General features: G+C 72.6%; 103 protein-coding genes and 1 pseudogene (2 of these 104 running past the window's edge). 57 read left to right on the forward strand and 47 right to left on the reverse strand.

Going from position 1 to position 113,428, the window contains the following annotated elements; genetic code table 11:
• The 6 genes from ABJI51_RS30640 to ABJI51_RS30665 all read left to right on the forward strand — a co-directional run.
• Positions 1-306: the 3' end of a carbohydrate ABC transporter permease gene (locus ABJI51_RS30640; RefSeq protein WP_348954519.1), read on the forward strand. 672 nt of this gene lie to the left of the window's left edge; 306 of the gene's 978 nt are visible here — the last part of the coding sequence; its start codon lies beyond the left edge, outside the window; the stop codon is at positions 304-306.
• A gap of 25 nt (positions 307-331) precedes the next feature.
• Positions 332-1,171, forward strand: a complete 840-nt coding sequence (locus ABJI51_RS30645) for a carbohydrate ABC transporter permease (RefSeq protein ID WP_348954520.1) — start codon at positions 332-334, stop codon at positions 1,169-1,171.
• Between the two features lie 24 nt (positions 1,172-1,195).
• Entirely contained in the window at positions 1,196-2,506 is a 1,311-nt protein-coding gene (locus tag ABJI51_RS30650) for an ABC transporter substrate-binding protein (RefSeq protein WP_348954521.1), read from the forward strand.
• Between the two features lie 8 nt (positions 2,507-2,514).
• Entirely contained in the window at positions 2,515-6,690 is a 4,176-nt protein-coding gene (locus tag ABJI51_RS30655) for a glycoside hydrolase family 38 N-terminal domain-containing protein (protein WP_348954522.1), read from the forward strand.
• Positions 6,691-6,846: 156 nt separating this feature from the next.
• Positions 6,847-8,697, forward strand: a complete 1,851-nt coding sequence (locus ABJI51_RS30660) for a phosphatase PAP2 family protein (protein WP_348954523.1) — start codon at positions 6,847-6,849, stop codon at positions 8,695-8,697.
• Positions 8,694-10,019 (forward strand): jacalin-like lectin, encoded by a 1,326-nt coding sequence (locus ABJI51_RS30665; RefSeq protein WP_348954524.1) that lies wholly within the window; start codon positions 8,694-8,696, stop codon positions 10,017-10,019. The genes ABJI51_RS30660 and ABJI51_RS30665 overlap by 4 nt, the downstream gene beginning before the upstream one ends.
• 322 nt (positions 10,020-10,341) lie before the next feature.
• Here ABJI51_RS30665 and ABJI51_RS30670 read toward each other — a convergent pair whose 3' ends face one another.
• Complete coding sequence (locus tag ABJI51_RS30670; RefSeq protein ID WP_348954525.1) at positions 10,342-10,704, reverse strand: antibiotic biosynthesis monooxygenase family protein; 363 nt, start codon at positions 10,702-10,704, stop codon at positions 10,342-10,344.
• A gap of 65 nt (positions 10,705-10,769) precedes the next feature.
• Between ABJI51_RS30670 and ABJI51_RS30675 the strand changes: the two genes are divergently transcribed.
• Entirely contained in the window at positions 10,770-11,240 is a 471-nt protein-coding gene (locus tag ABJI51_RS30675; protein WP_348954526.1) for a MarR family winged helix-turn-helix transcriptional regulator, read from the forward strand.
• On the opposite strand, the gene ABJI51_RS30680 is transcribed toward ABJI51_RS30675, so the two are convergent.
• On the reverse strand, positions 11,187-12,560 hold the full coding sequence (locus ABJI51_RS30680) for an amino acid permease (RefSeq protein ID WP_348954527.1): 1,374 nt from the start codon (positions 12,558-12,560) through the stop codon (positions 11,187-11,189). The two genes, ABJI51_RS30675 and ABJI51_RS30680, sit on opposite strands and share 54 nt — an antisense overlap.
• A gap of 108 nt (positions 12,561-12,668) precedes the next feature.
• Here ABJI51_RS30680 and mmuM point away from each other — a divergent pair, with 108 nt between their 5' ends.
• On the forward strand, positions 12,669-13,574 hold the full coding sequence (gene mmuM / locus ABJI51_RS30685; RefSeq protein WP_348954528.1) for a homocysteine S-methyltransferase: 906 nt from the start codon (positions 12,669-12,671) through the stop codon (positions 13,572-13,574).
• Between the two features lie 7 nt (positions 13,575-13,581).
• Here mmuM and ABJI51_RS30690 read toward each other — a convergent pair whose 3' ends face one another.
• The 3 genes from ABJI51_RS30690 to ABJI51_RS30700 form a co-directional block, all read right to left on the reverse strand.
• A complete protein-coding gene (locus tag ABJI51_RS30690; RefSeq protein ID WP_348954529.1) occupies positions 13,582-14,775 on the reverse strand; it encodes an ATP-grasp domain-containing protein in 1,194 nt (397 codons plus the stop codon).
• A gap of 67 nt (positions 14,776-14,842) precedes the next feature.
• Positions 14,843-15,829, reverse strand: a complete 987-nt coding sequence (locus tag ABJI51_RS30695) for a glycosyltransferase family 2 protein (RefSeq protein WP_348954530.1) — start codon at positions 15,827-15,829, stop codon at positions 14,843-14,845.
• On the reverse strand, positions 15,826-16,977 hold the full coding sequence (locus ABJI51_RS30700) for an NAD-dependent epimerase/dehydratase family protein (RefSeq protein ID WP_348954531.1): 1,152 nt from the start codon (positions 16,975-16,977) through the stop codon (positions 15,826-15,828). The genes ABJI51_RS30695 and ABJI51_RS30700 overlap by 4 nt, the downstream gene beginning before the upstream one ends.
• Before the next feature lie 23 nt (positions 16,978-17,000).
• On the opposite strand from ABJI51_RS30700, the gene ABJI51_RS30705 reads away from it, so the two are divergent.
• A complete protein-coding gene (locus tag ABJI51_RS30705) occupies positions 17,001-17,648 on the forward strand; it encodes a hypothetical protein (RefSeq protein ID WP_348954532.1) in 648 nt (215 codons plus the stop codon).
• Positions 17,645-18,937, forward strand: coding sequence for a hypothetical protein (locus tag ABJI51_RS30710; protein ID WP_348954533.1), 1,293 nt, complete (start codon positions 17,645-17,647; stop codon positions 18,935-18,937). Before ABJI51_RS30705 ends, ABJI51_RS30710 begins: the two co-directional genes overlap by 4 nt.
• Here ABJI51_RS30710 and ABJI51_RS30715 read toward each other — a convergent pair.
• From ABJI51_RS30715 to ABJI51_RS30730, 4 genes are read right to left on the reverse strand one after another with little or no spacing between them, the layout of a single operon-like run.
• A complete protein-coding gene (locus ABJI51_RS30715; RefSeq protein WP_348954534.1) occupies positions 18,887-19,864 on the reverse strand; it encodes a GNAT family N-acetyltransferase in 978 nt (325 codons plus the stop codon). The genes ABJI51_RS30710 and ABJI51_RS30715 overlap by 51 nt on opposite strands.
• Positions 19,861-20,892: a GNAT family N-acetyltransferase gene (locus tag ABJI51_RS30720; RefSeq protein WP_348954535.1), complete on the reverse strand. Its 1,032-nt coding sequence runs from the start codon at positions 20,890-20,892 to the stop codon at positions 19,861-19,863. The genes ABJI51_RS30715 and ABJI51_RS30720 overlap by 4 nt, the downstream gene beginning before the upstream one ends.
• Positions 20,889-21,950: a GNAT family N-acetyltransferase gene (locus tag ABJI51_RS30725; RefSeq protein WP_348954536.1), complete on the reverse strand. Its 1,062-nt coding sequence runs from the start codon at positions 21,948-21,950 to the stop codon at positions 20,889-20,891. Before ABJI51_RS30725 ends, ABJI51_RS30720 begins: the two co-directional genes overlap by 4 nt.
• On the reverse strand, positions 21,914-22,657 hold the full coding sequence (locus ABJI51_RS30730; RefSeq protein ID WP_348954537.1) for a hypothetical protein: 744 nt from the start codon (positions 22,655-22,657) through the stop codon (positions 21,914-21,916). The genes ABJI51_RS30725 and ABJI51_RS30730 overlap by 37 nt, the downstream gene beginning before the upstream one ends.
• Positions 22,658-22,781: 124 nt before the next feature.
• On the opposite strand from ABJI51_RS30730, the gene ABJI51_RS30735 reads away from it, so the two are divergent.
• Positions 22,782-24,107, forward strand: coding sequence for a UDP-glucose dehydrogenase family protein (locus ABJI51_RS30735; RefSeq protein ID WP_348954538.1), 1,326 nt, complete (start codon positions 22,782-22,784; stop codon positions 24,105-24,107).
• A 120-nt stretch (positions 24,108-24,227) separates the two neighbouring features.
• Here ABJI51_RS30735 and ABJI51_RS30740 read toward each other — a convergent pair whose 3' ends face one another.
• The 4 genes from ABJI51_RS30740 to ABJI51_RS30755 all read right to left on the reverse strand — a co-directional run bounded on the left by ABJI51_RS30740 (position 24,228) and on the right by ABJI51_RS30755 (position 29,782).
• A complete protein-coding gene (locus ABJI51_RS30740) occupies positions 24,228-24,857 on the reverse strand; it encodes a hypothetical protein (protein WP_348954539.1) in 630 nt (209 codons plus the stop codon).
• Positions 24,857-27,229 (reverse strand): eCIS core domain-containing protein, encoded by a 2,373-nt coding sequence (locus ABJI51_RS30745; RefSeq protein WP_348954540.1) that lies wholly within the window; start codon positions 27,227-27,229, stop codon positions 24,857-24,859. The genes ABJI51_RS30740 and ABJI51_RS30745 overlap by 1 nt, the downstream gene beginning before the upstream one ends.
• Positions 27,229-28,266, reverse strand: a complete 1,038-nt coding sequence (locus ABJI51_RS30750; protein WP_348954541.1) for a hypothetical protein — start codon at positions 28,264-28,266, stop codon at positions 27,229-27,231. The genes ABJI51_RS30745 and ABJI51_RS30750 overlap by 1 nt, the downstream gene beginning before the upstream one ends.
• A 109-nt stretch (positions 28,267-28,375) precedes the next feature.
• The gene (locus tag ABJI51_RS30755; RefSeq protein ID WP_348954542.1) at positions 28,376-29,782 is read right to left on the reverse strand and encodes an alpha/beta hydrolase; all 1,407 of its coding nucleotides are present in this window, start codon (positions 29,780-29,782) and stop codon (positions 28,376-28,378) included.
• Positions 29,783-29,938: 156 nt separating this feature from the next.
• On the opposite strand from ABJI51_RS30755, the gene ABJI51_RS30760 reads away from it, so the two are divergent.
• The 20 genes from ABJI51_RS30760 (at position 29,939) to ABJI51_RS30855 (ending at position 56,470) form a co-directional block, all read left to right on the forward strand.
• Positions 29,939-30,598, forward strand: a complete 660-nt coding sequence (locus ABJI51_RS30760; protein WP_348954543.1) for a Pvc16 family protein — start codon at positions 29,939-29,941, stop codon at positions 30,596-30,598.
• Positions 30,595-32,580, forward strand: a complete 1,986-nt coding sequence (locus ABJI51_RS30765; RefSeq protein ID WP_348954544.1) for an ATP-binding protein — start codon at positions 30,595-30,597, stop codon at positions 32,578-32,580. The genes ABJI51_RS30760 and ABJI51_RS30765 overlap by 4 nt, the downstream gene beginning before the upstream one ends.
• A 103-nt stretch (positions 32,581-32,683) precedes the next feature.
• Complete coding sequence (locus ABJI51_RS30770) at positions 32,684-33,391, forward strand: eCIS core domain-containing protein (protein ID WP_348954545.1); 708 nt, start codon at positions 32,684-32,686, stop codon at positions 33,389-33,391.
• Between the two features lie 12 nt (positions 33,392-33,403).
• The gene (locus tag ABJI51_RS30775; protein WP_348954546.1) at positions 33,404-37,537 is read left to right on the forward strand and encodes a coiled-coil domain-containing protein; all 4,134 of its coding nucleotides are present in this window, start codon (positions 33,404-33,406) and stop codon (positions 37,535-37,537) included.
• On the forward strand, positions 37,534-38,145 hold the full coding sequence (locus ABJI51_RS30780) for a hypothetical protein (protein ID WP_348954547.1): 612 nt from the start codon (positions 37,534-37,536) through the stop codon (positions 38,143-38,145). The genes ABJI51_RS30775 and ABJI51_RS30780 overlap by 4 nt, the downstream gene beginning before the upstream one ends.
• 237 nt (positions 38,146-38,382) lie before the next feature.
• Positions 38,383-39,927: a phage tail sheath family protein gene (locus tag ABJI51_RS30785; RefSeq protein WP_348954548.1), complete on the forward strand. Its 1,545-nt coding sequence runs from the start codon at positions 38,383-38,385 to the stop codon at positions 39,925-39,927.
• 16 nt (positions 39,928-39,943) lie between these two features.
• On the forward strand, positions 39,944-40,387 hold the full coding sequence (locus ABJI51_RS30790) for a phage tail protein (RefSeq protein WP_348954549.1): 444 nt from the start codon (positions 39,944-39,946) through the stop codon (positions 40,385-40,387).
• A 4-nt stretch (positions 40,388-40,391) separates the two neighbouring features.
• Positions 40,392-40,832, forward strand: a complete 441-nt coding sequence (locus tag ABJI51_RS30795; protein ID WP_348954550.1) for a hypothetical protein — start codon at positions 40,392-40,394, stop codon at positions 40,830-40,832.
• Positions 40,829-40,987 carry a DUF6760 family protein gene (locus ABJI51_RS30800; RefSeq protein WP_003098516.1) on the forward strand — a complete coding sequence of 53 codons (159 nt, stop codon included), beginning with the start codon at positions 40,829-40,831 and terminating at the stop codon, positions 40,985-40,987. Before ABJI51_RS30795 ends, ABJI51_RS30800 begins: the two co-directional genes overlap by 4 nt.
• 1,639 nt (positions 40,988-42,626) lie before the next feature.
• Complete coding sequence (locus tag ABJI51_RS30805) at positions 42,627-43,739, forward strand: hypothetical protein (RefSeq protein ID WP_348954551.1); 1,113 nt, start codon at positions 42,627-42,629, stop codon at positions 43,737-43,739.
• A gap of 11 nt (positions 43,740-43,750) precedes the next feature.
• Positions 43,751-44,197 (forward strand): phage tail protein, encoded by a 447-nt coding sequence (locus ABJI51_RS30810; RefSeq protein ID WP_348954552.1) that lies wholly within the window; start codon positions 43,751-43,753, stop codon positions 44,195-44,197.
• Between the two features lie 3 nt (positions 44,198-44,200).
• A complete protein-coding gene (locus ABJI51_RS30815) occupies positions 44,201-44,971 on the forward strand; it encodes a CIS tube protein (protein WP_348954553.1) in 771 nt (256 codons plus the stop codon).
• Positions 44,964-46,787 carry a VgrG-related protein gene (locus ABJI51_RS30820; protein ID WP_348954554.1) on the forward strand — a complete coding sequence of 608 codons (1,824 nt, stop codon included), beginning with the start codon at positions 44,964-44,966 and terminating at the stop codon, positions 46,785-46,787. The genes ABJI51_RS30815 and ABJI51_RS30820 overlap by 8 nt, the downstream gene beginning before the upstream one ends.
• A gap of 13 nt (positions 46,788-46,800) precedes the next feature.
• Positions 46,801-47,082, forward strand: a complete 282-nt coding sequence (locus tag ABJI51_RS30825; RefSeq protein WP_348954555.1) for a PAAR domain-containing protein — start codon at positions 46,801-46,803, stop codon at positions 47,080-47,082.
• A gap of 2 nt (positions 47,083-47,084) precedes the next feature.
• Positions 47,085-47,495 (forward strand): GPW/gp25 family protein, encoded by a 411-nt coding sequence (locus ABJI51_RS30830; protein WP_348954556.1) that lies wholly within the window; start codon positions 47,085-47,087, stop codon positions 47,493-47,495.
• Positions 47,495-49,456 carry a putative baseplate assembly protein gene (locus tag ABJI51_RS30835; RefSeq protein WP_348954664.1) on the forward strand — a complete coding sequence of 654 codons (1,962 nt, stop codon included), beginning with the start codon at positions 47,495-47,497 and terminating at the stop codon, positions 49,454-49,456. The genes ABJI51_RS30830 and ABJI51_RS30835 overlap by 1 nt, the downstream gene beginning before the upstream one ends.
• The gene (locus tag ABJI51_RS30840) at positions 49,453-49,992 is read left to right on the forward strand and encodes a phage tail protein (RefSeq protein WP_348954557.1); all 540 of its coding nucleotides are present in this window, start codon (positions 49,453-49,455) and stop codon (positions 49,990-49,992) included. Before ABJI51_RS30835 ends, ABJI51_RS30840 begins: the two co-directional genes overlap by 4 nt.
• Before the next feature lie 2 nt (positions 49,993-49,994).
• Complete coding sequence (locus tag ABJI51_RS30845; protein WP_348954558.1) at positions 49,995-50,975, forward strand: zinc ribbon domain-containing protein; 981 nt, start codon at positions 49,995-49,997, stop codon at positions 50,973-50,975.
• A 30-nt stretch (positions 50,976-51,005) separates the two neighbouring features.
• Positions 51,006-55,052: a translocation protein TolB gene (locus ABJI51_RS30850; RefSeq protein WP_348954559.1), complete on the forward strand. Its 4,047-nt coding sequence runs from the start codon at positions 51,006-51,008 to the stop codon at positions 55,050-55,052.
• A gap of 92 nt (positions 55,053-55,144) precedes the next feature.
• Positions 55,145-56,470 carry a COG1470 family protein gene (locus ABJI51_RS30855; RefSeq protein ID WP_348954560.1) on the forward strand — a complete coding sequence of 442 codons (1,326 nt, stop codon included), beginning with the start codon at positions 55,145-55,147 and terminating at the stop codon, positions 56,468-56,470.
• A gap of 93 nt (positions 56,471-56,563) precedes the next feature.
• Here ABJI51_RS30855 and ABJI51_RS30860 read toward each other — a convergent pair whose 3' ends face one another.
• The 3 genes from ABJI51_RS30860 to ABJI51_RS30870 all read right to left on the reverse strand — a co-directional run bounded on the left by ABJI51_RS30860 (position 56,564) and on the right by ABJI51_RS30870 (position 58,625).
• Positions 56,564-57,190 carry a response regulator transcription factor gene (locus tag ABJI51_RS30860; protein ID WP_348954561.1) on the reverse strand — a complete coding sequence of 209 codons (627 nt, stop codon included), beginning with the start codon at positions 57,188-57,190 and terminating at the stop codon, positions 56,564-56,566.
• A gap of 99 nt (positions 57,191-57,289) precedes the next feature.
• Positions 57,290-57,943 (reverse strand): response regulator, encoded by a 654-nt coding sequence (locus ABJI51_RS30865; RefSeq protein ID WP_348954562.1) that lies wholly within the window; start codon positions 57,941-57,943, stop codon positions 57,290-57,292.
• A 4-nt stretch (positions 57,944-57,947) separates the two neighbouring features.
• Complete coding sequence (locus ABJI51_RS30870; RefSeq protein WP_348954563.1) at positions 57,948-58,625, reverse strand: sensor histidine kinase; 678 nt, start codon at positions 58,623-58,625, stop codon at positions 57,948-57,950.
• Positions 58,626-59,165: 540 nt separating this feature from the next.
• Between ABJI51_RS30870 and ABJI51_RS30875 the strand changes: the two genes are divergently transcribed.
• Complete coding sequence (locus ABJI51_RS30875; RefSeq protein WP_348954564.1) at positions 59,166-59,294, forward strand: hypothetical protein; 129 nt, start codon at positions 59,166-59,168, stop codon at positions 59,292-59,294.
• 51 nt (positions 59,295-59,345) lie between these two features.
• Here ABJI51_RS30875 and ABJI51_RS30880 read toward each other — a convergent pair whose 3' ends face one another.
• Positions 59,346-60,737, reverse strand: coding sequence for a KamA family radical SAM protein (locus ABJI51_RS30880; protein WP_348954565.1), 1,392 nt, complete (start codon positions 60,735-60,737; stop codon positions 59,346-59,348).
• Positions 60,738-60,868: 131 nt separating this feature from the next.
• Here ABJI51_RS30880 and ABJI51_RS30885 point away from each other — a divergent pair, with 131 nt between their 5' ends.
• The 3 genes from ABJI51_RS30885 to ABJI51_RS30895 all read left to right on the forward strand — a co-directional run bounded on the left by ABJI51_RS30885 (position 60,869) and on the right by ABJI51_RS30895 (position 65,013).
• On the forward strand, positions 60,869-62,464 hold the full coding sequence (locus ABJI51_RS30885) for an amidohydrolase (RefSeq protein ID WP_348954566.1): 1,596 nt from the start codon (positions 60,869-60,871) through the stop codon (positions 62,462-62,464).
• A 141-nt stretch (positions 62,465-62,605) separates the two neighbouring features.
• Complete coding sequence (gene lnt / locus ABJI51_RS30890; RefSeq protein ID WP_348954567.1) at positions 62,606-64,219, forward strand: apolipoprotein N-acyltransferase; 1,614 nt, start codon at positions 62,606-62,608, stop codon at positions 64,217-64,219.
• A gap of 26 nt (positions 64,220-64,245) precedes the next feature.
• Positions 64,246-65,013: a polyprenol monophosphomannose synthase gene (locus ABJI51_RS30895; protein ID WP_348954568.1), complete on the forward strand. Its 768-nt coding sequence runs from the start codon at positions 64,246-64,248 to the stop codon at positions 65,011-65,013.
• Here ABJI51_RS30895 and ABJI51_RS30900 read toward each other — a convergent pair.
• Positions 65,000-65,752: a class I SAM-dependent methyltransferase gene (locus ABJI51_RS30900; RefSeq protein ID WP_348954569.1), complete on the reverse strand. Its 753-nt coding sequence runs from the start codon at positions 65,750-65,752 to the stop codon at positions 65,000-65,002. The two genes, ABJI51_RS30895 and ABJI51_RS30900, sit on opposite strands and share 14 nt — an antisense overlap.
• 35 nt (positions 65,753-65,787) lie before the next feature.
• Here ABJI51_RS30900 and ABJI51_RS30905 point away from each other — a divergent pair, with 35 nt between their 5' ends.
• Positions 65,788-66,582 (forward strand): PIG-L deacetylase family protein, encoded by a 795-nt coding sequence (locus tag ABJI51_RS30905; RefSeq protein WP_348954570.1) that lies wholly within the window; start codon positions 65,788-65,790, stop codon positions 66,580-66,582.
• On the opposite strand, the gene ABJI51_RS30910 is transcribed toward ABJI51_RS30905, so the two are convergent.
• On the reverse strand, positions 66,515-67,264 hold the full coding sequence (locus ABJI51_RS30910) for a DeoR/GlpR family DNA-binding transcription regulator (protein WP_348954571.1): 750 nt from the start codon (positions 67,262-67,264) through the stop codon (positions 66,515-66,517). The two genes, ABJI51_RS30905 and ABJI51_RS30910, sit on opposite strands and share 68 nt — an antisense overlap.
• A gap of 49 nt (positions 67,265-67,313) precedes the next feature.
• On the opposite strand from ABJI51_RS30910, the gene ABJI51_RS30915 reads away from it, so the two are divergent.
• Positions 67,314-67,925: an NUDIX domain-containing protein gene (locus ABJI51_RS30915; protein WP_348954572.1), complete on the forward strand. Its 612-nt coding sequence runs from the start codon at positions 67,314-67,316 to the stop codon at positions 67,923-67,925.
• A gap of 276 nt (positions 67,926-68,201) precedes the next feature.
• Here ABJI51_RS30915 and ABJI51_RS30920 read toward each other — a convergent pair whose 3' ends face one another.
• The 3 genes from ABJI51_RS30920 to ABJI51_RS30930 form a co-directional block, all read right to left on the reverse strand.
• The gene (locus ABJI51_RS30920) at positions 68,202-68,549 is read right to left on the reverse strand and encodes an RNA polymerase-binding protein RbpA (RefSeq protein ID WP_003081521.1); all 348 of its coding nucleotides are present in this window, start codon (positions 68,547-68,549) and stop codon (positions 68,202-68,204) included.
• A gap of 227 nt (positions 68,550-68,776) precedes the next feature.
• Positions 68,777-69,529 carry a thymidine kinase gene (locus tag ABJI51_RS30925; protein WP_348954573.1) on the reverse strand — a complete coding sequence of 251 codons (753 nt, stop codon included), beginning with the start codon at positions 69,527-69,529 and terminating at the stop codon, positions 68,777-68,779.
• A gap of 21 nt (positions 69,530-69,550) precedes the next feature.
• Positions 69,551-70,951, reverse strand: coding sequence for an MFS transporter (locus ABJI51_RS30930; RefSeq protein ID WP_348954574.1), 1,401 nt, complete (start codon positions 70,949-70,951; stop codon positions 69,551-69,553).
• Positions 70,952-71,209: 258 nt separating this feature from the next.
• On the opposite strand from ABJI51_RS30930, the gene ABJI51_RS30935 reads away from it, so the two are divergent.
• A complete protein-coding gene (locus tag ABJI51_RS30935) occupies positions 71,210-71,854 on the forward strand; it encodes a transglycosylase family protein (protein WP_348954665.1) in 645 nt (214 codons plus the stop codon).
• 1 nt (position 71,855) lies between these two features.
• Here the strand turns inward: ABJI51_RS30935 and ABJI51_RS30940 are convergent, their stop codons facing one another.
• Positions 71,856-72,647 carry a glycerophosphodiester phosphodiesterase family protein gene (locus ABJI51_RS30940; protein WP_348954666.1) on the reverse strand — a complete coding sequence of 264 codons (792 nt, stop codon included), beginning with the start codon at positions 72,645-72,647 and terminating at the stop codon, positions 71,856-71,858.
• 66 nt (positions 72,648-72,713) lie between these two features.
• Here ABJI51_RS30940 and ABJI51_RS30945 point away from each other — a divergent pair, with 66 nt between their 5' ends.
• The gene (locus tag ABJI51_RS30945; protein ID WP_348954575.1) at positions 72,714-73,094 is read left to right on the forward strand and encodes a hypothetical protein; all 381 of its coding nucleotides are present in this window, start codon (positions 72,714-72,716) and stop codon (positions 73,092-73,094) included.
• 49 nt (positions 73,095-73,143) lie between these two features.
• Here ABJI51_RS30945 and ABJI51_RS30950 read toward each other — a convergent pair whose 3' ends face one another.
• The 5 genes from ABJI51_RS30950 to ABJI51_RS30970 all read right to left on the reverse strand — a co-directional run bounded on the left by ABJI51_RS30950 (position 73,144) and on the right by ABJI51_RS30970 (position 76,451).
• The gene (locus tag ABJI51_RS30950; RefSeq protein WP_348954667.1) at positions 73,144-74,124 is read right to left on the reverse strand and encodes a tyrosine-type recombinase/integrase; all 981 of its coding nucleotides are present in this window, start codon (positions 74,122-74,124) and stop codon (positions 73,144-73,146) included.
• Between the two features lie 557 nt (positions 74,125-74,681).
• Positions 74,682-75,122: an SRPBCC family protein gene (locus ABJI51_RS30955; RefSeq protein ID WP_348954576.1), complete on the reverse strand. Its 441-nt coding sequence runs from the start codon at positions 75,120-75,122 to the stop codon at positions 74,682-74,684.
• A gap of 3 nt (positions 75,123-75,125) precedes the next feature.
• Positions 75,126-75,458 carry an ArsR/SmtB family transcription factor gene (locus tag ABJI51_RS30960; RefSeq protein WP_348954577.1) on the reverse strand — a complete coding sequence of 111 codons (333 nt, stop codon included), beginning with the start codon at positions 75,456-75,458 and terminating at the stop codon, positions 75,126-75,128.
• Positions 75,455-75,901 (reverse strand): SRPBCC domain-containing protein, encoded by a 447-nt coding sequence (locus tag ABJI51_RS30965; protein WP_348954578.1) that lies wholly within the window; start codon positions 75,899-75,901, stop codon positions 75,455-75,457. Before ABJI51_RS30965 ends, ABJI51_RS30960 begins: the two co-directional genes overlap by 4 nt.
• Before the next feature lie 31 nt (positions 75,902-75,932).
• Positions 75,933-76,451 (reverse strand): GNAT family N-acetyltransferase, encoded by a 519-nt coding sequence (locus ABJI51_RS30970; protein WP_431605675.1) that lies wholly within the window; start codon positions 76,449-76,451, stop codon positions 75,933-75,935.
• Positions 76,452-76,494: 43 nt separating this feature from the next.
• Between ABJI51_RS30970 and ABJI51_RS30975 the strand changes: the two genes are divergently transcribed.
• Together ABJI51_RS30975 and ABJI51_RS30980 are read left to right on the forward strand one after the other, a co-directional pair.
• A complete protein-coding gene (locus ABJI51_RS30975) occupies positions 76,495-77,058 on the forward strand; it encodes a helix-turn-helix domain-containing protein (protein ID WP_348954579.1) in 564 nt (187 codons plus the stop codon).
• Positions 77,059-77,107: 49 nt separating this feature from the next.
• A complete protein-coding gene (locus ABJI51_RS30980) occupies positions 77,108-77,743 on the forward strand; it encodes a DUF1345 domain-containing protein (RefSeq protein WP_348954580.1) in 636 nt (211 codons plus the stop codon).
• Here the strand turns inward: ABJI51_RS30980 and ABJI51_RS30985 are convergent.
• Positions 77,730-78,344, reverse strand: coding sequence for a TetR/AcrR family transcriptional regulator (locus ABJI51_RS30985; protein ID WP_348954581.1), 615 nt, complete (start codon positions 78,342-78,344; stop codon positions 77,730-77,732). The two genes, ABJI51_RS30980 and ABJI51_RS30985, sit on opposite strands and share 14 nt — an antisense overlap.
• A gap of 23 nt (positions 78,345-78,367) precedes the next feature.
• Between ABJI51_RS30985 and ABJI51_RS30990 the strand changes: the two genes are divergently transcribed.
• Genes ABJI51_RS30990 through ABJI51_RS31000 form a run of 3 tightly spaced genes read left to right on the forward strand, consistent with a single transcriptional unit; the run spans position 78,368 to position 81,068 of the window.
• Positions 78,368-78,823, forward strand: a complete 456-nt coding sequence (locus ABJI51_RS30990) for an SRPBCC family protein (RefSeq protein ID WP_348954582.1) — start codon at positions 78,368-78,370, stop codon at positions 78,821-78,823.
• A gap of 33 nt (positions 78,824-78,856) precedes the next feature.
• On the forward strand, positions 78,857-79,462 hold the full coding sequence (locus ABJI51_RS30995) for a TetR/AcrR family transcriptional regulator (protein ID WP_348954583.1): 606 nt from the start codon (positions 78,857-78,859) through the stop codon (positions 79,460-79,462).
• The gene (locus tag ABJI51_RS31000; RefSeq protein WP_348954584.1) at positions 79,446-81,068 is read left to right on the forward strand and encodes an acyl-CoA dehydrogenase family protein; all 1,623 of its coding nucleotides are present in this window, start codon (positions 79,446-79,448) and stop codon (positions 81,066-81,068) included. The genes ABJI51_RS30995 and ABJI51_RS31000 overlap by 17 nt, the downstream gene beginning before the upstream one ends.
• Here ABJI51_RS31000 and ABJI51_RS31005 read toward each other — a convergent pair.
• Entirely contained in the window at positions 81,065-81,559 is a 495-nt protein-coding gene (locus tag ABJI51_RS31005; RefSeq protein WP_348954585.1) for a pyridoxamine 5'-phosphate oxidase family protein, read from the reverse strand. The two genes, ABJI51_RS31000 and ABJI51_RS31005, sit on opposite strands and share 4 nt — an antisense overlap.
• Positions 81,560-81,641: 82 nt before the next feature.
• Positions 81,642-82,175, reverse strand: a complete 534-nt coding sequence (locus tag ABJI51_RS31010; RefSeq protein ID WP_348954586.1) for a TetR/AcrR family transcriptional regulator — start codon at positions 82,173-82,175, stop codon at positions 81,642-81,644.
• A gap of 77 nt (positions 82,176-82,252) precedes the next feature.
• On the opposite strand from ABJI51_RS31010, the gene ABJI51_RS31015 reads away from it, so the two are divergent.
• Positions 82,253-83,464 carry an FAD-dependent monooxygenase gene (locus ABJI51_RS31015; protein WP_348954587.1) on the forward strand — a complete coding sequence of 404 codons (1,212 nt, stop codon included), beginning with the start codon at positions 82,253-82,255 and terminating at the stop codon, positions 83,462-83,464.
• Between the two features lie 201 nt (positions 83,465-83,665).
• Here the strand turns inward: ABJI51_RS31015 and ABJI51_RS31020 are convergent, their stop codons facing one another.
• The 4 genes from ABJI51_RS31020 to ABJI51_RS31035 all read right to left on the reverse strand — a co-directional run bounded on the left by ABJI51_RS31020 (position 83,666) and on the right by ABJI51_RS31035 (position 89,011).
• Positions 83,666-84,754, reverse strand: coding sequence for an SWIM zinc finger family protein (locus ABJI51_RS31020; RefSeq protein WP_348954588.1), 1,089 nt, complete (start codon positions 84,752-84,754; stop codon positions 83,666-83,668).
• Entirely contained in the window at positions 84,751-87,225 is a 2,475-nt protein-coding gene (locus ABJI51_RS31025) for a DEAD/DEAH box helicase (RefSeq protein WP_348954589.1), read from the reverse strand. The genes ABJI51_RS31020 and ABJI51_RS31025 overlap by 4 nt, the downstream gene beginning before the upstream one ends.
• A 71-nt stretch (positions 87,226-87,296) precedes the next feature.
• Positions 87,297-88,079 carry an ABC transporter permease gene (locus ABJI51_RS31030; protein WP_348954590.1) on the reverse strand — a complete coding sequence of 261 codons (783 nt, stop codon included), beginning with the start codon at positions 88,077-88,079 and terminating at the stop codon, positions 87,297-87,299.
• Positions 88,076-89,011 carry an ATP-binding cassette domain-containing protein gene (locus tag ABJI51_RS31035; protein WP_348954591.1) on the reverse strand — a complete coding sequence of 312 codons (936 nt, stop codon included), beginning with the start codon at positions 89,009-89,011 and terminating at the stop codon, positions 88,076-88,078. Before ABJI51_RS31035 ends, ABJI51_RS31030 begins: the two co-directional genes overlap by 4 nt.
• Positions 89,012-89,087: 76 nt before the next feature.
• Here ABJI51_RS31035 and ABJI51_RS31040 point away from each other — a divergent pair, with 76 nt between their 5' ends.
• Complete coding sequence (locus ABJI51_RS31040; RefSeq protein ID WP_348954592.1) at positions 89,088-89,861, forward strand: TetR/AcrR family transcriptional regulator C-terminal domain-containing protein; 774 nt, start codon at positions 89,088-89,090, stop codon at positions 89,859-89,861.
• A 111-nt stretch (positions 89,862-89,972) separates the two neighbouring features.
• On the opposite strand, the gene ABJI51_RS31045 is transcribed toward ABJI51_RS31040, so the two are convergent.
• Positions 89,973-91,145: a cytochrome P450 family protein gene (locus tag ABJI51_RS31045; RefSeq protein ID WP_348954593.1), complete on the reverse strand. Its 1,173-nt coding sequence runs from the start codon at positions 91,143-91,145 to the stop codon at positions 89,973-89,975.
• A gap of 86 nt (positions 91,146-91,231) precedes the next feature.
• On the opposite strand from ABJI51_RS31045, the gene ABJI51_RS31050 reads away from it, so the two are divergent.
• From ABJI51_RS31050 to ABJI51_RS31060, 3 genes are read left to right on the forward strand one after another with little or no spacing between them, the layout of a single operon-like run.
• Positions 91,232-92,302, forward strand: a complete 1,071-nt coding sequence (locus tag ABJI51_RS31050; protein WP_348954594.1) for a TetR/AcrR family transcriptional regulator — start codon at positions 91,232-91,234, stop codon at positions 92,300-92,302.
• A 19-nt stretch (positions 92,303-92,321) separates the two neighbouring features.
• The gene (locus tag ABJI51_RS31055) at positions 92,322-93,542 is read left to right on the forward strand and encodes an RNA polymerase sigma factor (RefSeq protein ID WP_348954595.1); all 1,221 of its coding nucleotides are present in this window, start codon (positions 92,322-92,324) and stop codon (positions 93,540-93,542) included.
• 1 nt (position 93,543) lies between these two features.
• The gene (locus tag ABJI51_RS31060) at positions 93,544-93,879 is read left to right on the forward strand and encodes a YciI family protein (RefSeq protein WP_348954596.1); all 336 of its coding nucleotides are present in this window, start codon (positions 93,544-93,546) and stop codon (positions 93,877-93,879) included.
• Between the two features lie 14 nt (positions 93,880-93,893).
• Here the strand turns inward: ABJI51_RS31060 and ABJI51_RS31065 are convergent, their stop codons facing one another.
• Complete coding sequence (locus ABJI51_RS31065; protein ID WP_348954669.1) at positions 93,894-94,337, reverse strand: anthrone oxygenase family protein; 444 nt, start codon at positions 94,335-94,337, stop codon at positions 93,894-93,896.
• Between the two features lie 103 nt (positions 94,338-94,440).
• Between ABJI51_RS31065 and ABJI51_RS31070 the strand changes: the two genes are divergently transcribed.
• The 4 genes and pseudogenes from ABJI51_RS31070 to ABJI51_RS31085 form a co-directional block, all read left to right on the forward strand.
• A complete protein-coding gene (locus tag ABJI51_RS31070; RefSeq protein ID WP_348954597.1) occupies positions 94,441-95,376 on the forward strand; it encodes an AraC family transcriptional regulator in 936 nt (311 codons plus the stop codon).
• Positions 95,377-95,400: 24 nt separating this feature from the next.
• Positions 95,401-95,940 carry a TetR/AcrR family transcriptional regulator gene (locus tag ABJI51_RS31075; RefSeq protein WP_348954670.1) on the forward strand — a complete coding sequence of 180 codons (540 nt, stop codon included), beginning with the start codon at positions 95,401-95,403 and terminating at the stop codon, positions 95,938-95,940.
• A complete protein-coding gene (locus ABJI51_RS31080; protein WP_348954598.1) occupies positions 95,937-96,575 on the forward strand; it encodes a VC0807 family protein in 639 nt (212 codons plus the stop codon). The genes ABJI51_RS31075 and ABJI51_RS31080 overlap by 4 nt, the downstream gene beginning before the upstream one ends.
• Before the next feature lie 165 nt (positions 96,576-96,740).
• Positions 96,741-97,022 (forward strand): annotated as a pseudogene (locus ABJI51_RS31085) (SDR family NAD(P)-dependent oxidoreductase); the annotation flags it as partial.
• A 263-nt stretch (positions 97,023-97,285) separates the two neighbouring features.
• Here the strand turns inward: ABJI51_RS31085 and ABJI51_RS31090 are convergent.
• The 3 genes from ABJI51_RS31090 to ABJI51_RS31100 are packed head-to-tail and all read right to left on the reverse strand — an operon-like array spanning position 97,286 to position 99,148.
• Positions 97,286-97,717: an SRPBCC domain-containing protein gene (locus ABJI51_RS31090; RefSeq protein WP_348954599.1), complete on the reverse strand. Its 432-nt coding sequence runs from the start codon at positions 97,715-97,717 to the stop codon at positions 97,286-97,288.
• Positions 97,714-98,061, reverse strand: a complete 348-nt coding sequence (locus ABJI51_RS31095) for an ArsR/SmtB family transcription factor (protein WP_348954600.1) — start codon at positions 98,059-98,061, stop codon at positions 97,714-97,716. The genes ABJI51_RS31090 and ABJI51_RS31095 overlap by 4 nt, the downstream gene beginning before the upstream one ends.
• Before the next feature lie 40 nt (positions 98,062-98,101).
• A complete protein-coding gene (locus ABJI51_RS31100; protein ID WP_348954601.1) occupies positions 98,102-99,148 on the reverse strand; it encodes a hypothetical protein in 1,047 nt (348 codons plus the stop codon).
• A gap of 425 nt (positions 99,149-99,573) precedes the next feature.
• On the opposite strand from ABJI51_RS31100, the gene ABJI51_RS31105 reads away from it, so the two are divergent.
• Complete coding sequence (locus tag ABJI51_RS31105) at positions 99,574-100,044, forward strand: hypothetical protein (RefSeq protein WP_348954602.1); 471 nt, start codon at positions 99,574-99,576, stop codon at positions 100,042-100,044.
• Positions 100,045-100,072: 28 nt separating this feature from the next.
• Here the strand turns inward: ABJI51_RS31105 and ABJI51_RS31110 are convergent, their stop codons facing one another.
• Together ABJI51_RS31110 and ABJI51_RS31115 are read right to left on the reverse strand one after the other, a co-directional pair.
• Entirely contained in the window at positions 100,073-101,284 is a 1,212-nt protein-coding gene (locus ABJI51_RS31110) for an RNA polymerase sigma factor (RefSeq protein ID WP_348954603.1), read from the reverse strand.
• Positions 101,281-101,625, reverse strand: coding sequence for a YciI family protein (locus tag ABJI51_RS31115; RefSeq protein ID WP_348954604.1), 345 nt, complete (start codon positions 101,623-101,625; stop codon positions 101,281-101,283). The genes ABJI51_RS31110 and ABJI51_RS31115 overlap by 4 nt, the downstream gene beginning before the upstream one ends.
• Before the next feature lie 100 nt (positions 101,626-101,725).
• Here ABJI51_RS31115 and ABJI51_RS31120 point away from each other — a divergent pair, with 100 nt between their 5' ends.
• Positions 101,726-102,517, forward strand: coding sequence for an alpha/beta fold hydrolase (locus ABJI51_RS31120; protein ID WP_348954605.1), 792 nt, complete (start codon positions 101,726-101,728; stop codon positions 102,515-102,517).
• 11 nt (positions 102,518-102,528) lie between these two features.
• Positions 102,529-103,563, forward strand: a complete 1,035-nt coding sequence (locus tag ABJI51_RS31125) for a site-specific integrase (protein WP_348954606.1) — start codon at positions 102,529-102,531, stop codon at positions 103,561-103,563.
• 147 nt (positions 103,564-103,710) lie between these two features.
• On the opposite strand, the gene ABJI51_RS31130 is transcribed toward ABJI51_RS31125, so the two are convergent.
• A complete protein-coding gene (locus ABJI51_RS31130; RefSeq protein ID WP_348954607.1) occupies positions 103,711-103,875 on the reverse strand; it encodes a hypothetical protein in 165 nt (54 codons plus the stop codon).
• 25 nt (positions 103,876-103,900) lie between these two features.
• On the opposite strand from ABJI51_RS31130, the gene ABJI51_RS31135 reads away from it, so the two are divergent.
• Entirely contained in the window at positions 103,901-104,410 is a 510-nt protein-coding gene (locus ABJI51_RS31135) for a CGNR zinc finger domain-containing protein (protein WP_348954608.1), read from the forward strand.
• An 81-nt stretch (positions 104,411-104,491) separates the two neighbouring features.
• Here the strand turns inward: ABJI51_RS31135 and ABJI51_RS31140 are convergent, their stop codons facing one another.
• The 4 genes in view from ABJI51_RS31140 to ABJI51_RS31155 are tightly spaced (at most 14 nt apart) and all read right to left on the reverse strand, a layout consistent with a single transcriptional unit that may run on beyond the window.
• Positions 104,492-104,689, reverse strand: coding sequence for an MbtH family protein (locus ABJI51_RS31140; protein ID WP_348954609.1), 198 nt, complete (start codon positions 104,687-104,689; stop codon positions 104,492-104,494).
• 14 nt (positions 104,690-104,703) lie between these two features.
• Positions 104,704-105,948, reverse strand: coding sequence for an MFS transporter (locus ABJI51_RS31145; RefSeq protein WP_348954610.1), 1,245 nt, complete (start codon positions 105,946-105,948; stop codon positions 104,704-104,706).
• Complete coding sequence (locus tag ABJI51_RS31150; protein WP_348954611.1) at positions 105,945-106,136, reverse strand: hypothetical protein; 192 nt, start codon at positions 106,134-106,136, stop codon at positions 105,945-105,947. The genes ABJI51_RS31145 and ABJI51_RS31150 overlap by 4 nt, the downstream gene beginning before the upstream one ends.
• A protein-coding gene (locus ABJI51_RS31155) for a non-ribosomal peptide synthetase (RefSeq protein ID WP_348954612.1) crosses the window boundary here: on the reverse strand, positions 106,133-113,428 show its 3' end. Its footprint extends 7,485 nt past the window's final position; only the last 7,296 of its 14,781 coding nucleotides appear in the window; its start codon lies off the right edge, out of view; the stop codon is at positions 106,133-106,135. Before ABJI51_RS31155 ends, ABJI51_RS31150 begins: the two co-directional genes overlap by 4 nt.

Consider the following 113,428-nt stretch of genomic DNA (forward strand, 5'->3'; position numbering starts at 1 on the left):
GCGGGCCGGTTCCGGATGTTCTTCCGGATCACCATGCCGATGCTTTCGCCGGTGATCTTCTTCAACCTGGTCCTGGAGACGATCAACGCGTTCCAGACGTTCACCCCGGCCTACGTCGTCAGCGGCGGGCTCGGCGGGCCGATCGACTCGACCATGCTCTACACGCTTTACCTCTACCGCAAGGGTTTCTCGAGCCTGCAGATGGGCTACGCCTCGGCGATGGCGTGGGTCCTGTTCGTCGTGATCGGCCTGTTCACCGCCCTCTACTTCGCCTCGTCGCGGCGCTGGGTCACCTACGCCGACTGACCACCCCACGGCCGAAAGGACCGAGATGGCCACCAAGACCACGAAGTACCACTGGCGGGCGCACACGGTGCTGATCGCCGCGGTCGTCGTGATGATCTACCCGCTGGTGTGGCTGGTCGGGGCGTCGTTCAAGCCGGAGAACCAGATCTTCAGCACGCTCGACCCGATCCCGTGGCACTTCACCATCGAGAACTACCTCGGCGGCTGGACCGCGACCGGGACGTCGTTCACCGTCTACCTGGCCAACTCCGCGACTATCGCGGTCTGCGTCGTGATCGGCAACGTCGTGTCCTGCTCGCTGGCCGCGTATGCGTTCGCCCGCCTGGACTTCGCCTTCCGCAGGCTGTGGTTCGGGCTGATGCTCGGCACGCTGATGCTGCCGTTCCAGGCCACGATGATCCCGCAGTACACGATCTTCTACAAGCTGAACTGGATCAACACGTTCCTGCCGCTGGTGGTGCCGCAGCTGCTGGCGTTCGACTCGTTCTTCATCTTCCTCATGGTGCAGTTCATCCGCGGCATCCCGCGGCAGCTGGACGAGGCGGCGGCCATCGACGGCGCCGGCCACGCGCGGATCTTCTTCTCGGTGATCTTCCCGCTGCTGCGCCCGGCCCTGCTCACCACCGCCGTGCTGACGTTCATCTGGACGTTCAACGACTTCCTCCGCCAGCTGGTGTACCTGTCGGACAAGTCGCGCTACACCGTCCCCTTGGGACTGAACTCCTTCATCGACCGGGCGAGCGGTTCCAGCTACGGCGGAATGCTCGCGATGTCGGTGGTCACCCTCGTGCCGACCGTCGTGGTGTTCCTGGTCTGCCAGAAACGCCTGGTGGATGGCGTGGCCAACACCGGAATCAAAGGTTGAACCCCGCCAGAAAGTGAGACCGCTATGCCACAGCACCTGTCCAGGAGAGGATTCCTCGGGATCGCCGGTGCCGGCGTCGCCTCGGCCGCGCTCGCCGGCTGCGGGTTCGCGCCGCCGAGCAGCAGCTCCGGTCCCGCGAACAACTCGCTGACCTTCCGCTGGTGGGGCGGCAACGCCCGCAACGACGCCTACCAGAAGGCCGTCAAGATCTTCACCGAGAAGACCGGCATCACCGTCACCACCCAGTACTCCGGGTACGACGGCTACTTCGACAAGCTCAACACCGAGTTCGCCGGCGGCAACCCGCCCGACCTGTTCCAGATGGACACCGCCTACGTCAGCACCTACGCCGGCCGCGGCGTCCTCACCGACCTGGGCACGTACATCCCGGGCACGATCGGCCTGGACACCCTGTACGCGCCGGTGCGCACCGCGGGCGCGGTGAAGGGCAAGACCTACGGCGTCCCCTCCGGCTCCGGCAACGCCCCGGTGCTCTACGACAAGACGGTCCTCGACCAGCTCAAGATCCCCGCCCCGACCAACGACTGGACGTGGCAGCAGTTCGGCGAGATCGCCGGCGAGATCTCCAAGGCGTGGGGCCCGAACAAGTACGGTGCGCTCGACTCGTCGAAGGACGACTCCGGCGCGCTGCAGCCGTGGCTGCGCCAGCGCGGCAAGGACCTCTACACCCCCGACCAGACCCTCGGGTTCGGGCCGGACGACCTGACCGAGTGGTTCACCTTCTGGGACGGGCTGCGCAAGTCCGGCGCGATCTGCCCGCCGACGCTGCTGAGCAACACCGACGCCGCCACCGGCAACCACCCGCTGATCACCGGCCAGATCGCCATGGTCACCGGCTGGGGACTGGCCCAGATGCAGCCGCTGACCCAGCACGAGCTGAAGCTGGTCGTCGTGCCGAGGGCCAACGGCAAGACCGGCCAGGCGCTGTCCGGCGGCGTGCTGCTGTGCATCCCGGTGAAGAGCAAGAACCCGGAAGGCGCGGCGAAGCTGATCAACTTCTTCCTCAACGACGACGACGCGATCAAGACGATGAAGCTGCAGCGCGGGCTGCCGCCGTCGGACAAGGCGAAGAACCTCCTCGCGCCGAGCGCCACCGCACCCGAGAAGGCGGACATGGACTTCGGCGAGTACGTCGCGGCCGAGGTCGCCAAGGACGGCCTGCCCACCGCGCCGACCGCGCCGCCGGGCTACGGCGACGTCAAGACCGCGCTCGACTCGGCGGCCAAGCAGATCGCCTTCGGGAAGACGTCCATCAGCGCCGGGGTGACGCAGTTCTTCAGCGACGCCAAGGCCGCGCTCGCCGCCGCCAAGTAGGGAGCAGCGTGCGCATCACCGCAGTGCGGGGCACCGACCTGTTCACCGGCTCCGCCGCCGCGGCCCGCCAGGTCGTCCGGGTGAGCCTCACCGGCTTCCCGGGGACCCCGGTCCGCGTCCGGGTCGAGGGCAAGCGGGTGCGCACGCCCGAGCCGGTCACCGCCGGCGTCGGCCCGGACGGCGTGACCGTCGAGGTCGGCGTGGTCTTCTCCGCTCCCGAAGGCTCCACCCACCGGGTCACCGTCGTCGCCGAGTCGGGACCGGACCGCGTCACGGCCGAGGCCGACCTCGTCGTCGCGGAAACCGGCTGGACGATGTGGATGGTCTCGCACTTCCACTACGACCCGGTGTGGTGGAACACCCAGGCCGGGTTCACCGACACCTGGCTGGACCTGCCGCTGGCCCAGGAAAAGCGGATGCAGTTCCAGCGGTCGGCGTTCGACCTGGTCCGCGCGCACCTGGAGGCCGCACGCGACGACGAGGACTACCGGTTCGTGCTCGCCGAGGTCGACTACCTCAAGCCGCACTGGGACACCTTCCCCGAGGACCGCCGCGACCTGCTGCGGTTCCTGCGCGACGGCCGGATCGAGCTGGTCGGCGGCAACTACAACGAGGCCAACACGAACCTGACCCACCCCGAGTCGACCATCCGCAACGCCGTCTACGGCATGGGTTTCCAGCGTGACGTCCTCGGCGGCGACCCGCGCTCGGCGTGGATGCTCGACGTCTTCGGCCACGACCCGGCCTACCCCGGCCTGATGGCCGACGCGGGCCTGGACTCCAGCGCGTGGGCGCGCGGGCCGTGGCACCACGTCGGCGCGAAGCGGCACACCGGCGACATCGGCCGGATGCAGTTCCCCTCGGAGTTCGAATGGATCTCCCCGAGCGGGCGCGGGCTGCTGACCGCCTACATGGCCGACCACTACGTCGCCGGCTGGGGCATCGAGCGCCAGGACACCCTGGCCGAGGCGATGGAGGAGGCCTACCGGCAGTTCAGCACCCTGCGCCAGGTCGCCGCCACACGCAACGTGCTGCTGCCGGTCGGGCACGACCACAACATCCCGTCGCGGTTCTGCACCGAAATCCACCGCGCCTGGAACGCCCGGTACGTCTGGCCGCGGTTCGTCGTCGGCCTGCCACGGGACTTCTTCGCCGCCGTCCGCGCGGACGCGACGGCCCGCCGGACGTCGATCAGCGTCCAGACCCGCGACATGAACCCGGTCTACACCGGCAAGGACGTCTCCTACATCGACACCAAGCAGGCCCAGCGCGCCGCCGAGGTCGCGGTGCTCGACGGCGAGCGCGCGGCCACCCTCGCCGTCCTGCTCGGCGCGCGGTACCCGCACGAAGCGCTGGACAAGGCGTGGCGGCAGCTGGTCTACGGCGCCCACCACGACGCGATCACCGGCACCGAGTCCGACCAGGTCTACCTGGACCTGCTCACCGGCTGGCGCGAAGCGGCCGACCTCGGCGGCGAAGTCCTCGACGGCGCCCTCGCCGAACTGGCCCGCCACGCCGACACCACCGGGGACGGCGTGGCCGTCTTCGTGCTCAACACCCTGTCCTGGACCCTGGACGCGGTGACGACGGTGACCGTCACCGGGCTGACCGGCGCCCGCGTGGTCGATCCGGACGGACGGCCGGTACCCGCGGTCACCGACGCGGTGACCCGCCACCCCGACGGCTCGCCCGCCGAGATCACCCTGAGCTTCCTCGCCACCGGCGTCCCGTCACTGGGCTACCGGGTCTACCGCGTCCTCGACGCCGAGGACGTCCCTCCGAAGTGGACACCGCGGCCAGGACCGCCGGTGATCGCGAACGACGTCTTCACCGTCGAAGCCGACCCGGCCCGCGGCGGCGCACTCAACCGCGTCCACGACCGGCGGACCGGCCGGGAACTGCTGCGCGACGGCGGTCTCGCCGCCGGGCTGGTCGTCCAGGAGGAACACGCCGAGCACCCGGTGTGGGGCGAAGGACCGTGGCACCTGCTGCCGAAAGGCCCCGGACACGGGCCAGGCGCGGCGGCGGTGGTCGTGGAGACCAGCCCGCTGGGGGAGCGGCTCGTCGCGGCCACCACCCTGGACGACCTGCGGATCACCCAGCGCACCACGCTGTGGCACGGAGTGTCGCGAGTGGACGTCCGCACCGAGGTCGACGGATCGCTGGGCCGGGACCGGCTGCTGCGGGCCCGGTTCGACTTCGCCGCACCCGGCGCGCTGCCGGTGGCCGAAGTCGGGTTCGGGGCGATCGGCCGGTCGTTCGGCTTTCCCGACGTCGACGCCGCCGAACATCTGTGGACTTTGGACAGTCCCGCGCACGGCTGGGCCGGGCTGTCGGCTACCGCCCGGATCACGCTCACCCACGACGACGGCACCCAGGCCGTGCACGCCATCGGCGTCGCCGAAGTGGTGGAGCCGGTTGCCCCGGGACCCGAGGTGCGGGCGCTGGTGGCGGCACTGGCCGCGAAGGGCGTCACCGCGACGTGCACCCGGCCGCCCGGACCCCGCTACGGTGCCCTCGACGCCGACTCCAACCTGCCCGACGTCCGGATCGTGCTGGGCGGGGACAATCCGTTCGCCGCCGAGGTGTTCGCGGCGGCCGGGCCCGCGTACCGCGCGGCGTTCGAACGGCACGGCCGGGTGTTCGTCCCGGCCACCCGCACCCGCCGCCAAGCCTGGGTGCCCGACGCCGACCTGCGCGGCCCGCGGGACCTGCCGGTGCTGGTCATCGGGGACGTCGAAGCGGTCACCGGCGAGCTGGGCGCGCACGCCACGATCGCCGTGCGCGTCCCGGACGGGCTGGACGGCACCACCGAACCGCTGGACAGCTACTCCGTCGCGGTCGTCAACCACGGCACGCCCGGATTCGTCGCCGACCCGGCCGGTACGCTGCACCTGTCGCTGATGCGGTCCTGCAGCGGCTGGCCCAGCGGCGTCTGGATCGACGGCGAACGGCGGACCGCGCCGGACGGCTCCAGCTTCGCCTGGCAGCACTGGACCCACACCTTCGACTTCGCCATCGTCGCCGGGCCGGGGGACTGGCGCGACGCCGGTTTCCCGCGCCACGCCCAGGAAGCCGTCCATCCACTTCGGACCCGGGTGGTCCCTTCGGACGGCGGGACGCTGCCGTCCACGCTGAGCCTGGTCGCGGTCGAACCGGCGGACGTCCTGCTGACCGCGGCCAAACCCGCGGGCAACCCGCTCGCCTCCGGCGCGCCGCCCGGCACCCCGGACGCGGTCACGCTGCGCGTGTACGAATCGGCCGGGTCCCCGGCCACGGCGTTCGTCACCCTGCACGGCGGAGTGCGCGCGGCCTGGCGCACCGACCTGCTCGAAGAACGCGGCGAACCGGTCAAGGTCGACGACGGGCGCGCCCGCGTCGAGCTGGGAGCCGCGGACGTGGCGACCCTGCGTCTCGAACCCGTCGCGCACAGCCTGCCGAGCGGCCGGGAGATCGTCCGGGCCACCGAACCCGTGCAGCCGGTGCACACCCGGTACTGGCTGCACAACACCGGACCGGCCCCGGCAGGCAACCTGCCGGTCAGCGTCCACGTCACCCCGCCACGGCTGCGGCTGGGCGACGACGGACGGGCCCGGTTCGACGTCACGGTCAGCGGCAGCGGCCGCCGGGCCCGCGGCCGCGTCGAGCTGGACCTGCCCCCGCAGTGGCGGATCGAGCGGGCCCCGGACCTCGGCTACGACCTGGAACCGGGGGAGCACGCCAGGATGACGGTCGACGTCAGTGGCCCGCAGGCACCCGGCCGGTACCTGCTCGCCGCCCGGATCACCGACGAGCACGGCCAGGTCCTGGAGGACACGGCCGAAATCCTTGCCGGGCCGCCGCCGTCGCGCGACGACCTCGTCGACGTCGGCCTGCCCACCGAGCCGATCACGGTGAAACCGGGCGGCAGCGCGGAACTGGTGGTGTCGCTGGCCAACCTCGCCGCGAGCGAGATCCGCGGCGGCGTCGCGGCGATCAGCCCGTTCGGCACCTGGGCGGGCGAGGTGACGATCGGCCCGCGCGCCCGGCCGTTCCGGCTCGCCGCCGGCGAGCACGGCACCGCCGGGGTCACGATCCGCGCCGCGCCCACCGCCCGGCCCGGTGCGCACTGGTGGGTCCTGGTCCGGGTGACCGCGCACGGGCGGGTCTCCTACAGTCCCGCTGTCGAAGTCCGGATCGAGTGAATTCGACGATTTCACGATCTTTCCGCAGAAGAACAGGTTACTGCCCGGCGAATTACTCCGGACGCTGCTTGACCGGGATCGGCCGGGCGCTGATCATTTCCCGCAGCGATTCCCCGCGCGCCTTTCCTTGCCCGCGCGCCTTCCCTGGAGAACGAGTTGACCTTCACGCCACTGGACCGGCGGGCTTTCCTGCGCTGGTCCGCGTTCGTCCCCGCCGTCGCCGCCGCACCCGCGTTGCTCGGCGTGCCCGCCTGGGCGGAGGAGACGGCGTTCGTCGACGCCTACCGCACCAACGTCTCGGCCAACCGCACCCCGGAAACCAACGCCGTGGTCCGGATCCTGACCGGGATGCAGCGGCTCTGGCAGACCGGGTCCACTTGGGACAGTGGGGTCGTGCTCGACGCGGCGGTGCTGCGCGCCAACGTCCGCCACTGCGTCGCCGTCACCCGCGCCCGCACCGACGCCGAAGCCAAGCGCGCCTTCATCTGTGACCGTCAGCACCAGTCCTACGCCGCCATCGGCGGCCTCGGCCCGCTCGCCGACCTCTACCGCAGCGGCGCCAAGGCCGTCACCAGCATCACGACCGCCCCCGACGGCACGCCGCCGTCGAAGATCGACGACGCCGTCCCGGCAGGCGCGCCGGCGGGCTCGGCGCTCGGCGCGGGCGCGCACGACTCCGAACTCGGGCTCGTGGCGCAGCTGGTGGACACGCTGCGCGGCAACTTCGCCTCCGGCAACCCGAGCAAGTATGCCTACCAGTACCCGCGGCCGTGGCGGCTCGACGCCGACAGCAAGGTCGTCCCCACCGGCGAAACCGACGCGCTCGGCTACCCGGTCTACCGGTCCGATGTGGTCGTCGCGCCGCAGCTGCTTCGCCAGCGCAGCACCAGCCCGGTCGACGACGGCGGGTTCCCCAGCGGGCACACCAACGCCTTCCACCTGGCCTGCCTCGCGCTGGCCTACGCGGTCCCCGAGCGGTTCCAGGAGCTGGTGGCGCGGGCCTACGACCTGTCCGACACGCGGATCGTCGCCGGGATGCACTCGCCGACGGACGTGATCGGCGGCCGGATCATGGCCACCGCCCTCGCCGCCGCGACGCTCGCCGACCCGGAGAACGCCACCCTCAAGACGGCCGCCCGCGACCAGGCGCTGAAGTACTTCACCGCCAAGACCGGCACCACGGCCGACACGCTCTTCGCCCGCGCCCACACCGGCCCCGACGACTACGCCGACCGCCGCGCGAACGCGGCGATGGTCGCCCACCACGCCACCTACCGGCTGCCCGCCTGCGGCCGCGACGTCCCGATGACGGTGCCCAAGGGCGCCGAGGTGCTGCTGGAAACCCGGCTGCCGTACCTGGACGCCCAGCAGCGGCGCGAAGTCCTGCGCACGACGGCGTTCCCCGGCGGGAACCCGCTGCTCGACGGGCCGGAACAGTGGGGACGGCTGAACCTCTTCGCCGCCGCGGACAGCTACGGCGCGTTCGCCGCCGACGTGCACGTCACGATGGACGCCGCGCGCGGCGGGTTCTGCGCGAACGACAGCTGGCGCAACGACATCGGCGGCCCCGGCGGGCTCGTGAAGTCCGGCAGCGGGACGCTCACCCTCACCGGGGCCAACAGCTACCGCGGTGGCACCCGCGTCGAGGCGGGCACGCTGGTGGCCGCGAGCCCGTGCGCGCTGGGCAGCGGGAACATCGAACTCGCCGGCGGCACGCTGAGTGTGTCCGGCCTGCGCGCCGGCGGCTTCCACCAGACCGGCGGGACGCTGTCGGTCCGTCCCGGGTTCGGCCCGGCGCTGACCGTCGGCGGCGAGGCCACGCTCGGCGGCGGAGTCCTGCAGCTGAAGCTGGACGGCGCCTGCCCGGCGCACGAGATCCGCGTGCTGTCGGCGCGGCGGCTGCGGGGCCGGTTCGCCGCGATCCAGGCCGACCGCCCGGGGTACCGGGTGGTCCCGCGTTACACGTCCACCGGTTTGTCCGTCCGAGTCCTGCGGGAGTTCTCGTGAAGAAGCGCTTGACCGTGCTGGCGTTCGCCGTCGCGCTGTCCACAGTGGCCAGTCCGGCGGTCGGGCACGCCGCCGACGGCGGCACCTTCTCGGTGCTGAGCTACAACGTCGCCGGGCTGCCCGAGAGCATCTCGAGCGCGCCGACGCCGCGTGAGCCCGCCACGGCGGCGATCGGGCAGCGGATCGGCGGCTACGACGTCGTGCACGTCGAGGAGGACTTCAACTACCACGCGACGCTCTACGCCAACGACCACCACCCGTACCGCACGCCGACCAGCGGCGGCGCGGGCATCGGCAGCGGGCTGAACACGCTGTCGTCGCTGCCGTACGACACCGACGACTTCGAGCGGGCCCGCTGGAACTCCTGCCAGTTCGACTCGGGGGACTGCCTGACCCCGAAGGGCTTCACGTTCATGCGGGTGCGGCTGGCCGAAGGCGTCTACACCGACTTCTACAACCTGCACACCAACGCCGGCACCAACGACGGCGACCAGGCGTCGCGCGCGTCGAACCTGGCGCAGCTGACGGCGTTCATCCGCACGCACTCGGCGGGCAACGCGGTGGTCGTCATGGGCGACACCAACACCCGCTACACGCGCGCGGCCGACACGATCGGGGCGTTCGCGGCCGACAACGGCCTGACCGACGCGTGGGTGAAGCTGGTCCGCGGCGGGACCCCGCCCGCACCGGGCAGCCCGGCGCTGGTGTGCGACCCGGCGGCGGTCACGAACGACTGCGAGGTCGTCGACAAGGTCCTCTACCGCGGCAGCAAGCTGGTCTCCCTGACGGCGACGGCGTACAACAACGAGCACGCGAAGTTCCTCGACGACGCCGGCCGCATGCTGTCCGACCACGACCCGATCACGGTCCGGTTCAGCTGGACGCGCAACCCGGCCCTGCAGCTGTCGGAGCAGTTCGGCGGCCCGCACGGGGACTACTTCACCGACATCGACGCGGTCCCGGCGGGGGCGCGGGCCCGGACGTTCTCGCTGCGCAGCGGCTCGCGGGTCGACCAGGTCGCGGTGACCCTGGAGAACGGCACCACGCTGGCCCACGGCGCCACCGGCGGGACGGCGACGTCGCTGACGCTGGGCAGCGGCGAGTACGTCACGTCGGCGACGCTGTGCCAGGGCAAGTACAACAACACGACGAGGATCTTCTCGGCCCGGTTCGTGACCAACCTCGGCCGCGTGCTGTCCGGCGGGACGACGACGTCCGACTGCGTGACCCGCACGGCACCCGACGGCTGGCAGATCGCCGGGTTCCACGGGCGGAGCGGAGACGAGGTCGACAAGCTGGGCTTCGTGTACACCCAGCGCTAGCGGGTTTGCTGAAGGGCACCGTCCTTGCATCAGACGTAAGGAAGGTGCCCTTCGCTGCGTGAGATGAGACGAAGGTGCCCTTCAGCACGGGCCGCTAGGGTCTGTATCGAAGTGGGAGTGGCCTGGACACACCGAGGCCGAGTGCGGGAATAGGCGCGGTGGGGTGGCCTGCCGCGGCGATCCGCCGGGGTGGGGGCCAGGTGAACCGAAAGGCGCTTTCGGCACATCTGGTGCAGCGAACGGACCTTTCGTCTCACCGGATGCGAGGAAAGTCCCTTTCAGCCCGCTCCCTCGCGACCACCGAACGACTTCGATACAGGCCCTAGCGGGGTTCCGGTGTGTACTCGACGGCCACTTCGTAGACCATCGGCCGGGCGACGACGTCCAGTTCCGGGTCCTCCAGGACCCGCTGGACGGACGCCTGCCACTGCGGGTTGCGCCGTGCCTCGTCGAGGGCCGTACCCGCCTCCCACTCCGCCACGTTGACGAAGGTGATCTCGGCCCGCTCGCTCATCGCCCGGTACATCCGCGCCCGGCGGAAGCCGGGGGCGCCGACCATGAAGCTCGCGTTCTCCTGCCAGCGGCTCAGGAACCGGTCGCCCTGGGACAGGGGGACGGAGAACGCGTTGATCAGGGTCACCGGCGTGTCGACGCCGGCCTGGGTGTGTCCCACTGGGTTCGTCATGCGTCCCACCATAAACGCCCTAACAGTGATTGTCACTAAAAATGACAATCGGCTATGCTGGACGCGTGCAGCTCGATGACCGCAGCGTGTTCCTGCTCTCCCAGCTCGGCCACCACGTCGCCGACCGGTTCGCCGACGAACTCGCCCCGCTCGGGCTCCGCCCGGCACACTTCGGCGTCCTGACCCACCTGCGGGACGGCAGCGGCCTCAGCCAGCAGCAGCTGGCCGACCTGCTGCGCGTCCACCGCAACGTGATGGTCGGCCTGGTCGACGACCTCGAGACGCAGGGCCTGGTCCGGCGTGCCCCGCATCCGGAGGACCGGCGTGCCCACGCCGTCCAGCTCACCGGTAAGGCCCGCACCCTCCTGCGCGAAGCCGCCACGGTCGCCGACCGGCTGGAGGAAACCGTGCTGGCCCCCCTCGACGACGGCGAACGCGCGCAGCTCGCCGCGCTGCTGCACCGCGTCGCCGAGCACGCCGGGCTACCCCCGGGCGTCCACCCGGCCCTGAACCGGCGGCCGTCCCGCCGCGGGTGAGGACGCCGTGCTGGAGGACACACGCGCCGACAGCCAGGCGTGGACCAGCAGGCCGGCGGCGAGGAACAACGTGCCCTGGTAGACCGCCGCGTACCCGGCGCCGGCGATCAGCCACACCGACACCGCGAACGACACCCCCGCCACGGTCACGTCCAGCGCCAGCCGCCCGCCGCGGACCTTCTCCCGGTCCCCGCGGGCCAGCCAGTGCAGCTGGGCCGCCGCCGACAGCAGATACGGCACGGCGGCGGTGAAACTCGTGATCAGCACCAGGACCCGGAACACCTGCCCGGTCCCGCCGAGGTAGTTGAACAGGATCAGCACCGACGCCAGGACCACGCCGATCAGCGCCCCGGCCCACGGCACGTCCCGGCGCACCCGGGTGAACACCCGCGGGAAGAGGCCGTCGACCGCGGCCGCATACGGCATCTGGGCGCTCATCAGGATCCAGCCGTTGAGCGCGCCGACGATCGACACCACCGCCGCCGCGGCCATCACCACCCCGCCTGCTGTGCCGCCGAACATCGCGTTCAGCGCGTCGGAGAACGGCGCCGCGGAGCCGGCCAGCGTGGCGTGCGGGACCAGGCCGAACACCGCGACGGTCCCCAGCACGTACACCACCGCCGAGGCGACCGTGCCCAGCACGCCCGCCCGGATGACGTTGCGGCCCGGGTCCCGCACCTCGCCCGCGCTCACCGCGGCCGACTCCACACCGAGATAGGAGTACAGCAGGATCGCCGCGGCCGCCGACACCGAGGGCACCACGCCCTGGCCGGTCGCGTCGAACGGGCCGAAGTTGCCCGCGTGCACGAAGAACGGCCCGAGGATCGCGACCACGGCCAGCGGCAGGAACTTCAGCACCGTCGAGACGACCTGCGCGGCGGCGACGTACTTCAGCCCCGCGAAGTTCGTCAGCGCGGGCAGCCACAGCGCGGCCAGGGCGAGCACCGCCTGCCAGCCCGCCCCGCCCGGCACGGGGAACAGCACCTGCAGGTACCCGACCGACGCGACCGCCAGCGCCGCGTTGCTGGTCCACGTCATCGTCCAGTACGACCAGACCGACACGAACCCGGCGAAATCGCCGAACGCCTCCCGCGGGTAGACGTAGAGCCCGCCGGTCACCGGCGTCCGGGCGGCGAGCCTGCCGAAGAGCATCGCCAGCGCCACCGCGCCCACGGTGAGCACGACGAGAGCGACGATGCTCACCGTGCCGTACGGCGCGACCGTGGCGGGCAGCAGGAACACCCCGCCGCCGATGATGTTGCCCGTGACCAGGCACACGGCGGTCAGCAGGCCGAACCTGCGGGGCGGGTTTTGCGACATGCTCACTCTTCCAGGTCGTTGTTCGTCCCCTGTGGACGTTCAGCGGCCCGTGCATCCTACGAGCCGGGACAGTCGGCTCCCACGGACTGGGAGTGCTACGTTCGCGGCGTGCCGTCCCTCGAAGCCGCCCTGTCCCACGGCCCGGTCGTCCTCGACGGCGGGCTGTCCAACCAGCTGGAGGCCGCCGGGCACGACCTGTCCGACGCGCTGTGGACCGCGCGGCTGCTGCGTGACGACCCCTCGGCCATCGTCGACGCGCACCTCTCCTACTACGCGGCCGGCGCGAGCATCGTGCTCACTGCCAGCTACCAGGCGAGCTATCCCGGTTTCGCCCGGCACGGCATCACCGCGGCCGAGACGACGGAGTTGTTGCAGCGCAGCGTATCCCTGGCCCGTCAGGCGCAGGAGCGGTATGCCGGACCGGAACGTCCACTGTGGATCGCGGCCTCGGTCGGCCCGTACGGCGCGTCCCTGGCCGACGGCTCGGAGTACCGCGGGCGCTACGGCCTGAGCGCGGCCGAGCTGCGTGACTTCCACGCGCCGCGGCTGGCGGCGCTGGCCGAGGCCGGGCCGGACCTGTTCGCCGTCGAAACCATCCCGGACGTCGACGAAGCCGAAGTCCTCGTCGCGCTGGCCGCGGAGCTGGACGTCCCGGTGTGGCTGTCCTACACCGTGGACGGCCTGTCGACCCGGGCGGGCCAGCCGCTCGCGGACGCGTTCGCCGTCGCGGCCGGCGTCCCGCAGGTGATCGCCGCGGGGGTCAACTGCAGCGCGCCGGGCGACGTGGCGGCCGCCGTCGCCGTCGCCGCGGAGGTCACCGGGAAGCCGGTGGTCGCGTACCCGAACAGCGGCGAGGTGTGGGACGCGGCCGCCCGCCGCTGGACCGGTCAGGCGCGCCTGTCCGCCGACGACGTGCGGAGCTGGCTCGCCGCGGGCGTCAAGCTGCTCGGCGGCTGCTGCCGCGTCGGCCCCGCCGAGATCGCCGAGCTGGCCCGGGCCTGCTCCGCAGCGTGACGCTCGTTCACGGTTCGACCGTCAGCCGCAGCGCGCGCGTTGCCTCGTCGAGCAGCGGGCCGAGCTGCGGGTGCTCGTCGGCCGAAACGACCAGCCAGCCCAGCTTCCGGCCGGCTTCGGTGAACGGCAGCACGGCGCCGCCGGGCGCGGTGACCACCTCGATCCACTCCACCCCCGGTAGTGCGCGGACCTCGGCGGCCGCCGGCGCGGCACTCAGCGTGCCCGGCACGTCCAGCGGGGACGTGAGCACGAGCAGCTGGGCCGGGCGGCGGAACCGCGGCCGCAGCCGGACCGGCTCGCCGACGGCCAGGTCCACGCACGCGGCGACGACGTCGACGCCGGTCGCGGCCCGCGCCAGCTGCGGGAACCCGTTGCCCGACAGGCGGGCGCCGACCTCGAGGAAGTACGGGGTGCCGTCGGCGGTGACGATGACGTCGAAGCCGGCCGGGCCGTCCGCGAGGTCGAACGCGGCACACAGCCGCTGCGCGTCGGCGAGCAGCCGCGCCTCGACGTCCGGCGCGAGGCGGGCGGGCGCGATGTGGCCGCCGATGAGGAACCTGCGGCCGGGCAGGATCTGCTTTTCGGTGATCACCGACAGGGCGATCTCCCCGCAGCACAGGAACACGTTGACGGTGTAGTCGACGCCGTCGACGAACTCCTCGGCAATCACCTGCCCCGACGGCGAATGGCCGCGCGCGTACTCGAGCGCGGGCATCAGCTCGCCCGGCCGGTCGACCCGCTGGACGCCGCGGCACCCCGAAGCGTCGGCGGGCTTGACCACGACGGGAAGCCGGAGCCCGGCCGAGGCCAGCTCGGCGAGGTCGCCAGACTGCCGCCAGCGGTAGGCCGGAACGCCCACCGCGGCGGCGATCCGGTGGAATCCGGCCTTGTCCGAGGACGCCCGTGCGGCGGTGAGAGGGCAGCCCCACGGCGTTCCGAAGTGGACGGACAACCGGTGCCACGACTCAAGGCAGGTGTCGGCCGCGGTGGACACGACACCGGCGATCTGACGGCCGTCGAGCGCGGCGGCGATGGCCTCGTGGTCGGTGGTGGAGAGGTGGAGGAACTCGTCGGCTAGAGGGATGCCGGGTCGGTCGGCTCGCAGGTCGACCGCGATGGTGGCCAGGCCGCGCCGCCGGGCCTCGCGGTAGAGCACGAGTTGTTCTTCACCGGCGCCGAGGACGATCAGGGCGCCGGTCACGAGGCCGCCTCCAGTCGCGCCGAGCCCACCTCGCGGTAGAGCACCAGCTGCTCCTCACCGGCGCCGCTCACGACGCTGCCTCCAACCGGGCCGCCCGTCGGGGTGGGGCCACCGCAGGCGCCCCACCGTCAAGAAGATCCTCTTCAGCCACCGGAATGTTCGCCTTGCGCACGTAATAGAGCCGCCGCGGCCGGGTGTCCAGCAGCCTGCGGTGCAGGTACCGGCCCACCACCCCGACCGCCGCCACGCCGGTCGCGGCCGCCACCAGCCCGCCGGTCGCAACCGCGGCCACCCCGGCCAGTCCCAACATCCCAAGCACGGCGAGCACGAACGCCCCGACCACGGTCACAGCCGCGGCGAGGTAGACCGCGTTGAGCGGGCGCCAGGAGAACCCGAAGAACAAGTCGAACGCGTCTGCACCCAGCCTGCCGAGCCGGAAACGCGACCGGCCGTGGGTGCGGGGGAGATGGTCCACCGGCACGCAGGTGTAGCGGGCGCCGACCTGCGGGGCCTTCGCGATGACGTGCGCGTTCACCCACGGCAGGTTCACCACCGTGCGGGCGACCGCGGTCCGCGCCACCCGGAACGAACTCGCCCCGGCGGGCACCTCGACCCCGAGCATCCGCCGGGCGAACCAGAGCGTCGCGGTGGCACCTGCCCGCCGGAGCCGGGAGTCCTGCCGGTGGCGCCGGACGCCGAACACGAAGTCGTAGCCGCGCTCGGCTTCGGCCAGCAGCGCCCAGGTTTCGGCTGGCGGGATCTGCAGGTCCGCGTCGAGCTGGACCGCCCACGGTTTCGCCGCGTAGCGGAAGCCGGCGGTGACCGCGGCGGCCAGGCCGAAGTTCCGCGCGAAGGACACGTAGTGCACCCGCGGGTCGGCGGCGGCGAGCCGTTCGATCCGGGACAGGGTGTCGTCGCTGCTGCCGTCGTCGACGAAGAGCAGCTCGAGGTCGCCTGCCGCGTCCAGTGCGTCGCACACGGCCCGGTAGGCGACCTCGACCTGGGCACCCTCGTTGTAGCAGGGCACGATCGCGGTCAGCCCGGTGGAGGTCACATCAGCCTCCCCGTCCAGGTCCGCGGGGTCCGCTCGGAGACGATCTCGAGGTCGAGGTTGTAGTCGAACTCCCGCGGGCCGCGCGCCGAGATCCAGTCGATCATCTGCGTGAGGCCTTCGCACAGGCCGACCTCGGTGCGGTAGCCCAGCAGCCGCCGTGCCTTGTCGGAACTGCACATCGCGTGCCGGACCTCCAGCGGCCGGTCGGGCACGAAGATCGGATCGCACGGAACACCGGCGAGCGCACAAATCGTTTCGGCGAGCTCGAGAATCGTCACCGTGCCCTCGTCCGGCCCGACGTTGACGATTTCCCCCGTCACATCCGGATCGGTGCCGAGGCGGGTCAGGCAGGACACGACGTCCGACACGAAGCTGAAACAGCGCTGCTGGCTGCCGTCGCCGTAGATCACCGGCTGACGGCCGCGCAGCACGCGATTGATCATGATGGCCGCGACGTTCCGGTAAGGATCGTCGAAGCGCTGCCGTGGCCCGATGATGTTGTGCGGCACGGCGATGTTGTACTCCATGCCGTGCACCCGCGAAATCGCCTCGACCTGAAGATCGGCACTGTATTTCGCGATCCCGTACGGCGTCAGCGGCTTCGGTGTCATGTCCTCGGTGAACGGCGGTTCCAGCGCTCCGTAGCGGGACATGGACGAACAGTGCACGAACCGGCCGACGCCGCTGCGGACCGCGGCCGACAGCATCGCGACCGTCGCGCCCGCGGTGTGTTCGTGCACGAAGTGTGGCGAAAAGACCGACAGTCCTTCATAGGGCGCCGCCGCGCAGTGGAAAATCACCTCCACTCCGGCCAGCAAATCGAGGTGCGCCGCGATGTCCCGGCAGTCCGCCTCGCGAAAGACGACGCCGTCCGGGACGTTCTCCTTGAACCCGTCGATCATGTTGTCGATGCCACGGACTTCGTGCCCCGCGGCGAGTAGTTCGTCCGCGACGTGGCTGCCCAGAAAGCCCGCCACGCCCGTGACCAGAATCGGTGAACCCACGCTGAATTTCCCTCCCTCGGCCCCGGACGCCAGCGTAAACGGGACCGGACGGCGCCCGACGCGTCTGTTGGGGCCGGAATGCCCGCCCTTTCGGGCCGACTCCGTTCCGGGCCGGAAATCGGCCCTACGATCGGGAAAACGCACCGATGAGGGAGGGGGCGCGTTTCATGACGCTCGTGAGGCCGGGGCTGCGTGGGCACCGGACGTTCGCCGTGCTGACCGCCGCGGCGTTCGCGGCCGCGGCGGCGGTGTGGTTCGGGATGCCGCACACCAAGGCGATCCCGAACGTGGCCGTGCTGCTGCTCAAGCTGGTTCCGTTCGTCCTGGCGGTGGAGGCGATCGCGCACCTGAGCCTGAGCGCCACGACGCGCCGCCGGGTCGCCGTGGCGGCGATCCCGGTCTGCTTCCTGGTCTACTTCGCCTATTTCGTGCCGAAGATCTTCTTCGGCGAAGGCGTCTACTACCTGGTGCTCACGCTGACGCCGTTCCTGATCCTGGCTCTGGTACTGGCGTTCCGCCTCGGCGGCGGCGCGGGCGGGACCGCGCGCCGTCTCGGATACGCGATGCTCCTGCTCCAGCTGTCCGGGATCGAGGACCTGGCCTTCCTGACGGTCAACCACCACACCGATCCACAGTGGACACCGATGCCGCAGGTGTGGTCCTGGGCCGACCACATGAGCGTCTTCTTCGGCAGGCCGCTGTCGAAGTACGAGGCGTTCGGGTTCATCGCGGTGCACGTCGTGCTCGCCGTGGCCGTGCTGACCCTGCCGGACCGCCTCTGGCAGCGGCTCGTCCCCCGGCGCGCCGCGCGGTGAAACCCGCGGCGGCGATCCGCGTGGTCGCCGGCCGGGCGGTGGCACGCGCCGGCGTCCAGCTGTCGCTCGTGGCGCTGCTGCCCGTGTGGGGCGCGGCGGAGTTCGGCCGTTACGCGAGCGCGGTCGGCGCGTTCGGCTGGCTGGTGTTCCTGGTGCTGGGCGCGGAGAAGACCGCGCTGACGGTGCTGCCGCGCACCCCGCGCTTGGCCACCCTGGTGACCCGCACGCTGCTCGCGCGCGCCGCCGGAATTTTCGGAATCGGCCTGGCCGCGGCGGCGGCACTGGCTCCGGCCGGGGGCACGCCGGCGCTGTTCGGCGCGGCCGCGGCCTACGCCGCCGGGCAGGGAGTGCTCTCGACGCTCGCCTCGCTGCACCGCCTCGACGGCCACCCCGGCCAGGAGGGCGCTGCCTTCGCGGCGTTCGCGCTCGGGGTCGTGGCGCTGACCGGGCTCGCGGTCGCTGGGGCGCTGTCTCCGTACGGTTATCTGCTCGGCCTTGTCGCGTGCGTGTCCGCGGTGTCGGCGGTGCTGGCCGCGGGACTGCGCGGCCGTGTCCCGGACCGGCGGGCGATCGGGCTTCCGCTCACTCGGCGGATGGTGCTGCCGGGCGTGCGCGGCCGGGCCCTGGACCGGCGGGCGATCGGGCTCCCGCTTACTCGCCGGATGGTGCTGGCCGCGCTGCCCGAGGTGGCCGACAGCGCGTCGATCGCCGTGCTGTACGTCGTGCTCGCGGTGGCCGGGACGCCGGAAGCCGCCGCGCTGGTCTACGTCGCGATGCTGGTGTCGAACGTCGCCGGCGGGTTCGCGGTGCTGCTGATGCGGATCGCGCAGCCGGCGACGTCACTGCGGATGCGCGGGGTGGCGGGCGGGACCGGCCGCCACCGGGCCCGCCGGATCAGCGCGGTGACCGCCCTGGTCGCGGGCGGCGCGGTCGTCGTCGTGCTGCTCGCGGCCCAGGTGACGGCCGTCGCGGGGCCGGTCTGGTTCTGGGGCGTGCTGGCGGTCGAGCTGACCACGTTCGCCGCGGTGGCCTACGCGATGTACCTGGTGGAGAACACCAACGGTGCCGCGCTGGCCAAGACGTCGTCGGCGGCGGTGCTCGGCCTGACGGTCACCGCGGCCACCGCGCCCGCGCTGGTCGCCGCGTTCGGCGCCCTCGGCGCGCTGCTGGCCCTGGTCGCCGGGCTGGCCGGGAAGGCGGGCCTGCTGCACCTGCGGCTGCGTGACGGCGTCCGCCGCTCACCGGCCCCGCGCGACGACGAACTGCTCGGCCGCATGTCCGCCCAGTGAGGCCTTCACCGCGCCGTTGCCCTTGCCGAGCACGATGCCGCGCTTGCCGTGCGTGAGCGCCCACTCGACCAGCCTGCCGAAATGGTGGAAGTACAGGTTCCGCGCCCCGCCGTCGCCGACCGGCACCATCGACCAGTGCCGCCACAGCGGCCACCGCGGGTGGTCGAAGATCGTGCCCACGCCCAGCAGCGCGCCGGTATCGCGGTCGGTGTACCGCAGGACGACCACGTCGGGACGCCGCAGCAACGCCGTGAGATGGGCGGTGAGCTGCGGCGCCGGCGGCAGCAGCCGGCTGCCGTACTTCGCCGCGTTGAGCCGCAGCAGCTCGGTGGCGGCCACCGGGTCCCCGGCGCCGGTCGTGGTTTCCACGGACGAGGCCTCGAACTGGCGGGTGACGGCCCGCAGATTGCTGCGGCGCTTCTTGCCGAGCGTCCGCAGCCAGTCTTCGCGGTCTCGCAGGCCGTCGAGGGTGATTGTCCACAGTGGTTCCGTCGGACGGGACCAGCGCGCGCCCAGCGCCCCGGGATCGCCGACTTGGCGCACCAGGACGCCAGCGCAGCCGCGCCCCAGCTCGCGCCGCATCGCGCGGAGGTACTCCCCGAACAGCACGCGATCGTCCACAGTGGACCACCACCCGGGCAGGGACGGGCTCCCGGGCGCGTGGACGTGCAGCACACCGGCTCGCGGACGCCCGCCCGGCGCGAAGCTGGTGCGCCGTGGACGGAGGCCCGCCCAGCCGGCGGCGACGACGCCGACCGGCTCGCCCCCGTCGCGGGCGACGCTCACCAGCAGCGGTGCCCGCATGCCCCAGGCCTGGACGGCGAGCACGTCCCAGGTCCAGTCGGCGCGCAACCCGGCTTGTTCCCGCAGCGCCGCCCAGTAGGCGGGTTCAGGGTCGTGGCGGGGGTCGAAGGTTTCGAAGTTCACCGGCCCAGCCCCGGCCTCGTCGCGACGACGGCGTACCGAGGCTGCGGCTCGAACCCCAGGGAGGCCTTGACCTCCAGCAGGCCCCGGCCTGCCGTGAGCGCGGGCCGTCCGTGGTCGACCATGTGCCGCACACACCGCAGGTAGCAGTCGAAATACAGATTGTAGCGCCCGCCGTCGGTCACCGGCCGGGCGGCCCAGAAGTGCAGCACCGGTGTCTCCGGGTGGTCGACCAGTGTGTTGAACGCCAGCAACCGGCCGTCGGCGGTGTCGCGGTAGGTCAGCGTGTGGACGTCCGGGCGGCGGACCAGCTCGGCCAGGTAGGCGCCGGCGACCGGCGTCCGGTGGTCGAACCGCGGGGTGCCCAGCCGGATCTGGTGCGCGGTCAGCAGCCCGGCCAGCTCGTGCGGGTCGAGGTCGGTCCGGCCCGGCCCCGACCGGACCTCCAGGGATGGGTCACGCTCGATCTTGCGGGCGTACCTGCGGATTCCCTGCCGCCGCTCGCGGCCGAGCGAGGCCAGCCAGCCGTCGACGTCCGGCCAGCGGTTGCGCAGCACCGTGGTCGGCAGCGTCGCCCGGACGAGCCGTCCCGGGCCGGAAACGGCGGGCAGCACGTCCGGTTCGACCACGCGGTAGACCATGCCGAGCAGCCCGGCGCCGAGGCGGCGGGCCAGCGCCCGTTCGGCCACCCGCACCGCCGTGCGGCGGCCCGGCACGTCGAGGCCGTCGGCGAAGACGACGGCCGGGTGACCGCCGAAGACGGGCACGTACGCATCGGCCCAGTGCGGGCCGGACGGCCGCGAGGCAGCGAACCGCCTGCGGCCCGGGCGGCACACCATCGCCGCCACGGCCGCGACGATCTCGCCGCCGTCGCGGACCACCACCAGGACCGGCGGATTGCGGGTCAGCCAGGCTTCCCGCCGCAGCAGCTCGAACGTCCACACGGGAAGCAGCGCCCGCCGCCGGGTGAAGGCCGCCCAGCCGTCCGGCTCCGGCTCGGTCCGGGGATCGACGACCTCGGCGGTGATCATCGGCCGAGCACCGGCCGGGGCACCACGACCAGCGACACCGGCCGCAGTTCGAAGCCGAGCGACGCCTTGACCGCCAGGAGCCCGCGGCCCGCGGCCAGCTCGGCACGGCCGTGGTCGATCATGTGCCGGACACCGCGCAGGTAGCAGTCGAAATACAGGTTGTAGCGCCCGCCGTCGCTCACCGGCCGGGCCGCCCAGAAATGCAGCACCGGCGTCTCCGGATGGTCGAGAAAGGTGTTGAAGGCCAGCAACCGGCCGCCGGCGTCCCGGTAGGTCAGCGTGTGCACGTCCGGGCGCCGGACGAGCGCGCCGAGGTAGGTGGCGGCCATCTTCGTCCGGTGGGCGAACGCCGGGACGCCCAGCCGGTCGTTGTGGTCGTTGAGCAACGCCGCCAGTTCCGACGGCTCGAGGTCTTCGCGAGCCGGCCCGCGTTCGACGCACACCGTGGGATCGCGGTCGATGACCCGGGCGTAGCGTCTGATGCTCCGCCGCCGTTCCTTGCCCAGTGACGCGAGCCAGCCGTCGACGTCCGGCCAGGCGTTCGGCAGGACGGCGGTCGCTTCGATCGGCCGGGTGATCCGGCCACGGCCGGCGACCAGTGGAAGATCGGCGGGCGCGACCGTGCGGTACACCACGCCGAGAAAGCCCGGGCCGAGCGCCCGGCGCAGCGCGGTTTCCGTGGCACGCAGGAATTCGCGACGGACGGCGAGGTCGAGGTCCGGCGCGAAGGCGTAGGCCGGGGCGCCACTGAGCCACGACACCCGGATCTCCGCCCACAGTGGACCGATCGCGCGGGCCGGTGCGTACCGTCGCGTGCCGCGGTGCCTGCAGACCACGGCCGTCACGGCGGCGACGATCTCGCCGTCCTGCCAGGCCAGTGCCAGCAGCGGGCGGTTGCCCGCGAGCCAGGCTTCCAGCCGCAGCAGGGTGAAGTCCCACATCGGCGGCAGGCGCAACCGCCGCGTGAATTTCCGCCATGCGGCCGGTTCGGCGTCGGTGCGGGGATCGAGCAGGCACACGGTCATGTCCGCAGCACCGGAGTCCCGTGCCGCGGACACGCTTCGACCGTGCCCGGCACCCCGCCGCCGGCGAGCACGTCGACCAGCCTCGGAGAACGTTGCCGCAGCAACGAGAAGGCGAGCCCGGCGGACGTTTCGCGCGCGTACACCCGCGTCCAGTCCAGGTGCCACCGGCCACAGGCGCGGACACCGCCGAGCACTCCCAGCATCGGGTCGGTCACCAGCCCGTAGGGATCGTGGGGGAGGTCGCCGACTTCGTGACAGGGCACCGGATCGACCGCGTACGGCAGCTTCCCGAGTTCGGCCGTCGTTGCGACGGCGACGATCTTCCGGTTGCCGTGCAGGAGGTTTTCCAGGCCGGGCCCCAGCAGGCAGCCGCGAACCCCGCGCGGGAGATCCGACGGTGGTTGCGTGGCGATGTCCGTGCCGACGGCGACCACCGTGCCGACGCGCAGCGGCAGGCACCACGGCAGGACGGAACCCAAGCCACGCAACGGATCCAGCACGGCCGAACCTCCGGCGAGCGGGACGAGATCGGCCGCACGCCGCGTGAGGATCTCCGGGGCGAGCGCGCCGCCGTCGGTGCCCGTCCGGCCCGGGACCAGCACCGGGTCGGTGCGTCCGGCCAGCGCCCAGTGTTCGCGGTACAACGGCACGGTCGCAAACGACGACCGCACGAGCCTGCGATAGGCCGCATGCCACAGTGCCCAGCTCGCCCGGTTCCCCATGGCGAGCGAGTCTGCCACGGGATTTTCCCTTCCCTGTGCCATTTCCCGTTTTGCTGCCCGAAGGTGAGCGCGCAGGGACCTCATCGCCGGCAAGCGGGCGGGCGAGGATCGCCACCGGCAGGGAATCCTGGGGGAGGGCGCTGTGGAGCGGTATTCGGGTGCGGTCGTGGTCATCGGGGCAGGCTATGTCGGGTTGACGAGCGCGGTGTGCCTCGCCGAACTCGGGCACCGGGTGGCGTGCGTGGACATCGACGAGGGACGGATCGCGCGGCTGCGCGAGAACCGGGTGGACCTGCTGGAGCCACGCCTGGCGGAACTGCTCCACCGCAACCGGCGCCGCGGACGGCTTTCCTTCCACACCGAGCCGACCTTCGTGGTGCCCGCCGCGGACGACGTCTTCGTCTGCGTGCCCACCCCGGGACGTCCCGACGGGAGCACGGACCTGTCCGCCGTCGACGCGGTGACGCGCCGGGTGTCCGGGCTGCTGCGGCCGGGTGCGCGGCTGGTGGTGAAGTCGACGGTGCCGCCGGGCACCCACCGCCGCGTCGCGGCGCTGCTGGGCCGGGCCGACGTCGCCGTCGTGAGCAACCCGGAGTTCCTGCGGGAAGGCACCGCGGTCGCGGACTTCCTCGAACCGGACCGGATCGTCGTCGGTGCCGACGACCCCACCGCGGCGGCCATGGTCGCGCGGCTCTACGACGGCATCGACGCCGAGGTGCTGCGGACCGACGCGACCAGCGCGGAGACCGTCAAGTTCGCCGCCAACGGCTTCCTGGCGGTGAAGCTCGCCTACGTCAACAGCATCGCCGAACTGTGCGAACACGTCGGCGCGGACGTGGCCGACGTGCTCGGCGCGGTCGGGCGCGACCCCCGCATCGGCGCGGCCCACCTGCGTCCCGGCCCCGGCTGGGGCGGCCCGTGCCTGCCGAAGGACGCCAGGGCGCTGGCCGCGCTCGGCGCCGGAACCGGCTGCGACCTGTCACTGGTCGACGCGGCCGTCGCGGTCAACGCCCACCACCAGCGGCGGGTCGCGGGCCTGCTCGACGACGTCCTGGCGGCGGGGGAGCCACGCGTCGCGGTGCTGGGGCTGACGTTCAAGGCGGGCACCAACGACCTGCGTGACTCACCGGCGTTGCCGATCACCACCCTGCTGGCCCGGCACGCCAAGGTGAGCGCGTACGACCCCGCGATCACCGCCGCGGTCCCGGGCGTGACCGACCACCTCAAGCTCGCGTCGGACGCGGAGTCGGCGGTCGCGGGCAGCGACGCGGTCCTGCTGCTCACCGACTGGCCGGAGTTCGCCCGCCTGCCCTGGCGGCGGCTCGCCCGGTCGATGCGCGGAGATCTGGTCGTCGACACCAGGAACCACCTGGCGGCGGACCGGCTCGCGGACGCCGGGTTGCGCCTGCGCCGCCTGGGCCGGGCGCCGCTGTTCCCGGAACCGCTGGCCGCGTCGGCCACGTGCTGAGCCCGACCCGGCTTGTCGTGAGTGGTAATTCGGGTTAGAACCCTAATTGCCACTCACGACCGGGTCGGGAGCGCCGCCAGGAACAACGTGGTCCGTTCGGGGGTCGGCGGCGGACGCGAGTCACGACGGGGCTGGGAGCGCCGCCAGGGCCCACGCGGTCCGCTCGGGGTCGGCGTCGGCGCCGGACACCAGACGTCGGGTGTCCGGGTGGCGCAGGGCTGCCAGGCGGGTCAGGGCGTCCTCGTCCGGCTTTTCCGTCCGCAGCACGGCCTCCACCTGCCTCCTGACCACGTCGGCCAGCGCGTCGTCGTCGCGGCGGACCGGGACCCGCAGCGTCAGCTCCAGCGGAACCTGCTCAGCTCCGGCGACCAGGTCCCAGCGGCAGCGGAGAGCCAGGACGCCGCTGCCGCCCGGGGGCAGGGCCGGACGCAGGTTCTCCACCGTGAGGTACTGGTTGACCAGCAACGACACCGTCAGCCCCGCTTCCGTGAGCGGGCGCGCGCCCATCGGGCCGCCGAGGTCCACCACGTCGGCCGCGGGGTCGGTCAACGGCACGTCGAGTCCCTCCGCCGTGCCGGCGAACGAGAACCCCGTCGTCCGGTTGAGCGTTCGCGAGCCGCCCAGTGCGACGTCGGCCGGGGGCCCGTGGAGGGTCCACACCGCCACCATCGGCCCGCCCGCGAGGACCGGCAGCTCCTCGATCCGGACCGTGTACTCGTACGCCGCGGCCGTCCCGTGTGCCTCGGTCATCACAGGAACCGGAACGTGCGCTTGGCGGTCTTGGCGGCCAGGACCGAGTCCGTCACGGTGACCGTCACGACGCCCGTGAACCCGGCGGGCCGGGTGACGGTCACCGTCCGGGGCGCCGCCGCGGCAGGACCCGGGACGGCGACGGCGGCGGTCACGCCCTTGGCCGCCGAGGCGGCGTCGACCGTGGGGGTGATCGTGCGGCCACCGGGTTGCGCGGTGAACGTGAACGTGTTCGTCAGCGCGCCCGCCGGCACCTTGGCACTCCCTCCGGCCAGCGCGGACACGGTGACCGCGGCCAGCGGCACGGTGCCCACGAACTGGCGGTTCGGGAACACGGTGTCCTCGCCGCGCAGCTTCGCCGGGCCCGCGACCGTGCCGCCCTGGACGTTCACCGGGGTCGCCAGCGGCAGCCCGGCCGCCGCGCCGGTGAACATCATCGGCCCGGACACCAGGAACCAGTTGACGCTGCGCCCGGCCACCGACGACGTCATGGTGACGTCCGCGGTGGCCACGCCGTCGGCGGCCAGCGCGGCCGCGGCGGGCGCCTTCGGGGCGACCGTGACGGCCGTGAAGTTGATCAGCGGATTGCCCGCGTACGCGTCCTTCTTGGGCGCCGCGGAACCACCGGGGAACACCTGCTCGGTGACGAACTGGAAGCCCGCACCCGCCTTGACCAGCGACCGGCGGTGGAACCCGGTGTCGAACTCCGCGCTGTAGTTCGGCACGCCGGTCCAGGACAGCCAGTGGAAGCCCTGCCGGAACTTGGTCACCGCGGGCAGCGGCTTGGCCACCCCCGGCCCGACGAACTTGTTGACGTCGACCAGCGACTTGACGATCGCGTTGGCGGCCGGGGTGGTGTTCTGGTCGTTCCAGAAGGAGGCGCTGACGGTGGTCGGCAGCTTCGGGTTCGGGTTCGGGCCGCCGTTGACGATCGGCACCAGCTGGAGATCGTCGACGCCGCCCGCGGTGATCGTCTCGCCGACGCCCCTGGTCAGCGGCGACGCGGAGTCCGAGGCGGAGAACTTGATCATGTTGATCGAGCCGTACGGCGCGCCGGGGAAAGTCTGCGGCGGGCCGACGCTGATCACCTTCTTGGGGACCGGGTTGACGAACATCGCCTTGTCGAGGCTCGCCCCGGTGCCGGTGTCGGTCGCGCGCACGACGAGCTTGCCGGTGGTGGCGCCCGGCGTGATGGTCGTGCCCGCGACCGCGTGACCGGCCGGGGCAGGCAGCGTGACGGTCACCGGACGGCCCGCCGGGGCCGTCGTCGCGGTGACGGTGACGGTGTTGCCGGTGACGCCGTCGCGGTTCGGCTCACCCGTGTCGACCGGGCCGGTCGCCGACATCGGCGCGGGGATCGCCGGGAACGCGGGCACCGGCGTGAACGCCAGCTTGGTGACGCCGGCCAGCGCGACGGCGCCGGACACCGCGTTGTCGGCGGGGGTGGCCGCCAGCGCCGCCTTGACGGTGAAGTTGGCGCCCGCCCCGGCCACCGAGCCCGCCGTGGCGGTGATGCGCGCGGTGCGGGCGGTCAGCGGGGCGATGGTCACGCCGGCGGGCGCGCCGGTCAACGTCCAGGTGAGCTTCCCGGTCCCGGCGGCCGTCGCGGTGACCGTGACGCTCTTGCCGACCCCGACGGCTGCGGGCGCGACCACCTTCGTCACGGTGGGCACGGTCTGGACGACCGGCCTGCCCGCCACACCGAGGCTGCCGGAGACGGGCGTCGCGACCGAACCGGCGGCCGCGCCCGTACGTGCCGCCACACTGGGGCTGCCGGTGACCGGCGTCGCGCCCGTACGTGCCGCCACACCGGAACTGCCAACCGCCGCCACCGAACCAGCCGCCACGGCCGCGCCCGTGCGTGCCGCTTCCTGTTCCTCGTGGTCGGCCGGGTCGCTGACCAGCACTCCGTCGCCGCGGTCGGTGCCGCTGACCGGGCCGAGCCGCTGCTGCCGCACGTGGGTGAGCTCGTGCGCGAGCAGTTCCCGGCCCGCGCTGGTGCCCGGCGAGTACCGGTCGCCGGAGAACACGATGTCCGAGCCGACGGTGAACGCCGCCGCGCCGACGTCCTTCGCGGCCCGGTCCGCGTCCGCGCCCTGGTGGATGCGGACGTCACCGAAGTCGGCGCCCAGCGCGGTTTCCATCTCGCGCCGGGTGCCGCGCTCCAGCGGGCGGCCCGTGCCGGACGGCAGGAGCTGCGACCGCTGCAGGGCGGAAGTGACGGCCGAGTTGCCCGCGGCCCGCTGCAGCCGCGTCACCGTGTCCGGTGTGGACGGACCGAACAGCGGCGATTCCGGCTCGGGTACCCGGGACGGTTTCGCGGCCTTCGGTCGACGCGGCGGCTTCTTCGCCGGAGGTTCGTGGTGGTCCATCAGGGCTCCTGGCTCGCCGGGGACACCACGGACAACGGCAGCAGCTGCCGGTGGCCCGGTGCGGCGTCGCCGTCGAGCGTGCCCGCTGCGAGAACCGGCCGCAACTCCGTCGCGCCGGGCACCATCGCCGCGGTGCCGTCGAGGTGGAACGCGCAGGCACCGGCGAGTGCCGGGAAGTCTTCCAGCCGGATCCGCACGCTGGACTCGATGCCCGCGCCGTCGAACGCCGCACGCGGGCCGCACGTCCAGGCGTCGTGGTACTCGCACCGCAGCGGCCGGTCCGGGGTGCCGAAGACCGCGCAGCGCCCGTCTTCGAGATGACGGCAGCGGGCACTGACCGCGAGCTGCCACTCCGTGCCCAGCACGACGATCTCGGTGCCGGGGAACCCGAGCGCGAAGCGCAGGTAGTCCAGCGAGCTGATGCTGACCGGCGGGGTGATCGGGAACAGCACGGTGGTGCAGCAGTACGCCGGGCAGGACACGCAGGGATCGGCGAGGTCACCCGGCTGTACGGGCGCGGGCTCGGCCGGCCGCGGCGGGACGACGGCGGACTCGATCGGCAGCGCCTCGAACGCCTCCGCCAGCGATTCCACGGTCGGCGCGGCGACGACACGGCGGTCGGCGTCGAACGTCAGCGCTTCGACGATCACGTCCAGGCGCCGCCGGTCCACCCGCAGGTAGCCCTCGGCGCCGCCGGGGGAGAACGCCGTGCGGTAGAAGCAGGAGAAGGGGTTGTACTGCACGCAGACGTGCGGCTTGTCCGGGGTGCCGTGCAACCGGCAGCCCAGCGTGTCGGCGTCGAGGAACCGGCAGGCCTGCCGGTAGTAGACCGACCAGGCGCCCTCGCGCGTCACGCCCAGCTCGATGTTGTCGAAGTTCAGCAGGTAGCGGGCGTAGTCGACGTCGGAGAGGGTGGCCATCGCGAAGGTGGTCAACGGCAGGTACTGGCAGCAGGGCGCGGCCTCGCACGCCGCGCACGGGGACACCCGGGCGTCCCGGTAGGCCAGGGACTCGCCTGCTTCGCCGCCGCCTCGCATGGGTCACCCCCGTACCGGACTGGGCCGACGGACCAGTATGCGGCCCGGTGCCGCCGCCGCGCACCGTCCGTGCGGGCAGTCGTTCCTGCCCCGGCGGGCGATGCGCTGGTCAGGCGGGGCAGCTGAAGTCCCGCCGCGGTGCCTGCCCGGTCAGCAGGTAGCCGTCCACCGCCGCCCGGGTGCAGGCGTTCCGCGTGTAGATCGCGTGGCCGGACCCCTCGTAGGTCATCAGCGTCGTGTTCGCCGGTGCCTGACGGCGGATGTTGACCGCCCACGCGTGCGGTGTCGCGGGGTCGTAGCGGGCGTTCACCAGCAGGATCCGGGGCGCCCGCGCGATGTCGAGCCGGTGCGGCGGGTTCGCGGGCGGGCCGGGGACGCCGAGGCACGCGGTCGCTTCGCCGTGTCCCAGCGGGGTGCCCCGCATGATCGGCGACCGGCGCAGTTCTTCGGCGTACATCGCCGAGTACTGCCGGAAGTCACGCATCCGGAGGTCGAAGTCCTGGCAGACGACGGCAAGGCGAAGCCATTCGTAGTTGTACTCGAACTGCGCGGACACCGGCGTGCTGCCTGCCGCGGTTTCGGCGATCAGGCGGGCGGCGTCGGCCCAGTCCGGGCCGTACATGTCCGAGAACACCCGGTCGCGCAACCAGTTGTGCGGCAACGGCATCCCGTCGGCGGCCGCCTGTGCCTGCCGCCAGGTCGCCAGGACGTCCCGGCCGTGCAACGCACACGTCGTCGTCCGGTCGCACCACGCGGCGAACTGCCCGAACAGCTCGTCCAGTGCGGCGGCGCGGTCGCCGACGAAGTGCCGGAGGTCGGCGCTGTGGTCGATGGTGCTGTCCAGCACCATCGCGCGGACCCGGTCGCCGTATCGCTCGGCGTACTGCTGGCCGAGCAGCGTGCCGTAGGAAATCCCCTGGAAGCTGAGCTTTTCCTCGCCGAGCGCGCGGCGGAGCGCGTCCATGTCGCGTGCGTTGACGGAGGTGTCGGCGTGGTCGAAGACCGGCAGGTTGCGGGCCCGGCAGCCGGCGGCGGCCTGCCGGTTGTACTGCCGCAGGGCGTCGAACGCGGCCTGGTCGGCCGGTTCGCTGCTCGGCGGGGTGCCCGTGGTTTCGCACCGGATGAACGAGCTGTGGCCGGTTCCGCGCAGGTCGAAGCCCACGACGTCGAACCGGGCGCGGACTTCCGGGCTGAAGTAGCCGGAGGCCAGCGCGAACTCGGCGCCCGACGAGCCGGGGCCGCCCGCGTCGGCGAACAGGACACCGATCCGGCGGGCCGGATCGGTGGCGCGGTGGCGGGCCACGGCGAGGTCGATCGACGGGCCCCGCGGGTGGTCCCAGTCCACGGGCACTCGCAGCGTGCCGCATTCGCCGTCCGGCGGCTCGGGGCTGTCGGGGTCGTCGGGGCAGGCGCCCCAGGTGATCGGAGACGGCGACCACGCCGTGTCCGGGACGGCCGATGGCACGCCGGTCAGCAGGAGAGCGCTTGCGAGAATCGCTGCGAACACCGGGCCCATCCTGTCCGGTTCCGATCTCGCGCGAAAGAGTCCGGGAGACCTGATGCTTGCCCGTTCGGGCAGCCCGGTGTACCCGAAGGTTTGCCGCTGCGCGGCTGGCCGGTCGCCGGGCGGGCGATCATCGTGGGAGGACCGCCAGTGCGAGGAGGTCCGCCGGTGATCCACGAGGTCGACGAGGCGCTGCGCCGGCTGGTGAAGGACGAGGCGCTGCGCGGCAGCGAGGTCGACGTCGCCTTCGACGCGCCCACCAAGGACTGGGCGGCCCGGCGCAACGCCCCGACGGTCAACATCTACCTCTACGACGTACGCGAGGACATGCGGCGCCGGTCGCGGGGGCTGCTCAACGAGTACGACCGGCGCGGCGAGGTCGCGGCGCGGCACCTGCCGCCCAAGCACGTCAAGCTGTCCTACCTGGTCACCGCGTGGACCCAGCGGCCGGAGGACGAGCACCGCGTGCTGTCGGACCTGCTGCTCGGCCTGCTGCGCTACGAGGCCGTGCCCGCCGAGGTGCTCACCGGGTCGCTGGCCGAGCTGGAACTGCCGGTGCCGATGACCGTCGCGCTGCCGCCGCCGGAGGACCGCGCGTTCGCCGACGTGTGGACCGCGCTGGGCGGCGAGCTCAAGCCGTCGCTGGACGTCGTCGTCTCCGCGCCGATCCACAGTGGACGGGTCTACCCGGCCGGGCCGCCCGCGAAGGAAGGCCTCAAGCTCGACACCGGCGGCGGCGAGCTCGTCGGGCACCGGGTCGGCGAGGACGGCGCCGTCGACGGGCAGCGCCGGGTCGCCATGGTGCGGTCCCACCGGAAGTCCCGGTGAGCCTGGAGTACCTGTTCGAGCGGCTGGCCCGCCTCGAACAGCGGATCCGCGACGCCGTCGACGCCCGCCGCGCGGCCGACCCGAACCCCGACGACCCGTTCCGCGGCCTGTACCTGTCGAACGAGGCCATCGACGCGCTGCTGGACGGCCACCGCGAGCCGTTCGCGCCGTTCACCGACTCCGTCCCGGGCGGCAGGCTGGGCCCGCTGGCCGAGCGCGCGGGACTCACCGGCGTCGACGTCGAACTGCTGCTGGTCGCGCTCGCGCCCGACCTGGACAGCCGGTTCGAGCAGTTCTACGGCTATCTCAACGACGACGTGACCCGCCGCCGCGCGACCGCCGGGCTGGCGCTGCGGCTGTGCGGCATCCCCGAAGCGTCGGCCGCGGGCCGGGCCCGGCTCGACGCCGACTCGCCACTGGTCACCTGCGGCCTGCTCGCGGTCGGCGAGGACGAACGGCCGTTCCTCTCGCGGCCGCTGCGCGTCCCCGACCGCGTCGTGAACCACCTGCTCGGCGACGACCGGCTCGCGCCCGAGCTGGCCGGCTGCGCGCACCTGGGCACCGAGCTCACCGACGTCCCCGGCCAGGACCGGCTCGCCCGCGCACTCCACGGCCGGGTCCGGCTGGCCTACCTGAAGGAACATCCCGGCGGTGGCGCCGAGGAACTCGGGGTCGGCGCGCTCGCCGCGGCCGGGTTCCCGGCACTGGTGGTGGACGGCACACGCTGGCAGGCCGAGGCCGGGCACGCCGAGCTGACCGGGTCGCTGCGGCGCGAGGCGCTGCTGCGGGGCGCCGGGATCGTGCTGGGCCCGGTCGACGACCCGCGGCTGGCGGACCTCGCGCACCCGGCGATCCCGCTGGTGGTGCACGGCACCGGGGCCTGGGACCCGCGGTGGAGCACGACCCCGCCGTTGCAGCTGGACGCGCTGCCGCTGCCCGCCGCGAGCCGCGCCGAACTCTGGCGCAGCCGCCTCGACGGCAGGCTCGCCCCGGACGTCGACCCGGGCGCGGCGACCGCACACTTCGTGCTCGGCCCGGGACAGATCACCCGCGCGGCGCAGGCCGCGTCGGTGACCGCACTGGCCGACGACGGCCTGATCCGGACCGCCCACCTGCGTGCGGGCGCACGCAGCCAGAACGCCGCCGGCCTGCAACGGCTGGCGCGACGGATCGAACCGGCCGTCGACTGGTCCGACCTCGTGCTCCCGGCAGGCGTACTGTCCCTTTTGGACGAACTGGCGGCCAGGGCGCGCTACCGCGACCAGGTGCTCGACGAGTGGCGGATGCGCCCGGGCGGCGGACGCGGCCGGGGCGTCACCGGGCTCTTCGCCGGGGACTCGGGGACCGGCAAGACGATGTCGGCCGAGGTCATCGCCGCCTCGCTCGGCCTGGACCTCTACACGGTCAACCTGGCGACCGTGGTGGACAAGTACGTCGGCGAGACCGAGAAGAACCTGGAGCGGATCTTCACCGAGGCGGCGGGGGTCAACGGCGTCCTGCTGTTCGACGAGGCGGACGCAATCTTCGGCAAGCGGTCCGAGGTCCGCGACGCACACGACCGGTACGCCAACATCGAAAGCGCCTACCTGCTGCAGCGGATGGAGACGTTCGACGGCATCGCCGTGCTGGCCACCAACCTGCGGGCCAACCTCGACGAGGCGTTCACCCGCAGGCTCGACGTCATCGTCGACTTCCCGCTGCCGGACGTCGAACTGCGCCGTCAGCTGTGGGACCGCTGCCTCGGCGCCCGGATGCCGCGGGCCGCCGACCTCGATCTGGAGTTCCTCGCCGAGGCGTTCGAGCTGGCAGGCGGGCACATCCGCTCGGCCGCGGTCACCGGCGCGTACCTGGCGGCCGAAGCGGGCCGCCCGGTGGCGATGACCGACCTGGTCGGCGCGGTCGCGCGGGAGTACCGCAAGCTCGGCAGGCTGTGCCTGGACCGGGAGTTCGGGCCCTACCTGGCGCTGGTGACCGAGGGCTGAACTGCCCGTACGGGCAGGTTTCGCTGCCCGTACGGCCGCGCACCCCATCCTGGTGCGGCGGGCGGCGGCGCGGCAAGCTTGACGGTCGGCGGAGGGAGCGGACATGCGCGGGCACAGCCACGACAACGACCTCGAACCGAGCCTGCGGCCGAAGGGCGACCGCGTCGAACGCGACGACCCCGACCTGCTGGGCCGTGCGGCCGCGGCCGGCCGCACGGACGTCCTCGGCCCGGCGGGCATGCTGGGCCTGCAGCGAGCCGTGGGCAACGCGGGAGCCGCGTCGCTGGTCGAAGAGGAGCGGTCCCCGATCCACGACGTCGTCGGCTCGGGTGGTGGAGCGCCCCTGGACACCGAGACGCGCGCGGACATGGAAAGCCGCTTCGGCACCGACTTCTCCGACGTCCGGGTCCACACCGACGGCGCGGCCCACGACTCGGCGAAGTCGGTGAACGCCCAGGCGTACACGGTGGGGTCGAACATCGTGTTCCAGCGCGACAAGTACGACCCCGGCTCGGACACGGGCAAGCACATGCTGGCCCACGAGCTGACCCACGTCGTCCAGCAGCGCAGCGGCCCGGTGGACGGGACCGACGCCGGTGGCGGGGTGAAGGTGTCGGACCCGTCGGACCGGTTCGAGCGCGAAGCGGTGGCGAACGCCGACCGGCTGATGTCGGCCCCGGCTCCCGCCCCGGCTGCCGCTGCCGCCGTGCAGCGGGAGGAAGAGGCTCCGGAAGAGGAGACCGCGACCGCGCAGACATTCGTGCAGCGCCAGGAAGAAGAGGCGCCGGAGGAAGAAGCCGCGGCCGAATAGCGCCGGTCGAGCATGAGCCAGGCGCGGGAGACCCAGACCGAACCGGTGGCCGCGACCCGGCCGCCGTCCGCTGCGCGCCCGTCGCACGACGCGCCTGCGCCCGGGGTGGCGGCGCTGCTGCGCCTGCAGCGGGGCGCGGGCAACGCGGCCGTGGCCGGGCTGGTGCGCAACGCCGGCCAGCAGCCGTCCCGGCGGCCGTCGCCCCGGCCGAAACCGCCGAACGCGGGCAGCACCGTGACGTCCGGTGCCGCGCCTGCCGCACCGGCCGCCGTGCCGTCGGTGTCCGCGCCGCCACGGCAGGCGGCGGACCCGGCACCCGCACTGGACGAGGGTGGCAGCGGCCCGGCCGAGACCACCCCGGTGACGCCCGCGCCCGGTCTCGGCGACGACGAACTGGCCACCCTCGACCAGAACGTGGACTCCCCGCCCGCGTCCGCGCCGGGACCGGTGGCGCAGACCGAGCCGGACGACGAGGCCGCGGCCCCGGATCTCGGTGCGGCGCAGGCGGAAGTCGCCGAGGGCGCCCAGGCGGAGGTGGACGCGGCCAGCGCGGACACCGGCCCCGAACCCGAACCAGGTGGCGGCGGGGGCGGTGGTGGCGGCGGGCCGATCGAGGAGCCCCCTGCCCCGCCCGCCCCGAACCTCGCCGGTGCACCACCGGAACAGGCGATGGCGCACCTCGGCGCCCTCCCGCCCGGCCGGATGGCGGCCGCCATCGGCGGCGTCGAGGACTCCGCCGGCGCGGCCGTCGCCCGGGAGCAGGGCAGGCTGGCCGCCGCCCCGCCGCAGCACACCCCGCTGGCCGCGACGACCACGCTGGCCGAACCCGCGTCGTCGCTGGTGCCGGCGAGCGGACCCGCGTCCCAGGCCCGCGTCGGCCGCGTGCCGTCCCGCACCGCGCGTCCCACGCCGCCACCGCGTCCGGTGCCGTCGCCGGGACCCGCGCCGACCAGCCGCGTCGCCGCGCCGCCGTTGCCGGCCGCGCCCCAGGGCGGCCTGACCCAGGCGGCCGCGCACGACCTCGCCGCGTCGATCACCCGGCTGCCGGTCCACGACCCGGGCACCCGGGTCACCCCGGGCCCGGCGCCGCGGGTGGCGCTGACCGGCGACGCCGACCCCGGCCAGGTCACCGCCCAGCAGGCGCAGCTGACCCAGGGCACGGCGGTGGCACAGGCCGAAGGCGCCAGGGACGCCGGCGAGCCGCTGGGCGAGGACGCCGTGCACCCGACGACCGCCGTCGAGACGATGCGTGCGGAGATCCCGGCCGCGTCCGGCGGGGCCGCGCCGTCCGCGGCGTCCGGCCCGGCCGCAGGCGAGACCGACGCCGCGGATTCCGCGGTCTCGGCGGTCGCGGAGGAACAGCAGGGCCCCGAACTGCGTGCCGCGGCGGGCTCGGCGGCGACCGCGATGGCGTCGGCCCGCGCCCAGCACGCCGAGCAGGAGCAGGCGCAGCGGCGTCAGTCGGCCGAGCAGATCGCGGGCATGGAGCGGGAGCACGCCGAGGCGGAGAGCGCGGAGCGGACGCGGGTGCGCGGCGAGGTGGCCGAGCAGCGCACGCAGTGGCGCACCGAGCAGCGCACGCTCGTCACCACCGCGCATGCGGAGGCGCAGACGGTGGTGGGCACGGCGGGCCAGACCGTGGAAAACGAGCGCCAGCAGGCCGAAACCGAAGCCGCCGAGCACCACCGGCAGGGCGAGCAGGAAGCGGCGGCGGCGCGGCAGGAAGGTGAGCGCGAGGCCGCGCAGCACCGGGCCGAGGCCCAGCGCGAGAGCGGCGGCGGGGGTTTCTTCGGCTGGCTGGCCTCCCGGGCGCAGGCGCTGTTCGACCGGGTGAAGCAGGGCATCACGGCGGCGTTCGAGAAGGCACGGCAGGCGGTGAGCGCCGCGATCGCGAAGGCACAGCAGCTCGCGACGGCGGTGATCGAGCGGGCCCGCCAGGCGGCGGTGGCCGCGATCCGGCTGGCGGGCACGGCGCTGACGGCGATCGGCGACCGCGTCCTGGCCGGTTTCCCGGCGCTGCGCGACCGGTTCCGCAACGCGATCCAGGCCCGGGTCCGCCAGGCGGAGGCGGCGGTCAACCGCCTGGCCGAAGGCCTGAAGTCGGGCGTGAGGGCAGCACTGGGCCTGCTCGGCCGAGGTCTGTCGGCGTTGTTGTCGGGCCTCGAACGCGGCCTCAAGGCGGCGGTCGACGGCGTCGCGGCGACGGTCCGCGGAGCGATCAACGCAGCCCGGGCGGCCCTGCAGACGCTGGGCGCGTTCATGGCGATCGCCCGCGACGTCGCGGCGAACCCGGGAGCGTGGCTGCGCAACCTGGCCGCGTCGGTGATGGACGGCATCCGCAACCACCTGTGGCTGGCGTTGAAGACGGCGGTCCAGCAGTGGTTCAACGACAAGGTGGAGCAGGTACTCGGCCTCGGCCGCGCGGTGTGGAACCTGCTCACCCGCGGCGGGATCTCGCTGGCGCGAATCGGCCAGATGGCCTGGCAGGGCATCAAGCAGGCCATCCCGGCGGCGCTCATCGGAATCCTGGTGGAGAAGCTGGCCTCGATGATCATCCCGGCGGCAGGCGCGGTCCTGGCGATCATCCAGGGCCTGCAGGCGGCCTGGGGCACGGTGAGCCGGATCCTGCAGGCGATCGACCGGTTCGTGGCATTCCTGCGAGCGGTCAAGTCGGGCAACGGCGGCCAGGCGTTCGCGGCAGCGGTGGCAGCCGCGGCGGTGACGGTGATCGACTTCGTGTCCAACTGGCTCCTGGCCCGGCTGGCCCGCGGGGCGTCGCGGGTGGCGAACAAGATCCGCGACATCGCCCGCCGGATCGGCGCGGCACTGAAGCGGGTGGTGACCCGGATCGGGGCGGCCCTGCGGCGGGTGGGGCGGCGGATCGGGGAGCGGTTCCGGGGTGTGCGGGACCGGTTCCGCGCCTGGCGGGAACGGCGTCGCCGCGAGACCCCGGCCGACCGGGAGAAGCGGCTGCGGCAACGCCTCGAGCGTGCCGTCGCGGCAATCAATCCCCAAGCGAGCCGGCTTCTGGCCAACGGGGTGTCGGCGTTGCGCTTCCGTGTGATGCTCGGGTACTGGCGGCTGCGGCACCGGTTGTCCGGCCTGACCGTCGACGGCAACGGAACCGTCACTGCGCGGATCAACCCGTCGATGGAAGTGAACGGGGCCAAGTCCCGCCGGGTGACCGCGGCCGAGCTGGCTGTTCTGCTCACCCCCATTTTCACCGAGGCAGAGCGGGAGTACGACCGGCAACTGGCGGCAGCGCCGACGGCGAACCAGCAGCTGGACATCGACTGGTACGGCGCAGGGCGCCGTGGGTGGTCGGCGGGCGACCCGCGTTCACTGAGTGGCCTGAGCCGGTTTCAGCAAGCGCAGATCATGGGCAGCACAGCCCCCGGGCGCTCCTTCCAATGGGCCGAGCAGGACGTCTCGGTGTTCACGCCCAACCTGCCTGCCTGGAGGCCTGGGCAGGTCGGCAAGGTCAACTGGATCGGCAAGTACCGCGGAATGGCAGCGGGCCTGTACTCCGCAGGCGACGCCGTGGGAATCAGCCAAGCCGACGTCAACCGGGCGCTCAGCACCGGTTCGATCTCCGACGTGCTGGGGCTGCGCAGCCTGATGACCCAGGGCACCCAGGAGGACCGGGACAAGTTCATCCGCAAGATGCAGCGAACCAGCTTTCTCATGCACTCCACCGAACCGGGCAGGCAACCGGGCATCGCGACTTCCACCGCGATATCGTCGACACTGCTCGGTACCGGCCATGCGGGGCTGGACGAGGTGCTGGAGGGCCGTCTCGCACCGATGGCTCCGGTCGGAGCGCAGAACGCCGGTGGCGCCACCGCACGACAGCTTCCGGCGGGCACCCGGTCCACTCGGTACCCCACTGACCAGGCAATGGCCGAGCGACTGCGGATACGCCGGGTCGGGGCCATCATCATGACTCTGCTCAATACGGCGACGAAACCGAAGATGGTGGTGTCCGCCAGCGGCCACGACCTGCATCCGCTCGCCGAAGCGATTCGCGAATGGCTGCGAGTACGGTTGTCGCGGCACCCGACGCCGGAGGCGCTTTCCGACGCATCGGCTATTCTCCGAGCCGAGCTTGTCGCGTTCCTTGCCAGCTATCACGGAAGATCCGGATGAAACGCAGATATCACGTCCTGAACTACTCCGTCGCCGACGACGAGGAACCGATCGACGCCGTGGAATCCGAGCTGGATCGCCTGCGTCATGCCGGACATCCCGATTTCCAGCTGTACACCGTCGAAGGTGACGAGCGGCTCACCGGTCACGTCTACGTGGCCGCGCCGGACGATCCGGTGGTCACGCTGGTCCGCGACCTGGCTGCGGAGACCTGGTACCTCATGGTGGAGGGACTGGACGACGGCCAGGTCGACCGGATTGCCGGCGAGCTGTCCGAACGACTGCCGGTCCGCGGGACCGAAGAACTCCGGCAAGCTGCCGAGGCCGAAGACGCCAAGCCGCGCGAACTGGTGCGGCTGGCTCTCGGGACGAACGGGCCGGCCGACCCGGCCACCATCGGCATCCTCGAGTCCCGGCTTCGATCACCGGAGCCTCGGATGCGCGCTGCCGCGATGGAAGCCGCGAGCCTGACTCAATGGCCTGAGCTGGTGGGGCCACTCGAGACCGCGGCAGCGACCGAGGCGCAACCCGACCTCAAGCAGTTCGCTGCCGGTGCATTGGCGGCGTTGCGCCAGGCGCTTTCCCGGCCGGGGCAGGACGGCGCCTGAACCGGCCGCTGTTCGCGGCGCACCTCGATTTCAAGCCGAACGGCCGTGCGAGACCACCGGGGTCCCGCACGGCCGTTTTCCCATGCCCACAAGGGCAGCCGAGCCGACCCGGACGGGCAGCTGCCTTTATGGGCAGAGATCGGTTCCCGCGGGCCTAGCCGCACGGTCGTTCCGCCGGAAACGCCGGGGCAGCAGCATCGCCGGGGACAGGACTTGTGCGCGACAAGGGAGGCACGCATGCCCACCTATCTCACGCCGGGGGTGTACGTCGAAGAGACCGAGGCGGGCGCTCGGCCGATCGAGGGCGTGGGCACGGCCGTGGCCGCCTTCGTCGGCTTCGCCGCGGATGGTCCCTTCAACACCCCGACGCTCGTCTCCAACTGGGGGCAGTTCACGCAGACCTTCGGCGACTTCGTCGAGGGCTGCTACCTGGCCCAGTCGGTCTACGGCTACTTCCTCAACGGCGGCGCCAACTGCTACGTCGTCCGCGTCGGCGGGCCGCGGGCCCAGGACAACGGCGCCGCGCCGAAGCAGATTGCCGCGCGGCAGGCCGAACTCGGCGGCTACCGGGTGGTCGCCAAGGAGCTGCCCGAAGGCAAGCAGGGCGGGGAGATCACCGTCGAGGTGGCCGACCCCACCGGGGACAGCCCCGCCGACGACCGGTTCACCCTGCTCGTCAAGCAGGACGGCAAGGTCGTCGAGACGCACAACGTGACGACCAAGCGCACCAAGGACAATGTCGTCACCGCCGTGCGGGAGAAGTCGAGCTACATCACCATCGAAGAGATCGCCACCGGCGGCACGGTCACCAAGCCGGAAAAGGGCGCCGCGGTGCTCACCGCGCCGCCGCAGGAACCGCCCGTGCCGCGGCGGGTGGCCGCCAACGACTACGTCGGGGACGTCGCCGACCGCACCGGGTTCGGCGGGCTGGAGGCGATCGACGAGATCACCATGGTCGCCGCGCCGGACCTGATGGCCGCCTACCAGCGCGACCTGATCGACCTCGACGCGGTCAAGGCCGTGCAGCTGGCGATGATCGCCCACTGCGAGCTGATGGGCAACCGGATGGCGATCATCGACCCGCCGCCGTCGCTCAACCCGCAGGAGGTCCGCAGCTGGCGGCAGGACGCGGCAGGCTACGACTCCAAGTACGCGGCGCTGTACTACCCCTGGATCCAGGTGCTCGACCCCGCCACCGGCACGAACACGTACCTCCCGCCGAGTGGCCACATGGCCGGCGTGTGGGCCCGCACCGACGCCACCCGCGGCGTCCACAAGGCCCCGGCCAACGAGGTCGTCCGCGGCGCGCTCGCGCTGGAGACGCACCTGACCAAGGCGGAGCAGGAACTGCTCAACCCGATCGGGATCAACTGCGTGCGGTCGTTCTCGGGCAAGGGCATCCGGGTGTGGGGCGCGCGGACCCTGTCGAGCGACCCGGCGTGGCGCTACCTGAACGTCCGGCGGCTGTTCAACTACCTCGAGGAGTCGATCCTCGCCGGCACCCAGTGGGTCGTGTTCGAGCCGAACGACGACGCGCTGTGGGCGCGGATCCGGCGCACGATCAGCGCGTTCCTGGTGATGGAGTGGCGCAAGGGCGCGTTGTTCGGGCTGACCCCGGACGAGGCCTTCTTCGTCAAGTGCGACCGGGAGACCAACCCGGCCGAGGGCATCGACCTGGGCCAGGTGATCTGCGAGGTCGGCATCGCCCCGGTGAAACCCGCGGAGTTCGTGATCTTCCGGCTGGCCCAGATGTCCGGCGGCACCAGCCTCGTCAACGAGTGATTGAAAGGGCTCCGACATGGCACTTCCCGATCTTGACAAGGCGGTCGGCCACTCCTTCGGGCTCGAGATCGACGGCGTCCAGATCAAGCAGATCTCCGAGGTCTCCGGCCTCAAGATGGAGCAGGACGTCATCGAGCTCAAGCAGAACACCGCGGACGGCAAGTACGTCGTCAAGAAGCTGCCCGGCCGCCCCAAGGCGGGCGAGGTCACGCTGACCCGCGGCCTGACCGAGGACAACAGCTTCGAGAAGTGGGTCAAGGACGCCCACTTCGGCAAGATGGGCTCGGCCCGCAAGGGCGGCGCCATCATCGTCTACGACTACGAAGGCGCCGCGATCAAGCGGTACAAGCTGACCAACGCGTGGCCGAAGAGCCTGGAGATCGGTTCGCTGAAGGCGGGCGACACGAGCGTGCTCACCGAGAAGATCGTGATCACCTACGAGCAGATGGAAGTCGAGTGAGCCGATGCGCAGGGTGATGGCGTCGGCGCCGGCCCCCGCCGAAGTGGCGGGGGAGTCCCCGGCCGAGCGGCCGAAGCTGCGCACGGAGTTCGCGTTCGAGCTCCCGCGCGGCTACGTCGACGACGAGGGCAAGGTGCACCACTCCGGGGTGATGCGCCTGGCCACCGCGCGCGACGAGCTGGTCCCGCTGCGGGACGACCGGGTGCGCGAGAACTCGGCGTTCCTCACCGTGGTGCTGCTGGCCAGGGTGATCACCCGGATCGGCGACATCACCGACGTGCACGCCGGGATCATCGAGAACCTGTTCGCCTCGGACCTGGCGTTCCTGCAGGACATGTACCGCCGGGTCAACAGCGAGGGCCACACCAGGGCGGGCGTCGCGTGTCCCGAGTGCGGGCACGGCTTCGTCGTCGACGTCGCCGGTGGCCGCCTGGGGGAATCGTGACGTACGCGGCCGACCGGCTGCACGAGGAAGTCGCGTACGTCGCCTACCACCTGCACTGGTCCCTCGACGACATCCTCGACCTCGAACACCCCGACCGGTTGACCTACGTCGCCGAGATCGCCCGGATCAACACCCGGATGAGCCAAGGACGGTGACGCTGGAATGTGGTGGAGCAGGAAGGAGGCGAGTCCGCCGCCCCCGGAAAGGCTGCCGGTGACCCGCGCGGAGTGGCGGAACGTGGCGCCGATCCAGCGGGTCGTCGCCGAGCACCCGCTGGTCAACCCGGTGCAGCGGTTCGGCGAGTCACTGACGTCCTGGCAGAGCCCGGCCTACCTGGAGCCGCTGGGCCACCGCATCGGCCCGGAGGAGCCGGCAGGCGTGATCGCCGACCTGGCCCGCCCGCGCCCGCTCGAGTCGCCGTCACCGTCGATGCCGGTGGTGCAGCGGTCGACCCGCAAGCGGTCCCGGTCCGAGGTCACCACTTCGGAGCTACCGTTGCCGTCAGTGGAACTGCCGGTCGTGCAGTCCGCCGAGGTCGTACGGCCGCTGACGTCGGCCCCGGTCGACCCACCGGTCCGGACGGTGCAGGCCATCGCCGAACCGGCCACAGTGGACACTCCGGCCCCGGCCGAGCACGAGACGGTGCCGGTACGGGCACCGGAACCACCCCCGGCGGAACCGGCCCGAGTGGAACAGCCGCGGCCGGTGCTGCCGGTCGTCCAGCAGGCGTCGCCCCGACGGCTGGGTCTCGGCGCCCCGATCCTGCCCCTCCCGGAGGGATCACCACCGGACGTCCCGCTGCCGGTTTCCCGGACGGTGGATCCGGAACCGGCGGTCAGGTCGTCGCCGGTCAACACGTTCCGCCCGCTCGACAGCCCGGAGACCCCAGCCGGGACCACGGAGCCGCCCGGCCAACCGGGCGGCTCAACGAGCGTTCCCCCACCACCGGCGGCGGGCGGATTGCCGCTGCCGGTCGCCCGGACGCTCGAAGCCCCGGACGGCCCGGGAGCAGGACCCGCGGATGCTCCGCTCCCGGTGGCACGGACTGCCGAAACTTCGGCGGGCGGCACCCAGTTGCCCGTGGCGCGGACTCTCGAGAGTCCGGCGGGTCAGGTGGATGGCGCGTCCCTGCCTGTGGCGCGGAGTGTCGAGACTGTGGCACGGACTCTCGAAAGTCCGGCGGGTCAGGTGGATGGTGCTCAGCTGCCCGTGGCGCGGAGCGTCGAGACTCCGGCGAGCCACGTTGACAGTGCCCCGCTCCCCGTAGCGAGACCGCTCGAGACTCCGGCCAGCCCGACGGGCCACGCTGCCCCGCTCCCGGTGGCCCGGACTCTCGAAACTCCGGCAGGCCACGTCGAATCTGCCGCGCTACCGGTTGCCCGGACGCTCGAAGCTCCCGCCGGCGCGGGGAACGATGCGCTCCCGGTCGCGCGGGCTCTCGAAGCCCCGGCCAGCCCGGCGGGCCAAGTCGATGGTGCCCCTCTGACGGTCGCGCGGGCCGCCGAAGCTCCGGCCAGCCCGGTGCCGCTCCCAGTGGCGCGAACTCTCGAAACCCCGACGGCTGCCGGTACTCGGCTCCCAGTGGCGCCGACTCTCGAAACCCCGGCGGCTCACGATGACAGTGCCCTGCTCCCGGTCGCGCGGCCCGTCGAAGCCCAGGCGGCTCACGTGGACGGTGGTCCGCTCCCGGTCGCACGAACGCTGGAAGCCCCGGCCACGCGCCAAGGAGACGGTGCCCAGCTCCCGGTCGCGCGGACCCTCGAAGCCCCGGCGGCTCACGGTGGCCCGCTCCCGGTGAGCCGAGTAAACAGTGCCCAGCTCCCGGCAGAACGGTCCGCCGAAGCCCCAGCCAGCCGGACCGAAAGCACCCCGCTCCTGGTCGCCCGGCTCGCCGAAGCCCAGGGCACCCCGCTTCCGGTCGCCCGGACGCTGGAAGCCCCGGCGAGCCGCACCGAAAGCCCCCTGCTCCCGGTCGCCGGGCTCGCCGATTCCCCGGCCAGTCCGCTTCCGGTCGCCCGGACGCTGGAAGCCCCGGCGAGCCGCACCGAAAGCCCCCTGCTCCCCGTTGCCCGCACGCTCGAAGCCTCGCCGAGCCGGACCGAAAGCCTCCCGGTCGCCCGGACGCTGGAAGCCCCGGCGAGCCGCACCGAAAGCCCCCTGCTCCCCGTTGCCCGCACGCTCGAAGCCTCGCCGAGCCGGACCGAAAGCCTCCCGGTCGCCCGGACGTTGGAAGCCCCGGCGAGCCGCACCGAAAGCCCCCTGCTCCCGGTCGCCGGGCTCGCCGATTCTCCGGCCAGTCCGCTCCCGGTCGCCCGCACGCTCGAAGCCCCGGCGAGCAGGACCGAAAGCCTCCCGATTGCCCGGACCGTCGCTTCCCCGGTCAGCCCGCTCTCGGTCGCCCGGACTGCCGAAGCTCAGGGCACTCCGCTCCTGGTCGCCCAGACGCTGGAAGCCCCGGCGAGCAGGGCCGAAAGCCTCCCGGTCAGCCCGCTTCCGGCCGCCCGGACTGCCGAAGCCCAGGGCACCCCACTCCCGGTCGCCCGGTCCGTCGAAACCCCGGCCACCCCACTTCCCCTCGCCCGAACGCTGGAAGCCCAGCCGAACCGCACCCAAAGCACCCTCCACCCCCCGCCGGACCTGGTCTACCGCACCGAAAGCCCCCCACCACCAACGGTCCAACGCGTGACCGACCCCCCAGCCCAGCAACCCATCCCCCCAGTGACCTTCATCCAACGCGACCCAGACCCGGCCCCAGCGGCCCCGGCCCCGGCCGCCCAAAGCACACCGAACCAGCCGGAAACCGAAGAACTCGTCAAGAAGCTCTTCGACCCCCTGCTGCGCCGCCTGAAGACCGAACTTCGTCTCGACCGTGAGCGCCGGGGGGCGCTCACCGATCGCCCGCACTGAAGGAGGAGCCGATGCCGGATACCGAAGAGGCCGTTGCCGTCTGCTATGTCGTCAAGCTGGACGACAAGAACCTCGGGAACCTCGGCGCCTTCTCCAGCTGTGACGGGCTGGGCTGCGAGTTCGTCATGGAACAGCGGGAAGAGGGCGGCAACAACGGCATGGTCTGGCAGCTGCCGACCCGGATCAAGTACTCGAACATCAAGCTCTCGCGCCCGGTCACCGAGGCCAGTGCGCAGATCACCAAGTGGTTCGCCAGCATGGCGAGCGGGATCGAGCGCAAGACCGCCACCATCGAGGCCCGCACCCTCGAAGGCAAGGTGATCGCCAGCTGGGCCCTCGAAGGCGTCGTCCCGGTGCGCTGGAGCGGCCCGCAGCTGTCGGCCGACTCGCCCAAGGTGGCCACCGAGACCCTCGAACTCGCCCACCACGGCTTCCTCAGCCCGGCGAAGAAGGGCTAGCCCATGGCCTCCTCGCCCGTCACCTTCACCTCGGCAGGCTCGCAGCCGCCCGCCGCCTACGGTTCCGGGGAACCCGCGCCGAACAACCTGCAGCGTGCGCTGCTGGAGGTCCGGAAGCCGCCGCAGTCCGGCGGGACCGGGCAGCCGCCCGGTGACAAGCTGTTCGACATCAAGTTCCAGTTCAACCCCAAGGAACTGTCGCTGAGCAAGAACGCCAAATGGGGCCGTGACGCGCAGCCGAACGCCAAGAAGAGCGCGCCTCCGCAGTTCAAGGGCTCCGATCCGGCGAAGCTCGCGCTGGAGATGTTCCTCGACGCCACCGACAAGATGGACGACGCCGTCGTCAAGAAGGTCGAGCAGCTGTTCACCTGCTGCGTGGCCACCGAGGACAGCCGGCAGAGCCGCAAGCCGTCGCCGCCGTGGGTGATCTTCAAGTGGGGCGGCATGACCGGCTTCCCCGCCTACGTCTCGTCCGTCACCGCGAAGTACACGCTGTTCACCCCGGCGGGCACGCCGGTGCGGGCGGTCTGCACGGTGAACCTGGAGGAGATCTCGGGTGAGCTGGGCGGGCAGAACCCGACGTCGGGGGCGCTGGCCGCGCGGGACACGCACGTGCTCGTCGCCGGGGATTCGCTGCCGTCGGTGGCGTTCCGCGCCTACGGCGACGCCGGCCGGTGGCGGGAGATCGCCGACGCCAACGACATCGACGACCCGATGCGGCTGCGGCCCGGCACCCGGCTCCTGGTGCCCGCGCTGGAGGAGCTCGATGGCTAACGAGACCTTCACGAACACCCTCATGGTCGAGGTCGACAGCACCCCGCTGCCCGACGACGTCAAGGTCATGCTCAGCTACGCCTACGTCGACGACAGCCGGAACCTGCCGGACACGTTCGTGCTGCGCTTCCGCGATCCCGCGGGGATCGTGCTCGACAAGGGCAAGTTCAAGGTCGGGGCGAAGGTCAAGCTGAAGGTCCAGACGTCGGACCCCGAAGGCCCGCAGGACCTGATGTCGGGCGAGGTCACCGCGGTCGCGATCGACCTGGACCCGCACGGCACCTTCACCGAGGTCCGCGGGTACGACCACGCGCACCGGCTGTTCCGCGGCCGCCGGGTCGCGGCGTACCCGAACATGACGATCGCGGACATCGTGCGGAAGGTCGCCCAGCGGGCGAACCTGCCGGTCGGCAAGATCGACGACGTCAAGGGGTTCGGCGGACGACCGAACACCCAGCTGAGCCAGGACAACGTCAGCGACTGGGAGTTCCTCTCGCGCCTGGCCGACGTCGTGGGCGCGCAGATCGCCGTCCGCGACGGGAAGCTGAACTTCGAACTCCCGGAGAAGCCGTCCAGCGCGCCCTCGACGACCACGAAGGCGACCGCCGACCCGCTCGTGCTCGAAGCACACGGGACGCTGGTCAGCCTGCGCGCCAGCATCACCGCGGCCGAGCAGGTCCCCGAGGTGCGGGTCAACGGCTGGGACTACGAGCACAAGCAGGCGGTCACCGCCACCGCGAAGCCGCGGAACGCGGGGACGGACGTGCCGGGGCTGGACCCGGTGGACCTGGCCGCGAAGTTCGCCGCCCCGCCCTTCCTCGACGCCGCCTCGCCGCGGCGCGCGCAGAGCGAGGCGGACGCGACCGCGAAGGCGCTGGCCGACCGGCTCGGCAGTGCCTGCACCGAACTCGACGGCGTCGCGAAGGGCAACCCGAAGCTGCGGGCAGGCACGGCCGTCACGCTCACCGGGGTCGGGGCGCCCTTCGCGGGCAAGTACACGCTGACCAGCACCCGGCACCTGTTCAACGCCGACGTCGGCTACACCACCGAGTTCACCGTGTCCGGACGCCAGGAACGCTCGCTCTACGGCCTGGTCGCGGGCGGGGCGAAGACCTCGTCGTGGCCGGGTGTCGTGCCCGCCACGGTGACCGACCTGAAGGACCCGGCCAAGCTGGGGCGCGTCAAGCTCACGTTCCCGTGGCTGGACCAGAGCTTCTCCAGCACCTGGGCCCGCACGGTCCAGCCGGGGGCGGGCAAGGACCGGGGCGCGCTGGTGCTGCCCGAGGTCGGCGACGAGGTCCTGGTCGGCTTCGAGCACGGCGACTTCGAGGCGCCGTACGTGCTCGGCGGGCTGCACAGCACCAAGGACGCCCCGCCGTCGAAGTTCACCAAGCCGGTCGTCGACGCCAACAGCGGCGAGGTCGCGCTCCGCGGCTTCGTCTCCCGCAAGGGGCACAAGCTGGAGTTCGCCGAGGACGACGGCATCGTGCTGTCCTCCGGCGACGCGAAGTTCGTGGTCAAGATCGACCAGAAGAACCAGGTCATCGAGGTGACCAGCGGCAAGAGCGTCACGGTCACGGCCAAGAACGGCGTGAGCATCGACGCCGGGACCGGGCCGCTGGAGCTCAAGGGCCAGAAGGTGACCGTGAAATCGAACTCCGACGCCAGCATCGAAGCGGCCAGCCAGCTCAAGCTCAACGGCACCGCGGGCGTGAAGGTCGAGGGCGCGAGTGTTTCGGTCGCCGGCCAGGGACAGACGGAGCTGACCGCGAGCGGTGTCGTCACCGTGCGCGGCAGCGTGGTCAAGATCAACTGACGGGGGAGTGCGCATGCCACCAGCCGCGAGGGTCGGCGACCCGACCGGGCACCCGGGCGTCATCGCCGGGCCCGGCGTGCCGACCGTGCTCATCGGCGGAATGCCCGCCGCCACGGTCGGGACGCTGCACACGTGCTCGTTCCCGCCGCCCGCGGTGCACCCGCCGTCGCCGATCGCGCCGCCGGGCTGCCCGACGGTGCTGATCGGCGGCATGCCCGCGGCCCGGATGGGCGACATGGCCGCGTGCAGCGCGCCGATCGTCATGGGCTGCCCGACCGTCCTGATCGGAGGCTGACGGTGGACTTCCTCGGCAAGGGCCTGGCGTTCCCGGTGCACACCGACGCGACCGGGTCGATCGCGCTGGTCGGCGGCGAGCGCGAGGTCGTCGAGAGCATCCGGCTGATCCTGGCGACCGCGCCGGGGGAACGGCCGATGCGCCCGGAGTTCGGCTGCGCGGTGCACGACCTGGTGTTCGCGCCCGCGGACGCGGCGACGGCCGGGCAGATCGCCTACGAGGTGCGGACGTCGCTGGAGCGCTGGGAGCCGCGGATCACCCTCGACGACGTCGTGGTCAGCTTCGCCGAGGCCGACCAGGGGACGCTGCTGATCGACATCCGCTACACCCTGCGCGGCACCAACGACCCACGCAACCTCGTCTTCCCGTTCTACGTCATCCCGCCGCACGAGTCCACAGAGGACGGTGCGTGATGTCTCTTCCGCTGCCCAACCTCGACGACCGCCGGTTCCAGGACCTCGTCGACGAGGCCAAGTACCTGGTCCAGCGCAACTGCCCGGAGTGGACCGACCACAACGTCTCCGACCCCGGCGTCACGCTGATCGAAACGTTCGCGCAGATGGTCGACCAGCTGCTCTACCGGCTCAACCGGGTGCCGGACCTGCACTACCTGCGCTTCCTCGACCTGATCGGGGTCCGGCTGTTCCCGCCTGCCGCGGCACGCGCCGACGTGACGTTCTGGCTCTCGGCCGCCCGCGACGTCCCGGTGGTCGTCGCCCGCGGCAAGCAGATCGCGAGCGTGCGCAACGAGGTCGAGGACCCGGTCGTGTTCACCGTGGAGCGCACGCTGAACATCGTGCCGTGCTCGCTGGCGCACCTGGCGACCAGCACGTCCGACCCCGGCCTGCCGCCTGCCGACCGCACCGACGAACTGCTGGTCGGCGGCGGTCCGGCGACCTTCGCCGAGAGCCCGGCGCCCGGCGACGCGGTCCTGTTCGGACTGTCGGACGCCGTGCCGGGGTGTGCGGTGCTGCTGCGGCTGGACTGCGAGGTCGAAGGCCAGGGCGTCGACCCGCAGGACCCGCCGTGGCTGTGGGAGGCCTGGGACGGCACCGGCTGGGTGGTGTGCGAGGTCGACCGGGACAGCACCGGCGCGTTCAACCGGGCCGGGGACATCGTCGTGCACGTCCCGGACGGGCACACGATGTCGGTGATCGCCCGCCACCGCGCGGGCTGGCTGCGCTGCCGGCTGGTCGAGCCCAAGCCCAACCAGCCGTTCTTCCAGCGCTCGCCGCGCCTGCACGCGGCCGAGGCCTCGACCATCGGCGGCACGGTCGGCGCGGTGCACGCCGAGATCGTCCGCAACGAGATCGTCGGGACCTCGGAGGGCACGCCGGGCCAGCGGTTCCCGCTCGGGCGCCGCCCGGTCGTGGCCGGGGACGGCGAGCTGGTCGTGGAGGTCTCCGGCCCCGACGGCTGGGAGCAGTGGACCGAGGTGCGCTCGTTCGCCGACTCCGGCCCGGAGGACCGGCACGTGCAGCTGGACCGCGTCACCGGCGAGATCGCGTTCGGGCCCGCGGTGCGCCAGCCCGAGGGCGGTCTGCGGTACTACGGCGCGGTGCCTGCCAAGTCGGCGGCGATCCGCGTGCCCGAGTACCGCTGCGGCGGCGGGCGGCGCGGCAACGTCGCCCGTGAGGTCCTCGAGGTGCAGCGCGACCCGGTGCCGTTCGTCAGCAGCGTGGTGAACCGGCGGCCGGCGATCGGCGGGGTCGACGGCGAGACCGTGCGGGACGCCGCGGTGCGCGGCCCGCTGGTGCTGCGCACCCGCGACCGCGCGGTGACGGCCGAGGACTACGAGCAGCTCGCCCGCGAAGCGGCCCCGGAAGCCGCCCGCGTGCGCTGCATCCCGGCCCACGACGGCAACGGCCGCGAAACCGGCGCGATCCGCGTCCTGGTCGTGCCCGCGGTGCCCGACACCGGCGAGCTGGCGTTCTCGACGCTGATGCTGGACCCGGGCATGCGCAGCCGGATCGAGCAGTACCTGGACGAACGCCGCTGCGTGGGCGCGCTGGTGTCCGTGGAACCGCCGTTCTACCAGGGCGTCACGGTGGTCGCGCGGCTGCGCGCCCGGCGCCGGGCCACGGCGGGCACGCTCGGCGCGCGGGCGACGCAGGCGCTGTACGACTACTTCAACCCGCTCAGCGGCGGCCCGGACGGCGAGGGCTGGCCGTTCGGGCGTCCGGTGCAGTCGGGTGAGGTCTTCGCGGTGCTGCAACGGCTGCCCGGCGTCGAGCTGGTGGAGGACGTGCGGCTGTTCGCGGCGAACCCGATCACGCGGGAACGCGGCGAGCAGGTCGACCGGCTCGACCTGCCGCCCAGCGCGCTCGCGTTCTCCTTCGGCCACCAGGTGCGGGTGCGGGAGGCGGGCGCATGAGACGGGGCATCGCGGGGCTGCCGAGCCCGCATCCGATCGGCGAGCAGCTGCCGGCGGTCTACGCCGAGGACCGGTTCGTGCAGGGCTTCACCGGCGCGCTCGACGAGGTCATCGCGCCGGTGTTGTCCACATTGGACAACTTTGCCGGCTACCTCGAACCCGGGCTGGCGCCGGAGGACTTCGTCGGCTGGCTGGCGCACTGGGTCGCGCTGCGCGTCGACGAGAGCTGGAGCCCGGCGCAGCTGCGGCAGCTGGTGACGCGGTCGGTGGAGCTGCACCGCTGGCGCGGGACCCGGCGCGGCCTGGCCGAGCACGTCGGGCTGCTGACCGGCGGCGTGGTCGAGGTGACCGACAGCGGCGGTGTCGTCGCCTCGCCGCAGCCCGGCGCGCCGCTGCCGGACCCGGGTCCGGCGTGGGTGCTGGTGCGCGTGCGGGTCCCCGACCCTGCCCGGATCGACGAGCGGCGGCTCACGGCGACGGTCGTGGACGCGGTGCCCGCCCACGTGCGGGTCACGGTGGAAGTGCTGGAGGGGTAGCGATGGTCATCTACGCGGAGTGCGGGCACCAGGGGCCCGCCGACGTCGAGTTCTGCGGCGAGTGCGGCCAGTACCTGAAGTGGGACGACGACAAGCCGGTCGCCGTGGCCCCGCAGCCGGTGGCCACGCAGCAGCAGGTCGTGCAGCCCGCCGAGCCGATCGCCCCGGTCCGCCAGCCGGTGCAGCAGACCGTCGACGAGCAGGTCCTCAACCCCGGCGACCTGATCTGCGGCCGGTGCGGCAAGGGCAACGCCCCGTCCCGGAACTTCTGCAGCCGCTGCGGTGCGTCGCTGGCCGAGTCCGAGGTCGTGAAGACGTCGTGGTGGCGGCGGCTGTTCGGCCGCAAACCCAAGGAGCACAAGGCGGGCGAGCGCCCGGGCAAGGACGGCGTCCGCCGCCGCACCGGCCGGGCCGGCGCCGCGCGCCGCACGGTCGGGAAGGTGATCCGCCGGACCATCGCGATGGCACTGGTGTTCTCGGCGCTGATCTACGCGCTGTACACGCCGTTCCGCAGCGCGATCAACACCGCGGCACTCGGTCTGTGGAGCCAGATCACCGGCATCTTCGAGGCCAAGCTGAACCCGGTGCACCCGATCAAGGTGACCGCGACCGCCCAGTCGCCGGGCCACCCGGCACCGCTGGTCAGCGACAACGCCAAGAACACGTTCTGGGCGGCGCCGACCGACCGGGAACCGGCACTGGTGCTCACCTTCGACCACCCGGCGGACCTGCGGAAGGCGATCGTGTACTCCGGCGACGCGGCGAACTTCCAGTCCGCGCACCGGCCGCAGAAGCTGCACCTGGTCTTCTCGACCGGCAAGACCTACGACATGGTGCTGGCCGACACGCCGGACAGCCAGGAAGTCCCGATCGAGAACAGCGAGGGCGCCACGAGCGTCGAGCTGCACGTGGTCGGGCTGCACCGCTCACTCAACGGCACGGACGTCGCGATCTCCGAGATCGAGCTGTTCGAGGCCGGCTGAGTCACCTAACGGGTTTGGGGAGGACTGGCCATGCGCGCGAACCGAGCGGTGGCGGGCGTCGCGGTCGCCGCGGTACTGGGCGGCTGGGCGATCGGCGGCGTGCTCGCGCCCACCGCGGCGCAGGCACCCGCACCGGCGCCGCCGTACCGCGTCGGCTACGTCAGCGACGCCACGACGAGCCTGTTCCAGCCGGGCGGGGACGGCCCGGTGGCGGCGCTGCCCCGCGGCGTCGCCGGGGTCGACTCGGACGCCTCCGCGGGCACCGGCGGCATCGTGTGGGTGAGCCATCGCGCAGCCGAGTCCGGCGGGGCCGAGCGTGACGGCGAGATCTTCTACCTGCGCGACGGCGCCGAAGTCCCGGTGCAGCTGACGAAGGACGAAACCGTCGACACGCACCCGGCGCTGTCGCCGGACGGCCGCTCGGTCGCGTTCGCCTCCGACCGGACCGGCAGCCGGGACCTGTTCGTCGTCGGCGTGGACGGCCGCGGCCTGCGTCAGGTGACGTCGGGACCCGCGTCGGACGACTGGCCGAGCTGGTCGCCCGACGGCACCCGCCTGGCGTTCAGCAGCACGCGCGACGACCCGGCGGGCGACATCTACACCGTCCCGGCCGCCGGCGGGACCCCGGCGCGGCTGACCGCCGACCCGGCCGCGGACACCCAGCCGGCCTGGGGCAAGCCGGGGATCGCGTTCACCACCACGCGGTTCCACCCGGCGGGCGACGTGGTCGTGATGGCCGAGACCGGCGGCGCGGTGACGCGCGCGGTCCCCGACCCCGGCGACTCGTCCGAGCCCGCGTGGTCGCCGGACGGCACGCGACTGGCGTTCACGACGCACGCGGCCGACCCGCTCGGCGACGTCCGGCAGATCGCCGGCCGCGAGATCTCGACCATCGCGGCGCAGCGCGGCACCGGGGAGTCCGAGCCCACGTTCCGCGCGGACGGCCGTCCGGTGTTCACCGAGCTGCGTCCGGACGGCAGCAGCGACATCTGGAGTTCCGACGCCGCCGGCGGCGACCGCCGGGACCTCACCCAGCGCCCGGGTGCCGACGAAGCCGATCCGGCGTTCTCCGCCGACGGCACCCTGCTGGCCTACACCGAGTTCGCGCCCGGCGAGTCGGACGACGCGCGGATCATGGTCGCGAACGCCGACGGCAGCGCGCCGCGTCCGCTGACCGCGCCCGCGCGGACCAAGCGTGAGCAGCACCCGGCGTGGTCGCCGGACGCGACGATGATCGCGTTCACCAACACCGTGCCCGACGGCGAAGGCAGCCGCGACGTCGTCCGGATCGCCCGCGTCGCCGACGGCCGGGTGCTGGGCGACCTCCCGCTGCCGCCGTACCTGCGCGGCCGCGACAGCCAGCCGGTGTGGTCGGCCGACGGCACGAAGATCACCCTGACCAGGGCCGCCACCCGTACCGCGCCGCCCGGACCGTCCAGAGTGGACCCGGCGGTGGTGGACACCCCGGTGGGCCAGGGCGGCTCGACCGCGATCCCCAAGACGGTGGCGACCGACCGGGTCCCGCCGCGGCCGGACATCGTGCTGCTGATGGACCAGACCGACTCGATGGGCGACATCCTCGGGGAGATGAAGCTGAAACTGCAGTCGGTCATCGGCACCATCCACGACCAGGACAAGGACGCGCAGTTCGCGGTGGCGGCCTTCGGCGACCGCAAGGACCCGATCCTGCCCCCGGACAACCCCGCCCCGCTCGGGCGGCTGTTCCAGGTCCAGCAGGACCTGATCGCCCCCGACGACGCGGGCAAGCTGAAGCTGGACCAGGCCTTCGCCCGGATCAACCGGGGCTACGGTGACGACACCGCGGAGGACTGGATCTACGCCCTGCACAAGATCGCCACCGGCGCCGTGCACTTCCGCGAGGACAGCAGCCGGATCATCGTGCTGGTCGGCGACGCGACCAGCCACGATCCCAGCGGCAACCCGGACCGCGATCCGACGTCGACCCGCGTGGCGGCCAGTGCCGAACTGGCGGCCGCGAAGATCAAGCTGGTCGCGGTGCCGGTCGTGACCCGCGGCAGCAGCACCGACGCCGACTACGGGCTGGACCGCAAGCACCAGGCGTCCGACACCATCGCCGAGGTCGGCGGCGTCATCACCCAGACCAGCGACGCGAAGTCCGTCGCGGACGCGATCATCGCCGGCATCGGCGAGCTGCCGGCCACCGTGCAGCCGGTCCCGTTCTGCGACCCCGGCCTGACGCTCACCTTCAGCCCCGAAACCCAGCGCGTGCCCGGCGGCACGAGCGCCACGTTCGTCGAGACCGCGACGGTCGCGCCGACCGCGCCGATCGGTTCGCTGCTGCACTGCCGGGTGGAGTTCCGGCTCAACGGCGAGCGCACCGTGCGGCCCGGCTACACCGAGGACGTCACCGTGCGGGTCAAGGATCCCCGGCTGCCGCTGATCACGGTGCACGACCAGACCGTGACCGGCACCGCCCCGACGGTGATCGAGTATCCCGTGACCGCGGTCGACGCCGACGGGAAGACGCCGCTCACGCCGTCCTGCACGCCCTCCTCAGGGAGCCTGTTCCCGGTCGGGGCGACGACCGTGACGTGCACGGCGACCGGGCGGGCCGGCACCGCGACCGAGACCGCCGTGATGGCGGTCGACCCGGGCGGGGAACGCCGTCAGGAGCTGTGGCAGGTGGCGCTGATCCGCGGGACCGACAGTGTCACCGCCGGAACCCAGCGGAATCTCTCGCCGCTGTTCGGGTCGCCGTGCGGAACCGGGCGGCAGGGTTCGGCGGACGTCTCGCCGGACGGTGCCGCACTCGTCTTCCAGAACGACACCCGGCTGATCTGCGTCGCACCGGCCGACGGCGGCCCGGCCCGGGTGCTGGTCGCCGAGGACAGCTGGGTGGACAACCCGGCCTGGTCGCCGGACGGCACGCTGGTCGCCTACGACAGCGCGCCGAGTGAGTCCCCGTCGAGCGTGCACGTCGTGCCCGCGGCCGGTGGCGCCCCGGCGGTGCTGATCGACAGCCCCGGCGGGGCCTGGGAACCGGCGTTCCAGCGGATCGCCGACGTCGCGGTGACGGCCACCGCCGTCCCGGCCGCGATCCCGTTCAACGGGCTCACGACGTTCGAGTTCGTGGTCACCAACCACGGGGCGGCCGCCTCGCCGGCGGCCGGGCTGTTCGTCCGGCTGACCGCGGGACTGCGGCCACAGCAGCCGATCACCACCGCGGGCACGTGCACGCCGGACCTGGTGTGCACGTTCGGCAGCCTCGCGCCGGGCGCGCAGGTGCGGGTCCGGTTCGGCGCGGCCGGACTGGTGGCCGGGCAGCAGGCGGCGACCGGCACGGTCACCACGGCGGCCCCGGACGGCGACGCGCGGGACAACTCCGCCACGGCGATCGTCACCGTCGCGGCCAAGCCGCCGCCCCCGATCACGCCGGGCTCGCTGTCGGTGGGGCTGTCGGTGTCGGCGGTGCCGGTGTTCACCGGCGGCGACGACGTCGTGCTGACCTACCTGGTGCACAACGGTTCCGGTGCCCCGATGCCGGACGTCCGCCTGGTCACCCAGCTGCCACCGCAGCTGCCCGCGACGTCGGTGTCGCCGGGATGTGCCCCGGGCGGCGGCAGCTGTGCGCTCGGGACGCTGGCGCCGGGGCAGACGGCCGAGATCCGGATCGCGCTGGCGGCCAGGGCGGCGGCGGACACGCCGGTGTCGGGCACGGTCACCACGACCGGACCGGACACCACCCCCGCGGACAACACCGCGAGCGCCCGGGTGGTGATCCGGCAGCCGGTGGTGAAGGTGGAACCGGGCATCGCGCCGCTGGGGTTCGTGCCGCGCGTGACGGGCACGGACTTCCCGCCGGGCGCGACGGTCCGGCTGGCCTGGTCGGCGGGGATCTCGGCGACCCCAGGGCTGGCGACGGTCGGGGCGGACGGGAAGTTCGAGGCACAGTTCCTGGTCTTCCACCACGACCTGATCGGCCCGCGCACGCTGTCGGTCACCTCGGTGACCGGTCCGAAGTTCGGGACGGCGCAGTCGAATCCGATCCTGGTGGTGCTGCGCACGGAACAACCCCCGTTCATCACACGGGGCTGACGGAACAGCTGCCCGTACGGGCAACCACCGGCGCACGGGTGCACACCCGTCCGCCGGTGCCACGACCGAGAGCGAACACGGAGACTTCCGGCATGGGTGCAACGGCGACGCTGTCCGACGCGGGCCTGGTCGCGGAACCGGGTCAGGAGACGAGCTGCTCGGTGACCGTCCGCAACGCGGGACAGGTCGTCGACCAGTTCACCATCGACGTGGTGGGCGACGCGAGTGGCTGGGCCACCGCGGAACCCGCGACGATCAACCTGATGCCGGGGGAGACCGGGACGGTCACCGTGCGGTTCGCGCCGCCGCGGTCCTCCGACGTGCCCGCCGGGGTCATCCCCTTCGGCGTCCGGGTGTTCTCCAGCGAGGACCCGGCAGGCTCGGTGGTCGAGGAGGGCACCGTCGAGCTGGGCGCGTTCACCGAGGTGACCGCCGAGCTGGTGCCGTCGAAGGTGGAGGGCGCGTCCAAGGCGGACTTCGAGGTCGCGGTCGACAACCGGGGCAACCGGCCGGTCGGGGTCGAGCTGAGCGCGCTCGACCCGGAGGACGAACTGGACTTCACCCTCGAGCGCGACCGGGCCGAGCTGGCCCCGGGCACCGCGGCGTTCGTCCGGATGCGGGCCAAGCCGCGGAAACGGTTCCTGCGCGGGCAGCCGATCCGGCACCGCTTCCAGGTGTTCGTGCTCGCCGAGGGGTCCGAGCCGCTCAAGACCGAAGGCACGATGGTGCAGCGGCAGCTGCTGCCGAAGTGGCTGCTGCCGGCGCTCGCCGCGCTGCTGGTGCTGCTGCTGGCGCTGGTGACGCTGTGGTTCACCGTGCTGCGCCCGGCGGTGAAGTCGGCCGCCCGCGAGGCGGCGCAGGAACAGAACCAGCAGATCGTGAAGGCCGCGCAGGACGCGGGCGCGGGCGCCGACCAGGCGCAGAAGAAGGCCGAGCAGGCCAAGCAGAACTCCGAGCAGGCGATGAAGGCGGTCGGCCTGACCCCACCGGCCGACAACGGCGGCACGGCGCCGCCGGACGCGTCCGGCGGTGTCCCCAGCCGCGCGGCGAACCCGGCCAACGGCACCCCGACGGACTTCCGGGTGGCCGCGGACGCGAACATCGACTCGAACGTCAACCGGTTCGCCGAGTTCCCGTACACGATGCCGGACCCGGGCAAGACGCTGGTGATCACCGACCTGATCCTGCAGAACCCGCGTGGTGACACCGGGACCCTGCGGCTGCTGCGGGATTCCGGCGGCACCAAGAGCGTCCTGCTGGAGGTCGGGCTGTCGAACTTCCGCGACCTGGACCACCACTGGCTGCAGGCCTGGCGGTTCCAGCCGGGGGAGAAGATCGTGCTGGCGGTCAGCTGCCAGAACCCGGGGGATCGCGGGCACTGCACGCCGTCGGTCTCCTTCTCCGGCCGGGTCGAGTAGACCGTGCCCGGCCCCGACGGCGTCAAGCGCCCCAATGTGGCATTGGGTGCGTTCAACGCACCGAAGGCCACATTGGGGCGCACTGGCGACGACCTAGATCAGCCCTTCCCGGAGCGCGAAGGCCACGGCGTGGGCGCGGTTGCGCAGCTGGAAGCGGTTGGTGATGTCGTGCAGGATCGACTTCACCGTCCGCTCGGAGTAGCTCAGCTGGTCGGCGATCTCCTTGGTCTCGTACCCGTCGGCGACCAGGCGCAGCACCCGGGTCTCGCGCTGGGACATCCCGGCCAGGTCCCAGCCGTTGGGGTGCAGCACGTCCCGCTGCAACCGGGACACCCGGGACAGCAGCCGCCCGAGCAGGTCGGGCGGCAGGGCGCCTTCGCCGACGGCGGCGGCCTTGATCAGCCGGACGAGGGTTTCGGGGGTGGCGTCGGCGCGGCGGATGATCGCCGACACGCCGCTGCCGACGACGTCGAGCAGTTCGGAGTCCTCCACCTCCCCGGCGACCAGAACGATGCCCGCGTGGTTGGCGCACTGCAGGCTGCGCAGCAGCTGCCGGGCCTCGTTGTTGAGCCGTTCGACGATGACCAGCACCACGGCCGGCTCGCCGGAGCCCTCGTCGGCAAAGCGGATTTCGGAGCGTGACCGCAGTGCGGCCGTGACGCCCGCGTGGGTGATGGTGTCGGTGGCGTGCAGCAGCACCGGAACCTGGTCGGTGATCATCGGTGGCCCTCCCTCGAACGACGTCGGTTCCCTCCGCCCAAGGATCGTGCGGCGGGCCCGCGCCCAACAGGGACCGGGTGTCCCGATGTGTCCCGTTTTTCACTGCTCCGATCGGGCAATGCCCGCCTCCCGGGCCTTGGCGATGGCCTGGGCGCGGTCGGTGACCCGCAGCTTGCGGAAGATGTGGGACACGTGGTTGCGCACGGTCTTCTGGCTCAGCACCAGCGTCTCGGCGATGGAGGCGTTGCCGCGGCCCTGGGCGATGAGCTGCATGATCTCCTTCTCGCGCTGGGTCAGCTGCGGGAACGACTCGTCGCGCGGGGTGGCGGTGCCCAGCAGGGACAGCACGCGGGTGGCGATCGCCGGGCTGAAGATGGCTTCGCCGTCGCCGATGGCGCGGACGGCGCGCAGGACCTGCTCGTTGCGCGCGCCCTTGAGCAGGTAGCCGCGGGCGCCGGCGCGCATGGCGGCGAACACCGCGGCTTCGTTCTCGAACATGGTCAGCATGAGCACGCCGGTGTGCGGGGCGGCGTGCACGATCCGCCGGGTCGCTTCGACGCCGTCGAGGTCGGGGAGGTTGAGGTCCATCAGGACGACGTCGGGTTCGAGCCGTCCGGCGTCGGCGACGGCGGTGAGGCCGTCGGCGGCTTCGCCGGCGACTTCCATGCCGTCGGTGGCCTCGATCATCGCGCAGAGCGCGGCGCGGAAGAGCGGGTGGTCGTCGACGACCAGGACGCGCAGGGTGTCCAGCATCGCGTCACTTCCCGGCGGCGAGCGGCAGCCAGGCGGCAATGCGCGTGCCGCCGGAGGCGACCGGCTCGATCCGGCAGCCGCCGCCGAGGTCGCCGGCGCGTTCCCGCATCGACCGCAGCCCGGTCCCGCCGACGGCGGGCAGGGCTTCCCCGTCGGTGCCGACACCGTCGTCGACGACGTCGACGTGCAGGTCGCCGTCCAGCGGCCAGAGGTGCACGGTGCACTGCCGGGCCCCGGAGTGACGGGCGACGTTGACCAGCGCCTCGCGGATGATCCGGTAGGCGGCGACCTCGACATCGGCCGACAGCGGCGGCAGTTCACCGCGGACGACGACCTCGACGCGCAGCGGGCCGTGTTCGGCGGGCACCCGGTCGGTGAGCGTTTCGGCGTACCGCCGCACGGCCAGGACGAGCCCGGCACCGTCGAGCGCGGGCGGCCGGGCATCGGCGACAATGCGTCGCAGGTCGGTGATGGCGCCGTAGAGTTCGTCCTCGAGCCGGGCGAGAAGGTGTTCGGTCCCGGCCCGGTCCCGGGCAACGAGATCCCGCGCGGCCCGCAATCCGAGCACGGCGGCGGTGAGGGTGGGCCCGAGACTGTCGTGCAGATCGTTGAGCACCCGTCTGAGCCGGTCTTCGTACCCGGCAGGCCGAACGACGTCCGCGACGACGAATGTCCGGCGCATTTTCTCCCCGTCCGCCGAAATGGCCTGGATCCCGCGACGCAAACCGGGGAGCCAGCTCTCGTGCGGGTAGTCCAACCAGCTGCTCCGTTTCACGTAGCGGGTTGGTCACCCGCTGTACTAATCGCCACATCCGGTCCGGGTGTTTCATTCCCGCCGCCCGCCTCCGGTCACGGAATGGTTTCGATGCGGAAACGGGAGTAACGCCGCTGGTTGCCGTCATGATCGCGAATCGCCGGGGACGGGAATGTGCGGAAACGATTCATGAACTAGCCCGCAAACCGGTGGAAGTTCGACAAAGCAAGGCTGCCGAACGCCCCCGCCGTCACACGGCGGATGGCGCAGGCGCCGGGGTGGCGGATGGCAGAACGCCGGAGCCCGCTCGGCCCAGCCGATTGCGGGTGAATTCAATCGTCATCTTCGTGACCGAAAAGAACGACGAATGCGGCGGCGGCCACGGCGATGAGGAAGTGGCGTTGACCACTGTTCAACAGGGTGTCCGCCGGGGTAAGTCCCGAGGGCAAGTACGGCGAAAGGACATCGGTGAACGAGAACCCCACTCCCCGCCTCGTCGCGAACCCGAAGCGCATCCGGATCCGCACCGAAGCGGACCTGCGGCGAAGTGCCCAGCCCGCGTCGCAGGAGACCGGGGCGGCCGCCGGGAAGCGCTGACCGCTTCGGGGGTGCGCGCCACCCGAGGCCGCGCACCCCCGAAGCCGCGGGTCAGGACTGCGGCCGGCTGCTCCACCACTGCTGCCCGGCTTCGGGCAGGGTCGAGATCGGGTCGTAGTACGGGTACCGCCGCTGCAGGGCTTCGGGGTCGTCCAGCTCGATCCCGGTCCGGTAGTTCTTGGTCCAGTAGGAAATCCCCAGTTCCCGGTCGTACTCGGCCAGCTGGTGCACCCACCGCTTCCCGACATACGGAACGTCGCACACGATGCGCGGTGTCGCATACCCCGGCAGGTAGCCCATGATCGCGTGCTGCAGCTCCTGCGCCTCCCACACCGCGACCCGCCAGTGCTCGGCGTTGGGGATCATGTCGCACATGTAGAAGTAGTACGGCAGGATGTTCGCTTCCCCTTGCAGCGCAAAGCAAAGGTCCAGCAGCGCCGCCGGGGTCGCGTTGACGCCGCGCATCAGCACGCCCTGGTTGCGGACGTCGCGGACGCCGACGTTCAACGCCGTCTGGGCCGCTTCGGCCACCAGCGGCGTCACCGACTGTGCGTGGTTGACGTGCGTGTGGATCGCCAGATTGACCCCGCGGCGCTGGGCCGTGACCGCGACGCGCTCCAGGCCCTCGACGACCTTCGGCTGGATCCAGTGCTGGGGCAGGGCCGCCAGTGCCTTGGTCGCCAGGCGGATGTCGCGGACGGTGTCGATGTCCATCAGGCGCATCAGGAACGACTCCAGCTGCGGCCACGGCACGTTGGCCACGTCGCCGCCGGAGACGACCACGTCGCGGACGCCCGGGGTCTTCTTCAGGTACGCGATCATCGCGTCCTGGCGGTCGACCGGCTTGAGGGTCAGCTTGTGCTTCTCGATCTGCTCGGTCGAGTTGCCGACCAGGTCCATGCGGGTGCAGTGGCCGCAGTACTGCGGGCACGTCGAGATCATCTCGGCCAGCACCTTGGTCGGGTAGCGGTGGGTCAGGCCCTCCACCACCCACATCTCGGCCTCGTGCAGCGAGTCGCGCTCGGAGTGCGGGTGGCTGGGCCAGGCCGGGTCGCGGTCGCTGCGCACCGGGAGCATGTAGCGGCGGATCGGGTCGGCGTAGAACGCCTCGGTCACCTTGGCCGGGTCGGTGCCTGCCGTCGGCGCCATCGTGTTGAGCATCTGCGGCGGCAGCAGCATCGACATCGTCGCCATCTCGCGCTGGTCGGCGAGCAGGTCGTCGTAGAAGCGTTCCTCCAGCAGGTCGCCCATCAGCGCCTTCAGCTGCTTGACGTTGCGGACGCAGTGCACCCGCTGCCACTGCGCGTCACGCCACTCGGCCTCGGTCACGTCGTGCCAGTCGGGGAAGCGGCGCCAGTCGGGTTCCACCAGCTCGGCGCGGGCGTACTCGTAGGGCTGGTCATAGGCGGCGGCAGGCGTCACAGGTTCCTGGATCGCAGTCACTTGTACTCCTAGTCGTCGGGAACGCGTGAAAATATCCTGTCAGAACGTTCTCGCGAAGTAAATCTTCCTGCATCACCGCTTGAGTTCCCCCACGTGGAGGAAGCCGCGCCGAGCGGGGCAGACTCAGGGGCGTGACGGACGAACACACGACGCTCCTGCTCGGCGGCCGCATCTACACGCCCACCGGTCCGGACGCCACGGCGATGGCGGTCACTGGCGGCACCGTCGTCTGGACCGGGCAGGACGCCCCGGCCCGCGCCCTGCACCCCGGCGCCGAGATCGTCGACCTCGACGGCGCGTTCGTCGCGCCCGCCTTCGTCGACGCCCACGTCCACGCCACCGCCACCGGCCTGCACCTGACCGGTCTCGACCTCACCGGCCTGCGCGACCGCGCCGAGCTGCTCGCCCGCGTCCGCGACGCCGTCACCCCCGGCCAGGTCCTGCTCGCCCACGGCTGGGACGAATCCACCTGGACCGACCCGCGGCTGCCCAGCCGCGCCGAGCTGGACGACGCCGCCGGCGGCGCCCCGGTCTACCTCAGCCGCGTCGACGTCCACTCCGCGCTCGTCTCCACCGCGCTGACCGAGCTGGCGCCGGCCGCCCGCACCGCCGACGGCTGGTCGCCCGACGGGCCGCTGACCCGCGGCGCGCACCACGCCGTCCGTGCCGCGGTGCGTGCGGCGATCACCCCGCAGCAGCGCGACCGCGCCCAGCGTGCGTTCCTCGCCGAAGCCGCCCGGCACGGCATCGTCAGCGTCCACGAGTGCGCGGGCCCCGACATCTCCGGCCGCGACGACCTCGCCGCCCTGCTCGCCCTCGCCGGACCGGACACCCCCGAGGTGGTCGGCTACTGGGGCGAACTGGGCGCCGTGGACACCGCCCGTGAACTCGGCGCCCGCGGCCTGGCCGGCGACCTGTTCGCCGACGGCGCCCTCGGCTCGCACACCGCGGCGCTGACCGAGCCGTATGCCGACCAGGCCGGGGCGGGGACGCTTTACCTCGACGCCCACCGCGTCGCCGAACACCTGGCTGCCTGCACCGAAGCCGGGCTGCAGGCCGGCTTCCACGTCATCGGCGACGCCGCCGTCGCCGAAGTCGTCGAAGGCTTCCGCCTCGCCGAGAAGCAGGTCGGGCAGCGTGCGCTCGCGGCCCGCCACCACCGGCTGGAGCACCTGGAGATGGTCACCGCCGAGCAGGCGAAGCTGCTGGCCGGCTGGGGCGTGGTCGCGTCGGTGCAGCCGCTGTTCGACGCGCTGTGGGGCGGCACGGAAGGCATGTACGCCGAACGGCTCGGCGCGGACCGCGCGGCCGGGCTGAACCCGTTCGCGACGCTGGCCGCCGAGGGCGTCCTGCTCGCCTTCGGCTCCGACGCCCCGGTCACGCCGCTGGACCCGTGGGGCAGCGTCCGCGCGGCCGTCTACCACCGGACGCCGGGCGCGGGCCTGTCCCCGCGGGCGGCGTTCACCGCCCACACGCGCGCCGGGCACCGCGCCGCGGGCGTCAACGACGGCGTCACCGGCAGCCTGGTCCCGGGCGCACCGGCGCACTACGCGATCTGGGACGCGACCGACCTGGTCGTGGCCACCCCCGACAGCCGCGTGCAGCGCTGGTCCACCGACCCGCGCGCCGGGGTGCCGCCCCTGCCGCGGCTGGAACCGGACGCGCCCCTGCCGCAGTGCCTGCGCACGGTCCGCGCCGGTCACGTCCTCCACGACACCCTCGCCTGAAAGCTGCTGAAGGGCACCTTCCGTGCATGTGACGCAAGGAAGGTGCCCTTCGCTGCACCAGACGCAAGGAAGGTGCCCTTCAGCTCACCGGGTGGACCGCTGCCGAGGCGAGCCGGGGCCCATCACCTAGAGTTGTCACCCGTGGCAGTCACCGTGGCCGACCCCGAACCGGGCGTCCCGCACCAACCCGCGCCGTCGCGGCGTTTTCCGCGCGCGTGGCTGCTGCGGCTGGCCGCCGCGCTGGTCTCCGGCTTCGTCTACTACCTCAGCTTCGCGCCCCGCCCGTTGTGGTGGCTGGCGCCGCTGGCGTTCGCCGGACTGGCCATCGTGCTCCGCAACCGCAGCTTCCGCGGCGGGTTCGGCTACGGCTTCGCCTTCGGATTCGTCTTCTTCCTCCCGCTGCTGACCTGGCTGCTGGACTTCCTGGGCCCGGACTTCGGCCCGTGGCCGTGGCTGGGCCTGTCCCTGGCGCTCGCGCTGTACTACGGACTCGCGGGTGGCCTCATCACGCTGGTGACGCGCCTGCCGCTCGGCCCGCTGTGGGCCGCGCTGGTGTTCGTCGCACTGGAGACGCCACGGGCGTGGTTTCCCTTCGGGGGATTCCCGTGGGGCCGTGTCGCGTTCAGCCAGCCCGAAGGCGCCTTCCTGCCGCTTGCCTCGGTCGGCGGTGCCCCGCTGGTCGGCCTCGCCGTCGTCCTGTGCGGCTTCTGCCTGGCCGCGTTCGCCGTCCGGGTGTGGGAGGCCCGCAAGCTCACCCGGCCCGCCGTCTTCGCCGCCGCCGGGACGCTGCTGCCGCTCGTGGCCGGGCTCACGCTGTGGCCCACGGTCGGCACCGGCGCGCAGGACGGCGAGCGGACCGTCGCGACCGTCCAGGGCAACGCCCCCGACATCGGCCTGGCGCTGCAGGGGGAGCGTGGCCTGCTGCGCCGCAACACCCTCGCCGAAAGCGAGCGGCTGCTGGCCGCGGTGAAGGCCGGGCAGGTGCCGAAGCCGGACCTGCTCATCTGGCCCGAAAGCGCCACCACCGTCACCGGCCCGGACCCGCAGGTCGACCAGCTGGTGGCGAGCTTCGGCGTCCCGGCGCTGATCGGGGCGATCTACGAGCTGCCCGACGGGCACCTGCAGAACTCCGTCATCGACTGGGACCCGCACACCGGACCCGGCGCGCGCTACGCCAAGCAGCAGCTGGTCCCGTTCGGCGAGTACGTCCCGGCCCGCAAGGTCGCCGAGCTGGTGACGCCGTTCCTGGACGCCGAGACCGTCGACATGGTCCCCGGCGACGGGACGAACCAGGCGATGCCCGCGGCGGGCACGAAGGTCGGGGTGTTCGTCTGCTACGAGGCGGCGTTCGACTACCCGGCCCGCGACGCCGTCCGCGACGGCGCCGAACTGCTCGTGGTCCCCACCAACAACGCCTGGTACGGCCGCAGCGAGATGAGCGAGCAGCAGCTGGCGATGTCGCGGCTGCGCGCGGTCGAGCACGGCCGCGCGGTCGTGGTCTCGGCGGTGTCGGGAGTGAGCGCGATCGTCGCGCCCGACGGGTCGGTGACCAGCTCAACGGGCCTTTTCACGGCGGAATCGCTGGTCGGGCGCGTGCCGCTGCGGACAGAGACTACGCTGTCGGATCGACTCGGTGCGTGGACGGAGTACGGGCTGCTGGCACTGGCGATCGCCGGGGTGGCCGGCGGGCTCGTACTCCGTTTTCGCACCCGGCGCGGCAGCGCCGGCACGGCAGCAGGGGAAGCGGCGCGCTGAGACGCCGCGGATTCGGAGGAAGACGGATGTCGCAGGCGCCGCGGGGGGCCGGGGAAATCGAGCCGGTGCTGGTGGTGATCCCGACGTACAACGAGCGGGAGAACCTCGGCCCGATCCTGGATCGCCTGCACAAGGCACTCCCGGACGTGCACGTGCTGGTGGTCGACGACGGCAGCCCGGACGGCACCGGTGAGTTCGCCGACGAGCGGGCCGCGGCCAACGAGCGCGTCCACGTGCTGCACCGCACCGAGAAGGCCGGCCTGGGCGCGGCCTACATCGCCGGCTTCCGCTGGGGCCTGGCCCGGGAGTACAACACGATCGTCGAGATGGACGCCGACGGCTCGCACGCCCCGGAGGACCTGCCCCGGCTGCTGGACGCGGTCGGCGACGCGGACCTGGCGATCGGCTCGCGCTACGTCCCGGGCGGCGCGGTGGTCAACTGGCCGCTCAACCGCCAGATCCTCTCCCGCGGCGCGAACCTCTACTCGCAGCTGGCGCTGGGCATGCGGGTCCGCGACATCACCGCCGGGTTCCGCGCCTACCGCCGCCCGGTGCTGGAGAAGCTGGCCCTGGACGAGGTCAACAGCCACGGCTACTGCTTCCAGATCGACCTGACCATCCGCACCGACGACGCCGGGTTCGAGATCGTCGAGGTGCCGATCACGTTCACCGAGCGCGAGATCGGCGAGTCGAAGATGAGCGGCTCGATCATCCAGGAGGCGTTCCTGCGGGTGGCGAAGTGGGGCCTCGAGCGCCGCTGGCAGCAGCTGCGGAAGCTGGTCAAGCGCGGCTGAGCCGCGCGGTCACGAGCCACGTCCGGGCACCGAGCAGGACACCTTCGGCGGTCTCGTGCGCGGCGAAGGCCTCCCGCAGGCGGGGCACCGAGTGCGCGTCGCCGAGGGCGAGCAGCTGCTTGACGTCCAGCAGGCCGAGGGCGAACTCGCACGCCGTCGCGGCGTCCGGGCCGTAGCACACCGGGTCACGCAGCTCGGTGAACTCGACGCCGGTGAAACCGGCACCTTCGAGCAGCGCCCGCGTCCGGGCCGGGTCGCCGAGGGAGAAGTGCGGCCCGGGCGGTGGCGGCGCCGCGGCGGGCGCCAGGGCCTCGTGCAGCACCGAGTACCACTCGTTGCGGTCGCGCTCCTGCCACACGAGCAGCACCAGCCGTCCGCCGGGACGCAGGGCACGGGCGAGGTTGGCGAACGCGGCGGGCGGGTCGGGGAAGAACATCGCGCCGAAGCGGCTGAGCACGACGTCGAAGGCCGCGGCCGGGAACGGGTGGGTCTGGGCGTCGGCGACGGCGAACGCCGCTCCGCCCAGTTCGCGGGCCCGCGCGATGGCAGGCTCGGAGACGTCGACGCCGAGGACGTTCCCGCCGGCCTGTGCCGCCTCCCGCGTCGATTCGCCGGTGCCGCAGCCGACGTCGAGGACGTCTTCGCCGGGCTGCACGGCGGCCGCGGCGCGGAACCGCTCGTTGTGCCTGCGTACCTCCTCGTCGAAGACGGCGGCGAAGCGGACCCGGTGCTCACTCATGTCGTCTTCTCCCGTTCTGGGCCATCATGGGGCCGATGACGACCATCGTGGCCTTCCACGCGCACGCCGACGACCCCGTGCTGCTCAGCGGCGGCACCCTGGCCCGCGCCGCGGCCGGCGGGCACCGGGTGGTGGTCGTCGTCGCCACCGACGGCATGGACGCCGAAGCGCCCACCCCGCGGTGGCGGGAACTGGAGGCCGCCGCGGCGATCCTCGGCGTGCACCGCGTCGTGCACCTGGGCTACGCCGAGAGCGGGCACGGCCCGGTGCGGTATCCCGATCCGCCGGGGCGGCAGCGGTTCGTCCGCGCGGACACCGAGGAGGCCGCGCACCGGCTGGCGGCGATCCTGCAGGAGGAGCACGCCGGCCTGCTGCTCGGCTACGACCCCAACGGCGGCTACGGCCACCCCGACCACGTCAAGGTCCACCAGGTCGCCCGCCGCGCCGCCGGGCTGACCGGGACGCGGCTGCTGGAGGCCACGATGCCGCGGGACGTCGTCGTGCGGCTGGCCCGGCTGATCCGCGCGCTGCGGATCCCGTTCCGCTACGACCTCGCCGCGCTCGGGCAGGCCTACAGCCCCGCCTCGGCCATCACCGACCGGTTCGACGTGCGCCGCTTCGCCGCGCGCAAGCAGGCGGCGCTGGCCGCGCACGTGTCCGACGTCCGTGGTTCCGGGCGGCTCGCGCCGGTGCTGCGGGTGCTCGTGTGGCTGCCGGCGCCGGTGTTCGGGCTGGTCGCCGGCCGCGAGTGGTACGTCGACGTCACGCGGGCAGGATCGGCACCCCGCGCTCTGCCAGTTTCTGCACGTTTGGGTCGTCGGCGTCGGTGACGATCCCGGCGACGTCGGCGAAGGGCAGGACCGTGAACCGCGAGGCGGCGCCGAGCTTTTCCGCGCTCGCCAGCACGTAGGTGTCGGCCGCGCGCCGGGCCAGCGTCCGTTTCATCGCGGCTTCCTCGGCGTCGCCGGTGGTGAGCCCGGCGTCGGGGTGGACGCCGGTGACGCCGAGCAGGAAGACGTCGGCGCTGATCGACTGTGCCACCTCCGCCGCGGCCGCGCCGCAGGTCACCGCCGAGTGCCGGAACAGCCGCCCGCCCAGCAGGAACACCTCGATCCCGGGATGGTCGAGCAGGGCGACGGCGACGGTCGGGCTGTGCGTCACGACGGTCGCTTCGAGGTCGCGGGGCAGGGCCTTCGCCACGGCGAGGGTGGTGGTGCCGCCGTCGAGGATGACGGTCGAGCCGGGCCGGACCAGCCGCGCGGCGGCCGCGGCGACCCGGTTCTTGCCGTCGACGGCGATGGCGGTGCGGCCGGCGTAGTCGGCAACGGCGGGGGAGACGGGCAGCGCGCCGCCGTAGACGCGCTGGCAGAGCCCGGCGGCGGCGAGGTCGCGCAGGTCCCGGCGGATGCTGTCCTCGGAGACGCCGAGTTCGGCCGCGATCTCCTTGGCCAGCACCTTGCCGTCCACCGCGAGCCGGGCGAGCAGCAGGTCCCGGCGTTCCCCGACCAGCATTGCACGATCCTCCTTGTTCTTGCCGAGTCGTGCACATTATGGTCGGGGCATGACTGCTGCGACAAGCTTGTCCCGCAATCCGCGTGTCCGGGTGACCGACGTCGAGCTGGTGGCCAGGGCCTGGCACGTGCTGCGCCGCACGACGTTCGAGTACCAGCACCGCGACGGCCACTGGACCACCGAACAGCGCGAAACCTACGACCGCGGCAACGGCGCGACGGTCCTGCTCTACGACCTGCGGGGCGGCACGGTGCTGCTGACCCGCCAGTTCCGCTACCCGGTGTACGTCAACGACCACCCGGACGGCATGTTCCTGGAGACGGCGGCGGGCCTGCTCGACGAGGACGACGCGGAGACGGCGATCCGCCGCGAGGCGCAGGAGGAGACCGGGGTGCGCATCGGCGAGCTGCAGCACGTGTTCGACGTGTACACAAGCCCGGGCTCGGTGACCGAGCGCCTTCACTGCTACGCGGCACCCTACGACCCGTCAGCCCGCGGCGAGGGCGGCGGGATCGCCGCGGAGGGGGAGGACATCGAGGTGGTCGAACTGCCGTTCACCGAGGCGCTGAGGATGATCGGAACGGGGGAGATCGCCGACGCGAAGACCATCATGCTGCTGCAGTGGGCAGCACTGCACGGCCCGTTCCGCGACGCGGACTGAGGCAGGCCGAAAGGTGGAGTTGAGTGGTCTGCCGCGGCCGTTCGTCTCACCAGACGCCAGGAACGTCCCTTTCAGCCCACGGCCCGTGAGCGGCGACCAAGCTTTCGGCCCGCGGCCGTGGCGCGGCCATCAGCCCTTTCGGTCTGCGGGCCCGGCGCAGCGGACGGGGCGTTCGGGCCCGGCGTGGTCACCGGGGCATGCGAAAGGCCCCCGCGGGGGGAGGGCGCGGGGGCCTTTCCGTTGTGGTGGGAGCGGTGGCTACGGGCCGGGCGGGGGCTACGCGGACCGGGAGGTCCGGCGGCCCTTCAGCTCGGCGAGACGTTCGTTCAGCAGGTCCTCGAGCTCCGGGATCGTGCGCCGCTCGAGCAGCATGTCCCAGTGGGTGCGCGGCGGCTTGACCTTCTTCTGCTCGGGCTGCCCGCCATCGACGATCTCCGACTCGCTCCCGTGCAGGCGGCACTCCCAGACCGTCGGGATCTCGGCGTCGTCGGAGAACGGCACCTCGAACTCGTGGTTCTTCGGGCAGGCGTAGCGCACGGTGCGGCGTGGGGCGAGGTCGTGGTTGCGGTCGGTCTCGTAGCTGACCGCTCCCAGCCGGCTTCCACGAAGAACACGGTCGGCCATGATGGGGGTCCTTTCAGTCAGCTCCGGGGTGGAGCCAGGGTGATGCTCACCCTATGCAACGACTCAGGGCCCGGGAGGATTCCCGGACAGCCATGTCGTTGCTCACGATGAGCTGCGTCACCCGCCGGCATCAGCTTCTCCTAGTAGGAGGCATTTCGCGCTCCGACGTGACGTCAATACGGCCTTCTTAGTGCTGATATCCCCCGGATGGGCTACTGGGACCCGCGTCAGGTCAACCGTAACTGACCGTGATGAGCGGTAACCGGCCCCAGGTCACCCGCCCGAAAGTGGCGTCGGCACAATACCTGATAACGCACCGTAGTGAAATCGGCCTCAAAACGCGCTGAAGCTGAAGTTTCAACTACGGATTGTTCGGTATCTGCCACCACGACGGTGTCGCCCTCGCGCACCACCTCGCCGTCGACCACCCGCGCGTTGAACCGCCCCGGCAGCCCGCACCAGCACAGCACCTCCACCTGAACCGGCTGCAGCTCGTCCGCCAGTTCGAACAGGCGAGCGGCACCCGGGAACAACCGGCTCCGGAAGTCCGTCGCGATCCCGAAGCAGTACACGTCGATCTCGACCTCGTCGGCCAGCTCCGCCAGCTGGTCGACCTGCCCGGGGGAGAGGAACTGCGCCTCGTCCACCACGACGTAGTCCACGTGCTGCCCGCGCGCCCACTCCTGCCGCACCAGCTCCCGCACATCGGTGTCCTCACCGACCTCCACCGCCTGCCGGGTCAGCCCGATCCGGCTGGAGATCTGCGGCGCCCCCGACCGGTCGTGGCGCACCAGCACCAGCCCCCGGCGGCCCTGCCGCGCGTGGTTGTGATCGATCTGCAGCGCGAGAGTCGACTTCCCGCAGTCCATCGGCCCGTAGCAGAACTTCAGCCTGCCCACCGGCGGCGTCCCGCGGCGCGAACCCGCCGCGGGGACCGACGACAGGGCGTCCGTGGGGTCGGAGTCGTTGAGCAAGGTCACGACGCCCGACCCTATCGGTGGCTAAAGAACACCCGGCGGGGTGTTGCCCGCCGCCACGATCGCCCGCCGCACCGGCACCAGCCACACCAGCACCAGACCCACCGCGAAGAACACCACCAGCGCCACGATCGCCAGCCGGAACGACCCCGTCGCCTGCCCCACCCCGGCGAACACCAGCGGCCCCAGCCACGACGTCCCGCGCTCACCCACCACGTACAGCGAGTAGTACTGCGCGTCCTTGCCCTTCGGGATCATCTGGCTGAACAACGACCGCGACAACGCGTTCGTCCCACCCAGCACCAGCCCGATCCCCACCGCCACCGCCAGGAACTGCACCAGCTGCCGCGGTTGCACGAAGTACGCCCCGCCCAGCACCACCACCCACAACGCCAGGCTGCCCAGGATCGTCCGCTTCGCCCCGACCCGCCGCGCCACCATCCCGTGCAGCGTCCCACCCAGGTACGCCACGAACTGGATCACCAGGATCGTCACGATCAGCACGCCGTTGCCGAACCCCAGCTCGTCCTTGCCGTACTGCGCCGACACCGTCACCACCGTGTTGATGCCGTCGGTGAAGACCAGATAGCTGCCCAGGAACGCCAGCGTCAGCGGAAACGCCTTCGCCGACACCAGCGTCTGCCGCAGCTCCGCGAACCCCGCCCGCAGCACCGACCGCCCCGCCACGACGTCCACCGGCGTGTGCCGCCGGGGGAGCGCCCGCACCGCCGGCACCGTGAACGCCGCCCACCACAACCCCGACGTCAGGAAGCAGATCTGCACCGCCAGGCCCTCGCTGACCCCGAACGCGGCATGCCCCAGGTAGAACCCCAGCTGCAACGCCAGCGCCAGCCCGCCACCCAGGTATCCGAACGCCCACCCCTTCGCCGAGATGTCGTCCCGCTCGTCCGGCCCGCCGATGTCGACCAGGAACGAGTAGTACACCACCAGCGAACCGCCGTACCCGATGTTCGCCACGACGAACAGCACCGCACCCAGCTGCCAGTCCGACCCCGCCAGGAAGAACATCGCCGCCGCGGCCGCCGCACCCAGGAACGCGAACCCACCCAGGATCCGCCGCTTGTTGTGACTGCGGTCAGCCACCGCACCCGCGATCGGCAGCACCAGCACCTGCACCACCGTCGCCACCGACAGCAGATACCCCCACACCGAACCCGCCGGGAAGTGCAGCCCGAACAACGACACGTCACAGTGCTGCAGCGTGTCGGTCTTCCCGGCCGCGTCGACACACGGCCTGTCCCCGTTAAGGGTGAAGTTCGTCTTCGCGTCCGCGGCCGCGATCGAGCTCATCGACAGCGCCCCGAACACCGTCGTCGTCGACGAATAGAACGGCGAATTCGCCCAGTCGTAGAAATACCAGCCCCAGCGCTCGCGCTGGGTCGAGCGCGCCCCGGCCAGCGTCATCCACGGCTCCTTCACCTCGAGAACGTCCAGGTCAGCGCGGACACTACGGGCAGGCGACGACACCGGCCGCAGCACCACCGAAACCGTGTCCGGTTTGTCGCTTCACCCCCTTCCACCCACTCCCGGGCGAAACCGCACCGCGTGTCGCAACCGAATGTGAACGCTGTTTCATGTGAGACTGGAGCGCGCAGTGTGTCCCTTGTGGTCAGTGGGACACACTCCTACTGTGCACCCATGATCCAGAACCGCCGACGCACCATGGCGAGCCTCCTGCTCGCCGCCATCGCCGCCATGGGTCTGCCGCTCGCCACCCCCGCCGTCGCCAACGCCGACCCCGCCGCGACCGCATGGGCCAAACTCCGCATGTGCGAATCGAGCGGCCGCTACACCACCAACACCGGCAACGGCTACTACGGCGCCTACCAGTTCGACCTGCCCACCTGGCGCAGCGTCGGCGGACAGGGCCGCCCCGACCAGGCCGCCCCCGCCGAACAGGACTACCGCGCCCTCTACCTCTACCGCATGCGCGGCTGGCAACCCTGGCAGTGCGCCGGCATGCTCAAGCTCCCCGGCGACGCCGACGCCCGCAGCAAACGCGTCCCCACCTACGCCGAAGCCGCCTACATCGGCGGGGGAGAACTCCCCGCACCACCCCCGGGACCCGGCGGCCCCAAACCCGCCTGGCCCGGCGTCGTCTACCAGTACGGCGACTGCGCCGCCCCGCTCAAGACCTTCCAGCTCCGCATGAACGCCTTCGGCTACGGCTTCACCGGCACCGGCTGCTACCTCGACAAGACCCGCACCGCCGTCCTCGACCTCCAGCGCGCCAACGGCATCAAGGACAGCGGCCTCCTCGGCCCCAAAACCTGGGACGCCGCCTGGACCGGCAAACCACCCCGCTGACTCACGACTCCTGCGACCGCCGCCACGCACCCCGCTCGATCAGCACCTCACGCAGCAGATCCGGCCGGTCCGTCACGATCCCGTGCACCCCCAGATCCAGCAACATCCGCATCTCCGCCGGATCATCGATCGTCCACGTGTGCACCTCGACCCCCGACCGCCCCGCCATCGCCACGAACGCCTTGTCCACCACCCGCAACCGCCCCTGCCGCACCGGCACCTGCGCCATCGCCCCCAGCACCAGCCTGCCAAGGGGGAGCAGCGGCAGCTTCCCCCGCGCCCACAACGCGAACGCCGACCGCGGCCCCATCGCCGTCACCAGCTTTGGCCCCGCCAGCTTCCGCAACCGCACCAGCCGCGCATCCGAAAACGCCGCCGCCGCCACCCGGTCGTGCGCCCCCGTCCGCTCCAGCACCCGCACGAACGGCTCCACCGCCTGATCGGCCTTCACATCGACGTTGAACCGCGCGTCCGGCAGCTCCTCCAGCACGTCCTCCAGCCGCGACAACGGCACCTTCCCGCCGACCTTCACGTCCTTCAGCTGCGCCCACGTCTGCGCCGCGATCGGCCCCCGCCCATCGGTCGTCCGCTCCAGGTCCGGATCGTGGTGCACGACCACCACCCCGTCCGCCGTCGCATGGACATCGGTCTCCAGATACCGATACCCCTCCGCACACGCCCGCCGGAACGCCGGCAGCGAATTCTCCAGACCCGCCAGCTCGTCGAGATGCCAACCCCGGTGCGCGAACGCACGGGGGACCGGATCAGCCAGGTACGGAAACGACACGTGCATCCCCCAAGTGTGCACTTCCGCCATGACTCCGGCATGAGCGGACGATGGCCAGCTAGGGTCTCCCGGGTGAGGGAAGCCGCCGAACTGACCCAGCCGACCGCCATCGACCCGGCCACGGGCCGCCGAGGCGCACCCAGGCACTGCGGCTGGTGCGGACGACGCCTCCCCGAAGGCGGCAACATCGGCCGCCGACGGCGCTACTGCGGCCAGTCCTGCCGCCAGCGCGCCTACGAACGCCGCACCGCCCTCCAGCGCAGCGGCCTCCCCGAAGACGCCGTCGTCCTCTCCGACACCGAAGTCGCCGCCCTCCAGGACCGCCTCTTCCAGCTCCGCTGCGCCGCCGAAGACATCGTCACCGCCGCCGAAGACGGCGCCGACGCCCGCGAACTCCGCACCCTCGCCGAAGAAATCGCCCGAGCCGCCAAGGACCTCGAACAACTCCGCTGACGCCTTAACAGGCCCGCCGGAGAACCCCGCACGGATAGCCAAGCGGCACTCAGCCCAGGCTGTCCAAGGCCCGGTACGTCCGGTTGCTCGCCGCCGCCGCACGCTGCTCACGGCCCGTCGCCTCGATGTAGTTCTGGCTCGTCGCCAGGCTCGCGTGCCCCAGCAACGCCATGATCTCCGACGCCGTCGCCCCGTCCTCCGCCAGCCGCGTCGCGAACGTGTGCCGCAACGCATGCAGATTCGCCCCCACCGGCACCCGGTCGTGCAACCCCGCACCCCGGTAACACGACTTCACCAGATACTCCAGCGCACCCCGCCCGATCGGCTCACCCGCACGATCCAGCAGCAACGGCGAACCAGGGGAGAAGCGCAGGTTCGGAAACCGCACCCGGCACGACTCCCGGTACCGCTCGATCAGCTCCGCCAGCACCGGCTGCACCGGAATCGACCGGTCCCGGCTGCCCTTGCCCTTCACGTGCAACCGCAGCTCACCCGCACGCCCCACCAGCGACCGCGACGTCAGCGCCCGCATCTCCGCCGCCCGCAACCCCGCCACCAGCCCCAGCGCGATCACCAGCACGTCCCGCTCCGGCCACGGATCCCGCGCGCGCCGCGACCCCGCGGCCGCCGCCGACAGCAGCTGCTCCGGGGTTTCCTCACCCCGCAACGGTTTCGGCGTCAACGCCGGCGTCCGCGGCCGCGCCACCGCACCCATCGGATTGCCCGCCAGCAACCCGTCGGCCACGCAGAACGTCAGGAACTGGTTCCACGTCGACCACGCCCGCAGCACCGAGCTCTTCGCGTGCGTGTCCGCGAACGCGCCGAACGCCGCCCGCAGCGCCGGCCCGGTGAGGTCGGCGACCTCCAGGTCCTCGGCCGGACGGCCCAGCTCCGAAACCAGGAGAGTGGTGATCCCGGCGAGGTCCCGCCGGTAGGCGTCGGTGGTGTGCGGGGAGTCCTTGCGGGGACGGCGGGCGGCGAAGAAGGCTTGCTGCGCCTCGGAAACCTTCATGTGGATCTTGTACCGCACACCACCGACAGTTTCGGCCGCCGGGCCGGAACCTCTGGTTTCATGCATAATGGCAATTATGCATGAAACAGGGCGATAAGCCGGGAGACTTCCCCCGGGGGACTCCGGTCTCGCCCGGAGCCGTTCCGAGGCCCTTGGTGACGCTCCCGTGTTGCACAGCGGGGATGCGCACACATGTTCGACACGCCTCGGGATCGCTCGGGCAGCCTGGAGTGGAGCCTCGGCGGCGAGTCGCAGCACGGCCCGTCGAGCTTGCCGTCCAGTGCTCTACGGCCGGATTGCCCGCCATAGTTTCGTCACCGTGACGTTTTAAGGTCGACTGACGGGACGTCGGCTCCAGGGCGCCCGGGGGTGTCGCCCGGCGCCTCACAGCCACCCGGCAGGTGTCGTGAATGAGTCATTCAGGTCGTCGGAGGTCCTGAATGACTCATTCACGGCGTTGCCCCAGCGTCGGATGCGTGTGGCGGCACATGGCGGGCTCTCGGGAATCCCGCCCCTCTCGTGCCTCGTCGCAGCACGTCACCGAACGCCGATAATGTACATTATGTCAAGTAACGTCAGTGCCAGTCGCTGATCTGGACGTCGCGCGGGCTCGGGGCGCCTTCCCCGGTCTCGACGAGCTGCTTGAGGCTGAGCAGGTAGCTGGCCCACTTCGTGCTGCAGTGGTGCATGAACTCGTTCACCTCGCGCCAGCCTTCGTGCTTGAACAGGACGATCGTGTAGTCGTCGCGCTGTTCGAGGTCCCAGCGGATCGTCGTGCCGAGCCACTCCGGCGGGCCGTCGACGACTTCCCAGCGGACGAGCTTGCCCGGGACGGTTTCCAGGACCTTCATGTCGAAGCCGCCCGGGATGAAGCGGAACGCGATGACGTCGCCGACGCCGGTGGCGCCTTCGGTCTTCTCGGTCCACCAGCCGGCGAGGCCGTCGATGGTGCTGAGGGCGTCGTAGACCTTTTCCGGGGTGGCGTGGTGGATGCCGATGCGGTGCAGGATGTCCATTTTCTACCGGTTCCTTTCGATGGTTTCGGCGATGCGCTTGATGCGGCGCAGCCGGGCGTCCCAGGTGTTGCCGACTTCGGTGAGCTGGGCGACGGCGCGGGCGAGCTGGGTTTCGTCGACGTGGAACTGCTTTTCGCGGCCGGCGTTGCGGGCCCGGACGAGGCCGGCGCGGTCGAGGACGGCGAGGTGCTTGGCGACGGCCTGGCGGGTCACCGGGAGGTGTTCGCTGAGGCTGGTCGCGGTGCCACTCCCCTCGGTCAGCAGGAGGTCGAGCAGGCGGCGGCGGGTGGGGTCGCCGATGGCCGACCAGAGGTCGTCGTCGACGGCGGTGCTCACCGGGTGGCTCCGATTTTGGCGGCGTGGGCGGGAAGGCGGGGCAGGAACCGGTCCCAGCCGGTGGCGTGGTCGGTGTATTCAGCGGCGATCTTGGCTTCGTCCCAGCCGCGTTCGCGGAAGCCGGTTTCGGTCATGCGCAGGCGGGTTCCGGTGCCGTCGGGTTCGAGTTCGAAGACGACGAGGAACGAGTTGCCGGGTGCGGCGGTCTCCCCTTCGGCGTGGGCCCAGCGGAAGGAGAAGAGCTTGGGCGGGATGGCGTCGACGACGGTGAACCGGACCTGGTGGCCGCCGAAGCCGAGGTGGCCTTCTCCCCCGGGGTCGGCGGGGTAGTCGGCTTCGTCGGACCACCATTCGCGGACGTGTTCGGGGTTGCTGACGACGTCGAAGACGACGTCGGGGGTGGCGTCGATGCGGATTTCGCGTTCGAGGGTGCCGTAGTCCATGCCTGCTCCTAGTGCAACGTTCGGTTGCGTGTCACGTTAGCTCGGCGGGCGCGGAAGTGCAACCCTCGGTTGCGCGTAGGTCCTTCTGGACCCACGCGACGTCGCGCCAGGCGCCGTGTTTCCAGCCGACGCGGCGGTAGACGCCCGCCGGTTCGAAGCCCAGTGCGCGGTGCAGCCCGGCGCTGGCTTCGTTCGGCAGGGTCATGCCGGCGAAGGCGCGGCAGAGGCCGCGTTCGCGCAGCCGCTCGAACAGGGTTTCGTACAGGGCGCGCCCGGCGCCGGTGCGGCGGCGGCCGAGTTCGAGGTAGATGCTCGTCTCGCAGGACCACCGGTAGGCGGCGCGTTCGGCGAAGCGGTTGGCGTAGGCGTAGCCGGCGACGCGGCCGTGGTCTTCGAGGACGAACCAGGCGTGGGCGGCGGCGATGCGGCGGGCCATTTCGGCGGGGCCGGGTTCTTCGGTTTCGAAGGAGACGACGGTGTCGGTGACGTAGGGCGCGTAGACGGCGGCGCAGGCGGCGGCGTCGTCCGGGGTGGCTTCACGAATCAGCATGGCTCACATGGTAGCCATTGTGAGTCATATAGTATCGGGAGTTATGACTGACGCCCTGACCGAACGGCTGGCGGCCACCGTGCGCGCGGCGCGGGCTTCCCTGGGGTTTTCGACGGCGGAGCTGGCCGCGCGTTCGGGGGTTTCGCGGGCGATGATCGGCAAGATCGAGCGGGGTGACGTGCAGCCGACGGCGGCGTTGCTGGCGAAGCTGTCGGACGCGCTGGGTCTGACGTTGTCAGAGCTGATCGCGCGAGCCGAGGGTGACCGGCGGCGGCTGGCGCGGGCGGCAGAGCAGCCGGTGTGGGTCGATCCGGAGACCGGCTACCGGCGCCGGGCGGTCTCCCCCGCCGGCGGGCGTCCGCTGGAGCTGGTGGAAATCGAGCTGCCGCCGGGGGCCGAGGTGGCGATGGGTGCGGGGACGTATCTGTTCCTGCATCAGCAGATCTGGGTGCTGGCGGGACGCTTGCGGTTCCACGAGGGTGCGCAGGTGCACGAGCTGGACGCCGGGGACTGCCTGCAGCTGGGACCGCCGTCGGACTGCGTGTTCGCGAATCCGGGTCCGGTCCCCTGCCGGTATCTGGTCGCGCTGGTGAAGCGGGCCACCTGACCAGGTGATCCGGGGTGCCGCGCGCGGCGGGCGGCAGTAGCTTCGCGCGATGCGGCGGCTGCGGAGGATCTGGTACCAGGGTGCGGAGTTCCTGCTGGTGTTGCTGGGGCTGGGGTGGTTGTTCGCGCCGAACACGGGGCTGGACGTGGTGTTCCTGCTGGCGTGGGACGTGCTGGCGGTGGCGGCGATCGCGACGCGGTGGCTGCGGATCCGGCGGTACCGGCTGGTGGCCGACGCCGAGCCGACGTGGCTGGGCAGCCTGCTGGGGCGCCGGTGGAGTTTCGCGGCGACGCTGGTGGTGAGCGCGGTCGGGCTGACCGCGGGCGGGTTGATCCTGGTGGCGAACTCGATCGCGGAGGAGGACGACGAGCTGGCGTTCGCGTTGCAGGTGAGTGCGGTGCCGGCGGTGCTGGGGGCGTGGATCCTGCTGCACTTCGGGTATGCGGACCGGTATGCGCACCTGCACTACCGCTGTGCGCCGGGGTTGCGGTTCCCGGGCACGGAGCAGCCGAACCTGCTGGATTTCGCGTATTTCGCGTTCACGTTGGGGACGTCGTTCGCGACGTCGGACGTGGAGGTGCGGGCGCGGCCGCTGCGGTACACGGTGCTGACGCACAGTGTGGTGTCGTTCGTGTACAACACGGCGATCCTGGGGATCGCGGTGGGCGTGATCACGGGGAAGTGAGCCGCAGGGCGGCGACGGCGTGGTCGAGCCAGGCGGCGAGGAAGCGGTCGGGGGCCAGGTCGCCGGGGGTGTGTCCGATGAGGACGTCGAGGATCGGGTAGTAGGTCAGCGCGGCGACGAGGACGGCGGCGGTGGCTTCGGGGTCGGTGACGTCGGCTCTCCCCTGGTTTTTGAGGGTGGTGATCCAGTCGGTGCCGCGCCGGTAGACGGTGGCGACGACGCCCTGCCACAGGCGTTCGAACAGCTCGGGGAAGCCGGTGAATTCGCGGATCATCAGGCGGATGAGGTCCCGGTCGGCGGCCATGAAGGCCCAGACGACGTCGGCGAGCAGGCGCAGGGCTTCGCGGGGGTCGTCCGGGAGCCGGGCGTCTTCGGTTTCGGCGGTGCGGGCGGCGAGCCGGTCGAGGTTGTCGAGCACGGCAGCTTCGAGGACGGCGGCCTTGGAGGGGAAGTGCTTGTAGAGCGCGCCGCTGCCGGGGTGGAGGCCGCAGGCGGTCTGGATGTCGGCGACGGAGGTGGCGTCGTAGCCGCGGGTGGCGAAGAGGTGGACGGCTTCGTCGAGGATGCGGCGGCGGGTGACGCCGGGGGTTGTTCGCGCCATAAGTGAGAGACTACTCTCTTTCCATGGTTGAGGTGACCGTGGAAGAGACCGTGTCGTGTTCGCCGGAGGCCTTCCTGGACCTGGTCATGGACCCGCGGCGGTACGCGGAGATCGACCGCAAGCTGGGCCGGATCGACTGGGTGCGCCGGGACGGGAACGTAACCGAGTTCCGGTTCCGCTCGGCGCTGCCGGGGCTGGGGCCGGGTCCGAAGGTCGTGTCCCGGATGACGCTGACGCCCGGGGTGCGCGTCGACGTCCGGCTGCCGGAGCGGCGGGAGAACCGGCTGGTCCGCCGGATTTCGACGTTCGAGGCGAGTTTCGAGTGCGTGCCGTCAGGCGGCGGGATCCGGGTGCGGCGGTGGATCGCGTTCGGGTTCGCCGCTCCCCTGCGGCTGCTGGCCGAGCCGGTCCTGCGGCGGAAGCTGGGGGCCGACGTCGAGGCGGAGGTCCGGGGTGCGAAGCGGCTGCTGGAGCGTTGACTGAAGCAATGAATCAGTGCTTCACTTCTTGACGTGCCCTACCGCCGCACCCCGAAGGTGCAGGAACGCCTGGACGCCCAGCGCGAGACGATCGTCGCCGCGGCGACGCGTCAGCTGGCCGAGCACGGCTATGGCGGCTGCTCCGTCGCCGTTGTGGCCGAGCGGGCCGGGGTGGCCGTCGGCAGCGTCTACCGCCACTTCCCCACCAAGGCCGATCTCGTCGTGCACGTCTTCCGGCAGGTCGTGACGCGGGAGGTGGACGCGGTGCGGGCGGCGTCGGCGGCGCCGGGTGAGCCCGCCGAGCGGGTCCTGGCCGTGTTCGAGACCTTCGCCCAGCGGGCGCTGAAGGCGCCGCGGCAGGCGTATGCGCTGCTCGCCGAGCCGGTCGACGCGCTGATCGACGCCGAGCGGCTGGAGTTCCGGCGGGCGTTCACCGAGGTGGTGGCCGAGCACGTCGCCGCCGGGGTGCGGGCGGGCACGCTGCCGCCGCAGGACGGGCGGGTCACCGCCGCGGCCTTGGTCGGTGCCGCCGCCGAGGTCCTGATCGGCCCGTTGACCAGCGGCAATCCCGGTGATGTCAGTGAGCTTCGCACGTTCGTCGTCCGCGCTCTAGGAGGTTCCGATGCCCGCCACGCATGAGGTCACCAACCAGGTCCCGCCGCTGGCCGGCCACGACGTCGCGGACGACCCGGCGCTGCTGGCCGGGCTGGAGCGGGCCGGGGCCGGGTGGGCGGCCGGGGAACTGCACGAGCTGGGCCTGCTGGCCGGGAGCGAGCAGGCCCAGGAGTGGGGGCGGCTGGTCAACGAGAACGAGCCGGTGCTGCGCACGCACGACCGCTACGGCCACCGCATCGACGAGGTGGAGTTCCACCCGTACTGGCACGAGCTGATGACCGTCGCGGTGTCGCACGGGCTGCACGGGACGCCGTGGCGTGACCCGCGTGCGGGCGTGCACGCGGCGCGGGCGGCGAAGTTCTACGTGTGGGGCCAGGTCGAGGCCGGGCACAGCTGCCCGATTTCGATGACGTACGCGGCAATCCCGGCCCTGCGGGCCAATCCGGAGCTGGCGGCGCGGTACGAGCCGCTGCTGGCGGCGACCGAGTACGACTTCGGGCTGCGGGAGCCGGGCGGCAAGCGCGGGCTGATCGCGGGCATGTCGATGACGGAGAAGCAGGGCGGGTCCGACGTCCGGGCGAACACGACGACGGCCACGCCGTCCGCCGACGGCAGCTACACCCTGGTCGGGCACAAGTGGTTCACCTCGGCGCCGATGTCGGACCTGTTCCTGACGCTGGCCCAGGCGCCGGGCGGGCTGTCGTGCTTCCTGCTCCCCCGCGTGCTGCCCGACGGCTCGCGCAACCCGATCCGGCTGCAGCGGCTGAAGGACAAGCTGGGCAACCGGTCGAACGCGTCGTCGGAGATCGAGTACGACCAGGCGGTCGGCTGGCTGGTCGGCGAGGAGGGCCGCGGGGTCCGCACGATCATCGAGATGGTCAACAACACCCGGCTGGACTGCACGCTGGGCAGTGCGTCCGGGATGCGGCTGGGTGCGGTGCGCGCGGTGCACCACGCGACCCACCGGCACGCGTTCGGCAAGGCGCTGGTGGACCAGCCGCTGATGGCCAACGTCCTGGCCGACCTGGTGGTCGAGTCCGAGGCGGCGACGACGGTGGCGATGCGGCTGGCCGCGGCGGGCGACCGGCCGGGCGACGAGCAGGAGCAGGCGTTCCGGCGGCTGGGGCTGGCGGTGTCGAAGTACTGGGTGTGCAAGCGGGCGCCGGTGCACGCGGCCGAGGCGCTGGAGTGCTTCGGCGGCAACGGGTACGTCGAGGAGTCGGGGATGCCGCGGCTGTACCGGGAGGCGCCGCTGTCGTCGATCTGGGAGGGGTCGGGCAACGTCGCGGCACTGGACGCGTTGCGGGCGATGGGCCGCCAGCCGGAGTCGGTGGCGGCGTTCTTCGCCGAGGTCGAGCAGGCCGCCGGGGGCGACGCGCGGCTGGACGACGCGGTCGAGCGGGTCCGCAAGGAGCTGACCGACCTTGAGGGCATCGAGTACCGCGCGCGCCGTCTGGTCGAGGCGATGGCGCTGGTGCTGCAGGGGTCATTGCTGGTGCGCCACGGCCACCCGGCGGTCGCGGACGCGTTCTGCGCGTCCCGTTTCGGTGGCGACTGGGGCATCGCGTTCGGCACGCTCCCGGCCGGGGTGGACACGGCAGCGATCATCGAGCGGGCCACGGCCGGCTAGGCGGCGCGTTCGGCGCGCTGCCGGGCGAGTTCCTCGACCGCGCTGGGCAGGGTCTGCTCGAAGTCGATGAGCTTGACCCACGTCGGGGTGATGACGATGCGGACCATGCCGTCGTAGAGCGAGCGCACCTCGCGCTCCCACTCGACCCGCTGCTCCGGCGTCATCTGGTAGGTGCCGTTCATCTGCAGGTACTCCTCGGGGATGCCGTCGACGACGTCGAGTTCGGCGGTGCCGCGCAGGAGCAGGATCTTGGGCGGGTGGGACTCGGTGTCGATGGTCAGGGCGACCGCGGGGTTGGCGCGCAGGGAGGACAGCTTCGGGGCGTTCTTGCTGGTGCACACCACGATCTGCGTGCCGTTCCAGGTGAAGGCGATCGGGATGGTGCGCGGGGTGCCGTCGGGGGCGACGTAGGCCAGGCGGGCGAGGTCGCGGGCCAGCAGTTCCCTGCTGTACGGGCGGTCGAGGACTTCGGCGATCTCGTGCTGCTGCATGGTGGCTCCTTGTCCGGGTGGGCTGCTGCTGCCCCGGGGACGGAGCCGGTGGCGGGTTCTCGACATCGGCCGGGAAAGAATTTCAGTGGCCGAGTGCGCCGAGGGCGCCGGCGACCGCGGCGGCGCGGAGTTCGTCGACCGGGACGTCGGGGAACTGCATGCAGACGTCCTGCAGGCCGCCGAGGGCCAGGATGGCCCTGGCCTGCTGTTCCAGGGTCGGGGACGGGCCGCAGATGAGGGTGGTCAGCTGGGTGCGCCAGCCCAGGACGCGGTCGATGAGGCCGAGGTCGGCCAGGGTGGGCATCTCCGACAGCAGCATGATCACGTCCGCGCGGTGGCGGTAGTTGAAGTCGAAGAAGCCTTCGATCAGCTCGCGCACGGGTGCGTCGGGACGGGCCTGGCGGTCGAGGAGGAACTTCTCGCCGTCTTCGAGCATCGGCTGGACGATGCTGCGGACGAGGTCGTCGCGGGACGGGAAGTGGTAGTAGAGGGCCGGCTTGGTGATGCCGAGACGGTCGGCGATGTCCTGCAGGCTGGTGCGCTGGACGCCCTGGCTGGTGAACAGGTCGCGGGCGACTTCGAGGATGCGCTGCTTGGTGTCGGAGGGTTTCGGCACCGGCCCAGCATAACTGACTTAACGATAGGTAAGGAGCTGTGGTACAACTTACCTACCGTTAAGTCAGGGAGGTACTCATGCGGATTCTCGTCTCCGGCGCCAGCATCGCCGGCCCGGTGCTGGCGTACTGGCTCACCCGGCACGGCTTCGACGTCACCGTCGTCGAACGCGCCCCCGCCCTGCGCAAGACCGGCGGCCACGCCGTCGACCTGTTCCGGCCCGCCATGGACATCACCGAGCGGATGGGCGTGCTGCCCCGCGTGGAAGCACGCAAGACAGGCACCACCCGCATGACACTGCACCGCGAAGGCGCCCGCCGCCCCGTGCGGATCGACCTGACCAAGATCTACAACGCCGCCTCCGACCGCCACGTCGAGGTCATGCGCGACGACCTCAGCGAGATCTACTACGACGCCGGCCGCGACGACGTCGAGTACCTCTTCGGCGACTCCGTCACCGCCATCTCCCCCGACGGCGACGTCACCTTCGATCACGCCGCACCCCGCCGGTTCGACGTCGTCGTCGGCGCCGACGGCCTGCACTCGAACGTGCGGCGCCTGGTCTTCGGCGAAGAAGCCGCCTTCACCCGGTTCATCGGCGCCTACCTGGCCGTGCTGTCGATACCCGGCACCCTCGGCCTCGACGGCGAAACCATCAGCCACCTCGGCCCCGGCCGCACCGCCGCGATCTACCGCGCCGCGCACATGACCGACGCCCGCGCAGTGTTCCTCTTCCGCCGCGAAGAGCAGCTCGACTACCACCACCGCGACACCGCCCGGCAGAAGCAGCTGCTGCGCGAGGCCTACGCCGGGATGCACCCGCAGGTCGACGGCTGGCTCGCCGAGCTGGACGGCCCCGGCCCGTTCTACTTCGACTCGATCACCCAGCTGCAGCTGGACACCTGGTCACGCGGGCGCGTCACGCTCGTCGGCGACGCCGGCTACTGCCCTGGACCGGCCGTCGGCGGCAGCACCAGCCTCGCCGTGCTCGGCGCGTACGTCCTGGCCGGCGAGCTGGCCGCGGCGCGCGGTGACCACGAACGGGCCTTCGCCGCCTACGAACGCGAAATGGGCGAGCTGGTCCGCAAGAGTCGCGCCTTCGCCGTCACGGCCGCCCGCGGCCTGATCCCCGCCTCCCGCACCGGCGTCCGGACACTGGCCGGCGGCGCCCGGCTCATCTCCGCGCTGCCGGGCGGGCTGAGCCGGGCACTGGCGAAGCTGAACACCAGCGGGATGCGGATGCACGACTCCATGCGCGTCAAGGACTACCCGGTCAAGACGGCGGCCTGACCGGGCTGGAGGGGCCACCGCACGGCGGCCCCTCCAGCTTCGACAGCGAGCACCGCAGACAGCCAGACCCCGGCGAACGCCGGGCGGGCGCACGGGTGCAGCACCCGCGCGCCCGCACCCCCAGTGGCTTCGGCGGAAACCCGCCGTCAGGGCTCAGGAGGCAACGACGAGCGTGCTGGATACCGGGAAATCCCGCGGATTTCAGCCCAGCAGCAGCCCCGGGTCCGCCTCGGGCGGCCCCGCGGGCCACCACTGGCCGTCCTCGAGCCGGTAGGGATGCCACCGGCCTTCGCGGTCCAGCCGCAGCTGCACGTCCCCGACCGTGCAGCGGTTGCGGTCGAACACCGGGTCCTCCTCGGCGAGCGCGGCCGCCACCGCCGCCTTCGGCGGAGTCCACGGCGTCTCCAGGACGTCCAGCCCGGCCTGCCCGCCACAGGTCCACGCCGCGACCGCCCGCGCGAAGCCGGGACCCTCGCCCAGACGCCCGGCCACCGACGGGAACTCCGCGGCCAGCCGGACCGCGTCGTGCCGCCGTCCCGGCCACGCCTGGCCCGCCAGCAACGCCGCGGCCTGCGTTGCCGCGTTGGCCGTCAACATCGCGAACACCTCCGCCGGCACCCCGGGCGCGGCCGGGATCGACGGCGCGCCCGACGGCCGGAACTGCGCCAGGTCCGGCAGCTCCCCCGGCGTCCGCTCCCCGACCGGCAACTCCGCGCGGGGCGCCGTCCGGCTCTCCAGCTCCTCCCGGATCTCCCGCTCGCCCTTGCCCCGCATGAGCAGCAGCACGAACGGATCGGCGTCCAGCAGCCACGACGCCTGGAACGACAACGCCGCCGCGTGCCGGCACGGCAGCTCCCAGCCCGGGCAGTCGCACTCCGGATCGAGGTCGCCGATCCCCGGCAGCAGGTGCACCCCGGCGTCGTCGGCTGCCTCCACCAGGTCGTGCGGCATGTCGCGGTCCAGCAGCGCCGCCAGGTGCCCGGCCCGCGAGGCGACGCGGTCGAGGAACCGCGTCCAGTCCGCTTCGGACAGTTCCGCCAGCCGCAGCTCGGTCCGGTAGGGGCCGCCGTCGACGTCGTCGACCGCCGCGGCGATCCGGCCCGGGCTGACCGTGATCGGCCCGACCAGCCCGGCCGCCGCGTACTTGCGGCCCCGCTTGAGCTGCTGCTGGTCCAGCGCGGTGTCCGCCATCGCGCTCAGCCACGCCCGGCCCCACCACGACGTCGCGAACCGCCCGCGCGCGCCGGTGGCCCCGAACGCGGGGAAACCCCGTACCCGGTCGTCGGTCATCCGCGGCTCCTCAGCTCGACGAGCTCCGCGAGCTCGGCATCCGACAGTTCGGTCAGCGCGGCCTCGCCGCCGGCGAGCACCGCCTCGGCCAGCGCCCGCTTCTCCCGCAGCATCGCCGCGATCCGGTCCTCGACCGTGCCCTCGGCCACCAGCCGGTGCACCTGCACCGGTTTCGTCTGCCCGATCCGGTACGCCCGGTCGGTGGCCTGGTCCTCCACCGCCGGGTTCCACCAGCGGTCGAAGTGCACGACGTGGTCGGCGCGGGTGAGGTTCAGCCCGGTCCCGGCAGCCTTGAGCGACAGCAGGAACACCGGGACCTCCCCGGCCTGGAACCGCGCCACCAGCTCTTCGCGGCGGGCCACCGGGGTGCCGCCGTGCAGCAGCTGCGCCGGAATCCCGCGTGCGGCCAGGTGTTTCTCCAGCAGCCTCGCCATCGCGACGTACTGGGTGAACACCAGCACCGCCCCGCCCTCGGCGAGGATGGTGTCCAGCAGTTCGTCCAGCAGCTCCACCTTGCCCGAACGGCCACCCGGCTCTTTGAGGTACTGGGCGGGGTGGTTGCAGATCTGCTTGAGCGCGGTCAGCAGCTTGACGATCCGGCCGCGCCGGGCCATCCCGTCGCTGGCGGCGATGTCGGCCATCATCTCCCGCACCACCGCTTCGTAGAGCGCGACCTGGTCGGGGCTGAGCGCCACCGGCCGGTCGGTCTCGGTCTTGGCGGGCAGCTCCGGGGCGATGCCGGGGTCGGACTTGCGGCGGCGCAACAGGAATGGCCGCAGCAGCCGGTTCAGCCGCTCGGCCGCGGCGGTGTCCCCGGCCTCGATCGGCTTGGCCCAGCGGGCCCGGAACTCGCTCAGCGAGCCCAGCAGCCCCGGTGCGGTCCAGTCGAGGATCGCCCACAGCTCCGAGAGCGTGTTCTCCACCGGCGTGCCGGTCAGCGCCACCCGCGCCGCCGCGGGCACCAGCCGCAGCGCCTTCGCCGTGCCCGAGCGGTGGTTCTTCACGTGCTGGGCCTCGTCGGCGACCAGCAGCCCCCACCGCACCGCCGCCAGCGGCGCCGGGTCGGTGCGCAGCGTGCCGTAGGTGGTCAGCACGAACCCGTCCAGATCGTTGAGCGAGCGGGCACTGCCGTGGAACCGCCGCACCGGCACGCCCGGGGCGAAGCGGTGGATCTCGCGTTCCCAGTTGCCCAGCAGCGACGCCGGGCACACCACCAGCGTCGGCCCGGCTGCCCGGTGCAGGTGCAGTGCGATCAGCGTGACCGTCTTGCCCAGTCCCATGTCATCGGCCAGGCAGCCACCCAGCCCGAGCCCGGTCACGGTGGCCAGCCACTGCAGGCCGCGCAGCTGGTAGTCCCGCAGCGTCGCGGCCAGCCCGGCGGGCGGGGCCTGTGGTTCCGGTGGCGCGGACAGCCGTTCCCGCAGCCGCGCCAGCCACCCCTCGGTGACGACCTCGACCGGCTCGCCGTCCACCTCGGTCGTCCCGGTCAGCACGGCGCCGAGCGCGTCGACCGGGGTGAGCGGCTTGAGCACCCGCTCGCGGGCCTTCGCCGCCAGCGCCGGGTCGACCAGCACCCACCGGTCGCGCAGCCGCACCACCGGACGGCGGGCCTCGGCCAGGGCGTCCAGCTCCGCCTCGGTCAGCACCTCCCCGCCCAGGGCCAGCTGCCAGTCGAACGCCAGCGCGCGGCCGCCGCCGAAGAACGACGGCAGGTCGCCCGGGGTGTCCCCGGCCCGCACCACCGCCCGCGCGGTCAGCGACCCCGCCAGCTCCGCCGGCCAGTGCACGTCGATCCCGGCCGCGGCCAGCCGCGGGGCCGCGGCCGCGACCAGCTCGGTCACGTCGTCCTCGCCCAGCACCAGCTCGTCCGGCACGGCCGAGGTCAGCAGCGGGCTCAGCGCCGGCCACACCTGCGCGCCGCGGCGCAGCGCCAGCACGACGTCGATGCGTGCCCGCGGCCCGAACCGCCCGGTCTCCCACAGCTGTGCCGCGTCGGCGACCTGCCCCGGCTCGGCCAGGCTGTGCACCTGGACGACGGCGCGGAAGCGCCCGGCGTCGAACCCGTCGGGCGCCTCGACCCGCAGCGACACCCGGATGCCCGAGTCCAGGCCCGCGGCCAGCTCGTCGGCCCAGTCGCGCAGCGACTCCGCCCGCTGCGGCGCGGCCGCGGCGAACAGCCTGGTCCCCGCCGCCTTCGCCGCGGCCGGCGTGCGGGGCAGGGTGTCGGCGACGGCGTCGAGGAACGCCCGCAGCAGCGGCCCTGGTGCCTGCTCGTCCGACGGCATCGCGGCCGCCAGGTCCCGCAGCCACGCGGCTTCGCCCGCGTCGAGCGGCCCGACGCGCCAGGCGTCGTGCCCGGCCTCGGTGACCCCTGGCAGCAGCCGTCCCGCCGCGACCAGCCGCAGCGCGGCCTGCGCCGCGGTCGCCCAGAACGCGTCGGCACCGGCCAGCAGCACCGGCAGACCCTCCACAATGGACAACTCGCGGCCGTCGACGTGCAGGCGTCCCGCCCGCGGCGGTTCCCCCGGTACGAAATGGACGTTCAGTTCCCCAGCCTCCCGTATCGGCGCACCGACAGCGGCACGAACACCGCCAGCAGCACCAGTGGCCACACCACCGCCATCGGCACCGCGTGCGCGCTCACCCAGGAGGTCCCGGCCGCCCCCGGATTGCCGAACAGCACCCGCGCCGCCGTCACCGTGGAGGACAACGGGTTCCACTCCGCCACGGTTCCCAGCCACGCCGGCATCGTCGAGGTCGCCACGAACGCGCTGGAGAGGAACCCGAACGGGAACTCCAGGGTCTGCGCGAGCGTCACCATCGCCGGGTCGGCGGTGAGCAGGCCCAGGTAGATCCCGGCCCACACCAGCGCCGTGCGCAGCAGAAGCAGCAGCCCCAGCGCGGCGAGCGTTTCGCCGAGGCTGCCGTGCGGCCGCCAGCCGACCGCGAACCCGCAGCCCAGCAGCACCACCAGAGCGAGCACGGCGTTGACCAGGTCCGCGGCCACCCGCCCGGTCAGCACCGCCGACGGCGCCATCGGCAGCGAGCGGAACCGGTCGGTGACGCCCTTGGCCGCGTCGTCCAGCACCGCGATCATCGTGCCCGACAGCCCGAAGGCCATCGTCATCGCGAACATCCCCGGCATCAGGAACTCCCGGTAGGAACCGCCGCCGGGCACGCTCATCCCGCCGCCGAGCAGGTAGGCGAAGATCAGCACCATCAGGATCGGGAACGCCACCACCGTGGCCAGCCGGGCCGGACGCCGCGCCAGCTGCGCCAGATACCGCTGGGTCAGCGTCCAGCCGTCTTCGATCGCCCACCTCATCGCGCCACCTCCGCCTTCCCGGTCAGCTGCAGGAACACCTCGTCCAAGGTCGGGTGCCGCAGCGCGACATCCGCGACCGAAAGCTCCGCCGCGGCCAGCTCGCGCACGACGTCGGTCAGCGCCGACGCGTCGGCGGGCGCGCTCACCCGCAGGTCCTCGGTGACCGGGTCGGTGCCGGTGACCCGGCCCAGCAGGGCCGCGGCCGCGCCGAGGGCGTCGGGATCGGTCACCGCCAGCTCGATCCGGGTGGCGTTGAGGGACCCCTTCAGCTGCGCCGGGGTGCCTTCGGCGATGACGCGCCCGTGCTCGACCAGGCAGATCCGGTCGGCGAGCTGGTCGGCCTCCTCCAGGTACTGCGTGGTCAGCAGCACGGTCGTGCCGTCGCCGACCAGCGACCGCACCGCCTTCCAGACCTCGATGCGGCTGCGCGGGTCCAGCCCGGTCGTCGGCTCGTCGAGGAACAGCACCCGCGGGGTGGCCAGCAGCGAGGCGGCCAGGTCCAGCCGCCGCCGCATCCCGCCGGAGTAGGCCGACACCGGCTTCGACCCGGTGTCGGCGAGGCCGAAGCGTTCCAGCAGGTCGTCGGCCCGGCGCGCGGCCTCGCGCCGTCCCAGGTGGTGCAGCCGCCCGAACAGCACGAGGTTCTGCCGCCCCGACAGCAGCTCGTCCACCGCGGCCTGCTGGCCCACCAGCCCGATCGCGGAACGCACTTTCGCTGGTTCGGTGGCGACGTCGAACCCGGCGACCCGGGCGACGCCGCCGTCGTGACGCAGCAGTGTGGACAGCGCGCGCACGGCCGTGGTCTTGCCCGCGCCGTTGGGTCCCAGCAGGCCGCACAGGGTGCCGGCCGGGACGGAGAGGTCGAAGCCGTCGAGGGCGTACGCGTCGCCGTAGCGCTTGCGAAGTCCCTCGGCGTGGATCTGCGGAGTCATCCTGCCCCTAACTCTGTACGTTGTACGTAGAACGGTAGCACAACTCTGTACAACGTACGTAATTCAGGGGAGCAGAATGACCGGCGTGACCAACGGCGACGGCGACCCGCGACGGGCGATCGAGCTGCTCTGGGGCGTCTCGGCACCCCCGCGCCGCGGCCCGAAACCGAAACTGACCACGGCCGACGTCGTCCGCGCCGCGGTCGCACTGGCCGACGCGGCCGACGACATCGAGGCGGTCACCATCCGCCGCGTCGCCGAGCAGCTCGGCGTCTCCCCCATGTCCCTCTACACCTACGTGCCGGGCCGCGCCGAGCTGCTGGACCTGATGATCGACCACGCACACGGCGAGCTGACCGCACCCGGGCAGGACCTCGGCTGGCGCGCGGCGCTGACGGCGATCGCCGAAGACCAGTGGGCGCTGTTCCACCGCCACCCCTGGCTGCTGCAGGTCACCACCAGCCGCTCGGCCCTGGGTCCGCACAGCTTCGCCAAGTACGAGCGCGAGCTGCGCGCGGTGGAGGGCATCGGCCTCGGCGACGTCGAGATGGACGCCGTGGTCGCCCTCGTCACCGGCCTGGTCCGGAGCACCGCCCGCAGCTCGCTCGACCACGCCCGCCTGGTCCGCACCAGCGGCATGACCGACGCCCAGTGGTGGCAGCGCGCGGCCCCGGTACTGGCGGAGATCCCCGCCGCCGACGCGGCGCACTACCCGCTGTCCTCCCGCGTCGGCACGGCCGCGGGCGAGGCCCACAACGCCGCCGAGGACCCGGCGTTCGTCTTCCGGTTCGGCCTCGCCCGCGTCCTCGACGGCATCGAGGTCCTGATCGCCTCCCGCACCGCGGGCTGAAAGGGACGTTCCTCGCACCCTGCGGGAGGAACGTCCCTTTCGCTGCACCAGACGAGACGAAAGTCCCTTTCAGCCCAGCCGCGGCAGACCGCCAGCTCCGGGGGCTGCGGGTCAGAGCGTCAGCGGGAGCGCCGCCGGGCGCCAGGTTCCGCCGTCCGGGGCGCGCGGGACGTCCTCGGTCGCCAAAGCCAGGTCCGGGAACCGGGCGAACAACGCCGAGAGCGCCACCTCCGTCTGCACCCGCGCGATCGACGCGCCCAGGCAGAAGTGCGGCCCGTGCGAGAACCCCAGCTGCGGCGGCCCCGGGCGGGTGATGTCGAAACGGTCCGGGTCGGTGAACGCCCGCGGGTCGCGGTCGGCGGCCACCATCGCCACCGTCACCCGCTCGCCGGCGCGGATCAGCTGCCCGCCGATCTCGACGTCCTCGGCCGCGAACCGGGGCGTGGTCAGCAGCTGCGGGCTGCAGAAGCGCATCAGCTCCTCCACCGCGCCCGGCCACCGGGACGGCTCCGCCCGCAGCAGGGCCAGCTGGTCCGGATGCCGCAGCAGCGTCTCCACGGCGTTGGCGATCAGGTTCACCGGTGTCTGCCCGGCCAGCACCAGATGCCAGACCAGGGTGACCAGCTCGGTGTCGGTGAGCCGGTCGTCGTCCTGAGCCTGGACGAGGTCACCGATGAGGTCGTCACCCGGCTCGGCCCGGCTGCGCGCCACCGCCTCCCGCGCGCCCTCGATGATCGCCGGGATCGCCGCGACGAAGTCCGGGCCCGCCCCGCCGGCCACCGCGGCGCCGTACTCGCGCCACCGCGGGCGGTCGGCGGCCGGGATGCCCACCAGCTCGCAGATGACGTCGATCGGCAGCGGCCGCGCGAAGTGCGGCACCAGGTCGACCACGCCGTCCTCGGCGTGCCCCGGCAGCTCGTCGAGCAGCCGCCCGGCGATCGCGGCCAGCCTCGGCCGCAGTTGCGCGGCCCGCTTCGGCGTGAACGCCGGCGCCGCCAGCCGCCGCAGCCGCAGGTGCTCGGGCCCGTCCTGCTCCGACATCGTCCGCAGGTATTCCAGGCAGTGCTCGGGGATGCCCGGCGGCCGCAGGAAGCTCTCGGACCGGACCTCGAACCGCGGGTCGGTCAGCAGCGCGCGGGCTTCGGCGTAGCGGGTCACGGCCCAGAACGGGGCGAAGCCGGGGATCGCCAGGGAAGCCACGGCTCCTTCCTCCCGGGCCCGGTCGTAGGCGGTGAACGGGTCGGTGAGCACCTTCGGGTCGGTCAGGTCGATCTCGGGGGTCATCCATCACTCCAGATGTTGAAATCAGATGTTCTAATCATCTCAGTGGTGACGGTATCTTCAGCGGCGACCCCACGGCAAGGAGGACGATGGTCCGGCTCAGCAGGGCGCAGACCCAGGAACGCAACCGCGCGAAGGTCCTCGCCGCCGCCCGCGACGAGTTCGCCTCCCGCGGCTTCCGCGAGGCGAAGATCGACGTCATCGCCGAACGCGCCGAACTCACCCGCGGCGCGGTCTACTCCAACTTCCCCGGCAAGCGCGCCCTGTACTTCGCCGTCCTGGCCGACCTCGCCGAACACGCACCCCGGCCCGCCACCCCACCGCCGGACCCCACCGCCGCCGACGTCCTCGCCGCGTTCGCCCGCGCCTGGATCGCCCGGCTCCCGCTGGCCACCGACAGCGACAGCGGCGAGGCCCGGCTCGTCCGCGACCTGCTGCCGGAAATCCTCGCCGACGAGCACACCCGCCGCCCGTTCGCCCAGCTCATGCGCGTCGAGGCGATCCTGCTCGGGCTCGCCCTCGAACGCCTGCGCCCCGGACGGCGGCTCGTGCGCGTCGCCGAAGCCGCGCTCACCACGCTGCACGGCGCGAGCCAGCTCGCCGCCGCCGCACCCGGCTTCGGCGAGCCCTTCCACCTCGTCACCGCCTGCGCGGCCCTGCTGGACCTCGGCCTGGCCGACGACTGGCCCGCCACCCCGCCGATCACCACCCAGGCCCGGCCCGCCGACCAGCCTTGGCAGCCACCGGCCGCGACCGACCTGCTCACCGGGCAGACCGTGCGGCCCGGCGACGGCGTCGTCACCGTCCTGGGCCTGCACCGTGCCGCCGCGTTCGAGGAAGCCGTCCGCACCGGCGCCGACGTCACCGCCGTGCTCGTCACCAGCGACCCCGGCGAGCTGCTGCCACTGGCCCGGCTCGCCATCGCCGACCTGCGCAGCTGCCTCGACCAGGCCATCGCCCCGCCCCCGCGGTCCCGGCTGCGGATCGTCTGCGACGCCGGCGGCGACTTCGCCGCGGCCGCCGGCGTCACCGCGGTCAGCGACGCCACCGAAACCGCCGTCCGCGTCGAAAACGGGCGGATCGTCGCCCGGGCCGAAGGCTTCGGCGCCTGCCACGCCGCGACTGTCGATTCCGGGCCCAGCCGTTCGTCGGGTGGGTGAACCGGCGGGAAGGAGCGGAGTGGACGTCGAGACCGCGGTCGCCGAGGCGTTCCGCGAGGAGTGGGGCCAGGTCGTGGCCACGCTCATCCGGATCACCGGCGACTGGGACCTGGCCGAGGAGTGCGCCCAGGAGGCGTTCGCCCTCGCCCTGCGCACCTGGCCGCGCGACGGCATCCCGCGACGGCCCGGCGCGTGGCTGACCACCGCCGCCCGCAACCGCGCCACCGACCGGCTCCGCCGCGACGCCCTCGGCGCCGCCAAGCTCCAGGAGGCCGGCCTCATGCCCATTCCCGACGACCCCGACCCCGACGACAGCGGCGTCACCGACGACCGCCTGCGCCTGATCTTCACCTGCTGCCACCCGGCACTGGCCACCGAAGCCCAGGTCGCGCTCGCCCTGCGCACCCTCGCCGGGCTGTCCACCGCCGAGATCGCCCGCGCCTTCCTCGTCCCGGAAGCCACCATGTCGCAACGGCTGGTCCGGGTGAAACGCAAGATCCGCCACGCCCGCATCCCCTACCGCGTCCCGCCCGCGCACCTGCTGCCCGAACGCACCCACGCCGTGCTCGGCGTGCTGTACCTGACGTTCAACGAGGGCTACTCCGCCACCGCCGGACCCGACCTGCTGCGCCCCGACCTCGCCGCCGAAGCCGTCCGGCTCACCCGCGTCCTGGCCGGGCTGATGCCCGACGAACCCGAAGTCCTCGGCCTGCTTGCCCTGCTGCTGCTCCAGCACGCCCGCCGCGCCACCCGCGTCGACGCCTCCGGCGTGCTCGTCCCGCTCGAAGAACAGGACCGCAGCCGCTGGGACGCGGGACAAATCGCCGAAGGGACCCGGATCCTGGAAACCGCGCTGCGCCGCCGCCGTCCCGGGCCGTACCAGATCCAGGCCGCCATCGCCGCCTGCCACGCCACCGCCGCCCGCGCCGCCGACACCGACTGGCCCCAGATCGCCGGCCTGTACGGGCAGCTGCGCAAGCACGTCCCCAGCGCGGTCGTCGAACTCAACCACGCCATCGCGGTCGGCATGGCCGAAGGCCCGGCCGCGGGGCTCGCCCTCCTCGACGACCTGCCGCTGGAGCGTTACCACCTGCTGCCCGCCACCCGCGCCGACTTCCTCCGACGGCTCGGCCGCCACACCGAAGCCGCCGCCTGCTACGCCCGGGCCTGCGAGCTGGCAGGCACCGAAGCCGAACGCGCCTACCTCACCCGGCGCATCCGCGAACTGGAAGGACGCTGACATGCAGTACCTGCTGATGATCTGCGGCGACGAAACGGCCGCCGAGCACCGCAACGACGGCTGCGGCGGCTGGTCGGAAGACCTGGAACGCCGCGGCAAGATCCGTGGCGGCGCCGGCCTGCACCCGCCGACCGAAGCCACGACGATCCGCGTCCGCGACGGCGAAGTCCTGCTCACCGACGGCCCCTTCACCGAAGCCAAGGAACAGATCGGCGGCTTCGTCATCCTCGACTGCGACAACCTCGACGAAGCCCTCGAGATCGCCGCCCGCCACCCCGCGGCGACCTACGGCAGCATCGAAGTCCGCCCCATCCTCGGCCCGCAGGACTTCACCTAGCCACGGCTTGACTGCTAACGGCTGGTGAGCACGGCCGCCACCAGGCAGCCGAAGCCCGCCGTGCTCACCAGCGCGCGCACGATGTTCCAGCGCACCCATACCGTCTCGAACGCCGCGCGCAGCGCCGCATAGTCGTCGCCGCCGTTCTCCAGCGCGTTGTTCAGCGGGATGTGCACCACCGCCGTGATCACCACCATCGCCGCCAGGAACCCGAACCCCGCGATCACCCACGGCCGCGGGCTCGCGAACACCGCCACCCCCGCCAGCAGCGGCGCACCCAGGAACGTCAGCAGGAACACCGGGTTCACGATCGCGACGTTGATCCCGCGCATCCCCTCCACGAACGTCCGGTCGTCCCCGCGCGCCAGCCCCGGCATGACCGAGCAGGCGTAGGCGTAGAACAACCCCGCGACCAGTCCGGCCGCGACCAGCGCGGCCACCAGTACCACCGTCGACATCGGCGTCCCCCTTTGCGTCATGCCCCCGAGTCAACCCGCCCGCGGTGAGACTCTCCATGGTTCAGAGGCTCGATGGCATGTTCCAGCGTCTACGCTCGGCGGCATGGACCCTCTCGCCGCCCTGCTCGACGGCCCGCGTGCCCACGGCGCGTTCCTCCTGCGCTCGGTCCTGACCCCGCCGTGGTCACTGCGCATCGAAGACCACGCGCCGCTGACCGTCGTGTCGGTGGTGCGCGGCGAGGCGTGGATCGTGCCCGACGGCGGTGAAGCCGTCCAGCTGGCCGAAGGCGACGTCGCGATCGCCCGCGGTCCCGACCCGTACGTGGTCGCCGACGACCCGGCCACCCCGCCGCAGGCGCTGATCCTGCCCGGCCAGGAGTGCCGTACCCCCGACGGCGGGCACCTGACCGAGCTGACCCACGTCGGCGTCCGCACGTGGGGCCACGGCACCGACGGTCCGGTCGTGCTGCTCACCGGCACGTACGGCATGGCGGGCGAGCTGAGCGGGCGGCTGCTCGCGGCCCTGCCCGCCCTGATCGTCCTGCGCGCGGCCGACTGGCCGACCCCGCTGACCGGCCTGCTCGCCACGGAGATCGGCAAGGACGTCCCCGGCCAGGAAGCCGTCCTCGACCGGCTGCTGGACCTGCTGCTGATCGCGGCACTGCGCACCTGGTTCGACCGGCCGGGCACCCACGCCCCGGCCTGGTACCGCGCCCACGACGACCCGGTCGTCGGCCACGCGCTGCGGCTGCTGCAGGACCAGCCGGCCGAGCCATGGACGGTCGCCAAGCTCGCGGCCGGCGCGGGCGTCTCCCGCGCCGCGCTGGCCCGCCGTTTCACGGCCGCGGTCGGCGAGCCGCCGATGACCTACCTGGCCGGCTGGCGGCTCGCGCTCGCCGCGGACCTGCTGGTGCGGCAGCCGGACGCCACCATCGCCTCGCTCGCCCGCCAGGTCGGGTACGGCAGCGCGTTCGCCCTGAGTGCGGCGTTCAAGCGGGAGTTCGGCGTGAGCCCGCAGCAGTACCGGACAAGAACGTAACGACTGTGGTAGCTGCGAGCCGCGATCGACACGATCGCCGAGGTCGGCTACGCGAAAGCGTCGTTCGCGCGGATCACCGAGAAGGCCGGGCTCAGCGGCCCGCGGATGATCTCCTACCACTTCGCCGACAAGGACGACCTGATCCACGAGATCGTGCGGCACGTCTTCACCGCGGGCGCGGCGTTCATCCACGAGCGGGTCGAGGCCGAAGACACCGCGGCCGGAAAGCTGCGGGCCTACCTGGAGGCCAACCTCCAGTTCCTGCGCGAGCACCCCGCCGACGTGGCGGCCCTGACCGAGATCGGCCCGCACCTGCGCACTCTCACCGGGCAGCCCTACACCTCCTCCGGCGCACAGGAAGTCAGCGTCCAGAGCCTGGAAAAGCTGCTCGACGCGGGCCGGGCGAGCGGCGAGTTCCGCGACTTCGACGTCCGGCCGATGGCCGTGCTGATCCGCAGCGCCGTCGACGGGGCCGCCCGCAGGCTGCGCGAGGAACCCGACTTCGACTTCGCCGCCTACGTCCGCGAAACCGTCACGACCTTCACGCGGGCGGTGGCCCCGTGAAGCGGCTGAACGGAGTGCTCGTCGACGTCCTGGCGCCCCTGGCGCTGTTCTACGGGCTGCGCGCCGCGGGCGTGGACCAGCTGATCGCCCTGCTCGCCGGCGCGGTCATTCCGGTGGCGGGCGGCCTGCGCGACCTCGCCGCCCGGCGGCGGATCGGCGGCGTGCGCTGGTTCGTGCTCGCCGTCATGGCGGCGGGGGTCGCCAGCTCCCTGCTCAGCGGCAGCCCGCGGGCACTGCTGCTGCGCGGCGCGGTGATGATGCTGGCCTTGGGCGTGTTCCTCCTGGTCAGCGTGGGTGCCGGCCGCCCGTTCCTGTACGCGGCGATGGACGCGGTCCTCGACGAGGACAAGCAGCGCACCTGGCGCCGCAACTGGGACGACCACCCGCCGTTCCGCCGCCTGCTGCGGCTGTGCAGTGCCCTGTGGGCGGCCGCGTGCCTGCTCGACGCGGCAGTGCGCGTGGTGCTCGTGCTGACCCTGCCGATCGACGCGGTGCCCGTGGCCGAGCTGGTGCTGCTGCTGGTGACGCTGGCCGGGCTGGTCGTCGTCCAGCGGGTGTTCGGCCGGGCGTTCCTGCACCGCCACGGGCTGCGGCTGCGCGGCGTCGAGATTGCGCCACTGGCGGCGGCCACGTGAGCGTCGCGCTGATCACCGGCGGGGCGAGCGGAATCGGCGCGGCGACCGCCCGCCGCTTCCGCCGCCGCGTCGTGATCGCCGACCGCGATCCCGTGGTCGGCGCGGCCGTCGCCGAGGAGATCGGCGGGCTGTTCGTGCCCGCGGACGTCGGGGAACCCGCCGGCAATGCCCGCCGCGGCGGCGAGGTTCGGCGGGCTGGATCTGGTGGTGCTCAACGCCGGGGTGCCCGGCCGCTGTGGTCTGGACGACTTCACCGTCGAGCGCTACCGCGCCAACCTCGACGGCGTCGTGTACGGCCTCGCCGCCTGCCTGCCCCGGCTACGGCAGCAAGGGCACGGCTCGATCCTGGTCATGGCCGGGCTGACCGGCTCGCCGGACCTGTTCTACGCCGCCGCCAAGCACGCACTCGTCGGCCTGGTCCGGTCGGCGCCGTCGACCGGCGGCGTCCGGATCAACGCCCTCTGCCCCGGGCTCGTCGACACGCCGGCACTCGCGCCGCACCGGCAGGCGCTGCGGGCCCACGGCCAGCACCTGGCCGGCCCGGACGAAGTCGCTGCCGCGGTCGAGACCGTGCCGGCCGACCCGGCAGCGGCCGGGTGTGGACCGTCCAACGTGGACAGCCTGCGGCGGTCGCCGCGTCCGCCGCGCCGTGCTCGCCGACCGCGATCTCGGTGCGGGCGCGGCCGTCGTCCCCGCCGCCGCGCGGGTGACTACGACTCCAGTTCCTTGCCCAGCTTGGTCAGCCAGTCGCTGGTGCCCTGCTCGCGCCACTCCGGCTTCTCGGCGCCGTCGAGGAAGGTGTCCTGCTCGGTCAGGACCAGGCGGGTGGCCTCGCCTTCCGCGAGCAGCTCCACCGTCGTGAGCGAGACCGTCGCCAGCACGTCGTCGCCGGTCAGCGTGGTGCTGTAGACGATGCGCTCGCCCGGCACGATGTCGTGGTAGGTCGAGGCCGCGGTCAGCTGCTTGCCGTCCGGGGTGTGGCCGCCGGTCCGTTCGCGCCCGCCGACGCGGAAGTCCAGCTCGTGCGTCTCGCCGCCGAACCAGCGCGCCTTCGCGGCCGGGTCGGCCCAGGCGGCGAACACCCGCTCCGGCGACGCCGGGTAGGTGCGTTCCAGGGTGAACGTGCTGTGCAGGACGGTCATGACGTGCTCCCTTCCGAGGTCCCCGGCCCGGCGAGGAAGTCGCCGAGCCGGTCGAGCCTGCTCTCCCAGGTGGTGCGCTGCCGTCCCAGCCAGTGCTCGCCCGCGCGCAGCGCCTCCGGTTCGATGCGGCAGGTGCGGACCCGGCCGGTCTTCTCCGACCGCACCAGCCCCGCGGCCTCCAGGACCTGCAGGTGCTGCACGACCGCGGCCAGGGACATCGTCAGCGGCTCGGCCAGCTCACTGACCGAGGCAGGTCCGCGCACGAGCCGCTCCACCAGTGCCCGCCGCGTCCGGTCGCTCAGGGCGCGGAACACCAGGTCCAGCGACTCCTCATGGTTAAGCATGTACTTAAGTTAACTCCGATCGTGCCGGACAGTCAAGTAACTACTTAAGCATCGCTCGCACGTCCTCCGGAAGTTCGGGAACGCCGCGGAGGACGTCGAGGACCCTGGCCAGCGCACGCTCGGCGTTGTCGGCCCGGCCCGTGCACGCGCGCAGCTCGGCGCCGAGGCTGGTGGTTGTCTCGTGCATCGACCGCACGGTCTGCTCGTGCGCGGCCTGCAGCTCGGCCAGCCGCCGGTCGAACGCGGCACGCACCTGCTCGGCCTCGGCCCGCGCGCGTTCGGCCGCCTCGGCCTGCGCCGCTTGGTGTGCGGCAGCTGCCTCGGCCAGTTCGCGGCGGGCCGCGTCGAGCCGTTCGCCGGCTGCGTCCGCACGGGCTTCGGCCCACGCTGCGGCCGCCTCCCCGCGGGCGCGTTCCTCGTCCAGGGCGGCGCGGGCAGCCGCGAGTTCGGCGGTCAGGCTCGCGATCGCCGAGGCCCGTTCCCCGGCCAACGCGACGGCGGCCTCGGCTCGCTCGCCGACCCGGGCCAGCTCGTCCCGGACGGCGGCCAGCTGCCCTTCGGCGCGCTGCTGTTCCTGCACCGCGGCCTTGCGGGCGACACGCTCGGCATCGCGCTCCCGCAGCGCCGCGGCCTTCTCCTTCTCGGCGGCCGCGGCGATGTCCGAGGCCTCGTCGGCGGTCTCACGGGCCCGCGCGGCTTCGGCCTCGGCGAGCCCACGCTGACGACGGTGTTCGGTCGCCTCGGCAAGCGCCGCATCCCGTTCGGCAAGCGCGGCGGCGGTGGTGGCTTCGAGCTGGTGACGCAGGGTCGTGAGCGTCTCGACCAGCCCGCGAGCCGGTTCGAGCACGCGGTCGACCTGACCGGCGAGCGCGGTGACGGCGGTGTCGTCGAGTTCGGTGTCGGCCTCCCGCAACGACTCGGCGTCCGACAGGACGGCCTCGGCGTCACGGCAGCTGAGGTTCCGCCGCCCCCAGGTCTTCCCGTCCTGGCAGAACCGCGCCCGGCTCCCCCGCCCCACCGCCGGCGGCAGCGGCGCTCCGCACCTCCGGTACTCGCAAACCCGGATCTGACCAGCGTCTTCCGTCATGGTCAGCACCCTATCAAAGCTTCTGATCAGAACTAGAAGCATCTGTTCAAAATTAGAAGATTAAGTCGGCGGGCTCTAGGTTGAGATAAGGTCACATATCCAAAGTCAGAGCGCCGGGAGGTCGCCGAGGGCCCTCAAAACTGGGAGGCCTCGTACGCGGGCTGGCGACTCAAGGCTCGGACCGCGACGGTGCCCAGACGCGTCGGCCTCGGACCACTGCTGCTCGGTCCGGAGACTGGTTCCAGGTGGTTCCGCGGCCGGGCGGTCGACGTTCGCTGAAATCACACAATCCGGCGAAATTCAGAGGGTGCCATTACCTAGGTTGGGCGAGAAACTGCCATGGGAATTCACTCTTCTGCGCTGGAAATCAGGGTCGCGAAGCCTCTGACCTGCGAGGATGTCGGAAAAGCGGGTACGGTTTCTCCATGACAAAAACTGCCCGGCTCATAAAGCGTACGGGAGCCCTCGTCGCGGCAGCCGCCGTGACCGCGTTCACCTTCCCCGTCGAGGCTCAAGCTGCTGCCGTCGCCTGCGGTGGCGGGATCTCAACGCAGAACATCGGCGCCCAGGGCTGCATTTCCGCCGAACGCTGGAAGGACGGGAAGATCTTCTGGCGCGACATCACCGCTCACGTCGTCATCACCAACTCCCGCGCCCACGCCTCATCGGTCGAGTACGAGGCGTACCTCCACGTGCAGGGCGACGGCGACGACTGGATGAAAATGGGCAGCGGCCGGACCACCGTGCAGCGGCGTTCCACCGTCGGCCCGATCGCCGTCGCCACCTCCACCCGCATCTGTGGCCCGGTCAAAATCACGATCCGCGTCCACGTGAGGCCCGCGGGGGGCGCCTGGTCGAACTGGTCCAGCGCGGCGACCTCGCAGTGCCAGACCTGACGCTGCCAGACCCGGGGCGCCGGTTCTCCTACGTCCTGTCCCCCGAGACCCGCTGACGGCACGCGGCGAGCTTGCCACGCAGAAGCTCCCGCTCCGCACCGTTGCGATTCAGCTCGATCGCCGTCCCGTAAGCCTCGGCCGCCTCCCCGGCCCGGCCGAGGCGGTCCAGCAGGTCCGCCCGGATCGCGTGGAACAACGGGAACCCGGTCAGCTCGAGACCCTCCACCAGCTCCAGCGCCGCGGCGGGGCCGTCGACCTCGGCGATCGCGACCGCGCGGTTCAGGGCCACCACCGGGGTCGGTGTTGCCGCCAGCAGCTGGTCGTAGAGGGCCTTCACCTGGTGCCAGTCGGTCGGTGCGTCACTGTGGACCGCCTGGATGGCCGCCTGGATCTGGTATGGGCCCGGCTGGTTGCGGCGCAGGCAGCGGCGGACGATCTCCTGTCCCTCCGCGATCAGCCGCGCGTCCCAGCGGGAACGGTCCTGGTCGGCCAGCAGCACCGGGACACCCTCGGCCGTCGTGCGGGCCGCCCGGCGGGCGTGGACCAGCAGCATCAGCGCCAGCAGGCCCCACACCTCCGGCTCGTCCGGCATCAGGCCGGCCAGGACATGGGCCAGGCGGATCGCCTCGCGGCACAGGTCGTCGCGGACCAGGTGCTCCCCCGCGCTGGCCGTGTAGCCCTCGTTGAAGATCAGGTACAGCACCGCCAGCACCCCCGACAGCCGGGCGGGCAGGTCGGCGTCGCGGGGGACGCGGTACGGGATGCGTGCGGCTCGGATCTTGTTCTTCGCGCGGACGATCCGCTGCGCCATCGTCGGCTCGGCGACCAGGAACGCCGCCGCGATCTCCGCTGTCGTCAGGCCGCCGAGCAGCCGCAGCGTCAGCGCGACCTGCGCCTGCCGTGACAGCGCCGGGTGACAGCAGGTGAAGATCAGCCGCAGCCGTTCGTCGGGCACGGCGCCCTCCTCGATCGGTTCGGCTTCCGCGTGCAGCAGCGCCGCCTGGGCATGTTTGTCCTCGCGGGCGGCCTCGCGGCGCAGGCGGTCGATGGCCCGGTTGCGGGCCGTGGTGATGATCCAGCCCGCCGGGCTCGGCGGGAGCCCGGCGGACGGCCACCGCCGGACCGCTTCGGCGAACGCGTCCTGCACGGCCTCCTCGGCGACGTCGATGTCGCCGAAGACCTTCACCAGGACCGACACCGCGCGGCCGTACTCGGCGGCGAAGACGTCCTCGACGGTCATGCCTGGAACGGCCGCACTTCGACCGGCAGCGGCGCGACCGCGTCGGCGAGGCGGCTGCCCCACGCCAGCGCCGCGTCGAGATCGGGGACGGCGATGATCGTGAAGCCGCCGAGGTGTTCCTTGCCCTCGGCGTAGGGGCCGTCGGTGACCAGCGTGTCGCCGTCGGCTGCCCGCAGCACCGTCGCGGTGGACGGCGGGTGCAGGCCGCCGGCGAACACCCAGGCTCCGGCCGTCTTGAGGTCGGCGTTCAGGGCGTCGAGCTTCTTCATGATGCCGTCCAGGACTTCCGGCGGCGGGGTGGGGCCGTCGGGCTGGTAGATGCTGAGCAGGTACTGCTGCATGTCGTCCTCCTCGGTGTCTCACCGCTGACACGAACGAAGCCCGGGCGGATCGACAGGGTCCCGCGGAATTTTCCGTGGACGGCCACGGAAGGATCAAGGCATGCAGATTTCCGCGTCCGACCACGAGACCACCGTGACCACGCGCGGCACGCGCGGGCCCGCCGTCGTGCTCGTCCACTCCCTCGGCCTGGACCGCCGCATGTGGGACCCGGTGCTCGACCGGCTCGCCCGGGGCCGCCGGGTGTTCGCCTACGACGTCCGCGGGCACGGGACCGCCGCCGGGGCGCCGCTGCCGTTCACGATGGCGGCCACCGGCGCCGACCTGCTGGCCGTGCTGGACGCGCTGGGCCTGGAGACCGCGCACGTCGCCGGGCTGTCGCTGGGCGGGGCGATCGCGCAGACCGCCGCCGTCGCCGCGCCCGGCCGGTTCGCCTCCCTGACCCTGATGGCGGCGCCGGACCGGCCGGTGCCCGAGGCGTTCGAGCAACGCGCCCGCCTCGCCGAGACCGGCGGCATGACCCCGCTGATCGCCCCGACCCTGGAACGCTGGTTCACCGCCGACGCGCTGGCCGCCGGCACCGACGGCGTGCGGTACGCCCGCGACTGCGTGGCGTCGTTCGATCCGGCGACGTGGGCGTCGATCTGGCGTGGCTACGGCGGCCTCGACGTCTACGAGCGGCTCCGCGATTTCCCGGCGCCTGCGCTGGCGCTCGCCGGCGAGGCGGACGCGTCGATCCCGGTCGAAGGCATGGCCGCCATCGCCGCCCGGATCGGCGGCGGCGCGAAGTTCGAGGTCGTCCCCGGCGCGCCGCACATCCAGACGCTGGAACGGCCCGGCGAAGTGGCCGACGCCCTGGACCGGTTCCTGCCCTCGGAGCGCGACATCCCGTAACCTTGCGTGCCGTGCCCGACCTGGAACCGGTGACCGACGCCGCGCTCAGCCCGCAGGACCGGCTGGCGTTGCTGGACGAAGCCGCGGCCCGGCACGTCGACGACCAGCGGCCGCCCAACACGCTCAAGGCCTACGCCCAGGACTGGCAGGTGTGGCAGGACTACACCGCCGAAGCGGGGATTCCGGTGCTGTCGGCGTCGATCGGCGCGCTGACCGGGTTCGTGGTGTGGCTCGAACGCGGCCGGACGCTGCGCCCGGCCGAGCGCACGGTGCCCGAAGTGCCGGAGCGGGCCGCCCCGGCGGCGCCGTCGACGATCGAGCGGCGCCTCACCGGGGCACTCGCCGGGCTGCGGCACCACAAGGTCGTCGTCGACCCGGAAGCCAGCCGGGCGGCGTGGCGCGCGCTCAAGGGCTACCGCCGGCGGCTCGCGCGCGAGGGAATCCAGCGCGGCCGCGGCAAGGCCACGATGGTGACGCTCACGGACCTGCGGGCGATGTCGCGGGCGTGTCCCGACACGCTCGCGGGCGCGCGCGACCGGGCCATGCTGCTCATCGGATTCCCGATCGCGGCCCGGTGTTCCGATCTGGCGAACCTGCTGGTCACCGATGTGCAGCCGGTCGACGACCGGGGGCTGGCGGTGACCGTGCGGCACGGCAAGAGCACCGGCGACATGGTCGTCCCGCGCCGCGAGAGCCCGGAGACCGACCCGGTGCGGGCGTGGCATGCGTGGCGTTCCGGCGCCGGGATCACCGAGGGGCCGGCGTTCCGCCGGGTCGACCGCCACGGCAACGTCGGCGAGGCGGCCCTGACCACGGCCGGGGTCAACCAGATCCTGACCCGCGCGGGTGTGCGCGCGGGCCTGCCGTACCCGGTGACCGGGCACTCGCTGCGTTCGGGCTTCGCCACGGAGGCCCGCCGCGCGGGCGCGGACGACCTGGCGATCGCCGACCAGGGCCGCTGGGTGCGCGGCAGCCGGGCGTTGTACGAGTACATCCGCCGGGTCGACCAGTGGAACGACAACGCGGCGGGCGTGCTCGATCTCTGAGTCACCGCGACGGCCGGGTGGCGCGTGGGTGAACTGAAAGGCGCTTTCCTGGCATCTGGTGCGGCGAAAGGGACTTTCGCCGCACCAGATGAGACGAAAGCGCCTTTCAGCGCGCGTCGACCGGCAGGGGTGGGTGCGGTCGGTGAGTCACCGCGACGGCCGGGTGGCGCCGACGACTTCGCCGTCGAGGCGGGTCAGCCAGCTTCCGCAGAGGCAGCGGACGTAGTCGAGGCGGTGGGAGACGGGCCGGGCCGCGGATGCCGGGAGTTCGGCGAGGGGCCAGCCGCAGCGGGGGCAGCGGGTTGGGTTCATGGCGCGATCCTGATGTAATGGCTTTGTGCACTTCAACCCTTACGGCGGTGCCGCCGCGCTCGTCGCCGCCGATCTGGTCAACGCCGGGTCCGCGAGCGAGCTGCTCGACGGCATGGTCCGCAACGGCATGGCCATCCCGGCGCTGACCGACGGCGAAGCCGCACTGATCGGCGCCTGGGCCGCCCGGCTGCGTCCGGTGTTCGCCGCCGGGCCCGAGGCGCGGCCGGAGCTGGTCAACGAGCTGCTCGCCGAGGCCGCCTGCCGTCCGCACATCACCACCCACGACGGCAAGCCGCCGCACCTGCACTACGCCGCCGAGGATGCCGGGCCGGTCGGACGCGTGCGTGCCTACACCGCCGGCGGGCTCGCCCATCTCGTCTGCGAGGCCCCGGACCGTCTCGGGATCTGCAGCCGCAAAGGCTGCGAAACGGCGTACGTCGACACCTCGCGCAACGGGCGGCGCCGGTTCTGCTCGACGCGGTGTGCCACGCGCGTGCATGTCGCCGAGCACCGGGCACGGCAGGTCAGCGCCTGACGTCGTGGTCTGCCGCGGCTTGTCGTGAGTGGTAATTCGGGTTAGAACGCGAATTACCACTCACGACCGCGGACCGGCGGGTCAGCCGGCCGCCATGCGTTCGCGGAGGCTGCGGGGGCGCATGTCCGTCCATACCTCGTCGACGTGGTCCATGCATTCCTGGCGGGTGCCGCGCTTGCCGTCCGGGCGCCAGCCCGCCGGGACCTCCTTGTCCGCCGGCCACAGGGAGTACTGCTCCTCGTCGTTGACCAGGACCTGGAACTGGGTGTTGTCGTCCATCGGGTTCCTTTCTCTCACGGGCCGGGTGTTTCTTCGAGTTCGCGGAGCTCGGCCGCGGCGGGGAAGCCGCGGAGGGTGCCGCTGAACGTCGTCAGGAGGGTGACCGCCGCGATCGCCGCCGTGCACGTCAGCACCGCCGCGGGGCCGGGGAGCAGCTCGATCAGCCAGCCGCCCAGAGCCGGGCCGAGCGCCGCGGCCAGGCCACCCGTCACGCCCAGTACCCCGCCGAGGCGGCCGCGCAGGTGGTCGGGGGTGAACAGCAGCTGGTACGTGCTGATCGTCGTGTTCGCCGCCGGCGGCAGGAACGCGATCGCCGCGAACAGCGCGCCCAGGAGGTATCCATTGTGGACGAACACCGCCAGCGGCGTCAGGACCGTCAGTGCCCAGAAGACGCCGATGATCGTCAGGTACGGGCTCAGCCTGCGGTGCAGGTACGGCGCGGCCAGCGCGCCGAGGATCCCGCCGGCGCCGAGCATCGCGGCCATCACGCCGATCTCGCCCGACGGCACGCCGCGGTCGTTCGCCAGCACGATGATCACGAGGTAGTAGGCGGAAAAGAGCAGGTTCAGGCTGACCACGCACAGGACCGTGACGCGCAGCGGACGCTGCTGCCACACCCAGCGCAGCCCTTCGGCGATCTCCCGGCCCAGGTGCGCGGGCGGGCGGTCCGCCGCCTGCCGGTCCGGGCGGTCGGGCAGGCGCACGAACAGCAGCGACACGAACGCGAAGACGTGCGCGACGACGTCGAAGGCGAACGGCACCAACCGGCCGAGGGCGAACAGGAACCCGCCGAGAGCCGTCCCGGACAGCTGACCCGCGCTGGTGCGCGCGGCATTCATCGCGACGGCGGCGGGCACCTGCTCCTCGGCGACCAGCCGCGGCAGGCTCGCCTCCTCCGCCGGTTCGAACAACGCCCGGCACAGGCCCATCACAACCGCGACGGCCACCAGCAGCCAGACACCCGCGACCTGCCAGAACAGGGCGAGCACCAGGCACGCGGCCGCGACGGCCTGGACGGCCTCGCAGCCGAGCATGATCCGCTTGCGGTGCCAGCGATCCACCAGCGCACCGGCGGGGAGCCCGGCCACCAGCTGCGCCACCGCGACCGCGCCCAGCACCAGCCCGGACTGGGCGGCGGACCCGGTGAGCGCCAGGACCAGCAGCGGGAAGGCGATCGTCGTGGTGCTGAACCCGGCTTCGGAGACCACCTGGCCGGTCCACAGGAGCCGGTAGTCGCGGTTGCGGCCGAGCCCGGTCATGGCCGCACCTCGCCGGTGGCCGGGACGCGGGGAACGGGACATGGTTCGGTTGCCCGGGAGGCCGCTTCGGCGGGCGCTCCGGTGCCCTTGGCGGCAGGGGTCGTGGCGAGCGACTCGCCCGTGGGAACCGGCGCGGTGCCGAACGACTCACCGGCGGACTCCGCGCGCACCCCGTCAACCCCGCTCATGCGTCCTCACCCCGGCAATCGGCCGCGATCCCGCGCAGCGCGTCGGCGAAGTCGGCCGCTACCCTCTCGATCGTCGCCCGGTTGTGGCGGTCCGGCCGGAAGTACCAGGAAAACTCCAGCCGTCCCTCCCGCACTCCACCGACCACCTCCAGCAGGTGGGCCTGGGCGTTGGCCGGGTCCTGGTCGCGGCCGATCGGGGGCAGGGCGCGCCGGTAGAGGCCCTCTCCTGCCGTTGTGTTCTCGCCCTGGCCCAGGTAGTTGAACGCGATCTGGGCTCCCTCGCCACCCAGTTCCGGATCGCGGTAGCTGCGCAGGGCTCCGTGACCGAAGCCATTGCCGGGGACCGCGCGCAGCTGGCGCCGTACCGATTTCACGCACTGCCGCCAGCCCGCGTCCGGGTCGACTGTCACCGCCACCGGGAACAACGTCGTGAACCAGCCCACCGTGCGGGACAGGTCGACGTCGTCCAGGATCTCCTCGCGGCCGTGGCCCTCCAGGTCGACCGTCACCGCCTGCTCGCCCGTCCAGCGGGTCAGTGCCCGGGCCAGCGCTGCCAGCAGGACGTCGTTGATCCGCGTGCGGTACGCGCCCGGCGCGCGGTGCAGCAACGCACCCGTGTCGCGCTCGTCCACCGCGACCGTCACCACCTCGGGCGGGGACGGCGGGCCGTCGGTGCGGTCCACCGGCAGGGTGCGGCCCGGCAGGTCACGGGCCCAGTGCGCACGCTCGCCGTCCAGGCCACCCGATTCGACGAACTCGCGCAGGCGGTGGGCCCAGTCGCGGAACGACGTCGTCTTCGGGCCGAGGTCGGGCTTCTCGCCCGCCTGGATATGCCGGTACGCCCGCTCCAGATCCTCCAGCAGGATGCCCCACGACACCGCGTCCACCACCAGATGGTGCGCGGCGACGAACAGCCGGGGCCGGGTGCCGTCGGTGACCAGGGCACGCAGGTGCGGGGGCCGGGCCAGGTCGAAGCTCGCGTGGGCCTCGTCCGCAGCGCTTTCCAGGTCCACAGTGGACACCGTGCGCAGCACCGTTGCCTGCTCCACCGGGGCGTTGTGCTGGGTCCAGCCGTCGCCGGTGCGCACGAACCGCAGGCGCAGCGCGTCGTGGTGGGCGACGACCGCGTCGAACGCCTGGCGCAGTGCCTCCTCGTCCACCGGACCGTCGAGTTCCACCAGGACCGACTGGTTGAAATGCGCCGGATTGGCTGGCTCGGCGTCGAAGAACCAGCGCTGGATCGGTGTGAGCGGGACGTCGCCGACGACGGCTTCGCGGTCGTCGGCGCCCGCCTCGGCCGTGGTCGCCACGGCCGCCAGCTCCGCGACCGTCTGGTGGGTGAACAGGTCCTTCGACCGCACCGCCAGCCCCGCCTGGCGGGCACGGTGGACGACCTGGATGCTCAGGATCGAGTCGCCGCCCAGCTCGAAGAAGTTGTCCGCCGCGCCGACGCGGTCGAGGCCCAGCACCTCGGCCCAGATCCCCGCCAGCAGCTCCTCGGTCCCCGTGCGCGGCGCGACGTACTGCGTGGTCCGCAGCGCCGCCGCGTCCGGCGCGGGCAGCGCCTGCCGGTCCACCTTGCCGTTCGGGGTCGTCGGCACCTTCTCCAGCGGCACGAACGCCGAGGGCACGAGGTGGTCCGGCAGGGTCTCGCCGAGGTAGGCGCGCAGGCCGTCCGGCTCGCCGACGACGTGGGCGACCAGCCGCTTGTGCCCGTCGTAGTCGTGGACGGCCACGACCGCGTCGCGCACCGCGGGGTGGCGCCGCAGCGCCGCCTCGATCTCACCCAGCTCGATCCGGAAGCCGCGGATCTTGACCTGCTCGTCGGCCCGTCCGACGAACTCCAGCTCACCCGCGGCCGTGTGGCGGACGACGTCGCCGGTGCGGTACATCCGGGCACCCGGCTCGCCGAAGGGGGCGGCCACGAACCGGTCGGCGGTCAGGCCCGGCCGGTTCAGGTAGCCGCGGGCCAGGCCGAGCCCGGCGACGTACAGCTCGCCGGGCGAGCCGATCGGCACCGGCCGCAGCGCCGCGTCCAGGACGTGCACCCGGGTGTTCGGGATCGGCCTGCCGATCGGCATCGGGCCGCCCGGGACCAGCGGCTCGCTCCACGACGTCACGATCGACGCCTCCGTCGGCCCGTAGGCGTTGATCATGCGGCGGCCGGGCGCCCACCGGTCCACCAGCGCGGACGGCCAGGCTTCGCCGCCGACGACCAGCGTGCGCAGGTCCGGCAGCGGCTCGCCGGGCACCGTGCCCAGCGCGACCGGCGGCAGCAGCGCGTGCGTGATCCGGTGCTGCCGCAACAACTCGGCCAGCTGAGCGCCGAGCACCGGTCCTTCGGGCGGCACGACCAGCGCGGCACCCGCGGGCAGCGAGACGCACAGTTCGAAGATCGACACGTCGAAGCTGGGCGAGTTGTAGACCAGCACGCGGTCACCAGTGCCCGTCCCGAAGTGGCCGATGGCCGCGGCCGACAGCGACGCCAGCCCGGCGTGCGACACCACGACGCCCTTGGGCTGCCCGGTCGAGCCGGACGTGTAGATCACGTACGCCGCCTGCGCGGGATCGAACGGCACCTCGAGGTTCGTGCCGTCGTACCCGGCGGCGTCGAGTTCGGTGTCGACCACGAACACCGGATCGGCGTCCCGGAGCATGAACTCCGCGCGCTCGGCCGGGTAGGCCGGATCGACGGGCAGGAACGCGGCGCCGGTCTTCGCCACGGCGAGCTCGGTGACGACCAGCGCGGCCGAGCGCGGCAGCCGGACGGCGACGATCCGTTCCGGGCCGGCACCGCGCTCGGCGAGCAGCCGGGCCAGCCGGTTGGCCCGCGCGTTCAGCTGCGCGTAGGTGAGCCGGTCGTCGCCGGACAGCAGCGCCGGCGCCTCCGGGGTCCGCTCGGCCTGCGCCTCGAACAGCCGGGCCAGCGACGCCGGGGCGACGTCGCGTGCGGTGTCGTTCCAGGCCCGCAGGCGGTCCAGTTCGGCCTGCGGCAGCAGCGAAAGCTCCGCCATCGGCCGGTCCGGCTGCGCGACGAGCGTGGTCAGCAGCGTCCGCAGCCGCTGCACGAGCCGCTCGATCGTCGCCGCGTCGAACAGGCCGGTGCTGTAGTTGATCGCGCCGTGCAGCTCGCCTTCGTCCTCCTCGAACTGCACCAGCAGGTCGAAGTTCGCCGACGTCGCAGGCAGCGGCTCCTCGCCGGCGACCAGCGTGCCGCCGCCTGCCCGGTCGCCGGTGTTCTGCAGCAGCACCATCGCCTGGAACAGCGGGGTGCGGCTCGCGTCGCGGACCGGCTGCACCGCGTCCACCACCCGCTCGAATGGCACGTCCTGGTGGGCGAACGCGTCGAGCACGGTGTCCCGCACCGCGGCCAGGAAGTCCCGGAACGAGGTCCGGGCGTCCACTGTGGACCGCAGGACCAGCGTGTTGACGAAGAAGCCGACCAGCCGGTCCAGCTCGGGCCGGTCGCGCCCGGCGGTGACCGTGCCGACGGCGACGTCGTCCTGCCCGGCCCACTGCGCCAGCAGGACCTGGCAGGCGGCCACCAGCGTCATGAACAGCGTGCCGTCCTGGGTGCTCGCCAGCTCCCGCAGGCCCGCGGCGACCTCGGCGGGGACGTCGAACCCGAGCCACGCCCCCTCGGTGGTGCGGACCGGCGGGCGCGGCCGGTCGGCAGGCAGCTCCAGCGGCGCGAGCCCGGCCAGGCGCTCGCGCCAGTGGTCGAGTTCCTCGGCCAGGCGCGGCCCGTCGAGCAGTTTCCGCTGCCAGGCGGCGAAGTCGGCGTACTGCACCGGCAGCGGCGGCAACGCGGGGTCCTCGCCGCGGACGTAGGCGGCGTAGCAGGTGTCCAGTTCCGTGGCCAGCACGCCGGAGGACCAGCCGTCGGTGACGATGTGGTGCAGCACCAGCAGCAGGACGTGGTCCCCGGCGGCCCGCCGGAACAGCCGGGCGCGCAGCAGTGGCCCGGTGCGCAGGTCGAACGGCCGCAGCGACTCCCGCGCCAGGGCGTCCTCGTCGTAGTCCTCGACCGGCAGCTCGACGTGGTACGGCTCGTGCACCAGCTGGACACCCCGGCCGTCGACCGCGTCGAACGTCGTGCGCAGCGACTCGTGCCGCGCGACCAGCGTGTCCAGGGCCCGCCGCAGCGCGTCGACGTCGAGGTCGCCGCGCAGCCGCAACGCTGTGGGCGAGAGGTATTCGGTGCCGCCCGGCTCGAACTCGTCGAGGAACCACAGGCGTTGCTGGGCGAACGACAGTGGCAGCGCGCCGTCACGCGGCACCACCGGGATCGGCTCGGCGGCGGCCTGCCCGAGCGGCAGGCCCGCGGCGAACCCGCCGAGCGTCGGCGTCGTGAACAACGCCCGCGGCGACACCTCGGCACCGAACTCCGCCCGCACCCGCGAAGTGAGCCGCATGCTCAGGATCGAGTCGCCGCCCAGCTCGAAGAAGCTGTCGGTGACGCCGACCCGGTCGACGCGCAGGACCTCGGCCCAGATCGCGGCCAGCCGCCGTTCGGTCTCCGTCCGCGGCGCGACGTACTCGGCGGCCTCGTCCCGCCCGGGGGCGGGCAGGGCGCGCCGGTCGATCTTGCCGTGCCGGGTCAGCGGGAGGGCGTCGAGCGCGACGAACACCGACGGGACGAGGTGGTCCGGCAGCCGCTCCCGCAGCCAGGCCCGCAGGCCGCGGGTTTCGCCGACGACGTAGGCGACCAGCCGTCCGTCGCGGGCGACGACGGTGGTGTCGGCGACCGCCGGGTGCCGCCGCAGCACTGCCTCGATCTCGCCGGGTTCGACGCGGAAGCCGCGGATCTTCACCTGCTCGTCGACGCGGCCGAGGTAGTCGAGGCGGCCGTCGGCGGCCCAGCGGACGCGGTCGCCGGTGCGGTACATCCGGGACCCGGGCGGCCCGAACGGGTCGGCCACGAACCGGTCGGCGGTCAGGCCGGGCCGGTTCAGGTAGCCGCGCGCGAGCTGGATGCCGGCGATGTGCAGTTCGCCGGGCACGCCCTCGGGCACCGGCTCGCCGGCGCCGTCGAGCACGTACAGGCGCAGGTTCAGCACCGGCCGCCCGATCGAGGGCCGCTCGCCGGTCAGGCGGGTGAACGCCGCGTCCACTGTGGCCTCGGTCGGGCCGTAGAAGTTGTACGCCGCGGTGCCGGACGCGGCCAGCTCGTGCCACAGCGCCTCGGTGGCGGCCTCGCCGCCGAGCCACACCTGCCGCGGCCGGTGCTCGCCGCGCAGCAGGCCGGCGGGCAGCAGCTGGTGCACGTAGGTCGGCGTCAGGTCGAGGAACTCGATGCGCTGCCGCTGGACGTACCGGACGAGCGCGACCGGGTCCAGCCGCGTGTCGTCGTCGATCACGTGCAGCTCGTGCCCGTCGGCCAGCAGCAGCAGGCCTTCCCACGACGTGTCGAACGACAGGGCCGCGGTCAGTGCCGCGCGCAGCCGCTCCCGTCCGACGACGCGGCGGTGGTTGGCCAGGAGGTTCATCAGCCCGGCGTGCTCGATGACGACGCCCTTGGGCGTGCCGGTCGAGCCGGAGGTGTAGATGACGTACGCGGCGTTCGCGGTCGTCACGCGCGTTCCGGTGGCTGGCGCGGTGGTTTCGCCGTGGCCGCCGAGCACGACCACCGGTTGCGCGTCGGCCAGCAGCAGCCGGATCCGCTCGGCCGGGAGGCCCGGGTCGACCGGCAGGTACACCGCGCCCGCCTTGAGGATCGCGAACAGCGCGACGACCGCCTCGGCCGAACGCGGCAGCAGCACGGCCACCACGCGCTCCGGCCCGGCACCGCGGGAAACCAGTTCCTCGGCCAGCCTCGCCACTCGCGCGCCGAACTCGGCGAAGGTCAACTTCGTGTCGCGGAAGACCAGTGCCGTCTCGTGCGGGATCCGCGCCACGGTCGCGTCGAGGACGTCCACGATCGTGCCCGCCGGGACCTCGCCCTGCACGCCGGTGCCGGTGGCCAGCAGCCGCTCGCGCTCCTGCGGGGTCAGCGGGGACACCGCGCCGACCGGGCGGTCCGGGTCGGCGACGATGGCGCGGACGAACGCGGCCAGCTGCCCGGCCAGCCGCTGGGCGGTGGCGCGGTCGAACAGCCGGGGGTCGTAGGACAGTTCCAGCCCGAGCCGGTCGTGGAGGTAGGCCGTGAGGTTCAACGGATAGCTCGTCGTGTCGACCGAGTCGACGTCCAGCACCCGCACGCCGTCCTGGCCGCTGTCCTCGATCGGGTAGTTCTCGAAGACGACCACGCTGTCGAACAGGGCCGTGCCGGACGGCACCGCCGTGAACCCCTGCAGCTGCGACAGCGCGAGGAAGTCGTAGCGGCGGGCGTCGGCCTGGCGGGCCTGCACCTCGCGCAGCCACTCCCCGATCGGCTGCCCGGCCGGGACCTCGACCCGGGTCGGCACGGTGTTGATGAACATCCCGATCATCGCCTCGACTCCGGGCAGCTCGGCCGGGCGGCCGGACACCGTGGTGCCGAACAGGACGTCGGACTCCCCGCTGTAGCGGGCCAAAAGCAGTGCCCACGCGCCCTGCACGACGGAGTTGACGGTCAGCGCGGCCGCCTTCGCCGTCTCGTGCAGCCGGGCCGAGTCCGTTTCGGACAGCTCGACCAGCACCGCGTCGGCGGACTCGGCGCGGTGGGCCTCCTGCGGCAGGCGGTCGTACGGCAGCGGGGTCGGTGTGGCGAAGCCGTCGAGTTCCGCGCGCCAGAAGCCCTCCGCCTCCGCACGGTTCTGCCCGGCCAGCCAGCCGAGGTAGTCGCGGAACGGCCGCCGCGGCACGAGCTGCGCGGGCCGTCCTTCGACGATGGCCGCGTACTGCTCGGCCACCTCGCCGAACACCTGCGCCGTGCTCCAGCCGTCGAGCAGCACGTGATGGGAGGTCCACAGCAGCTGGACCTCGTCGTCGGCGACGCGGGCGATGGCCAGCCGCATCAGCGGCGGCGTGGTCAGGTCCATGCCCTGCGCCTGGTCGTCGGCCAGCAGTTTCTCCAGCGCGGCCTGCTGCTCGTCCGGGGTGAGCGCGCGCCAGTCGTGGTGGGTGACCGGCACCCGGACTGCGCGGTGCACACGCTGGACGGGCTCGTCGACGCCGTCCCAGACCGTGCTGCTGCGCAGGATCGGCGTGCGGTCGACGACCCGCTGCCACGCCTCGGCCAGCGCCGCCGGGTCGCGCACCCCGGCCAGCCGCAGGCGGAACTGGTCGAAGTAGGCGGTCGAGCCGTGGTCGACGAGGCTGTGGAACACCATGCCCGCCTGCAGCGGCGTCAGCGGGTAGATGTCCTCGAC

This window comes from Amycolatopsis melonis (genome assembly GCF_040064235.1).
GTDB lineage: Bacteria > Actinomycetota > Actinomycetes > Mycobacteriales > Pseudonocardiaceae > Amycolatopsis > Amycolatopsis melonis.

Excerpts from the sequence above, each read along its gene's own strand:
- ABJI51_RS31150 (WP_348954611.1), bottom strand. The coding sequence starts at position 106,136 with ATGAGCGGGGTTGACGGGGTGCGCGCGGAGTCCGCCGGTGAGTCGTTC.
- ABJI51_RS30795 (WP_348954550.1), top strand. The coding sequence starts at position 40,392 with ATGCGCAGGGTGATGGCGTCGGCGCCGGCCCCCGCCGAAGTGGCGGGG.
- ABJI51_RS31060 (WP_348954596.1), top strand. The coding sequence starts at position 93,544 with ATGCAGTACCTGCTGATGATCTGCGGCGACGAAACGGCCGCCGAGCAC.
- ABJI51_RS31100 (WP_348954601.1), bottom strand. The coding sequence starts at position 99,148 with ATGACGGAAGACGCTGGTCAGATCCGGGTTTGCGAGTACCGGAGGTGC.
- ABJI51_RS31090 (WP_348954599.1), bottom strand. The coding sequence starts at position 97,717 with ATGACCGTCCTGCACAGCACGTTCACCCTGGAACGCACCTACCCGGCG.
- ABJI51_RS31110 (WP_348954603.1), bottom strand. The coding sequence starts at position 101,284 with ATGACCGTCGAGGACGTCTTCGCCGCCGAGTACGGCCGCGCGGTGTCG.
- ABJI51_RS30845 (WP_348954558.1), top strand. The coding sequence starts at position 49,995 with ATGGTCATCTACGCGGAGTGCGGGCACCAGGGGCCCGCCGACGTCGAG.
- ABJI51_RS30770 (WP_348954545.1), top strand. The coding sequence starts at position 32,684 with ATGCGCGGGCACAGCCACGACAACGACCTCGAACCGAGCCTGCGGCCG.
- ABJI51_RS30850 (WP_348954559.1), top strand. The coding sequence starts at position 51,006 with ATGCGCGCGAACCGAGCGGTGGCGGGCGTCGCGGTCGCCGCGGTACTG.
- ABJI51_RS30970 (WP_431605675.1), bottom strand. The coding sequence starts at position 76,451 with ATGCTGATTCGTGAAGCCACCCCGGACGACGCCGCCGCCTGCGCCGCC.
- ABJI51_RS31005 (WP_348954585.1), bottom strand. The coding sequence starts at position 81,559 with ATGCAGCAGCACGAGATCGCCGAAGTCCTCGACCGCCCGTACAGCAGG.
- ABJI51_RS30780 (WP_348954547.1), top strand. The coding sequence starts at position 37,534 with ATGAAACGCAGATATCACGTCCTGAACTACTCCGTCGCCGACGACGAG.
- ABJI51_RS30680 (WP_348954527.1), bottom strand. The coding sequence starts at position 12,560 with ATGTCGCAAAACCCGCCCCGCAGGTTCGGCCTGCTGACCGCCGTGTGC.
- ABJI51_RS31050 (WP_348954594.1), top strand. The coding sequence starts at position 91,232 with ATGGTCCGGCTCAGCAGGGCGCAGACCCAGGAACGCAACCGCGCGAAG.
- ABJI51_RS30705 (WP_348954532.1), top strand. The coding sequence starts at position 17,001 with ATGACGCTCGTGAGGCCGGGGCTGCGTGGGCACCGGACGTTCGCCGTG.
- ABJI51_RS31000 (WP_348954584.1), top strand. The coding sequence starts at position 79,446 with ATGCCCGCCACGCATGAGGTCACCAACCAGGTCCCGCCGCTGGCCGGC.
- ABJI51_RS30980 (WP_348954580.1), top strand. The coding sequence starts at position 77,108 with ATGCGGCGGCTGCGGAGGATCTGGTACCAGGGTGCGGAGTTCCTGCTG.
- ABJI51_RS30870 (WP_348954563.1), bottom strand. The coding sequence starts at position 58,625 with ATGCGCCGGACATTCGTCGTCGCGGACGTCGTTCGGCCTGCCGGGTAC.
- ABJI51_RS31035 (WP_348954591.1), bottom strand. The coding sequence starts at position 89,011 with ATGACTCCGCAGATCCACGCCGAGGGACTTCGCAAGCGCTACGGCGAC.
- ABJI51_RS31120 (WP_348954605.1), top strand. The coding sequence starts at position 101,726 with ATGCAGATTTCCGCGTCCGACCACGAGACCACCGTGACCACGCGCGGC.
- ABJI51_RS30900 (WP_348954569.1), bottom strand. The coding sequence starts at position 65,752 with ATGAGTGAGCACCGGGTCCGCTTCGCCGCCGTCTTCGACGAGGAGGTA.
- ABJI51_RS30915 (WP_348954572.1), top strand. The coding sequence starts at position 67,314 with ATGACTGCTGCGACAAGCTTGTCCCGCAATCCGCGTGTCCGGGTGACC.
- ABJI51_RS30785 (WP_348954548.1), top strand. The coding sequence starts at position 38,383 with ATGCCCACCTATCTCACGCCGGGGGTGTACGTCGAAGAGACCGAGGCG.
- ABJI51_RS30855 (WP_348954560.1), top strand. The coding sequence starts at position 55,145 with ATGGGTGCAACGGCGACGCTGTCCGACGCGGGCCTGGTCGCGGAACCG.
- ABJI51_RS31130 (WP_348954607.1), bottom strand. The coding sequence starts at position 103,875 with ATGAACCCAACCCGCTGCCCCCGCTGCGGCTGGCCCCTCGCCGAACTC.
- ABJI51_RS31065 (WP_348954669.1), bottom strand. The coding sequence starts at position 94,337 with ATGTCGACGGTGGTACTGGTGGCCGCGCTGGTCGCGGCCGGACTGGTC.
- ABJI51_RS31040 (WP_348954592.1), top strand. The coding sequence starts at position 89,088 with ATGACCGGCGTGACCAACGGCGACGGCGACCCGCGACGGGCGATCGAG.
- ABJI51_RS30750 (WP_348954541.1), bottom strand. The coding sequence starts at position 28,266 with ATGCGAGGCGGCGGCGAAGCAGGCGAGTCCCTGGCCTACCGGGACGCC.
- ABJI51_RS30965 (WP_348954578.1), bottom strand. The coding sequence starts at position 75,901 with ATGGACTACGGCACCCTCGAACGCGAAATCCGCATCGACGCCACCCCC.
- ABJI51_RS30990 (WP_348954582.1), top strand. The coding sequence starts at position 78,368 with ATGGTTGAGGTGACCGTGGAAGAGACCGTGTCGTGTTCGCCGGAGGCC.
- ABJI51_RS31105 (WP_348954602.1), top strand. The coding sequence starts at position 99,574 with ATGACAAAAACTGCCCGGCTCATAAAGCGTACGGGAGCCCTCGTCGCG.
- ABJI51_RS30865 (WP_348954562.1), bottom strand. The coding sequence starts at position 57,943 with ATGCTGGACACCCTGCGCGTCCTGGTCGTCGACGACCACCCGCTCTTC.
- ABJI51_RS31045 (WP_348954593.1), bottom strand. The coding sequence starts at position 91,145 with ATGACCCCCGAGATCGACCTGACCGACCCGAAGGTGCTCACCGACCCG.
- ABJI51_RS30975 (WP_348954579.1), top strand. The coding sequence starts at position 76,495 with ATGACTGACGCCCTGACCGAACGGCTGGCGGCCACCGTGCGCGCGGCG.
- ABJI51_RS30835 (WP_348954664.1), top strand. The coding sequence starts at position 47,495 with ATGTCTCTTCCGCTGCCCAACCTCGACGACCGCCGGTTCCAGGACCTC.
- ABJI51_RS31095 (WP_348954600.1), bottom strand. The coding sequence starts at position 98,061 with ATGCTTAACCATGAGGAGTCGCTGGACCTGGTGTTCCGCGCCCTGAGC.
- ABJI51_RS30720 (WP_348954535.1), bottom strand. The coding sequence starts at position 20,892 with ATGATCACCGCCGAGGTCGTCGATCCCCGGACCGAGCCGGAGCCGGAC.
- ABJI51_RS30755 (WP_348954542.1), bottom strand. The coding sequence starts at position 29,782 with ATGGGCCCGGTGTTCGCAGCGATTCTCGCAAGCGCTCTCCTGCTGACC.
- ABJI51_RS30920 (WP_003081521.1), bottom strand. The coding sequence starts at position 68,549 with ATGGCCGACCGTGTTCTTCGTGGAAGCCGGCTGGGAGCGGTCAGCTAC.
- ABJI51_RS31030 (WP_348954590.1), bottom strand. The coding sequence starts at position 88,079 with ATGAGGTGGGCGATCGAAGACGGCTGGACGCTGACCCAGCGGTATCTG.
- ABJI51_RS30930 (WP_348954574.1), bottom strand. The coding sequence starts at position 70,951 with ATGACGCTGGCCGGGGCGCGCTCGACCCAGCGCGAGCGCTGGGGCTGG.
- ABJI51_RS30840 (WP_348954557.1), top strand. The coding sequence starts at position 49,453 with ATGAGACGGGGCATCGCGGGGCTGCCGAGCCCGCATCCGATCGGCGAG.
- ABJI51_RS30895 (WP_348954568.1), top strand. The coding sequence starts at position 64,246 with ATGTCGCAGGCGCCGCGGGGGGCCGGGGAAATCGAGCCGGTGCTGGTG.
- ABJI51_RS31145 (WP_348954610.1), bottom strand. The coding sequence starts at position 105,948 with ATGACCGGGCTCGGCCGCAACCGCGACTACCGGCTCCTGTGGACCGGC.
- ABJI51_RS30955 (WP_348954576.1), bottom strand. The coding sequence starts at position 75,122 with ATGGACATCCTGCACCGCATCGGCATCCACCACGCCACCCCGGAAAAG.
- ABJI51_RS30860 (WP_348954561.1), bottom strand. The coding sequence starts at position 57,190 with ATGATCACCGACCAGGTTCCGGTGCTGCTGCACGCCACCGACACCATC.
- ABJI51_RS30985 (WP_348954581.1), bottom strand. The coding sequence starts at position 78,344 with ATGGCGCGAACAACCCCCGGCGTCACCCGCCGCCGCATCCTCGACGAA.
- ABJI51_RS31020 (WP_348954588.1), bottom strand. The coding sequence starts at position 84,754 with ATGACCGACGACCGGGTACGGGGTTTCCCCGCGTTCGGGGCCACCGGC.
- ABJI51_RS30815 (WP_348954553.1), top strand. The coding sequence starts at position 44,201 with ATGGCCTCCTCGCCCGTCACCTTCACCTCGGCAGGCTCGCAGCCGCCC.
- ABJI51_RS30910 (WP_348954571.1), bottom strand. The coding sequence starts at position 67,264 with ATGCTGGTCGGGGAACGCCGGGACCTGCTGCTCGCCCGGCTCGCGGTG.
- ABJI51_RS30905 (WP_348954570.1), top strand. The coding sequence starts at position 65,788 with ATGACGACCATCGTGGCCTTCCACGCGCACGCCGACGACCCCGTGCTG.
- ABJI51_RS30645 (WP_348954520.1), top strand. The coding sequence starts at position 332 with ATGGCCACCAAGACCACGAAGTACCACTGGCGGGCGCACACGGTGCTG.
- ABJI51_RS30670 (WP_348954525.1), bottom strand. The coding sequence starts at position 10,704 with ATGACGAACCCAGTGGGACACACCCAGGCCGGCGTCGACACGCCGGTG.
- ABJI51_RS30745 (WP_348954540.1), bottom strand. The coding sequence starts at position 27,229 with ATGGACCACCACGAACCTCCGGCGAAGAAGCCGCCGCGTCGACCGAAG.
- ABJI51_RS31140 (WP_348954609.1), bottom strand. The coding sequence starts at position 104,689 with ATGGACGACAACACCCAGTTCCAGGTCCTGGTCAACGACGAGGAGCAG.
- ABJI51_RS31115 (WP_348954604.1), bottom strand. The coding sequence starts at position 101,625 with ATGCAGCAGTACCTGCTCAGCATCTACCAGCCCGACGGCCCCACCCCG.
- ABJI51_RS30935 (WP_348954665.1), top strand. The coding sequence starts at position 71,210 with ATGGCGAGCCTCCTGCTCGCCGCCATCGCCGCCATGGGTCTGCCGCTC.
- ABJI51_RS30940 (WP_348954666.1), bottom strand. The coding sequence starts at position 72,647 with ATGCACGTGTCGTTTCCGTACCTGGCTGATCCGGTCCCCCGTGCGTTC.
- ABJI51_RS30650 (WP_348954521.1), top strand. The coding sequence starts at position 1,196 with ATGCCACAGCACCTGTCCAGGAGAGGATTCCTCGGGATCGCCGGTGCC.
- ABJI51_RS30825 (WP_348954555.1), top strand. The coding sequence starts at position 46,801 with ATGCCACCAGCCGCGAGGGTCGGCGACCCGACCGGGCACCCGGGCGTC.
- ABJI51_RS30820 (WP_348954554.1), top strand. The coding sequence starts at position 44,964 with ATGGCTAACGAGACCTTCACGAACACCCTCATGGTCGAGGTCGACAGC.
- ABJI51_RS31015 (WP_348954587.1), top strand. The coding sequence starts at position 82,253 with ATGCGGATTCTCGTCTCCGGCGCCAGCATCGCCGGCCCGGTGCTGGCG.
- ABJI51_RS30740 (WP_348954539.1), bottom strand. The coding sequence starts at position 24,857 with ATGACCGAGGCACACGGGACGGCCGCGGCGTACGAGTACACGGTCCGG.
- ABJI51_RS31070 (WP_348954597.1), top strand. The coding sequence starts at position 94,441 with ATGGACCCTCTCGCCGCCCTGCTCGACGGCCCGCGTGCCCACGGCGCG.
- ABJI51_RS30775 (WP_348954546.1), top strand. The coding sequence starts at position 33,404 with ATGAGCCAGGCGCGGGAGACCCAGACCGAACCGGTGGCCGCGACCCGG.
- ABJI51_RS30810 (WP_348954552.1), top strand. The coding sequence starts at position 43,751 with ATGCCGGATACCGAAGAGGCCGTTGCCGTCTGCTATGTCGTCAAGCTG.
- ABJI51_RS30790 (WP_348954549.1), top strand. The coding sequence starts at position 39,944 with ATGGCACTTCCCGATCTTGACAAGGCGGTCGGCCACTCCTTCGGGCTC.